This window comes from Pseudomonas sp. BP11-1-1 (assembly GCF_052112105.1).
Classification (GTDB): Bacteria; Pseudomonadota; Gammaproteobacteria; order Pseudomonadales; family Pseudomonadaceae; genus Aquipseudomonas; species Aquipseudomonas alvandae.
Genome location: NZ_JAUTYU010000006.1, coordinates 114,517 through 229,859, shown reverse-complemented (window position 1 = coordinate 229,859; position 115,343 = coordinate 114,517). Strand labels below are relative to the sequence as shown.

Annotated in this window: 93 protein-coding genes (2 of these 93 only partly in view); 55 read left to right on the top strand and 38 right to left on the bottom strand. The window is 62.9% G+C overall.

The window, feature by feature from the left end; translation table 11 throughout:
* From sfnG to Q7C33_RS15235, 6 genes are all read left to right on the top strand, one after another.
* Positions 1–773, top strand: the 3' portion of a protein-coding gene (sfnG, locus tag Q7C33_RS15260; protein ID WP_407683693.1) for a dimethylsulfone monooxygenase SfnG. Its footprint begins 325 nt before the window's first position; the window shows 773 of its 1,098 coding nt (coding positions 326–1,098); the start codon falls outside the window, past its left edge; the stop codon is at positions 771–773.
* 12 nt (positions 774–785) lie between these two features.
* Positions 786–1,952 (top strand): AMP-binding protein, encoded by a 1,167-nt coding sequence (locus Q7C33_RS15255; RefSeq protein ID WP_407683692.1) that lies wholly within the window; start codon positions 786–788, stop codon positions 1,950–1,952.
* Positions 1,949–2,731, top strand: a complete 783-nt coding sequence (locus tag Q7C33_RS15250) for an ABC transporter ATP-binding protein (protein WP_407683691.1) — start codon at positions 1,949–1,951, stop codon at positions 2,729–2,731. The genes Q7C33_RS15255 and Q7C33_RS15250 overlap by 4 nt, the downstream gene beginning before the upstream one ends.
* Positions 2,732–2,798: 67 nt before the next feature.
* Positions 2,799–3,680, top strand: coding sequence for a branched-chain amino acid ABC transporter permease (locus tag Q7C33_RS15245; protein WP_181287053.1), 882 nt, complete (start codon positions 2,799–2,801; stop codon positions 3,678–3,680).
* Between the two features lie 9 nt (positions 3,681–3,689).
* Positions 3,690–4,757, top strand: coding sequence for a branched-chain amino acid ABC transporter permease (locus tag Q7C33_RS15240; RefSeq protein ID WP_407683690.1), 1,068 nt, complete (start codon positions 3,690–3,692; stop codon positions 4,755–4,757).
* A gap of 49 nt (positions 4,758–4,806) precedes the next feature.
* Positions 4,807–6,132, top strand: a complete 1,326-nt coding sequence (locus Q7C33_RS15235; RefSeq protein ID WP_407683689.1) for an ABC transporter substrate-binding protein — start codon at positions 4,807–4,809, stop codon at positions 6,130–6,132.
* Between the two features lie 205 nt (positions 6,133–6,337).
* Here the strand turns inward: Q7C33_RS15235 and Q7C33_RS15230 are convergent, their stop codons facing one another.
* Entirely contained in the window at positions 6,338–7,441 is a 1,104-nt protein-coding gene (locus tag Q7C33_RS15230) for a sigma-54 interaction domain-containing protein (RefSeq protein ID WP_258650868.1), read from the bottom strand.
* Between the two features lie 215 nt (positions 7,442–7,656).
* Between Q7C33_RS15230 and Q7C33_RS15225 the strand changes: the two genes are divergently transcribed.
* From Q7C33_RS15225 to Q7C33_RS15215, 3 genes are all read left to right on the top strand, one after another.
* The gene (locus tag Q7C33_RS15225) at positions 7,657–8,919 is read left to right on the top strand and encodes a serine hydrolase domain-containing protein (RefSeq protein ID WP_407683688.1); all 1,263 of its coding nucleotides are present in this window, start codon (positions 7,657–7,659) and stop codon (positions 8,917–8,919) included.
* A gap of 117 nt (positions 8,920–9,036) precedes the next feature.
* Entirely contained in the window at positions 9,037–10,374 is a 1,338-nt protein-coding gene (locus tag Q7C33_RS15220) for an alginate export family protein (protein WP_407683687.1), read from the top strand.
* A gap of 51 nt (positions 10,375–10,425) precedes the next feature.
* Positions 10,426–11,529 (top strand): polyamine ABC transporter substrate-binding protein, encoded by a 1,104-nt coding sequence (locus Q7C33_RS15215; protein ID WP_407683750.1) that lies wholly within the window; start codon positions 10,426–10,428, stop codon positions 11,527–11,529.
* A gap of 34 nt (positions 11,530–11,563) precedes the next feature.
* On the opposite strand, the gene Q7C33_RS15210 is transcribed toward Q7C33_RS15215, so the two are convergent.
* The 5 genes from Q7C33_RS15210 to Q7C33_RS15190 all read right to left on the bottom strand — a co-directional run bounded on the left by Q7C33_RS15210 (position 11,564) and on the right by Q7C33_RS15190 (position 17,089).
* On the bottom strand, positions 11,564–12,175 hold the full coding sequence (locus Q7C33_RS15210; protein ID WP_407683686.1) for a TetR/AcrR family transcriptional regulator: 612 nt from the start codon (positions 12,173–12,175) through the stop codon (positions 11,564–11,566).
* A gap of 264 nt (positions 12,176–12,439) precedes the next feature.
* Positions 12,440–13,471: an HlyD family secretion protein gene (locus tag Q7C33_RS15205; protein ID WP_407683685.1), complete on the bottom strand. Its 1,032-nt coding sequence runs from the start codon at positions 13,469–13,471 to the stop codon at positions 12,440–12,442.
* Between the two features lie 6 nt (positions 13,472–13,477).
* A complete protein-coding gene (locus Q7C33_RS15200) occupies positions 13,478–15,043 on the bottom strand; it encodes an MFS transporter (protein WP_407683684.1) in 1,566 nt (521 codons plus the stop codon).
* Positions 15,040–16,506, bottom strand: a complete 1,467-nt coding sequence (locus Q7C33_RS15195; protein ID WP_407683683.1) for an efflux transporter outer membrane subunit — start codon at positions 16,504–16,506, stop codon at positions 15,040–15,042. The genes Q7C33_RS15200 and Q7C33_RS15195 overlap by 4 nt, the downstream gene beginning before the upstream one ends.
* Positions 16,507–16,711: 205 nt before the next feature.
* Complete coding sequence (locus Q7C33_RS15190; RefSeq protein WP_407683682.1) at positions 16,712–17,089, bottom strand: response regulator transcription factor; 378 nt, start codon at positions 17,087–17,089, stop codon at positions 16,712–16,714.
* Positions 17,090–17,517: 428 nt separating this feature from the next.
* On the opposite strand from Q7C33_RS15190, the gene Q7C33_RS15185 reads away from it, so the two are divergent.
* The 7 genes from Q7C33_RS15185 (at position 17,518) to Q7C33_RS15155 (ending at position 30,852) form a co-directional block, all read left to right on the top strand.
* Positions 17,518–22,992, top strand: a complete 5,475-nt coding sequence (locus Q7C33_RS15185; RefSeq protein WP_407683681.1) for a trifunctional serine/threonine-protein kinase/ATP-binding protein/sensor histidine kinase — start codon at positions 17,518–17,520, stop codon at positions 22,990–22,992.
* Positions 22,993–23,120: 128 nt separating this feature from the next.
* Positions 23,121–23,723 (top strand): lecithin retinol acyltransferase family protein, encoded by a 603-nt coding sequence (locus Q7C33_RS15180; RefSeq protein ID WP_407683680.1) that lies wholly within the window; start codon positions 23,121–23,123, stop codon positions 23,721–23,723.
* 80 nt (positions 23,724–23,803) lie between these two features.
* Entirely contained in the window at positions 23,804–24,451 is a 648-nt protein-coding gene (locus Q7C33_RS15175; RefSeq protein ID WP_407683679.1) for a response regulator transcription factor, read from the top strand.
* A gap of 224 nt (positions 24,452–24,675) precedes the next feature.
* On the top strand, positions 24,676–26,076 hold the full coding sequence (locus Q7C33_RS15170) for an amino acid permease (protein WP_198797360.1): 1,401 nt from the start codon (positions 24,676–24,678) through the stop codon (positions 26,074–26,076).
* Positions 26,077–26,415: 339 nt separating this feature from the next.
* Positions 26,416–28,137, top strand: a complete 1,722-nt coding sequence (locus tag Q7C33_RS15165) for a type I secretion system permease/ATPase (protein ID WP_217859382.1) — start codon at positions 26,416–26,418, stop codon at positions 28,135–28,137.
* On the top strand, positions 28,130–29,500 hold the full coding sequence (locus Q7C33_RS15160; RefSeq protein WP_258650873.1) for an HlyD family type I secretion periplasmic adaptor subunit: 1,371 nt from the start codon (positions 28,130–28,132) through the stop codon (positions 29,498–29,500). Before Q7C33_RS15165 ends, Q7C33_RS15160 begins: the two co-directional genes overlap by 8 nt.
* A gap of 2 nt (positions 29,501–29,502) precedes the next feature.
* Complete coding sequence (locus Q7C33_RS15155) at positions 29,503–30,852, top strand: TolC family outer membrane protein (protein WP_030138785.1); 1,350 nt, start codon at positions 29,503–29,505, stop codon at positions 30,850–30,852.
* A gap of 258 nt (positions 30,853–31,110) precedes the next feature.
* On the opposite strand, the gene Q7C33_RS15150 is transcribed toward Q7C33_RS15155, so the two are convergent.
* A complete protein-coding gene (locus tag Q7C33_RS15150) occupies positions 31,111–36,723 on the bottom strand; it encodes a putative Ig domain-containing protein (RefSeq protein WP_407683678.1) in 5,613 nt (1,870 codons plus the stop codon).
* 389 nt (positions 36,724–37,112) lie between these two features.
* Here Q7C33_RS15150 and Q7C33_RS15145 point away from each other — a divergent pair, with 389 nt between their 5' ends.
* The 3 genes from Q7C33_RS15145 to hemN all read left to right on the top strand — a co-directional run bounded on the left by Q7C33_RS15145 (position 37,113) and on the right by hemN (position 40,394).
* On the top strand, positions 37,113–37,556 hold the full coding sequence (locus Q7C33_RS15145) for a CopD family copper resistance protein (RefSeq protein ID WP_407683677.1): 444 nt from the start codon (positions 37,113–37,115) through the stop codon (positions 37,554–37,556).
* A gap of 85 nt (positions 37,557–37,641) precedes the next feature.
* On the top strand, positions 37,642–39,009 hold the full coding sequence (locus Q7C33_RS15140; RefSeq protein WP_323155292.1) for a coproporphyrinogen III oxidase: 1,368 nt from the start codon (positions 37,642–37,644) through the stop codon (positions 39,007–39,009).
* The gene (gene hemN / locus Q7C33_RS15135) at positions 39,006–40,394 is read left to right on the top strand and encodes an oxygen-independent coproporphyrinogen III oxidase (RefSeq protein ID WP_198797366.1); all 1,389 of its coding nucleotides are present in this window, start codon (positions 39,006–39,008) and stop codon (positions 40,392–40,394) included. The genes Q7C33_RS15140 and hemN overlap by 4 nt, the downstream gene beginning before the upstream one ends.
* Before the next feature lie 190 nt (positions 40,395–40,584).
* On the opposite strand, the gene Q7C33_RS15130 is transcribed toward hemN, so the two are convergent.
* Entirely contained in the window at positions 40,585–43,221 is a 2,637-nt protein-coding gene (locus Q7C33_RS15130) for an excinuclease ABC subunit A (RefSeq protein ID WP_407683676.1), read from the bottom strand.
* 497 nt (positions 43,222–43,718) lie between these two features.
* On the opposite strand from Q7C33_RS15130, the gene nosR reads away from it, so the two are divergent.
* The 6 genes from nosR to Q7C33_RS15100 are packed head-to-tail and all read left to right on the top strand — an operon-like array spanning position 43,719 to position 51,479.
* A complete protein-coding gene (gene nosR / locus Q7C33_RS15125; protein ID WP_407683749.1) occupies positions 43,719–45,869 on the top strand; it encodes a transcriptional regulator NosR in 2,151 nt (716 codons plus the stop codon).
* 54 nt (positions 45,870–45,923) lie between these two features.
* Entirely contained in the window at positions 45,924–47,843 is a 1,920-nt protein-coding gene (nosZ, locus tag Q7C33_RS15120; protein WP_407683675.1) for a TAT-dependent nitrous-oxide reductase, read from the top strand.
* 25 nt (positions 47,844–47,868) lie between these two features.
* On the top strand, positions 47,869–49,182 hold the full coding sequence (locus tag Q7C33_RS15115) for a nitrous oxide reductase family maturation protein NosD (protein ID WP_407683674.1): 1,314 nt from the start codon (positions 47,869–47,871) through the stop codon (positions 49,180–49,182).
* Positions 49,179–50,096 carry an ABC transporter ATP-binding protein gene (locus Q7C33_RS15110; RefSeq protein ID WP_407683673.1) on the top strand — a complete coding sequence of 306 codons (918 nt, stop codon included), beginning with the start codon at positions 49,179–49,181 and terminating at the stop codon, positions 50,094–50,096. Before Q7C33_RS15115 ends, Q7C33_RS15110 begins: the two co-directional genes overlap by 4 nt.
* The gene (locus Q7C33_RS15105) at positions 50,093–50,923 is read left to right on the top strand and encodes an ABC transporter permease (RefSeq protein WP_030138795.1); all 831 of its coding nucleotides are present in this window, start codon (positions 50,093–50,095) and stop codon (positions 50,921–50,923) included. The genes Q7C33_RS15110 and Q7C33_RS15105 overlap by 4 nt, the downstream gene beginning before the upstream one ends.
* Before the next feature lie 28 nt (positions 50,924–50,951).
* Positions 50,952–51,479 carry a nitrous oxide reductase accessory protein NosL gene (locus Q7C33_RS15100; protein ID WP_407683672.1) on the top strand — a complete coding sequence of 176 codons (528 nt, stop codon included), beginning with the start codon at positions 50,952–50,954 and terminating at the stop codon, positions 51,477–51,479.
* A 315-nt stretch (positions 51,480–51,794) separates the two neighbouring features.
* Here the strand turns inward: Q7C33_RS15100 and Q7C33_RS15095 are convergent, their stop codons facing one another.
* From Q7C33_RS15095 to nirS, 11 genes are all read right to left on the bottom strand, one after another.
* Positions 51,795–53,291 (bottom strand): cytochrome D1 domain-containing protein, encoded by a 1,497-nt coding sequence (locus Q7C33_RS15095; protein ID WP_407683671.1) that lies wholly within the window; start codon positions 53,289–53,291, stop codon positions 51,795–51,797.
* A complete protein-coding gene (gene cobA / locus Q7C33_RS15090; RefSeq protein ID WP_407683670.1) occupies positions 53,288–54,130 on the bottom strand; it encodes a uroporphyrinogen-III C-methyltransferase in 843 nt (280 codons plus the stop codon). Before cobA ends, Q7C33_RS15095 begins: the two co-directional genes overlap by 4 nt.
* 45 nt (positions 54,131–54,175) lie before the next feature.
* Positions 54,176–55,354, bottom strand: coding sequence for a heme d1 biosynthesis radical SAM protein NirJ (gene nirJ / locus Q7C33_RS15085; RefSeq protein WP_258650880.1), 1,179 nt, complete (start codon positions 55,352–55,354; stop codon positions 54,176–54,178).
* Positions 55,355–55,396: 42 nt separating this feature from the next.
* Entirely contained in the window at positions 55,397–55,933 is a 537-nt protein-coding gene (ahbB, locus tag Q7C33_RS15080) for a siroheme decarboxylase subunit beta (RefSeq protein ID WP_030138800.1), read from the bottom strand.
* The gene (locus Q7C33_RS15075) at positions 55,908–56,351 is read right to left on the bottom strand and encodes an Lrp/AsnC family transcriptional regulator (RefSeq protein WP_030138801.1); all 444 of its coding nucleotides are present in this window, start codon (positions 56,349–56,351) and stop codon (positions 55,908–55,910) included. The genes ahbB (Q7C33_RS15080) and Q7C33_RS15075 overlap by 26 nt, the downstream gene beginning before the upstream one ends.
* Positions 56,344–56,856: a siroheme decarboxylase subunit beta gene (gene ahbB, locus Q7C33_RS15070; RefSeq protein ID WP_407683669.1), complete on the bottom strand. Its 513-nt coding sequence runs from the start codon at positions 56,854–56,856 to the stop codon at positions 56,344–56,346. Before ahbB (Q7C33_RS15070) ends, Q7C33_RS15075 begins: the two co-directional genes overlap by 8 nt.
* Positions 56,853–57,311, bottom strand: coding sequence for an Lrp/AsnC family transcriptional regulator (locus Q7C33_RS15065; RefSeq protein WP_030138803.1), 459 nt, complete (start codon positions 57,309–57,311; stop codon positions 56,853–56,855). The genes ahbB (Q7C33_RS15070) and Q7C33_RS15065 overlap by 4 nt, the downstream gene beginning before the upstream one ends.
* A gap of 2 nt (positions 57,312–57,313) precedes the next feature.
* A complete protein-coding gene (locus Q7C33_RS15060) occupies positions 57,314–58,492 on the bottom strand; it encodes a cytochrome D1 domain-containing protein (protein ID WP_407683668.1) in 1,179 nt (392 codons plus the stop codon).
* A complete protein-coding gene (locus tag Q7C33_RS15055; protein ID WP_323155307.1) occupies positions 58,489–58,818 on the bottom strand; it encodes a c-type cytochrome in 330 nt (109 codons plus the stop codon). Before Q7C33_RS15055 ends, Q7C33_RS15060 begins: the two co-directional genes overlap by 4 nt.
* A 186-nt stretch (positions 58,819–59,004) precedes the next feature.
* Positions 59,005–59,313: a c-type cytochrome gene (locus Q7C33_RS15050; protein WP_030137677.1), complete on the bottom strand. Its 309-nt coding sequence runs from the start codon at positions 59,311–59,313 to the stop codon at positions 59,005–59,007.
* 24 nt (positions 59,314–59,337) lie between these two features.
* On the bottom strand, positions 59,338–60,906 hold the full coding sequence (gene nirS, locus Q7C33_RS15045; RefSeq protein ID WP_407683748.1) for a nitrite reductase: 1,569 nt from the start codon (positions 60,904–60,906) through the stop codon (positions 59,338–59,340).
* A 321-nt stretch (positions 60,907–61,227) separates the two neighbouring features.
* Between nirS and Q7C33_RS15040 the strand changes: the two genes are divergently transcribed.
* The 3 genes from Q7C33_RS15040 to Q7C33_RS15030 are packed head-to-tail and all read left to right on the top strand — an operon-like array spanning position 61,228 to position 62,857.
* Positions 61,228–62,031, top strand: coding sequence for a CbbQ/NirQ/NorQ/GpvN family protein (locus Q7C33_RS15040; protein ID WP_407683667.1), 804 nt, complete (start codon positions 61,228–61,230; stop codon positions 62,029–62,031).
* Positions 62,015–62,599, top strand: a complete 585-nt coding sequence (locus Q7C33_RS15035) for a cytochrome c oxidase subunit 3 family protein (protein WP_407683666.1) — start codon at positions 62,015–62,017, stop codon at positions 62,597–62,599. The genes Q7C33_RS15040 and Q7C33_RS15035 overlap by 17 nt, the downstream gene beginning before the upstream one ends.
* A gap of 12 nt (positions 62,600–62,611) precedes the next feature.
* Positions 62,612–62,857 (top strand): cytochrome C oxidase subunit IV family protein, encoded by a 246-nt coding sequence (locus Q7C33_RS15030; protein ID WP_407683665.1) that lies wholly within the window; start codon positions 62,612–62,614, stop codon positions 62,855–62,857.
* Positions 62,858–62,983: 126 nt separating this feature from the next.
* On the opposite strand, the gene Q7C33_RS15025 is transcribed toward Q7C33_RS15030, so the two are convergent.
* Genes Q7C33_RS15025 through Q7C33_RS15015 form a run of 3 tightly spaced genes read right to left on the bottom strand, consistent with a single transcriptional unit; the run spans position 62,984 to position 66,598 of the window.
* Complete coding sequence (locus Q7C33_RS15025) at positions 62,984–63,754, bottom strand: hypothetical protein (RefSeq protein WP_407683664.1); 771 nt, start codon at positions 63,752–63,754, stop codon at positions 62,984–62,986.
* Complete coding sequence (locus Q7C33_RS15020) at positions 63,751–64,524, bottom strand: hypothetical protein (protein WP_407683663.1); 774 nt, start codon at positions 64,522–64,524, stop codon at positions 63,751–63,753. The genes Q7C33_RS15025 and Q7C33_RS15020 overlap by 4 nt, the downstream gene beginning before the upstream one ends.
* 28 nt (positions 64,525–64,552) lie before the next feature.
* Positions 64,553–66,598 carry a lipase family protein gene (locus Q7C33_RS15015; protein ID WP_407683662.1) on the bottom strand — a complete coding sequence of 682 codons (2,046 nt, stop codon included), beginning with the start codon at positions 66,596–66,598 and terminating at the stop codon, positions 64,553–64,555.
* Between the two features lie 297 nt (positions 66,599–66,895).
* On the opposite strand from Q7C33_RS15015, the gene Q7C33_RS15010 reads away from it, so the two are divergent.
* From Q7C33_RS15010 to Q7C33_RS15000, 3 genes are all read left to right on the top strand, one after another.
* Positions 66,896–67,336: a c-type cytochrome gene (locus Q7C33_RS15010; protein WP_030137671.1), complete on the top strand. Its 441-nt coding sequence runs from the start codon at positions 66,896–66,898 to the stop codon at positions 67,334–67,336.
* Between the two features lie 3 nt (positions 67,337–67,339).
* Positions 67,340–68,767 (top strand): cbb3-type cytochrome c oxidase subunit I, encoded by a 1,428-nt coding sequence (locus tag Q7C33_RS15005; protein ID WP_198798249.1) that lies wholly within the window; start codon positions 67,340–67,342, stop codon positions 68,765–68,767.
* A gap of 181 nt (positions 68,768–68,948) precedes the next feature.
* Entirely contained in the window at positions 68,949–70,787 is a 1,839-nt protein-coding gene (locus Q7C33_RS15000) for a nitric oxide reductase activation protein NorD (RefSeq protein ID WP_407683661.1), read from the top strand.
* A 4-nt stretch (positions 70,788–70,791) separates the two neighbouring features.
* Here Q7C33_RS15000 and Q7C33_RS14995 read toward each other — a convergent pair whose 3' ends face one another.
* Both Q7C33_RS14995 and Q7C33_RS14990 read right to left on the bottom strand, forming a co-directional pair.
* Positions 70,792–70,992, bottom strand: coding sequence for a protein DnrP (locus Q7C33_RS14995; protein ID WP_198798247.1), 201 nt, complete (start codon positions 70,990–70,992; stop codon positions 70,792–70,794).
* On the bottom strand, positions 70,989–71,672 hold the full coding sequence (locus tag Q7C33_RS14990) for a Crp/Fnr family transcriptional regulator (protein ID WP_030137667.1): 684 nt from the start codon (positions 71,670–71,672) through the stop codon (positions 70,989–70,991). The genes Q7C33_RS14995 and Q7C33_RS14990 overlap by 4 nt, the downstream gene beginning before the upstream one ends.
* A 554-nt stretch (positions 71,673–72,226) precedes the next feature.
* Here Q7C33_RS14990 and Q7C33_RS14985 point away from each other — a divergent pair.
* Complete coding sequence (locus Q7C33_RS14985; RefSeq protein ID WP_198798246.1) at positions 72,227–73,417, top strand: NnrS family protein; 1,191 nt, start codon at positions 72,227–72,229, stop codon at positions 73,415–73,417.
* Positions 73,418–73,443: 26 nt separating this feature from the next.
* Positions 73,444–73,881, top strand: coding sequence for a hypothetical protein (locus Q7C33_RS14980; protein ID WP_407683660.1), 438 nt, complete (start codon positions 73,444–73,446; stop codon positions 73,879–73,881).
* 137 nt (positions 73,882–74,018) lie between these two features.
* On the opposite strand, the gene ytfE is transcribed toward Q7C33_RS14980, so the two are convergent.
* Positions 74,019–74,693 (bottom strand): iron-sulfur cluster repair protein YtfE, encoded by a 675-nt coding sequence (gene ytfE / locus Q7C33_RS14975; protein WP_030137664.1) that lies wholly within the window; start codon positions 74,691–74,693, stop codon positions 74,019–74,021.
* Between the two features lie 161 nt (positions 74,694–74,854).
* Between ytfE and norR the strand changes: the two genes are divergently transcribed.
* From norR to Q7C33_RS14935, 8 genes are all read left to right on the top strand, one after another.
* Positions 74,855–76,375, top strand: a complete 1,521-nt coding sequence (gene norR, locus Q7C33_RS14970) for a nitric oxide reductase transcriptional regulator NorR (protein ID WP_030137663.1) — start codon at positions 74,855–74,857, stop codon at positions 76,373–76,375.
* 199 nt (positions 76,376–76,574) lie between these two features.
* Positions 76,575–77,222 carry a pyridoxamine 5'-phosphate oxidase gene (pdxH, locus tag Q7C33_RS14965; RefSeq protein ID WP_030137662.1) on the top strand — a complete coding sequence of 216 codons (648 nt, stop codon included), beginning with the start codon at positions 76,575–76,577 and terminating at the stop codon, positions 77,220–77,222.
* 119 nt (positions 77,223–77,341) lie between these two features.
* Positions 77,342–77,896 (top strand): molybdenum cofactor biosynthesis protein B, encoded by a 555-nt coding sequence (moaB, locus tag Q7C33_RS14960; protein ID WP_030137661.1) that lies wholly within the window; start codon positions 77,342–77,344, stop codon positions 77,894–77,896.
* Complete coding sequence (locus Q7C33_RS14955) at positions 77,893–79,128, top strand: molybdopterin molybdotransferase MoeA (RefSeq protein ID WP_407683659.1); 1,236 nt, start codon at positions 77,893–77,895, stop codon at positions 79,126–79,128. The genes moaB and Q7C33_RS14955 overlap by 4 nt, the downstream gene beginning before the upstream one ends.
* 81 nt (positions 79,129–79,209) lie before the next feature.
* Positions 79,210–80,205 (top strand): ubiquinone anaerobic biosynthesis protein UbiU, encoded by a 996-nt coding sequence (gene ubiU / locus Q7C33_RS14950; RefSeq protein WP_030137659.1) that lies wholly within the window; start codon positions 79,210–79,212, stop codon positions 80,203–80,205.
* 10 nt (positions 80,206–80,215) lie between these two features.
* The gene (locus Q7C33_RS14945; RefSeq protein WP_030137658.1) at positions 80,216–81,106 is read left to right on the top strand and encodes a U32 family peptidase; all 891 of its coding nucleotides are present in this window, start codon (positions 80,216–80,218) and stop codon (positions 81,104–81,106) included.
* A complete protein-coding gene (gene ubiT, locus Q7C33_RS14940; RefSeq protein ID WP_030137657.1) occupies positions 81,100–81,570 on the top strand; it encodes a ubiquinone anaerobic biosynthesis accessory factor UbiT in 471 nt (156 codons plus the stop codon). The genes Q7C33_RS14945 and ubiT overlap by 7 nt, the downstream gene beginning before the upstream one ends.
* Positions 81,570–81,935 (top strand): putative zinc-binding protein, encoded by a 366-nt coding sequence (locus tag Q7C33_RS14935; RefSeq protein ID WP_030137656.1) that lies wholly within the window; start codon positions 81,570–81,572, stop codon positions 81,933–81,935. The genes ubiT and Q7C33_RS14935 overlap by 1 nt, the downstream gene beginning before the upstream one ends.
* Positions 81,936–82,317: 382 nt before the next feature.
* On the opposite strand, the gene Q7C33_RS14930 is transcribed toward Q7C33_RS14935, so the two are convergent.
* From Q7C33_RS14930 to Q7C33_RS14920, 3 genes are all read right to left on the bottom strand, one after another.
* On the bottom strand, positions 82,318–82,995 hold the full coding sequence (locus Q7C33_RS14930) for a Crp/Fnr family transcriptional regulator (RefSeq protein WP_030137655.1): 678 nt from the start codon (positions 82,993–82,995) through the stop codon (positions 82,318–82,320).
* A gap of 275 nt (positions 82,996–83,270) precedes the next feature.
* On the bottom strand, positions 83,271–83,918 hold the full coding sequence (gene narL / locus Q7C33_RS14925) for a two-component system response regulator NarL (RefSeq protein ID WP_407683658.1): 648 nt from the start codon (positions 83,916–83,918) through the stop codon (positions 83,271–83,273).
* Positions 83,915–85,714 carry a HAMP domain-containing protein gene (locus tag Q7C33_RS14920; RefSeq protein WP_323155889.1) on the bottom strand — a complete coding sequence of 600 codons (1,800 nt, stop codon included), beginning with the start codon at positions 85,712–85,714 and terminating at the stop codon, positions 83,915–83,917. Before Q7C33_RS14920 ends, narL begins: the two co-directional genes overlap by 4 nt.
* Before the next feature lie 309 nt (positions 85,715–86,023).
* Between Q7C33_RS14920 and Q7C33_RS14915 the strand changes: the two genes are divergently transcribed.
* The 12 genes from Q7C33_RS14915 (at position 86,024) to Q7C33_RS14860 (ending at position 102,415) form a co-directional block, all read left to right on the top strand.
* On the top strand, positions 86,024–87,325 hold the full coding sequence (locus Q7C33_RS14915) for an MFS transporter (RefSeq protein WP_030137652.1): 1,302 nt from the start codon (positions 86,024–86,026) through the stop codon (positions 87,323–87,325).
* Positions 87,303–88,700 (top strand): NarK family nitrate/nitrite MFS transporter, encoded by a 1,398-nt coding sequence (locus Q7C33_RS14910; protein WP_030137651.1) that lies wholly within the window; start codon positions 87,303–87,305, stop codon positions 88,698–88,700. Before Q7C33_RS14915 ends, Q7C33_RS14910 begins: the two co-directional genes overlap by 23 nt.
* 64 nt (positions 88,701–88,764) lie before the next feature.
* Positions 88,765–92,538, top strand: coding sequence for a nitrate reductase subunit alpha (locus Q7C33_RS14905; RefSeq protein ID WP_407683657.1), 3,774 nt, complete (start codon positions 88,765–88,767; stop codon positions 92,536–92,538).
* Position 92,539: 1 nt separating this feature from the next.
* Positions 92,540–94,078 (top strand): nitrate reductase subunit beta, encoded by a 1,539-nt coding sequence (narH, locus tag Q7C33_RS14900; RefSeq protein ID WP_030137649.1) that lies wholly within the window; start codon positions 92,540–92,542, stop codon positions 94,076–94,078.
* A 2-nt stretch (positions 94,079–94,080) separates the two neighbouring features.
* On the top strand, positions 94,081–94,836 hold the full coding sequence (gene narJ / locus Q7C33_RS14895; protein ID WP_030137648.1) for a nitrate reductase molybdenum cofactor assembly chaperone: 756 nt from the start codon (positions 94,081–94,083) through the stop codon (positions 94,834–94,836).
* Positions 94,829–95,509: a respiratory nitrate reductase subunit gamma gene (gene narI / locus Q7C33_RS14890; protein ID WP_030137647.1), complete on the top strand. Its 681-nt coding sequence runs from the start codon at positions 94,829–94,831 to the stop codon at positions 95,507–95,509. Before narJ ends, narI begins: the two co-directional genes overlap by 8 nt.
* Before the next feature lie 10 nt (positions 95,510–95,519).
* Positions 95,520–96,473: a peptidylprolyl isomerase gene (locus tag Q7C33_RS14885; RefSeq protein ID WP_407683656.1), complete on the top strand. Its 954-nt coding sequence runs from the start codon at positions 95,520–95,522 to the stop codon at positions 96,471–96,473.
* A 25-nt stretch (positions 96,474–96,498) separates the two neighbouring features.
* Complete coding sequence (gene moaA, locus Q7C33_RS14880; RefSeq protein ID WP_407683655.1) at positions 96,499–97,491, top strand: GTP 3',8-cyclase MoaA; 993 nt, start codon at positions 96,499–96,501, stop codon at positions 97,489–97,491.
* A 290-nt stretch (positions 97,492–97,781) separates the two neighbouring features.
* On the top strand, positions 97,782–99,797 hold the full coding sequence (locus tag Q7C33_RS14875; protein WP_407683654.1) for a ribonucleoside triphosphate reductase: 2,016 nt from the start codon (positions 97,782–97,784) through the stop codon (positions 99,795–99,797).
* A 31-nt stretch (positions 99,798–99,828) separates the two neighbouring features.
* Positions 99,829–99,990: an anaerobic ribonucleoside-triphosphate reductase gene (gene nrdD / locus Q7C33_RS14870; RefSeq protein WP_030137643.1), complete on the top strand. Its 162-nt coding sequence runs from the start codon at positions 99,829–99,831 to the stop codon at positions 99,988–99,990.
* Positions 99,987–100,682, top strand: coding sequence for an anaerobic ribonucleoside-triphosphate reductase activating protein (locus Q7C33_RS14865; protein ID WP_030137642.1), 696 nt, complete (start codon positions 99,987–99,989; stop codon positions 100,680–100,682). Before nrdD ends, Q7C33_RS14865 begins: the two co-directional genes overlap by 4 nt.
* Before the next feature lie 113 nt (positions 100,683–100,795).
* The gene (locus Q7C33_RS14860; RefSeq protein WP_198798232.1) at positions 100,796–102,415 is read left to right on the top strand and encodes a methyl-accepting chemotaxis protein; all 1,620 of its coding nucleotides are present in this window, start codon (positions 100,796–100,798) and stop codon (positions 102,413–102,415) included.
* Between the two features lie 552 nt (positions 102,416–102,967).
* Here Q7C33_RS14860 and Q7C33_RS14855 read toward each other — a convergent pair.
* The 4 genes from Q7C33_RS14855 to Q7C33_RS14840 are packed head-to-tail and all read right to left on the bottom strand — an operon-like array spanning position 102,968 to position 106,058.
* Positions 102,968–104,335: a 4Fe-4S binding protein gene (locus tag Q7C33_RS14855; protein WP_407683653.1), complete on the bottom strand. Its 1,368-nt coding sequence runs from the start codon at positions 104,333–104,335 to the stop codon at positions 102,968–102,970.
* A complete protein-coding gene (locus tag Q7C33_RS14850; RefSeq protein ID WP_407683652.1) occupies positions 104,323–105,177 on the bottom strand; it encodes an FTR1 family iron permease in 855 nt (284 codons plus the stop codon). Before Q7C33_RS14850 ends, Q7C33_RS14855 begins: the two co-directional genes overlap by 13 nt.
* Positions 105,178–105,195: 18 nt before the next feature.
* On the bottom strand, positions 105,196–105,525 hold the full coding sequence (locus Q7C33_RS14845; protein ID WP_323155873.1) for a cupredoxin domain-containing protein: 330 nt from the start codon (positions 105,523–105,525) through the stop codon (positions 105,196–105,198).
* A gap of 2 nt (positions 105,526–105,527) precedes the next feature.
* Positions 105,528–106,058 carry an iron transporter gene (locus tag Q7C33_RS14840; protein WP_030138811.1) on the bottom strand — a complete coding sequence of 177 codons (531 nt, stop codon included), beginning with the start codon at positions 106,056–106,058 and terminating at the stop codon, positions 105,528–105,530.
* Positions 106,059–106,238: 180 nt separating this feature from the next.
* Here Q7C33_RS14840 and Q7C33_RS14835 point away from each other — a divergent pair, with 180 nt between their 5' ends.
* Positions 106,239–106,466 (top strand): DUF3079 domain-containing protein, encoded by a 228-nt coding sequence (locus Q7C33_RS14835; protein ID WP_030138812.1) that lies wholly within the window; start codon positions 106,239–106,241, stop codon positions 106,464–106,466.
* Positions 106,467–106,601: 135 nt separating this feature from the next.
* Here the strand turns inward: Q7C33_RS14835 and Q7C33_RS14830 are convergent, their stop codons facing one another.
* The 3 genes from Q7C33_RS14830 to Q7C33_RS14820 all read right to left on the bottom strand — a co-directional run bounded on the left by Q7C33_RS14830 (position 106,602) and on the right by Q7C33_RS14820 (position 112,345).
* Complete coding sequence (locus Q7C33_RS14830) at positions 106,602–108,341, bottom strand: dipeptidase (protein WP_407683651.1); 1,740 nt, start codon at positions 108,339–108,341, stop codon at positions 106,602–106,604.
* Between the two features lie 314 nt (positions 108,342–108,655).
* Positions 108,656–110,659, bottom strand: coding sequence for a peptidase U32 family protein (locus Q7C33_RS14825; RefSeq protein WP_198796533.1), 2,004 nt, complete (start codon positions 110,657–110,659; stop codon positions 108,656–108,658).
* A gap of 117 nt (positions 110,660–110,776) precedes the next feature.
* A complete protein-coding gene (locus Q7C33_RS14820) occupies positions 110,777–112,345 on the bottom strand; it encodes a sensor domain-containing diguanylate cyclase (RefSeq protein ID WP_198796532.1) in 1,569 nt (522 codons plus the stop codon).
* A gap of 126 nt (positions 112,346–112,471) precedes the next feature.
* Here Q7C33_RS14820 and Q7C33_RS14815 point away from each other — a divergent pair, with 126 nt between their 5' ends.
* Positions 112,472–112,930, top strand: coding sequence for a metallophosphoesterase family protein (locus Q7C33_RS14815; RefSeq protein WP_407683650.1), 459 nt, complete (start codon positions 112,472–112,474; stop codon positions 112,928–112,930).
* A gap of 9 nt (positions 112,931–112,939) precedes the next feature.
* On the opposite strand, the gene Q7C33_RS14810 is transcribed toward Q7C33_RS14815, so the two are convergent.
* From Q7C33_RS14810 to Q7C33_RS14800, 3 genes are all read right to left on the bottom strand, one after another.
* Positions 112,940–113,842, bottom strand: a complete 903-nt coding sequence (locus Q7C33_RS14810; protein WP_407683649.1) for a sugar phosphate isomerase/epimerase family protein — start codon at positions 113,840–113,842, stop codon at positions 112,940–112,942.
* Between the two features lie 139 nt (positions 113,843–113,981).
* Positions 113,982–115,151 carry a Gfo/Idh/MocA family protein gene (locus tag Q7C33_RS14805; protein ID WP_407683648.1) on the bottom strand — a complete coding sequence of 390 codons (1,170 nt, stop codon included), beginning with the start codon at positions 115,149–115,151 and terminating at the stop codon, positions 113,982–113,984.
* Between the two features lie 16 nt (positions 115,152–115,167).
* Positions 115,168–115,343 carry the 3' end of a TIM barrel protein gene (locus Q7C33_RS14800; protein ID WP_407683647.1) on the bottom strand. It continues 748 nt past the right edge of the window, so only the last 176 of its 924 coding nucleotides appear in the window; its start codon lies off the right edge, out of view; its stop codon occupies positions 115,168–115,170.

The window sequence follows — 115,343 nt, the reverse complement described above, 5'->3', positions numbered from 1 at the left end:
CCGGCGGGCGCGTGGCGATCAACGTGGTGTCCGGCTGGTTCAAGGGCGAATTCACCGCCATTGGCGAACCCTGGCTGGAGCACGACGAACGTTATCGCCGCTCCGAGGAATTCATCACCACGCTCAAGGGCATCTGGACCACCGACAACTACACCTTTCGCGGTGATTTCTATCGTTTCAACGGCTACACCCTCAAGCCCAAACCGTTGCAACAGCATCCGGAGATTTTCCAGGGTGGCAGTTCCCGCGCCGCGCGGGACATGGCCGCCCGAGTCTCGGACTGGTACTTCACCAACGGCAACACGGTGGAAGGGGTCAAGGCTCAGGTCGATGACCTGCGGGCCAAGGCGGCGGCGAACAATCACACGGTCAAGGTCGGGGTGAATGCTTTCATCATTGCCCGCGACACCGAGGAAGAAGCCCGCGCGGTGCTGGCCCAGATCATCGACCAGGCCGACCCCGAAGCCGTCAACGCGTTTGGCGACGCCGCCAAGCAGGCCGGCAAGGCCAGCCCGGAAGGCGAGGGCAACTGGGCCAAGTCCACTTTCGAAGACCTGGTGCAGTATAACGATGGCTTCAAGACCAACCTGATCGGCACGCCCCGGCAAATCGCCGAGCGCATCGTGGCGTTGAAAGCCGTGGGTGTGGATCTGGTGCTCGCCGCGTTCCTGCACTTCCAGGAGGAAGTGGAGTATTTCGGTCAACGGGTCCTGCCGCTGGTGCGTGAGTTGGAGCAGCAGAAAGTCACGGTCAAAACGGCGGCGGTCGCCTAGACGGGGGACAACATGGGTACGCTCATTGAAACCCTCGACACGTTGCCCCATTGGCTGCACCGACAGGCGCTCGAGCATGGCACGGACGTCGCGCTGCGCCACAAGCACTTGGGCATTTGGCAACTGCGGACCTGGCGGCAACTAGCCGATGAGGTGCAGAGCTTGGCGGGTGCGCTGCAAGCGCGGGGGTTCTCGGTGGGCGCGACCCTGACGATCATCAGCCGGCCGACGCCGCAAGCGATCGTCGCGGCGTTGGCAGCGCAATGGCTGGGCGGCACCGCGAGCCTGTTCGATCCCTTGGACGCACCCGCCGGGCAGATAGACCTGCTCGGTGAATTGCAGCCGGATTACGTACTGGCCCAAGGGCACGAAGAGTTGTTGCGCCTGGGCGCGGCACAGGTGACGCCCCGCGTGCTGATCTACCTGGACAAGCGTGGGCTGTCAGGCTCGGGGCCGTTTGACCAGGCGTTGGAGTACGCCGCGTTGATTGCCTCGAAGACATTCGCTGACCCGGTCCCGCTGGCGCACGCGCAGCAAACGGCATTCGTGTTCCATCGCCGAAGCCAACAAGCCACCGAAGCACAACGCATCCGCCACACAGAGCTGCTGCATCACGGACGACAGCTGGTACAGCGCGAAGGTTTGGGTCGATACGAAGAAGCGCTAGCGGCCCGGGGTTTTGCCTCGGCCGGCCAGGCGCGGTACCTGCTCGCGCCCTGGCTGATCGCCGGTTTCCGCTTGAACTTCCCGGAAAACCTCGCGACCCGTGACCGCGATCGGCGTGAGCTGGGGCCAACGCTGGTGGCCGGCACGCGGGAGACCTATGAGCGTTTGCATGGCTACGCACTGGAGCGCCTGCCACCGCCAGGCGTTCGCGCCCGCAGGCTGGTGGATTGGGCCTTGGCGGCCCGTCCGGGGGCGTTGCGGCGGTTCGTGGGGTATTGGTTGGTTCGTCGGCCTCTGCGCGATGTATTGGGTTTTTCACGGACTCATGCGCCGCTGGTGGTGGGGGATGCCTTGCGGCCCGAGACCCAGGCGTTTTTCGAATCCGTGGGCATCAAGGTCCGTCGATGGGGGGATTCGACTGAATGGGAAGAGTCGTCGAGTTCGTCGGTGTCCGTTACGAATGGACGGGACGAGCATCATCCGCAACGCGTCTGGAAGGAAGCGACGACATGACACAAACGGCCGCCACGCACCTGCTGGAGCTGGACAATATCTCGCTGTCGTTCAAAGGCGTCAAAGCGGTCACCGGCATCAGCTTTCGCGTCGCCGCCGGCGAGATCTGCGCCTTGATCGGCCCGAACGGCGCCGGCAAGAGTTCGTTGCTCAACATCATCAGCGGTGTCTACCAACCCCAGGAAGGGCGCATACGTTTCGACAACCGCGAGCGCCGTCGCATGCGTGCCCACGACGTGGCGGTGCGTGGCGTCGCCCGGACCTTCCAGAACATCGCGCTGTTCAAGGGCATGAGCGTGCTCGACAACGTGCTCACCGGACGCCACCTCAAGCGCCGCAGTACGTGGATCGAACAGGCGTTGCGAGTCGGACGAGCCGCTGCCGAGGACGACAGCCAGCGCGAAGCGGCCGAGCGGGTCATCGCGTTCCTGCACTTGCAACCGTGGCGTGATGCGTTGGTGGGGACTTTGCCCTACGGCTTGCAGAAACGCGTGGAACTGGCCCGGGCCCTGGCGGCGGAGCCCCGATTGTTGCTTCTGGATGAGCCGATGGCCGGGATGAACGCCGACGAGAAGCAGCAGATGAGCCGTTTCATCATCGACATCAACCGGGAGCTGGGGACGACGGTGCTGCTGATCGAACACGACATTGGCGTCGTCATGAACATCAGCGATCACGTGGTAGTGCTCGACTACGGTCGCAAGATCGGCGACGGCTCGCCCGAAGCGGTACGGAAGAACCCCGAGGTCATTTCGGCCTACCTCGGCACGCGGCACTGATTTTTCAATTCGATGCCTTCCCGTCCGGGAGGGCCGGCAGGCTGCGCCCGCGAAACAGGAAAACACGATGGAATTTTTCTTTGAAGTATTGATTGGCGGGTTGCTCGCGGGGGTGATGTACGCCTTGGTGGCCATCGGTTTCGTGCTGATCTACAAGGCCTCCGGGGTGTTCAATTTCGCCCAGGGCGCGATGGTGCTGTTTTCCGCGCTGACCTTCGTCAGCCTGCTGGAACGCGGCGTGCCGTTCTGGCTGGCGTTTCTCATCAGCCTGGCGGCCATGCTGTTGATTGCCGTGGCGGTGGAGCGCGTGGTGCTGCGCCCGCTGGTCAATCGCTCGCCGATCACGCTGTTCATGGCCACCCTGGGGCTTTCCTACGTCATCGAAGGTTTCGCCCAGGCGCTGTGGGGCGCGCAGGTGCACGGCTTGGACCTGGGCATCAGCGACGAACCGCTGGAACTCGGCGGGATGCTGCTGTCGCAGTTCGACATTTTCGCCGCGCTGACCGCCGCATCACTGGTGGCGCTGTTGTCCTGGCTGTTCAACAAGACCCGCTTGGGGTTGGCGTTGCGGGCGGTGGCCGACGATCCCTTGGCGGCATTGGCCGTGGGCATCCGGTTGCAGCGGGTGTGGGTGGTGGTGTGGACGGTGGCGGGCTTCGTCGGCCTGGTCGCCGGCCTGCTCTGGGGCGCTCGGCTGGGGGTGCAGTTCTCGCTATCGCTGGTGGTACTCAAGGCGTTGCCGGTGCTGATCATCGGCGGCTTCACCTCGATCAGCGGGGCGATTGTCGGCGGGCTGATCATCGGCGCCTCGGAGAAACTGGCGGAGGTGTACCTGGGGCCAATCATCGGCAGCGGCATCGAGAACTGGTTTCCCTATGGGCTGGCGCTGCTGTTCCTGCTGGTGCGGCCGGCGGGGCTGTTTGGCGAACGCGCCATCGAACGGGTCTAGGAGAACAATATGTTTTATCGAGAAGCAGGCCAGTTCAACACCCGTTATGCCGAGGATCGCCGTAGCTTCCCCTTGCGCCAGGATCGCCATGGGCTCGCGGCGCTGCTGGCGGTTGCCTTTGTCGTGGTGCCGTGGGTGGGGAACGACTACTGGCTCAGCGCAATCCTCATCCCTTTCCTGGTGCTGTCCCTGGCTGGGCTCGGACTGAATTTGCTCACCGGCTACGCCGGGCAATTGTCCTTGGGTTCTGCGGCGTTCATGGCCGTGGGGGCGTTTGCCACGTACAACCTTGAAGTGCGTGTCGACGGTTTGCCGTTATTGATCAGCATCGCCCTGGGCGGGCTGGCGGCGGCGTTGGTGTCTGCGTTGTTCGGCTTGCCAAGTTTGCGGATCAAGGGCTTCTATCTGCTGGTCTCGACCTTGGCGGCGCAGTTCTTCGTGGGCTGGGCGCTGACCCGGTTTGGCTGGTTTTCCAATGACAGCGCATCGGGGGTCATCAGCGCGCCGCGCCTGGACATTTTCGGTGTGAACCTGGATGCGCCGGCCGGTCGTTATCTGTTGACCCTGACCGTGGTGGTGGTGCTGTTCTGGCTGGGCAAGAACCTGGTGCGCAGCGAACTGGGACGCCAGTGGATGGCCGTGCGCGACATGGACACGGCCGCGGCGGTGATCGGTATTCCCCTGGCGAAAACCAAGCTGCTGGCCTTTGCCCTCAGCGGGTTTTACCTAGGCGTGGCCGGGGCGCTGTGGGCCTTCGCTTACCTGGGCACCGTCGAGCCCCATGGCTTCGATCTCAGTCGCTCTTTCCAGATCCTGTTCATCATCATTATTGGCGGCCTTGGCAGCCTGTCGGGCAACTTCCTCGGGGCGGCCTTCATCGTCCTGTTCCCGGTGCTGCTTTCCAACCTGGCGTCGCTGCTGCCCGGCGGGCTGATCGACGCCGGCCAGCTGGAGAACCTGCAAAAGATGTTTTTTGGCGCCCTGATCATCCTGTTCCTGATCAAGGAGCCGGAGGGCCTTGCGCGCCTCTGGCAACGTTTTCGCGAGCGTGCTCGGCGTTGGCCGTTGCGCTACTGAACAGCTCCATTGCGTTGATTCTCTATGGCTTCATAACAAGGAAAATCCGATGTCCAAACGATCGATCGCCAGCCGCCTCGCGCTGGCCCTGACACTCACCGCCGCAGCGTTATCCGTGCAGGCGGGCAATGAACAATACTTCCCGCTGCAAAGCTATCGCGTCGGTCCCTACGCGGCCGGTGGCACCGGGTTTTTCGGTGGCTTCATCGACTACCTCAAATACGTCAACGCCAACGGCGGCGTAAACGGGGTGAAGCTGACCTGGAGCGAATGCGAAACCGAGTACGTGGTGGAGAAGGGCGTCGAGTGCTACGAACGCCTGAAGAAAGGTTTGAACGGCGCGCCGGCGGCTGCCACCAACCCGTTGTCGGTGGGCATCGCCTACGCCACGCTGGACCGTTCGACGGCCGACAAATTGCCGCTGATCACCATCAACCACGGCCGCACGGACTCCACTGACGGCAGCGTGTTTCCCTACGTCTTCCCGCTGCAATTGAACCCGTATTCCGAAGTGTCGGCGATCATCAACTACATCGGCCAGCGCGCCGGCGGGCTGGACAAGCTCAAGGGACTGAAGATCGTCACCCTGTACCACGGCTCGCCCTACGGCAAGGAAACCAACGAGGTGTTGCAGACCCTGGCGGACAAATACGGCTTTACCCTGACCCTGCTGGAGGTGCCGCATCCGGGCAACGAACAACAATCGCAATGGCTGAACATCCGTCGGGAAAAACCCGATTGGGTGATCCTGCGTGGCTGGGGTGTGATGAACCCGGTGGCACTGAAAACCGCGCAGAAAGTCGGATTCCCGGCGGACCATATCATCGGCAACATCTGGAGCAACTCCGAAGACGACGCCGCGCCGGCCGGTGCCGCCGCCAAGGGTTTCATCGCCATTACCACGCACCCGTCGGGCACCGATTTCCCGGTGCTGCAAGGCATCAGGAAGGACGTGGTCGACGCGGGCCACGGCGACTTGGCGGACCCCAAGCGTTTCGGCACGGTGTATTACAACCTGGGCGTGGTCAACGGTATCCTCAACGTCGAGGCCCTGCGCATCGCCCAGCAGAAATTCGGCCAGCAACCGTTGACCGGCGAGCAGGTGCGCTGGGGCTTCGAGAACCTCAGGCTGGATGACGCCCGTCTGAAGGAGCTGGGCGCCTTGGGGCTGGTGCAGCCGCTGCAGTTGTCCTGCTCGGACCATGAAGGGGGCGGCGCGGTGCGCTTCCAGCAGTGGGACGGTACGCAATGGAAACTGATCAGCGACTGGGTACAGGCCGACCGCGCCTTGCTGCGGCCGATCATCGAAGCCTCGTCGCACCAGTACGCGCGGGAAAAGGGCATCACGCCGCGTGATTGCAGCAAGGAATCCTGACGATTGGGGGCGCTTTTGCCAAGCTGCCTAGCGGGGTGATGGCCTTTCGTCCAGACAGCGAACCCGTGGCGAGGGAGCTTGCTCCCGCTGGGGCGCGTAGCGCCCCCAATGCAGCTGATTGAGTGGATCTGGCATCACAGCGACAGGTTGGGGCTGCTTCGCAGCCCAGCGGGAGCAAGCTCCCTCGCCACAGGTGAGCGTTGGCTCAAGTTGAAAGGTTCACCACTCGCCCATCCCGCGTGCTCAGCGCCCCGCGGCGTTTGTTGACCACCAATTCACCAATCCGGATCAGCAGGCTGCGGGTGACGTTGCGGCTCAGGCCCAGCAGGCTGGCGGTATGGACCTGGTTGCAACTGGCGTAGCGGTAGGCGGTGCGCAGCAGGGCGGCTTCGACTTTTTCATGGACATCGCCTTGCGCTTGCTCGAGCAATTGTACAAAGGCTTTTTCCAGCAATGCTTCCGCCGTTTGCGGCGCGCTGTCCTGCGGCGCGACCTGACGTTCGATGCGGAAGTTGGACAGGTGCAGGTCCTGCTCGCCGATCACCCTGTTGCGGCAAATCAGCAAGGTGTGATGGATGACGTTTTCCAGTTCGCGAATATTCCCCGGCCAGGAGTAATCGAGCAGTTTACGCTGGGCCTGGGCATCCAGCGTGACCTCGCCATGACCCAGCCTGCGGCTGTATTCGGCAATGAAATGACGGATCAGCGGCAGGATGTCGCCGGGCCGTTCGCGCAAGGGCTTGAGCACCAGGCTCACTACATTCAAGCGGTAATACAGGTCCTCGCGAAAGTGCCCGGCGTTGATGGCTCTTTCCAATTGCACGTTGGTGGCCGCCAGCACCCGCACGTTGATCTTGATGCTCTTGCGCGAGCCCAGGCGGACGACTTCGCGCTCTTGTAGAACGCGCAGCAACTTGACCTGGATCGGCAGCGGCAAGTCACCGATTTCATCCAGGAACAGCGTGCCGCCATCGGCCTCTTCGAACCACCCGGCCTTGGCCGTCAATGCGCCGGTGAACGCGCCTTTCTCATGGCCGAACAGCTCGGCTTCCACCAGCGTCTCGGAAAACGCCCCGCAGTTCACTGCCACGAACGGCTTGTCGCGTCGGGCGCTGAGGTTGTGGACGTGGCGCGCCACCAATTCCTTGCCGGTGCCGGTCTGGCCGATGATCAATACGCTGGCGTCGCTGGGCGCCACTTGCTGCAAATGGGCAAGCAAGGCCTGGGAACTGGGGTCTGCGAACACTTGGGCCGTGGCACGAATCGAGGTGGCCAGGCCGGGCGAGGGGGGAAGCGTGAGGAGTTGCATGACGGTGGCCCGTTTGGTGAGGGAACGTTAATCTAAGTGATCTAAAAAATATAAAACAAATAACATCAAGTTATAAGCTTAAGGCTGGGCGCTGATCGCCCAGTGGTTGCGCAAAAGCTTGCTCTTGGTAAAAACATTTATTGACTAAAGAAATACATCGGGTAATTATTTCTCTGCATCTGCTTTGACGCAGAGTCATTTCCAGGGGCGACCCGATGAATCAGAACACTGTGCCTACTCTGGCCAACCTTTATGTCCAGGCCCACGAATCGCCCATTCGAGCGAGCGTGGCACCCACGTTCATGCAGGGCTTTCCCGCCAAACCCCAGCACCGCGTCACCTGGCACAACTGGATGCGCCCGCCGTTCAACCAATGGGGATTCCGCCACCTCGCGCGGCTGCGGCCTTCGATCGATGTTCCGGCAGGCACCGGCCCGGTCAGCCCGTTGCAGCAGGCGCCACGGGCGCTGGATCAACTGCATTTCGACAGCGAATGTGGCTTGAGCATCAGCGTCATCGACCATCTCGTGGCCAGCCAGACAGATGCCTTCCTGGTCATGCAGGGCGACACGGTGCTGTTCGAGCGCTACTTCAACGGCCAACAACCCCACGACCGCCACGTCATGTTTTCGGTGACCAAATCGCTGATCGGCACCCTGGGTGAGCAGTTGGTAAGTGAAGGCTTGCTGGATCCGGCCCGACCTGCCGCCGACTACGTACCGGAACTGGCCGCCAGCGCCTTCGGCGATGCAACGGTGCGGCAGTTGTTCGACATGGCCGTCGGCATCGCCTACAGCGAAGTCTATGAAGACCCGGACTCGGAAAGCTCCCAGTACGGCTACGCCTGCGGGTTCCAGCCGGCGCCGGCCGAATATGCGCAGTTCGAGTCGCTGTATCAGTTCCTGCCGTCATTGAAGAAGCAGGGCGGTCATGGGGGATTCTTCCATTACGTCACGGCGACGACGGAAGCGCTGGCCTGGGTGATGGAGCGGGCGTCGGGCCAGTCCTGCGATCAACTGCTGGCGAAGATCTGGGGCCAGTTGGGCTGCGAGCGCGATGGTTATTTCCTGGCTGACCCGTGGGGGCGCAGCGTGGCCGGTGCCGGGTTCAACGCCACCTTGCGCGACATGGCGCGTTTCGGCCGATTGCTCGCCAACGAGGGTCGCCATGACGGCCGCCAATTGCTCCCGGCGCAGACCGTCGCCCGCATCGCCGCCGGCGCCGACCCGGCGGTCTACGCCACCTCACCGGACTTCGCCGAGTGGACCCCCGGCGCGTCCTACCGCAGCCAATGGTACGTGTTCAACGACCACAGCCAGGCGCTCATGGCCGGCGGCATCCATGGCCAATACCTGTTCATCGACAAGCCTTCCGGCGTGGTGATCGTCAAGCAATCGTCGTTGAAAGAGGCGGTCAGCCCGTTCGACGGCGACAGCGTGCGCATGTTGCGCGCAATCGCAGCGGACCTTGCCCGCTGAGCTGAGCTGCGCCCCACAAGAAATCACGTTTCGTTCACCTGGCCTCGCCAGGTGTTGGCGACGTTCTGCGCCGCCATTCACTGCCCTGTAACAACAATAAATCAACAGGAGCTACTTATGGTTTGCACGACCCATGTGTCCCGGACGCTGTTGGCGCTCGGGCTTCCCTTGGCGACCCAGGCCGCCTTCGCGGGCTATACCTTCGAAGACGGCAACTTCAAGGGCGAAGTCAATCTCACCGCCGGTGCGGCGGCGCTTTCCACCCGCAACGTCAATTTCGGCGCGGGCCGCGTCGACATGCGCAGCGGCAGGAACGACGGCACGAAAATCGATTGGCAGGAGTTCTACGTCAAGCCCGGCGTCAAGCTGGAATATGCCTTGCAGCCGGACTTCGCGCTGTTGGCCGGCGGCTCCCTCGTCGGCGCGACCAACACGGGAGACGGCGATGCCGGTGGCTTCACCCGCGGCTCCGACGGCAAGGTCGACACCGAGGAGTTCTACGGCGGGTTCCGCACCGGTGAATGGACCGTCACCGCCGGCCGCCAGAACTACATGATCGGCACCGGTTTCATCGTGATGGATGGCAACCTCGATCAGTTGAAGGACGGCGCCTATTGGCTGGCCCCACGGACGGCGTTCAAGGACTCCGCCGTGGTTGCCTGGGATCATGGCGCGCTCAAGACCCAAGGCTTCATCCTCGGGACAGACAGCGACCTGGGTGACTTTCGCATGAGCGGCGTGAACCTCGACTACAACGTCCAGGACCAGGTCACGCTCGGCGCCACCGCGTTCAAGGTCAAGGCCATGGGGCACAAGGACCCGGCCTCGCCGCGACGTCGCGATGGCATGCTGGTGTACAACGTCAGGGCGCTGAACGCCAGGATCCCGGGCATTCCCGACCTGACGCTGAACGCCGAATACGCCTTGGAACGCGGCAGCGGCGAAGGTGTGGATTACGACGCCAAGGCCTGGTACGGCCAGGCTGACTATGCCTTCAACCGCCTGCCTTTGACGCCCGTCCTTGGTTACCGCTACGCAAGTTTCTCCGGCGACGGCAACCTCACGGACAACCGCCAGCAAGCCTGGGAGCCCTTGAGCAAAGGGTTCGTCGATTGGAGCACCTGGCTGATCGGCGATGTGGTCGGTAACTACCTGCTGTTCAACAGCAACGAAAACGTCCAGCAGTTCTCCCTCAAGACCCACCTCGACGAAACCCTCACCCTGGGCGCGATCCACTATCAATTCTGGCTCGACGAAAAAAACTACATGGGCGCGGCGGTCAGCGATCGGCGCTTTGCCGACGAGAGCGTAATCTTCCTCGACTGGGCGGCTTCGAAGTCGCTGACCACTTCACTCTCGTATAACTGGGTCAAGCCACTGGCGGCGGCCCGGCAGGTGTTTGGCGACGATCGGGAATTCAGTGCGTTGGAACTCTACCTCACCTACCGCTATTGATGCCGCGAGCCGTCGCGGCCGCGCTGGAGTCAGATAATGAAGAGCTTGAGTATGAAGAGTCTGTTGTCCAAAACGCTGTCAGGTGCAGTCGTTTCGATGCTGATCTGCGGTGCGAGCCTGGCCGAGGAGCGGACCGTGCGAATCTACAACTGGATCGAATACCTGCCACCGGAAATCCTCAAGAGCTTCGAGGAGGAAACCGGCATCCGCCCAATCTACGACGTTTTTGACAGCGTCGAGACGTTGCAATCCAAGCTGCTGACCGGCAACTCCGGGTATGACGTGGTGTACCCGAGCAGTTCCAACATCAGTCATTTGGTTGCCGCTGGCGCCGTCCAGCCGTTGGACCGCAGCCAGTTGCCGAATTGGAAGCACCTCGATCCGCAGTTCATGAAGTCCCTGGAAGCGGTGGGCGATACGGGCAATCGTTATGCGGCGCCGTACCTATGGGGCACGACGTTGATCGGCTACAACGTCGACAAGGTTCGCCAAGCACTCGGTGCCGATGTGCAGATGGACAGCTGGGACATGATTTTCAAGGAAGAGAACATGGCCAAGCTCACCCATTGCGGCGTCGGTTTCCTCGATGCCGCCAACGAGATCGTGCCCATCGCCCTGCATTACGCCGGGCTGGATCCCAACAGTGAAAAGCGCGAGGACTATGCCCAGGCGCAGGCCACGATGTCGAAGATCCGCCCCTACGTGACCTATTTCAATTCGTCGCGTTATGGCATGGACCTGGCCAACGGCGAGATTTGCGTGGGCGTGGGTTGGTCCGGCGGGGTCGCCCTGGCCACGCGACTGGCCGACGCCGCAGGGAAGGGCGTCAAGGTGGCGATGGCGCTGCCCAAGGAAGGCGCGCCGATGTGGTCGGACGTGATGATGGTCCCCGCCAATGCCCCACACACCGCGGAGGCCTACGCGTTCATCAACTACATCTTGCGTCCCGACGTCATCGCACGGATCAGCAACAAGATCGGCTACCCCAACCCGAACATGGACGCCACGCCGCTGGTGGATGCAGAGATCCGCAACAACCCGGCGATGTATGTGCCGGACGAAGCCCGCAAGACGCTGTTCGCCTTGGCGCCGGTGTCACCCGCCGCCGAGCGGATCCGCACTCGCACCTGGACCGCCATCAAGACCAATCGCTGATCAGCGCAGCCCGGCGTTGCGACGCCGGGCTCGCTCAGGCCCGCATGCCCTGGAACAGCAGCTCGGTGATGCGCCGGACCTGGGAGGAGTGCGCCTCGATGTCTGGCTGTTCCTGGTTCACCAGGCGAAACAATTGCAGGTGCGAGTAGTCGTTGAGCAGGAACGCGGCGAGTTCGACGTCCAGGTCCGGGCGCAGCTTGCCGGCTTGCTGCAGTTCCCTGAGCAAACCACTGATCTCGGCCCGGAGGGCGTCGTTCATCGCTCGATAGCCTTCGGGCAAACCGTTGCCGCCACCGAACAGGATCAGCGGCAGCAACTCCCGCCAGAGGCTTGGGTGCATCACTTCCAAGGCGTAACCGGTGAGCAGCCGCTCCAGATAGCACAGCGCCTCGACGGGGTCGTCGATTTCGGGGATCTGGCTGCGCGTGTCCTTGAGCGCGCGCTGGTCGGCGTCGTGGAGGATCTCCAGGATGATTTCCTGCTTGTTTCCGAAGTACTTGAACACCGTCGGCGCCGAGACCCCGGCCTGGCTGGCGATCTGCTCGATGGTGGTGTTCTGGAAACCCTGGCGCTCGAACAACGCCACCGCCGCCTTGCTGATGGCTTGGCGGCGTTCGGCTTTCTGACGTTCACGCAGTCCGGTCACGAAGAGGTCCTTGTTGGATAGAGGAAATCGAGGGGGCTAGCCACAAACCCATGTGGGAGCGAGCTTGCTCGCGATAGCGGTGTGTCAGCCGCCTTATACTCAACTAACGCACCGCAATCGCGAGCAAGCTCGCTCCCACAGGATTTCTCATGGCTGACAGGGGCATGCCCTCAGCTTCCGCTAAAAATACTTAACTGGATTAAAACTTTAAAGCACATATTTGAACGCATCGTGCGGGTCCGTCTGGCGCCGCAGGCCCGAACGTCACCCACCCACACGAATACGTGGCGTAACGGACATCCCAACGCGCAGTTTCGTCGCGTCGGGCTGGTCAGGATTGATGCGAATGCGCACCGGCAGGCGCTGGACGATTTTGGTGAAATTGCCGGTGGCGTTGTGCGGTGCGACGGTCGAATAGCTGACGCCGCTGGCCGGCCCCAGGCTCTGTACAGTGCCCCGCAGCGCCTCGCCCGGCAAGGCGTCCACGGAAATTTCCACGGTTTGTCCGACCGCTACGCGCGCCAGTTGCGTCTCGCGAAAATTTGCCGTGATGTACACGGCATCGAGGGGGACTATCGCCAGCAAGGGGCTGCCTGCATTGACGAACGCACCGACCCGGAGCGATTTCTGCCCGATCGTGCCGCTGATCGGCGCGGTAATCCGAGTGTAGGAAAGTTTCAGTTCGGCGATCGCTTGCGTGGCTTCGGCGTGGGCAAGGGTCGCCGCAGCTTTTTCCAGGTCGGCCTTGAGCACGTCCACTTGTTGCCGGGCAGCCTGTAGGCCTGCCTCGCTTCGGTCCCGGCGTGCTTGCTGGATGCTCAGTTGTGCTTCGGCCTGTTGCCGCGCCTGCACGGTGCCTGAGCCATCGTTGGCCAGGTTGCGATACCGCGTCTGGTTGACAGCCGCCAGCTTGAGTTCGGCCTCGCTCGCCGCCAGCGCCGCTTGTGCCTGGCGAATGGCGGTGGCCTGCCGGGCCAGGTGTGCTTGCAGGCTCGCGATGCCGGCGCGGGCGCTGGCGACCTGGGCTTTGGCGGCGTTCACGGCGGCGATGAAATCTCGATCATCGATGGTCGCGAGCAAGTCTCCTTTGTTCACCGTCTGGTTGTCTTCGATCAACACCGAATCCACCGTGCCGGACACTTGAGGCGCTACCGTCGTGAAGTCGGCGAGCACGTAGGCGTCGTCAGTCGACTGGACTGACGCTGCGGATTCGGGACGGTTGAAATAGACAGCCCCGCTGATTGCTATGGTGAGCAGCAATACACTGATGAACTTGGCTTTCTTTGGTAATGCCATGATGGGTCAACCGTTTGAGGACGTTGGGGGCGAGGCGGCCTGGATGACAGGGGCCGGGATGAAGCTCAGGCGCAGCACGAGAGGAATCAGCAACAGGGCGAGCACCCCTAGCACGCGGTAGGCATCGGCGATCGACAGCACCAGCGATTGCTGGCTGACGAGAGTCGTCAACTGCAGCGGCGCTGGTACTGAAGGCAAGGCGTTACCGGCCAGGGCGGCCTGGTCGAGCAACATCTCTGCGTGAAAGCGTCCACGCGTGATCATCAATTGCCCGACCAGCGCAGCGCCGGCCAGTGATCCGAAGGCACGCAACGTATTGATGGTGCCCGACACGTATGGCCCTTCGGCAGGCTGCACTACGCTGGTGATCAGGAACAGCATCGAGACGACGGCCATGGGTTGCCCCAGGGCTTGGAGCGCTTGCGCCAGCACGAACTGGTCGCGATTCCAGTCGCTGGTCAATTGCGCGCCACACAGGCACGCCAGGGCAATCAGGATCAACCCGGTGGCAAAGACGAGGCGGGCATCGATCCACTTCTGATAAAGAACCAGCGCAACCAAGGGGCCCAGCACTAACTGCGGCAGCGCGACGAGCAGGCCGATGGACGCCATCTGGTACGTCCGATATTGCTGTAGCGGGCCCAGATAGCTGGCGGGCAACAGGGAGCCGGACGTCAGCACCACGAGCAGGGAAAGGAATAACGTACAGCCCAGTCCGAGGTTGCGGCGCCCGAGAATCTGCAATTTGATGAACGGTGACGGGTGATACCACTCGGTCAATAGGTAAATCGCCAGCAGCGCCAGGCCTGCCGTCAGCGACGAAGCCACCAACGGCGACTCCAGCCAGTCCAGCCGTATGCCCTGGTCCAGGGCAACCGCTATCAGGCCCAGGCCGGGCACCGCGCAGGCCATGCCCAACCAGTTGGCTTGTCCGAAGCGGTGGGCCTGGACGGGCTCCTTCGGGAGCCCCCAGCCGATCAGTCCTGCAGCAAGGCAGGTCAGGGGAATGATCTGCCAGTACACCCAGCGCCAATCCTGCAAGCCATCCGTCCAGTAACCGGCGAGCCAGATGGACAGGTTGGGCGCGAACGTCGCAGTCATTGCGTACAACGCCAGTCCGTATAGCCGTATGGGAGGCGGCAAGAACTTCAGGGCGGCCATCATCAGCAACGGAATCGTCGTGCCACTGGCGATGCCTTGGGCGAAGCGCAGCGTCAGCAGCAGTTCCAGGTCGCGGACAAAGGGCAGCATCACGGCGAGCATCGTACAGGCAGCCAGCACCCAAAGTTCAAGACGACGGACCGAGAAGGTGACGGCGAACCATGCGGAAAAGGGCATGGCGATCAGCTCCCCGGCGCTGTAGGCCGTGGTGAGCCAGGAGGCGTCGTCCAGACCAAAGCCCAATGCGCCCCTCAAATCCGCGAGTGCCAGCGCGCCAACCCGGATGTTCAGTCCCGCCATCATCGCCGCGAGGAAAATCCCCAGCAAACCGATCAGTGGCCGTTTCGAGTCTGTTGCCTGAGGCAGTTGGCTGATGGCAACCGCCGCTGGCGACAAGGCCATGCCGTTCATCGAACCTGCTCCGGAGCCCAACCGCCACCCAGGGATTTATAGAGATTGACCACGGTGAGGGTGGCATTGGTCGTGCTGGCATTGAGGCGGGTCTGGCTGGCGAGCACATTGAGTTGCGCAGTGAGGACGCTGAGATAGTCGGCGGCGCCTTGTTCGTAACCCCGTTCGGCGGCGTGGAGTGCCTGCCTGTTCTGCTCGTATGAAACCAGCAGCTCGTCATGCTCGCGTTGTTGGGCAGCCCAGGCATCCAGGGCGTTGTCTATTTCATGCCAGGCTTGCAACACGGTCTGGCGATAGGCGAGCGCGGCAGCCTTTTGCTGTGATTCGGTCAAGGTCAGGCGCTGTTTCAAACGCCCGCCCTGGAAAATGGGCAAGTAGACCGTCGGCCCGACGGAGAACGTGCGCGAGTCCCAGCTGGTCAGGTCACCGCTGTTAAACGCTTCTACGCCGACCCGTCCTTTCAAGCCAATGCGTGGATAGAAATCAGCCTTTGCGACGCCGATGGCTGCCGTGGCGGCGTGCAGTTGCGCTTCGGCGCGCAGGATATCGGGACGCCGGTGGGCCAGTTCGGACGGCACGCCGAGCGGAACGCGCGTGGGCAGCGACGGCAGGGGCATGGCTTCGCGCAGCTGTGCATCGAGGGCGCGGGGTTGTTCGCCCAACAGCAGCGCGAGGGCATTCATCTGTGCGTTACGACGCTGGGCCAGTTCAGGCAACAGGGCCTTGACCGCTGCCAGTTGCGCGCGAGCGGAGGAGGTTTCGAAGCGTGTCGCCACGCCGTTGCGTTCGCGGCTTTCGGCCAGGGCCAGGGTGCGTTCGGCAACGGCCTGGTTCTGCCGGGCAATGTCCTGTTGCGCTTGGGTCCCGCGCAACTGCAAGTAGGTCCGCGCGACTTCGGCGGATAAGGCCACCCGCGCGGCTTCGCGATCATACAGCGTGGCCTCGACAGTCGCGGCCGCGCCTTCGCGCAGGCGCTGGGCGCGACCCCATAGATCGATTTCCCAACCGGCGTCGAAACCCAGTTGCCAGAAATTCTGCGGGGCGGTGGGGGCACCGAGCGCTGCGGACTTGCCGTTCTCGCTCAGGCCCTCACGGGCATAGCTGGCATTGGCGCCTACCTCCGGCAACAGTTGCGACGCGGCGATGCCCAGCTGAGCACGGCTTTGCTCGATGCGTTCGGACGCCATTTGCAGGTCGAGGTTTCCTTCCTGGGCCCTGGCCTGCAACTGAGTGAGCAAGCCATCGTTGAACAGTAGCCACCATTGCGCGGGCACTTCGCCCGACGTGGGAAAGGGGCCGGTATGCGCCTGGCGAGGCTCCAGTTGCGCAGCGTCCAGTCCGCCTTCAGGCCTGACAAAGTCCGGGCCGACCATGCAACCTGCCAGGCAAGCAGCGCCGAGTGCGGCAATGACGCCGCAGAAACGCCTGAAAAAGTGTTGAGGTAAATCATGAGAGCCCGACATAGCCTGTTCCCCGGAGCGTTGCACGCCGCTCGAATAGCGTCCGCGGTGGGGCGAAAAATCCAGAGCGGTGGTCTACACACCGCCAGTGCATGTTATGAGCGGGCTCCTCGGGGCGCACTTCTGCATCGGTTCAGCGAAACCATACGTGGGTGCAAGGGGGGTTATACGCAGGTATATCGAGGGCGAAAAAAAGCCGCCCAGACGGTCAATGGCGCTGACGCAGGGCACTGTCGATACACTCCAGCAACCTGTTGGCATCGCAGGGCTTGGGCAGGCAAGCGACCAACCCTGGAACATTGGCGGCCAGTTGGGGGTAAGCGGTAATGAACAGCGTGGGAATGCGCCAGCCTCTTTCAACCAGATGCCGATGCAACTCGATGCCACTCATGCGCGGCATCTGGATGTCGCAAACCAGGCAGTGCGTCTGCCCGGGCGCTTTAGCGTCGAGGAACTCCAAGGCTCCGGGATAGGTGCGCACGGCGTAACCGCTGGATCGCAACAGGTTATCGAGCGCCGCGCGAACGGATTCGTCGTCATCGACTACCGCAATCGTGGGTTTGTCCTGCAGGGGGGTAGCTGGCATGAGGATCGCTCGTAATGGCGCCTATCTTCACTTCACCATACGCGGTCCCGCCGGGTGCAAAAGTATACCTGTGTATACCTTGCTAAGACCAAAGGAGCGACGCTGGATACCCGGAGAGTAATGATCGCGGCGTAATTTCCAATAGACTGGCGCGGCATCGTCGACGGGCTTGGCGATCAATGGCCAGGTTGGTGGTCATCTGCGATCCGGAAAAATTTGGGAAGGAAACGGGCGAAGCGCTAATCTTGACGATGGCAACACGATCCGTCCCGGAACCCGACACGACGTTTTCCCGTCGAGTCGCCGGCGCAGCCATGGAAGCCGCATCAACGCGGCGGCATCGGCAATCGCGATATGACACTGGATGCCAGCTCGACGGCAGATGTGACAGAAACATACTTTTGCTCCAGTGCCGATGGATAAACAGCATGCAGACACAATGGGACGATGGCGAGCGTATCTTCACTCGGGAGCGACGCTCGGTGGGCGCAGGCGATGGCAGTGTCCTGGTGGCGCGGCCCGCCACGGCGCAACCTCGTCCGGACTGTCTCGACCGTCTCGCCCATGAGTTCGACTTGCGGGACGAGTTGGACGCCGCATGGTCGGCGAAGCCTGTGCAGCTGGTCCGTGAAGGCGCCCAGGTGCAACTGATGCTCAGCGACCCAGGCGGCTTGCCCCTGGTGCACTTGCTGACATCGCCCCTGGAAATCACCCGATTCTTGCAACTTGCAGTGAGCATCGCCGTGGCATTGGGCAAGCTTCATCAGCGCGGCCTGATCCATAAGGACATCAAGCCCAGCCACATCCTGGCCGATTGCGATGACGGACAGGCCAGGCTCACCGGGTTCGGCCTTGCGTCGCGCTTGCCTCGCGAGCGGCAGGCTCCTGAAACTCTGGCCGGCACGCTGGCCTACATGGCGCCCGAACAGACCGGAAAAATGAATCGCTCGATCGACGCGCGCAGCGATCTTTATTCCTTTGGTGTCACGCTTTACCAGATGTTGACCGGCTCGCTGCCATTCACTGCCTCTGATCCGATCGAATGGGTGCACTGCCATATCGCCAAACAACCCTTGTCGCCCAAAGAGCGGATCGAAACCATTCCCGAGGCGCTTTCCCGGATCGTCATGAAGCTGTTGGAAAAGACCGCCGAGGAGCGCTACCAGACGGCTGCGAGTGTCGAACACGACCTGCGCCAGTGCCTGGCGCAGTGGCGGCAAGGGCGGCGTATCGAGGCTTTTGCGCTGGGCGAGCAGGGCAGTTCCGACCGGTTGCTGATTCCAGAAAAACTCTATGGGCGAGAACGCGAAGTCCAGGCGCTGGTCGATGCGTTCGGCCGCGTCGTCGACAACGGCGTGGCGGAACTCGTTTTGGTGGCGGGCTATTCCGGTATCGGCAAGTCCTCGGTGGTCAATGAACTGCATAAGGTGCTCGTGCCGCCACGGGGACTGTTTGCCAGCGGTAAATTCGATCAATACCGACGGGATATTCCTTATTCAACGCTGGTTCAAGCGTTCCAGAGCCTGGTGCGCATGCTCTTGGGCAAGAGCGATGCCGAACTGGCCGGTTGGCGAGACGCATTGCAGGCGGCGTTGGGCCCTAACGCACGGCTGATGACGGACCTCATTCCCGAACTGCGGCTTATCCTCGGCGAGCCTCCTGCGGTCCCGATACTCGATCCTCAGCAGGAGCAGCGGCGCTTCCTGCTGGTGTTGCGGCGTTTCATCGGTGTGTTCGCCCGACGGGAGCATCCGCTCGCGCTGTTTCTCGACGATCTGCAATGGCTTGATGCGGCGACGCTGGATTTGCTGGACGACTTGTTGACCAGCGACGACGTCCGCTATCTGCTGCTGGTCGGGGCCTACCGCAGCAATGAGGTCGATGAGTCACATCCGCTGGCAGGCAAACTGAAGACGCTGCGTGACGCGGGAAAGGTCAGCGAGCTCACGCTGGCACCGCTTGCCAAGGGCCATATCGAGCAGTTGGTTGCCGAGGCACTGCACGATGAGCCGGCGCGTATCGAACCCCTGGCGCAGCTTGTGTTGGACAAGACCGCTGGCAACCCTTTCTTCGTCATTCAGTTCCTGCAGGCGCTCGCCGACGAGGGACTGTTGGCGTTCGATCACGGCGCTCGGCGTTGGTGGTGGGACCCGGACCGTATCCATGCCAAGGGCTATACCGACAATATCGTGGACCTGATGGTCGATAAGTTGGCCCGCCTGCCGGCAAACACACAACAAGCCCTGCAGCAGCTTGCCTGCCTGGGCAACGCCTGTGGGCTCAAGTCGCTGGCGATCGTGCTGGAAATCCCCAGGACGCAAATCCGAGCGGTTTTCTGGGAGGCGATTCGCCAGGAATTGGTCGAGCGGCGCGACGGTGCGTACGGGTTTGTCCATGACCGCATCCATGAAGCCGCCTATTCGATGATTCCTGTCGACTTACGCCCCCAGCTGCATTTGAAAATTGGCCGAACGTTGGCCAGACAAACATCCTCCCAGGCGCGTGATGAAGTGATTTTCGACATCGTGGGTCAGCTCAACCTCGGCGCCGCGTTGCTCACGGACCCTGCCGAGCGCGAGGAGCTGGCGGCGCTCAACCTGCTGGCCGGCCAACGGGCCAAGGCGTCAACGGCCTATGCGTCGGCACTCAACTATCTGAGCATCGGGGTCCGGCTGTTGGGCGACGACTGTTGGGCACATCGACACGGGCTTGTTTTCGCCCTGGAACTGAACCGGGCCGAATGTGAGTTCCTGACCGGCCAGCTCGCGGTCGCCGACGAGCGCCTGACGATGTTGTCGGACCGTGCCGTGACGTTGAGTGAGCGCGCCAGTGTCGCGTGTTTGATGATGGACGTGTATTTGCTCATGGACCGCAGCGATGGCGCGGTCGCGGTCTGTCTCGCCTACCTGCGGCACGTCGGTATCCAATGGTCCTCCCAGCCGAGCGACGAGGCGGTGCGCGAGGAATACGACCGGATCGGAACGCTGCTGGAGGGCCGCGCAATCGAGGACCTCATCGACTTGCCGATCATGGAAGACGCGACGTCGCTGGAAACCGTCAATGCGCTGGGCAAGCTGTTCGCCCCAGCCTTGCAAAGTGACGCAAACCTGGCGGACTTGTTGATCTGCAAGGCGATTACCCTCAGTCTGGAACGGGGCAACTGTGATGCTTCATGCGTGCTCTACGCCAACCTGTTCAGGGTCGCGGGGCGGCGCTTTGGTGACTATGAGGTCGGCTTCCGATTTGGCCAGCTTGGCTGCGACCTGGTCGAACAGCGTGGCCTGAAAAGGTTCGAGGCCAGCACCTATCTGTGTTTCTCATGCTTCGCGGTGCGCTGGATGCGGCCCGTGGGCGAATGCCGCGACCTGTTGCGTCGTTCGTTTGCGGCGGCGAACCGGATCGGCGACCTGCCGTATGGCGCCTATGCGGGTAATAACCTCACCGCGGACCTGCTCTTTGCTGGCGAGTCGCTGGCCGAAGTGCAAGGGGAGGCTGAACGAGGGTTGGCATATGCCAAGAAGGTGCAGTTCGGGCTGGTGACTGACTTTATCGTCACCCAATTGCTGTTGATCCGGATGCTCCGAGGGCAGACGCCAACCTTCGGCCGTCTGGACGATGACGGGCAGGACGAGCCAACGACGGAAACCCTTTTGTCCGGCAATCCCGACCTGGTCCTCGCCGAATGCCTGTACTGGGTGCGCAAGCTGCAGGCCCGCTACATGGCCGATGAGCCTTTAGCGGCATTGGCCGCCGCCGAAAAGGCGCAGCGGTTGCTCTGGGTTTGCCAAGCGTTTTTTGAAGAGGCCGAATTCCATTTTTTTGCAGCCCTGGCCCATGCTGCCGTCTGCGCCGACGCCCCTGCGCATGAGCAGGGGCAACACGTGAACGCGATGATGGCGGCGCATCAACAGCTCCAGGCCTGGGCGCAACAGTGCCCGGACAACTTCGCGAGCCGCGCCGCACTGGTGGGGGCGGAGATTGCCCGCGTCGAAGGGCGCCTGATCGAAGCCGAGTTGCTCTATGAACACGCCATGGAGGCCGCCCGGGAAAGCGGTTTTATGCCTATCGAGGCGCTGGCCAACGAACGGGCTTCACGGTTCTATGCCGGGCGCGGCCTGGAGAAAATCGCTCGCATGTACATGCAGGATGCCCGCTATGGCTATCTGCGCTGGGGGGCTGATGGCAAGGTTCGTCAGCTTGAAGCCCGATACCCATGGCTGAGGGATAAGGAGCCCGCGCCCGATCCGGCCTCGACGATGGCCACGCCCGTGCAGCAGCTGGATATCGCGACCGTCCTGAAAGTCTCCCAGGCCGTGTCGGGTGAAATCGTCCTGGAAAAGCTGATTGATCGGGTCATGGCCACGGCCATCGAACAGGCCGGCGCCGAACGCGGCTTGTTGATCCTGGCCGGCGACGGTGGGCACCGGATCGCAGCGCAAGCGACGACGGGCGGCAACACCTTGCAACTGCATGATATCCCGGTCAGTCCGGAGCTGTTGCCGGAGTCGATTCTTTACCATGTGCTGCGAACCCAGGAGAGTGTTTTTCTTGACGACGCCACGGCGCCGGTCGCCGCGCCGTTTGCCACCGATCCCTACCTGCTTGAGCGGCGCGTGCGTTCGGTGCTCTGCCTGCCGCTGATCAACCAGGCCACGCTCGTCGGCGTGCTCTACCTGGAAAACAGCCTTGCCGCCCACGTATTCAGTCCGACGCGTATCGCCATCTTGAACCTGGTGGCGTCCCGTGCGGCCATCTCATTGGAAAATGCCCGTTTGTATCGTGAGGTGGCCGAGCGCGAAGCGAAAATCCGGCGCCTCGTCGATGCCAATATCATCGGAATTCTCGTGTGGAATGCCGAGGGCGACATCATTGAAGCCAATGACGCTTTCCTGCGCATGGTGGGTTACGAGCGAGAGGACCTGGTCTCCGGTCGCCTGCGCTGGCGGGACCTGACGGTGCCCGAGTATCGAGAGTTGAGCGAGCGCTCATTGGCCCAGGCCCTGCTGACCGGACAGGCCTGTCCGTACGAGAAGGAATATTGGCGCAAGGATGGCAGTCGTCTGCCGGTCATCGTTGGCCTGGCCGTGTTCGAAGCGGGCAGTGGGGAAGGCGTGGCCTTTGTATTGGACCTGACCGAGCGCAGGCAGGCGGAGGAAAAAATCCGTGAAAGTGAACGCTGCTATCGCGAGGTGCAGACGGAGCTGGCGCATGCGAACAGGGTAGCGACCATGGGGCAGTTGGTCGCCTCGATTGCCCATGAAGTCAATCAGCCGATTGCCGCGACCATCCTCAATGCCGACGCCGCGTTGCGTTGGCTCAATGCCCAGCCACCCGAGATCGAGGAGGTCAGGCAAATACTGGGACACCTGGTCCTGGACGCCAATCGGGCCGCTGACGTGCTGGGACGGATTCGCCAGCATATCCGCAAGGCGCCGCCACAGAAGGGGCCCGTGGACATCAACGCGGCGATTGAGGAGATGATCGAGTTCAGCCGATTTCAGATCATCAAGAGCGGCGCTTCGATACAAACACAGCTGGCCGACGCCTTGCCTTCCATCGAGGGCGATCGCGTGGAGTTGCAGCAAGTGTTGCTCAACCTGATCATGAACGCGCTGGAGGCCATGGCCGGGGTCGATGAAGGCGATCGGCACCTGCTGATCTGCTCCGCGCGGGATGATGATGGATACGTCAGGGTGACGGTGAGCGATTCGGGACCGGGTTTCGCCCCGGAATGCACGGAGCAGGTGTTTACGTCGTTCTACACCACCAAACCTACCGGGCTCGGGCTGGGTTTATCCATCTGCCGATCGATCATCGAGGCCCATGGTGGCTGCTTGACAGCCGGTGCCAATCCACCCCGTGGTGCCACGGTGGAGTTCACGCTGCCCATCCAACGCTGCTGAACGCCTGAAGCCCTAATACCTAGGTTTACCGACCGCATATCAATCGATCAGCGAAGCAATCCCTTGTACAAATGATCCCCGCCAACCCGCGCGATAGATTGATCGCACGGGTTGCGGAGTATCTGGCAATGAAACTGACAGCCATCGTAGCGGATGAGTTTTCATCCCTTCGTTCAATCGTGCTTATTTGCCTGGCGCTGATCACTACGAATGTTTTCTATCGTTTGAGCGTGTCCATGTCGTCAGGTTGCCTGTCCTTGGAGCCTCGCCAGTACGCTGGGCGGCCCGGCGCATTGGCGAATGTCCCGTTGGAGCCGGTCGATGTCATGGCCGTCGACCAGGTGCCGTTGGGTGCGCACCTGGTGAGCCCGTGCCGGTTCTATCTGCATCACGGCATTTACCTGGGCGATGGAAAAGTCGCCCACTATTCAGGGCTCGGCGGCTCGCTGAAGGCGGGACCGATTGAAGTCACCGGTCTTGAACGTTTTGCCAGTGGCAAGCCCCTCTGGATAGTTCGCGAGGCTGGTCAGTATCGTGCCGATGAAATTGTCCATCGGGCGCGTTCGAGATTGGGAGAAAACCAGTACCGGCTGTTCTCCAACAACTGCGAACATTTCTGCACCTGGTGCCTGACCGGGAAAAGCTACAGTGTGCAACTCAATGCTTGCTGGCGTCGTCCACGGGAGTTTTTTGCATCGATCACGGCCTTGGGAGACAACTTCGTCGCGTAGCGCCTGGATCAGGCGTGGCACGCGTTGGGGCTGAAGGCCCTGTGCTAGACTTTTTTGTCCATTACACGAGGGGAACGTGCATGAGCGGCAACTCCAAATCCAATGAGCCGGGCAGCGACAGTTCCGTAGTGTTCGTCATCGATGATGACGCCTCCATTCGCAATGCGCTGAGCAATCTCCTGCGCTCTGTTGGCATGCCCGTCGAGACGTTCGCCTCCACCGCAGAGTTTCTCCAGCGGCCCCAGTCCGACGGTGCCAGTTGCCTGGTGCTCGATGTCCGATTGCAGGGCAGCAGCGGACTGGATTTCCAGCGCCAGTTGGCGGCATCGAATATCAGGATTCCCATCATCTTTATCACCGGTCACGGCGACATTGAAATGTCCGTCAAGGCGATGAAAGCCGGTGCCATGGATTTCCTGGCCAAACCTTTTCGCGAACAGGACTTGCTGGACGCCGTCTCAGCGGCACTCCAGGCCGACGTCAAGCGAAGGGAAGTAGAGCAGCAACTTTCAGGCCTGCACGCCCGTTACCAGACACTGACGGCCCGCGAGAAAGAAGTCATGGCCCTGGCGGCCAAGGGACTGATGAACAAGCAGATCGCCGGGCAGATGAACCTGAGCGAGATCACCGTGAAAATCCATCGCGCCCACGCCATGAAAAAAATGCATGCCAAGTCGTTCGCCGACTTGGTGCGAATGGCTGAAACCCTCGGCGCAGAGCCTGCTTGACGGGCCAAACGCCATTACTCGTTGGCGAAATCAGGCAAAAAGGCGGCGCTCACAGGTAACTGACTCGGGCGTGTAGGCGGGTAACGTGGCTCAACGGTTTACCGCAGAGCCAACTTCACGAGGGATTGGATCAGACATCCAGGGTGTGCCGCTTTCAGGAGGAGCGAAAACCAACCAGCACCGACAGTCCCTCGACACGCCTCACTGTCGATAAGAGAACAACAATGACCAGCCCGACCTTCAAGGATTCGAACGGCCACCTGGCGCAGGGCTTCAAGCCTCGTCACGTCACCATGCTTTCAATTGCCGGGATTATCGGCGCAGGCCTGTTTGTCGGATCGGGCCATGCCATCGCCGCCGCAGGCCCCGCCGTGATGCTGGCGTATCTTTTTTCCGGCCTGCTGGTGGTGCTCGTCATGCGCATGCTCGGCGAGATGGCGGTGGCGCGGCCGGATACCGGCTCCTTTTCCACCTACGCCGACCAGGCGATCGGGCGCTGGGCCGGCTTCACCATCGGTTGGCTGTATTGGTGGTTCTGGGTACTGGTGATTCCCATCGAGGCACTGGCCGCCGGTCATGTGCTGAACCAATGGTTTCCCTCCGTCGATGCGTGGCTGTTCGCTTCGGTGTCGATCATCGCCTTGGCGGTGACGAACCTGTTCAGCGTCTCCAAATACGGTGAATTCGAGTTCTGGTTCGCCATGGCCAAGGTGGTGGCGATCATCGGTTTCATCTCCCTGGGCTTCGCGGTCTTGATGGGCTGGATTCCCGAGCGCGAGGCCAGCGGCTTGAGTCGCTTGATGGACGAATATGGCGGCTTCGCGCCCAATGGCTTGTCTGCCGTGGTCGGAGCCTTCATCACCATCATGTTCAGCTTCATCGGCACGGAAGCGGTGACCATTGCTGCCGCCGAATCCAGCAACCCCGCGCAGAACATTGCCAAGGCCACCCGCTCGGTGATCTGGCGTATCGGCGTTTTCTACCTGCTGTCGATCTTCGTGGTTATTTCCGTGGTGCCGTGGAACGATCCGCAGTTGGCGTCGGTGGGTTCCTATCAAAGGGCCTTGGAACTGATGAACATTCCCCATGCCAAGTTCATGGTAGACGTGGTGGTGCTGATCGCCGTGGCCAGTTGCATGAACTCCTCGATCTACATCGCCTCGCGCATGCTCTATTCCCTGGGCCGGCGAGGCGATGCGCCGAAGGCGGCGGAAGTGACCTCGGCCGCTGGGGTACCCAGGGCCGCAGTGATTGCCAGTACGGTGTTGGGGTTGGGCATCACCGTGTTCAGCTATTTCATGCCGGCCGGGTTGTTCCAGTTCCTGCTCGCCAGCTCCGGCGCCATCGCGTTGCTGGTGTACCTGGCGATCGCCGTGTCGCAGTTGCGCATGCGCCGCAAGCTGGTCCGGCAAGGCGTCGAGCTGGGCTTTCGCATGTGGTTGTTCCCGTGGCTCACCTGGGCGGTGATCGTGTTCATCTGCGCGGCCCTGGCGGTGATGATGGTAACGCCCGAGCACCGCAGCGAGGTGAGCACCACCCTTGGCCTGGCCTTGGTCATTTCCTTTATCGGCCTGGTGACGGCGCGGCAATCGGCGCAGCCTGAAGAAGCGGTGTCCCTGGGTTAACACTACAAACCCGTGGGAGCGAGCTTGCTCGCGATAGCGGTGTGGCAGTCAAATCCCAGCCACTGACCCGACGCCATCGTCGGATCGCCGCCCGGAGCAAGCTCGCTCCCACAGGGACCTGCGTCTCATCCCCTCGTTTTTCACCGTCCCCCGAAAATCCCTCATTCCCCTCTGGCACTTACCTTTGGCAGCGTTGTCAGTAGTTGGCGCTCGTACGGGTGGAGTTCGCCACAGATGGCGACAATGTCAGCAGGATGACGCTCTTTTTTTGACGCCTTCGGGCTAATGACTCGCATGGATTGCATCGGGACGGTTATTTCTTTTGCGGGTTGACACTCTATGGGTTTGCTCCTTGATCCACGGCACGACATCGACGCCGCATTGTTGAGCTATCGCCGGGTGTTCTGGTCCCTGGCGTTGTTCAGTGGCGTGATCAATCTGCTGGTGCTGGTGCCGTCGCTCTACATGATGCAGGTCTACGACCGGGTCCTCACCAGTCGCAACGAAACCACGCTGTTCATGCTGACCTTGATCGCCCTCGGGCTGTTCATGTTCAGTGCGCTGATCGAGTGGGTGCGCGGCGAGGTGATGATCCGCATGAGCGCCGGGTTGGACGACGCCTTGGGCGAGCGGATCTTCGACGCGGCGTTTGCCCGCAGCCTGCGCGAGCACAACGCCAACCCGGCGCAAGTGCTCACCGACCTTGCCACCTTGCGACAACTGATCACCGGCCAGGGCCTGATCGCCTTGCTCGATGCGCCGTGGCTGCCGATCTTCCTGCTGGTGGCGTTCATCTTCCACCCGTGGTTCGGCGTGCTGACCCTGGTGCTCGCGTTGACGCTGATCGGCCTGGCGCTGTGGGGCGAACTGGCGACCCGAGGGCGCCTGGGGGAGGCCAACCGGCTGGGGGTGCAGTCGTCGATCTACGTCAACAGCACGCTGCAGAACGCCGAAGTCATCCAGGCCCTGGGCATGCTCGGGCCGCTACGCCAGCGTTGGAGCCTGTTGCAACAACGCATCATTGCGGCGCAGGCCCACGCCAGCGATCGCGGTGCGCGCATCACCTCGGCGACGCGGTTCGTGCGGATTTCCGGGCAATCCCTGGCCTTGGGATTGGGCGCGCTCCTGGTGCTCGAAGGGCAGTTGTCGGCGGGGATGATGATCGCCATGTCGTTGCTGTTGGGGCGTGCCCTGGCGCCGGTGGAAATCGCCATCGGCTCGTGGAAGCAATTCAACAGCGGCCGCCAGAGCTACCAGCGCCTGAGCCAACTGTTGGCGCAACACCCCCGTGATCGCTTGCGCATGCCATTGCCGCCACCCACCGGCGCGCTGCGCCTGGAGCAAGTGTATGTGGGGCCGCCCGGGGCTTCGCAGCCGATTTTGCGGGGCATCAATTTCAGCCTGGGCAAGGGCGAAGTGCTCGCGGTGGTCGGCCCCAGTGCCAGCGGCAAGTCGACCTTGGCTCGCGCGTTGGTGGGCGTGTGGCCGGCCATCGGTGGATCGGTGCGCCTGGACGATGCCGAGATCAGCCAGTGGTCCCATGATGCGCTGGGGCCGTACCTCGGCTATCTGCCCCAGGACATCGAGCTGTTCGATGGCAGCGTCGCCGACAACATCGCCCGTTTCGGCGAGCAGGACGCCGACAAGATCATCGCCGCCAGCCGCCACGCGGGCATCCACGAAATGATCCTGCGCTTCCCCAAGGGTTACGACACGCCGCTGGGGCCTGGTGGACTTGGCCTGTCCGGCGGGCAGAAGCAACGCCTGGGCCTGGCCCGCGCGCTGTATGGCAGCCCGTCGCTGATCGTGCTCGACGAACCCAATTCCAATCTGGATGAAGCCGGCGAACTGGCGCTGGTGCAGGCCATCGGCGTGCTCAAGGCTGCCGGCAGTACCGTGGTGTTGATCACCCATCGGCCCAACGTGCTGGCAGTGGTCGATCACATCCTCGTGCTGAAGGACGGTACTCAACAAGCGTTCGGGCCGCGGGACCGGGTGCTCAAGGCGCTGATGCCGGGACCGAGGCCGGCGGCTGTGCGGGAGGCAAGCAAGGATGCGTGATTTGAAATCGGCCGCACCGGCCCACGGTGAGCATGGCCTGAGTGTGCTCAGCAGCAACACATTGCCCAGCGCCAGCACCGATGCGGGCGGGGCGGCGCGCTACGGCGTGGTGTTCCTCGCCCTGGCCCTTGGCGGCTTTCTGCTTTGGGCGTGCCTGGCACCGCTCGACCAAGGCGTGGTGGGCAGCGGCACCGTGGTGGTGGCGGGTGAACGCAAGGCCGTGCAGTCGCTGGTTGGTGGGGTCGTGGAAAAACTGCTGGTCAGTGACGGTGACCGCGTCAGCCAAGGGCAATTGTTGGTGCAGCTCAACACGGTGCAGGCGCAATCGCAGCTGGACGTGACCCTTGGCAAACTGCTCAACGATCGCAGCATCGAGGCGCGGTTGATGGCCGAGCGTTTGGGCGCCGATGACATCCAGTGGCCGCAGCAATTGCTGGAGCGCGCTGACGAGCCCCGCGTCAAGGCGGCCATGGCCCTCCAGAGCCAACTGTTCCTGACCCGTCGCGCCGAGCTCGGCAGTCGCTTGCAGATCATCGAGCATGAAATCGGCGCCTTGCAGCAGCAGTTGCAGGGCTATGAAGGCGTCAAGCGCAACTACGATGCGCAGATGCGGTTCCAGCAGCAGGAACTCGTCGGCCTGCGTGACCTGGCCCGGGAGGGCTACGTGCCGCGCAACAAGCTCTTCGAGGCCGAGCGCAATGCGGCGCAACTGGCCGGGCAGATCGCCTCGGGTGTCGGTGATGTCGGCCGCACGCGCCAGGCCATCAATGAAAGTCGGCTCAAGGCCTTGCAGGCGCAGCAGGAGTTCCGGCGTGATGCTGAAACCCAGCTCAGCGAGGTGTCGGCCGAGGCCGCGGGGTATGCCGATCAGATCCGAGCCTTGCAGTTCGAAGTCGACAATGGCGCGATCCGCGCGCCCGTGGCGGGGCAGGTCATGGACTTGGCCATCCACACGGTGGGCGGTGTTGCCCAGGCCGGACAGACCTTGATGCAGGTAGTGCCACTGGACGCGCCGATGGCGATCACCGCGCGTTTCGAGCCGCTGATGGCCAACAAACTGCGCCCCGGTTTGCCGGTGCATGTGCATTTCACCGCGCTGCAACGGGTGGACACGCCGACCGTGACCGGCACGGTCACCACCGTGTCGGCGGATCAGTTGATCGACCAGCAGACGCACCAGCCGTACTTCTCCGCCAAGGTCGAGATTCCCGCCGAGACCGTTGTCTCGCTGCAGGACGCCGGGCTGCTGGTGCGTCCGGGGATGCTCGCCGACGTCACCGTGGTGACGGGTGAACGGACCTTGATGAATTACCTGATGAAACCGTTGCGCGAACGCTTGCTGGCTGCCTTCAAAGAGGAATGAGCATGACCGACCGTTGCCGTTACGGCGTCCGTGTGCTGTTGAGCTTGTGCACCAGTTGGGCGGTGATCGGCCCGGCCTGGGCGGCCGAGGGTGGGCTGAGCCTGACGGCCGCCTATGACGCTTCGCGCCTCAACGACCCGACCTTGCAAACCGCGACCCATGCCTTCGACGCGTCGCGCCAGGAAGAGGCGATTGGTCGGGGTGGGCTTTATCCGCAGGTGTCGTTGTCGTCGCGCTATGGGTATGGCGGGCGTACCGATGGCGGTGACGACCGCAGCTATGTCAACAGCAACGACTACCAGGCGAACAGCGTGACGTTGGCGGCGCAGCAACCGCTCTATGACAAGGGGCGCTGGGCGGCCTATCAAGAAGGCAAGGCGCGGGGCGCGCTGGGCAGCCAGCAGTTCGACGTGGCCGGCCAGGCCTTGTTCGATCGGGTCGCCAAGGGCTATTTCGATGTCGCCCGTGCCGAGAACGAACTCAAGCTGATCGCCCAGCAAAAAGCCGCGATCCGTGGCTTGGTCGTCCAGAGCAAAAAACTCTATGAGGGCGGCCAAGGGGCGATCACCGACATCGACGAAGCCCAGGCCCGGCTCGATCTGGTGGAGGCCCAGGAAACCGAAGCCCAGGCCCGTCGCGTGGCGGCGTTGCGGGCGCTGTCCGGGCGGGCGAGCGTGCCCATCGACGACATCCAGCCGATGCGCGAAGAGTTGCCCGCCGGCACGCCTATCCCGCCGGAGCAGGATTTGCCGTACTGGACGGCGATCGCCCGTGAAGCCAGCCCTGAATTGGCGGCGCGGTTGGCGGCCGTGAAAGTCGCCGAGGCCCAGGCCGACAGCCAGCGGGCCGGGCACTATCCGACGCTGTCGCTGACCACGCAGTTGACCCGCCGGGAAACCCGCCAGTACCAGGAACTCGATCCGCGCCAGGACTCGTACTACGTTGGGGTGCAGCTGGACATTCCGCTGTATCGCGGCGGCGCGGTGCGCGCTTCGGTGGCCAAGGCCGAGGCGCAACTGGCCGGCGCCCAGTCCGACTACGACGTGCAGCGTCAGCAATTGGCCGAGTCCATCGAGACCGATTACCTGGGCGTGGTGGCGGGGTTCGCCAAGAGCAAGGCCATGCAACGGGCGGTGGAGTCCAACCAGCGGGCGCTGACCTCTACCGAAAAGGGTTTCCAGGGCGGCGTGCGTTCGACCGTCGACATCCTCGATGCCCAGCAACGACTCTTCCAGGCCCGCCGGGATTTGCTCAGCACCAAGCTGGACATGCTGCAAAGCTACGTGAGCCTGCACACCCACACGGGCCAGATGAACCGCGCGGTGCTGGAACAGGTGCAAAGTTTGTTCTGAGAGCAAGGTGCGGGAACAGATCTTTTGTGGCGAGGAAGCTTGCTCCTGCCGGGCTCCGTAGGAGCTGGCGAAGCCTGCGATCTTTTGATCTTTCGCTTAGGGTCCAAGTGTTCTTGAAAAGATCGCAGCCTCGCTTCGCTCGGCAGCTCCTACGGGCCCAGCGAGGATAAATCCCCTCGCCACGGATTGCGGGCGGCTTGACCCACCGTGGCGAGGGAGCTTGCTCCCGTTGGCTGCGAAGCAGCCTCAAAAGCTCAATCAGGCAGTAAAGTCACTGGCATGCAGCTCCTTGACGCCCACCAGGGCGAGTTCGAACTCGGCGGTGGCGTCGGCGTTGGTACTGCCGTAGAGGATGCCGTCGACAAACCGCAACTGGCCGGTGGCGTTGGTGGTGTCGAAGGCGTTGCTGCCGATGAAGGTGAACGCATCGTGGGTGGCGGTCAGCGGGTTGGCGTCGAGGCCGGTGAGGTCGAGTTTATCCAACTCGGTGGTCTTGAACCCGTTGATCACGTCCCGTGCCGCGCCGACGCCCATGTCCGACAGCGCGCCAAACGCATAGGTGTCCGCGCCCGTGCCCCCCGTGAGGTTATCGGTGCCCGCGCCGCCAATCAGCCGGTCATCGCCCGAGCCGCCCACCAAGGTGTCGTTGCCCGCGCCACCGTTGAGGATGTTTCCGGCGCTGTTACCCGACAGCGTGTCAGCGTAGGCACTGCCGGTCAGGTTCTCGATGAACTTCAAAGTGTCCAGCCCCGAACCCACGGTGTTCTGCTGCGCAGACGTCGACAGATTCACGGTCACCCCGGCCAGGGCCCGCTCGAACGACACCGTGTCGTTGCCATCGCGTCCGTCGAGGATGTTGTCGCCGGCACCGGCGAACAGCGTGTTGTCCAGTGCGTTACCGGTCCCGTTGGCGGCGCCGGCGCTGTCGATGTACAGGTTCTCGACGTTGTTGCCCAAGGTGTAGGCCGCCAGGCTGCTGTGGACGCTGTCCTTGCCGCCGGACACCGGATTGCTGCTGGTCTCGATCACCGTGTCGCTGGCGTTGTCGACGTAGTACGTGTCGTTACCGTCGCCGCCGCTCATGCTGTCGGCCCCCGCAGCGCCATCGAGCACGTTGTTGGCAACGTTGCCGGTGATGAAGTTGCGCCGCTCGTTGCCGGTGCCGTCGATGTCCGACACGCCGGTCAGCACCAGGTTTTCCAAGTTGGCGCCCAAGGTCCAACTCACCGACGCCTGCACCGTATCGATCTGCGAGGTCGAAGTGTTGGTTTCCACCACGCTGTCGAACGCGTTGTCGACGATGTAGATGTCGTTGCCATCGCCACCGGTCAAGGTGTCGGCGCCCAAGTCACCGTCCAGCGTGTCGTTGCCGGCGCTACCCACCAGCGTATCGTCCTGGTCGGTACCGAAGATTTTCCCGCCCTCGTTCTGCGCGCCGTCGAAAATGTCCTGCACGCTATTGTTGTCGTTAGGGTTGCCTTGGAAACCGAGGTCATCGGCGATGTAGTCCGCCAGGCGCTGGCCGACGATTTCCGCCGACTCTTCGTGCAAGTGCCAGACGTCATCGGGATACACCAGCGGGTCGACTTCATAGCGCAAGGGCAGGTCGGTGTAGTCCACGGCCAACTTGACGTCGGCGCGCTCGGCGGCGATGGCTTCCTGGGTGGCGCGGACATAGCCGACACCGTCGACGATGGCGGCGATCTTGTCTTCGGCATAACCACGGGCACGTGCCGCGTCCTGCTCGTAGTGACCGGTCTCCATCATGTACACGGTGAAATTGCCAAACTGGGCGTGCAGGTAATCGAAAACCTTCAACGTCGCCGCCTTATAGGCCGCCGCAGCCGCTGCCTTGTCCGTGGCCCGGGCGATTTCCTGGGCGGCTTCCTCGCCCTGGCCCCAGATGATGCCCATGGTCACGTTGTCGATGGCCTTCAGTTCGGTGAGTTGGTCGCGCAGCAACGTCACGGCCCGCAACAATGCCGGCCCGGGTTGATTGGTGTCGGTCAGCCACCAGCATAATTTCAGCTCCTCGGCGCCCAGCGTCGACAAGCCGTTGACCGTGCTGCCACCTACCGCGATGTCGATACCGTTGCCATCGGCGTCGGTGAACTGGCTGCGCACGTCATAGGTGGTGTACTTGTCCAGGTCATTGACCAGCATCGAGGTGCCGGATTGATCGTCGTCTTCGGTCATGCGCAGCAGGCGTGCGTTGGATTGGCCGAGGGTCGGCAAGTAGAGGATGTCCTGCTGGGCGCGTTCGCCGAAGACGAAATCACTGGCGGTGAGGGTGTTTAGGTAGTTGCCGTTCAGCGCGATCTCGAAGCGATTGCCATCGGCGTCGGCCTCGCTCGACTTGACGTAGGTCTTGTCGCCGGCGGCGTTCAGGGTCATGTAGAGCGTGCCGTTGCTGCCATCGCCGAGGCCGGTGAAGCCCAGCGCGGACACGTCGATCTTGTCCACGCCGACGGTGAAATCGTAGATCGTGTCCGTGGCCGTGACGCCTCCGGTGTCGTAGTCGCGGTAGCTGTCGGACAGGTTGCTGTAGCGGAACGTGTCGGCACCGTCGCCGCCATACAACGAGTCGCGCCCGGCACCGCCGTCGATGATGTCCGCGCCCGTGCCGGCCTTGATGGTGTCGCTGCCGCCCAGGCCGAGGATCAGGTCGGCGCCAGCCGTGCCGTTGAGGGTTTCGGCATTGGCGGTGCCGGTGATGGTGTTGGCGGGGGAGTCGGCCACGGTCAGGGCAAAGCTATCACTCACCGATGCGCCCGAAGGGTCGGTGGCCTTGACCAGCACGTCGTAGTTGCCGGCGGCGGTGTTGGTTGGGGTGCCGCTGAAGGTCAGGTTGGTGGCGTTGAATGTCAGCCACGAGGGCAGGGCGCTGCCGTTGGCGAGGGTCGCGGTGTAGGTCAGTACATCCTGGTTGGCGTCGCTGAAGCTGTTGCTCGCCACGGTGTATTTGAACGGCGTGCTTTCACTGGCGTTCTGGTCCAGCAGCGGGATGACCACCACCGGCGCCACGTTGGTCGGGGTGTTCTGGTCGGCGAAGACGAAGTGATTGGCCGTCAGGCTGCTGACGAAGTTGCCCGCCATTGAGATTTCGAAGCGGTTGCCGTTGGCATCGACCGTGAGGTCCTTGAGGTAGGTGCGGTTGGTCGACGAACTGTACGTGACCTGCAAAGTGCCGTTGAGCCCGTTGCCCAGGCCCGTATAGCCCAGGGCCGCGACGTCGATTTTGTCGGCGGCCACGTCGAAATCGAGGATCTGGTCGCTGGCGCTGGTGGAACCGGTGCGGTAGCTGTCGAGCTTGGAGGTGTAGCGGAACACGTCGGCGCCCGCGCCGCCGGTGAGTTTGTCGACGCCGGTGCCGCCCACCAGGATGTCGTTGCCGGCGGCGCCGTTGAGCGTGTCGTTGCCGGCGCCACCGAAGAGCTGCTCGTTGGCCGTGGTGCCGGTCAAGGTGTCGTTGTTCGGCGTGCCGTTGATCACCACGGAGGTGGGCACGTCCTGCACGGCCAGGGTAAAGCTGTCGCTGACCGTCGCGTTGCTGCCATCGGTCGCGGTGACCTGGATCGAGTAGGTGCCCGACGCGGTGTCCGGCGGGGTGCCGCTGAATGTGCGCGTGGCGGCGTTGAACGTCAGCCAGCTGGGCAGGGCGCTGCCATCGGCCAGCTTGGCGGTGTAGCTGAGGCTGTCGTTATCCGGATCGGTGAAGGCGGTGGCCGGCACCACGTAGCTGAAGGGGGTCTTCTCGGTGGCGTTCTGGTCCAGCAGCGGCGTCGCCACCACGGGGGCCTGGTTGACCGGTGAAGACGTGGCGAAGACGAAGTTGGCGTTGGTCAACTTGTCGAGGTAGTTGCCGTCCAGCGCCACCTCGAAGCGGTTGCCATTGGCATCCGCCTCCAGCGACTTGATGTAGGTCTTGGTGCCGGCGCTGTTGAGGACCAGGTAGACGGTGTTGTTCTTGCCATCGCCCAGGCCGGTGAAGCCCATGGCGGACAGGTCGATCTTGTCGGCGGCGATGTCGAAGTCGGTGATCAGGTCACCGAGGTTGGCGCCGCCGGTGTTGTAGTTGCGGTAGCTGTCCAGGCGGTTGGAGAACACGAAGGTATCGGCCCCGGCGCCGCCCGTGAGGGTGTCCATGCCGGCGCCGCCGTCGAGCTTGTCGTCGCCCGCGCCACCGCTGAGGCTGTCATTGCCCGCCAGGCCGAGCAGGGTGTCGGCCGCGTCGCTGCCCAGCAACGAATCGCTGCCGGCGGTGCCGGTGATGACCCGGTTGAAGATGAAATTGCTGGCCGTCAGGGTGCTTGCCAGGTTGCCCGACAGAATCAGCTCGAAGCGATTACCGCTGGCATCGGCGTCGAAGTCCTTGATGTAGGTGCGGTCGTTGCTGGCGCTGTAGCTGATTTGCAGGGTGCCGCCCCGGCCATTGCCCAGGCCGGTGAAGCCGAGGCCGGCGAGGTCGATCTTGTCCTGCGTCACGTCGAAGTCGGTGATGGTGTCGTCGAAACTGGTCGTGGCGTTGCGATAACTGTCGGACTGGCTGGCGAAGCGGAACGTATCGGCACCGGTTCCGCCGGTCAGTTTGTCGACCCCCGCGCCGCCCACCAGAATATCGGCCCCGGCTGCGGCATTGATGGTGTCGTTGCCGGCCGCGCCGTAGAAGATTTCGCTGGCGCTGGTGCCGGTGAGAATGTCGTTGCCCGCCGTGCCTTGCACGGTGGTCATCGGCACCGTGGCGCTGACGTAGCTGCCGTCACCGTAGACCAGCGTCGCGCCCTTGCTGGTGTGGCTGATGGTGTTGGCAATGATCGCGTTGCGATCGGTGCCGTCTTCGTTGCGCTCGGCGACGCCGTAGGTGGACAGGTTGCTGCCGCTGATCACGTTGCCCTGGATCAGGTTGTCGCTGCCGTTGAAGTATTTGCCGGACACGCCGAGGGTATCGTCGTAGGACTGGATGATGATCTCCGGCACCGCGCTGCCCAGGGCGTTGTTGTTGAGCGTGTTGTCGATGATGTCGACGTGGTTGCTGCCGTAGATGCGGATGCCGGCGCTGGTATTGTCGTGGATGTCGACGCCGGTGACGGTCACTTCACTGGAGAGCTTGACCAGCACCCCTTCGGCGCCGTTGCCGTACACCTCGCCGCCGGTGATGGTGATGTTGCTGGGCGAGGGGATGTCTTCGCTGCCGCGCTGCACCACGATGCCGTTGCCACCGTTGCCGTAGGCAACGTTATTGGTCAGGGTGAAATCGTGGGTGCTGGTGACGACGTTGAAACCGTGGCGGTCGTTGTCGTAGGCGACGTTGTTTTCGAAGGTGCTGTCGCTGAGGAAGTCGGCGACGAAACCATCGAGGCCGTTGCCGTGGGAGACGCTGTTCTTGATGACCATGTTGACGGTCTGCTCGTGGGGGTCGAAACCGTACCCGGAGCAATCCTTGATCTCGACGCTGTCGAGGGTGACGTTGGAGTCGTAGCCTTCTTCGCCGGGGATGTAGCCGTTGAACCAGCCATCCACCTTGCCGGTGGTGGCGTCGCGGTTGCCGTCGATGGTGAGGTTGCTGACACCGAAATCGTGGGTTTCCTCGCCATAGGCCGAACGGATGATGCCGGTGATCTTGGTGTCGGAACCATCGGCCAGCTTGACCGTGGTGTCGCCCATGCCGTCGCCGTACAGGTAGACGTTGCTCTTGAGCATCAAGCAGCCATCGGACGGTTCCTCGCCCCCCGAAACGATGTAGGTGCCGGTGGGCATGTAGACCTGCCCACCGCCCGCGGCTGCCGCCGCATCGATCGCACTTTGAATGGCCGCCGTGTCGTCAGTAACGCCATCTCCTTTGGCGCCAAAATCTTGTACGTTGAAAATCATGGACTTATCTCCGTATCAGGCTAAAAACCTCGTTGGATGCCAATATTCCATCGGCGACCACGGTGTTATGACCCAACGGAGTGAAAAAGTTGTGACCGCGCATCGGGGAAGTGTCAAAAAACTGATAAACGGTTAGGCGGAATTTCAGATGTGTAACATTTCCTTGACGCTTTTTCGGACTAAACATCGAACCCTGTGGGAGCGGGCTTGCTCGCGAAGACGGTATGTCAGCCACATCGATGTCGCTTGAACTGCCGCTTTCGCGAGCAAGCCCGCTCCCACACGAGGTACTCCGGTGGCGTGGCCTTTCCTTGATTGGCATCAACCCCACCACAACGCCTGCGCGATACCCTCGAATCAACCATTCGCCCCGCCGAAAAAGGGTTGCCATGACTTATCCGCTGTTTCTCACACTGCACCTGTTCGCCGCGCTGATCTTCATCGGCACGGTGTTTTTCGAGGTGTTGTTCCTGGAAAACATCCGCAAGCAGTTGCCCAATAAAGTGATGGTGCTGCTGGAGCATGGCATCAGCCGGCGTGCCCGGCAGTTGATGCCGTGGGTGTTGCTGGTGTTGTTTGGCGCGGGCATCGCCATGGTCTGGCTGCGTTATCGGCCGGTGCTGGCTGCGCCGCTGCAATCGTCGTTCGGTGTGTTGCTGGGGCTCAAGATCCTGCTCGCCGCCAGCGTATTGGGGCATTTTCTCTGGGCCATGTGGTTGTTTCGAAGCGGTCGCATGAATGCGGGCTACGTCCAGTTCATTCATACCAGCGTGTTCCTGCACATGGTCGCGATCGTGCTGCTGGCCAAGGGCATGTTCTACCTGAGCTGGTAGTCGCTGCGGGACGCTTGATACAGGTCAAGGCGCCCACACGGGATAAGCCCGACACTGTTGCCGTGCGAGCCACTCGGAGATTGTCATGTTCGACCTGTTCCATTCCCCCGGTGACCGCCCATCCGGGCGACCCCCTGCGGTGGCGGACTTCGATTGTCCGGTCGGTACACGCAAGTTCCACGGCGGCATCGGCTCGCTCGACTTGCTCAGGGGCTTGCGCGCCAGCCGGCAGAAACGCCGTCCGCTGTCGCTGACGGTGCACCTGCCATCGCGCTTGCGGCTGGCCTCCTGCTCGCCCCTGGCCAGCGTGTGCCAGTGCGGCGAAATCGACGGCTACCTGCAACGCCTGACCTACGAACTGGGCCTGGTCGCCTGCCACCTCGGCAGCGGGCGACGGGTCGAGCAGTTTTGCCTGACCGGTGGAACCCCGGTGATTACCCATCTGCAACGGTTGATGAGCGATCTGCGCAAACGCTTCGATTTCTGCGAAAGCGGCGACCACAGCATCGAGGTCGACCTGCACCATACCGACTGGTCGACCATGGGCCTGATCCGCGACCAAGGCTTCACCCATGTCAGCATCGGCGTGCCCGACATCGGTGTCGACAGCGAGCTGTCGGTCGATTGCTACCAGAACCCGGCGCCGATCCATTCGCTGATCGATGCGGCGCGGACCTTTGGTTTTCGCTCCATCAACATTGACCTAGGCTACGGCCACGCTTGGCAGACGCCCCGGAGTTTCGCCCAGAAACTGGCGACCTTGATCGAGCTGGAGCCGGATCGCCTGCACGTTTTCGATTATGCCCGCGCGCCTTATCGCTATCGTTCGAAGAACGCCGGAGGCGCCGGGGCCTTTTGCAGCGAGGCCGACAAAGACGCGATGCGTCGCGCTTGCTGCGAACAGCTGGTCGCGGCGGGTTATCACTACATCGGCCTGGGTCAGTTTGTCCGGGCTGACGACGACCTGGCCGTGGCCCAGGAGCACGGCCGACTGCATCGCAACTGCCAGGGATTTACCCGGCATGGTTGCTGTGACCACGTCGGCCTCGGCTTGGCGGCCATCACCCAGATCGAACAGCTTTATGTGCAGAACACCGATGACCTGCTGCGGTACTGCCAGCAGCTCGACGCCGGGCAGTTGCCGGTGTGTCGTGGCTGGCGTTGCGAAGCGCAGGACCAGATCCGGGCGACCGTCACCGAACAGTTGTCCTGCGACCTGGAGTTGGATATTCCCGCCGTCGAGTCGCGTTTCGGCCTGGTGTTTCGCGAACATTTCGCGGCCATCTGGCCACAGTTGGAGCAGTTGCACGCTCAGGGATTGATCGAGCTGTCGAGCCGTTTCATCGGCATCCTGCCCGCCGGGCGCCTGAGCGTGGACGCGATCTGCAACCTGTTCGACCCCGCACTGGATAACGCAGGCCATAACTCTTTTGAGAAGTTGAACCCTTCATGAACGCTGCCTCCGCTTTCAATCGCGCCCTGGTCGAAAAATACGATCGTCCAGGGCCGCGCTACACGTCGTATCCCACCGCGCCACAGTTTCACCCGGCGTTCGCCATGGACGAATATCGCCAGGCCGCCCAGCGCAGCAACCAGGCCCCGGTGCCCAAGCCGCTGTCGGTGTACATCCACATCCCGTTCTGCCAGAGCCTTTGTTATTACTGCGCCTGCAACAAGATCATCACCCGCAAGACCCACCGCGCCGCCGAGTACCTGACCTACCTCAAGCGCGAAATTGCCTTGCAGGCCAGCTTGTTCGACCGCTCCCGCAAGTTGACCCAACTGCACCTGGGCGGCGGCACACCCACCTACCTGACCCATGAGCAACTGGCTGACCTGATGGACTGCCTGCACCAGTCGTTCGACATGGATGACAGCGACGCCCACGAATTTTCCATCGAAGTCGACCCGCGCACGATCGACGCCGAGCAGGTCCAAGGCTTGCGTCAGTTGGGGTTCAATCGCCTGAGCTTCGGTATCCAGGATTTCGACGCGCAGGTGCAAGCCGCCGTCAATCGCATACAAAGCGAAGCGCAAGTCGCCGAACTGGTGGCGGCCGCGCGGCGGGCACGGTTCAAGTCGGTCAGCGTCGATCTGATCTATGGCCTGCCGTTGCAGACCATCGCCAGTTTCGACGTCACCCTGGACAAGATCATCGCCCTGCGTCCCGACCGGATCGCGGCGTACAGCTACGCGCACCTGCCGCAGCGGGTGAGGGCGCAACGGATGATCCGCCCCGAGGACATGCCGCCACCGGAGCGCAAGCTGGAGTTGCTGGAACTGACCATCAATCGCCTGACCGAGGCCGGCTACGTGTACATCGGCATGGACCACTTCGCGCTGCCGGACGACGAACTGGTGCGCGCCCGTGCCGAGGGTACGTTGCAACGTAATTTCCAGGGCTATTCCACCCACGCCGATTGCGATTTGATCGGCCTGGGCGTGTCCTCGATCGGCAAGGTCGGTGACAGCTACAACCAGAACGTCAAGGAGCTTTCCCAGTATTACGCGCGCCTGGACCAGGGCTTGTTGCCGGTCCAGCGCGGTTACCGCCTGAGCGATGATGACCGCTTGCGCCGCGAAGTGATCAGCGAGCTGATGTGCCACGGCCAGATCGATTTCGGCCGGATCGAGGCCGCCCACGGCATTCGTTTTGCCGATTACTTCGGCGAGGCGCTGGATAAGCTTCAGGAACTGGTGGGTGATGGGCTGCTGGACATTCGTGCCGACTCGCTGGTGTTGCTGCCCCAAGGGCAACTGATGATGCGTAACGTGGCGATGGCCTTCGACGCGTACCTGGCGGGGGGACAGACGGTGCAGTATTCGCGTACGGTTTGATGTCTTGGCTGCAAGTGTGGTGGGACTGCTCTTGTGGCGAGGGGATTTATCCCCGCTGGGCTGCGAAGCAGTCCCAAAGCAGCGAGCACTACCTAACAGACATACCGAGGTGTCAGGTTTTAGGGCTGCTTCGCAACCCAGCGGGGATAAATCCCCTCGCCACAGGGGTTCTGTTTTCCGTTCGAACGGTTCAGCGCAGGGCGTTTTTCAGAAACGGTGCCGTACGGCTCTCCTTGCAAGCTGCCACCACCTGCGGCACACCGCTCACCACGACCTTCCCACCCTGCGTCCCAGCCCCCGGGCCGATGTCGATGACCCAGTCGCTCTGCGCCACCACCCGCATGTCATGTTCCACCACGACCACGGTATGGCCTTCGTCCACCAGGCGATTCAGTTGCACCAGCAAACGATCGACGTCCTGGGGATGCAGGCCGTTGGTGGGCTCGTCCAGCACGTACAGCGTCGCGCCCCGGGCCTTGCGTTGCAGTTCCGTCGCCAGCTTGATCCGCTGGGCCTCGCCGCCGGACAGTTCGGTGGCCGGTTGGCCGAGGCGCAGGTAGCCCAGGCCGATGTCCTGCAGCACCTGTAGCGAACGCCGGGCTGCCGCTTGTTCGGCGAAGACTTCCATGGCCTGGTTCACTGTCAGTTGCAGCACCTGGGCGATGTCCAGGCCTTCCCAACGCACTTCCAGGGTCTGCGGGTTGTAGCGGGCGCCGTGGCAGGTCGGGCAGGGGGCATAGACGCTGGGCATGAACAGCAACTCCACACTGACGAAGCCTTCGCCTTCGCAGGTTTCGCAACGGCCCTTGGCGACGTTGAAGGAAAATCGCCCGGCGTCGTATCCCAAGGCCTGGGCCTGTTCGGTTGCGGCGAAGAGCTTGCGCACGTGGTCGAACAGTCCGGTGTAGGTGGCGAGGTTGGAGCGCGGCGTGCGGCCGATGGGTTTCTGGTCGACCCGGACCAGGCGTTTTATCCGTTCGAGCCCGGCGGTGACCTGGCCACCGCTGGCCTGCACCGGTTCGTCTTCCAGGCTTTGTTCTTCGGCCTCGACGGTGGCGCTGGGCTGGCCCAGGTGCGCGCCAACAAGATCCAGCAAAGCCTGGCTGACCAGGCTCGATTTGCCCGAGCCGGAAATGCCGGTCACCGCCGTGAAGCAACCCAGGGGAAACGCCGCGCTGAGGTTGTCGAGGTTGTTGCGGGTGATGCCTTCCAGGCGCAGCCAATCCTTGGTTTTACGTGGGGTTCGCGCGGTGACGTGTTCTTCGGCAAACAAGTAGGCGCGGGTCTTGGACTCGGCCACTTGCCCCAGGCCTTCGGGCGGACCGCTGTAGAGAATCTTGCCACCTTGCTCGCCCGCGTCGGGGCCGACATCGATGAGCCAGTCGGCGCGGCGCATGGTGTCCAGGTCATGCTCGACCACAAACACCGAATTACCCGCCGCCTTCAGGCGTTGCAGGGCGCCGAAGAGGGCTTCGCTGTCGGCCGGGTGCAAACCGGCGGAGGGTTCGTCCAGCACGTAGATCACGCCGAACAGCTGGGAATTGAGCTGGGTCGCCAGGCGCAGGCGTTGCAGTTCGCCGGAGGACAGTGTCGGCGTGCTGCGCTCCAGGGCCAGGTAGCCGAGGCCGAGGTCGATCAGCGTGACGATGCGTTCGAGCAGTTCGGCGGCAATGCGCTGGGCGGCCAGGCGTTTTTCCAGGGACAGGTTGGGCGTGTGGCGCGCGTCAGGCCCGCCGGCGTGCGGGTTGTCGCCCCTGGCTGCGCGTTGCTCGCGGGCTTCGCGGGTCTGGCGGTGGGTGAGCACATCGCCCGGCTCTTCGGGTTGCTCCAGATAGTCGGGCGCAGCGACGGCCTTGAGCACTTCGGCCAATTCCAGCAACGACAGGTTGGACAACTCGGCGATGTCCAGCCCGGCGAAGGTAACGGTCAGCGCCTCGCGCTTGAGGCGCTTGCCGTCGCAGGCGGGGCAGGGGCTGGCGCGCATGTATTGGGCCACGCGCTTGCGCATCTGCGCGCTTTGCGAATGCATGAAAGTGTGCAGCAGGTAGCGCCGGGCGCCGCTGAAGGTGCCCTGGTAGCTGGGTTCGAGCTTGCGCTTGAGGGCTTCGCGGGTCTGGGCCGGGGTGAGCCCGGCGTACACCGGGACAGTGGGCGTCTCTTCGGTGAAGAGGATCCAGTCGCGTTGTTTCTTCGGCAGGTCGCGCCAGGGAATGTCGACGTCATAGCCAAGGGTCACCAGGATGTCCCGCAGGTTCTGGCCTTGCCACGCCATGGGCCAGGCGGCCACGGCGCGTTCGCGGATGGTCAGCGAAGGGTCGGGCACCATGGTGGCTTCGGTCACTTCGTGGACTCGGCCCAAACCGTGGCACGCCGGGCAGGCGCCCTGGGGCGTGTTGGGCGAGAAGTCCTCGGCATAGAGCATCGGCTGGTCCGCCGGGTAACTGCCGGCGCGGGAGTAGAGCATGCGGATCAGGCTCGACAACGTGGTGACGCTGCCCACCGAGGACCGCGCGCTCGGCGTGCCGCGTTGCTGCTGCAAGGCGACCGCGGGTGGCAGGCCTTCGATGTTGTCCACGTCGGGCACGCCCACCTGGTCAATCAGCCGCCGCGCGTAAGGCGCGACCGACTCGAAGTAGCGACGCTGGGCTTCGGCGTAGAGGGTGGAGAAAGCCAGCGAGGACTTGCCGGAGCCCGACACGCCGGTGAACACCACCAGGGCATCGCGAGGGATGTCGACATCGACGTTCTTGAGATTGTGTTCGCGGGCGCCACGCACCCGGACGAAACCGGTGCCAGCGGCGGAAGCAGGGGTGAAGCGTGGAGGCATCGGGGATTCCTTGTGAGGGTCGGTGCGTTACGCGCGGTGAGGAGCGGACTGCAGCACAGCGCTGATCATTATGCGACCGGGTTCGACCGTTTGGGTGCGAAAAGAATTCCTGCTGTCTGCGCCGAACCGCTTTCGTGGCGAGGAGTCCCCGCCGCGTCGTTGACGCTGCGCTGTCGCGCAGGGAAACCGGTCTTGTGGCGAGGGGATTTATCCCCGCTGGGCTGCGCAGCGGCCCCAAACCAAACAACTCGGTGTGCCAGTAAGGTCAAAGTCGTTGCTTATGGGGCTGCTGCGCAGCCCAGCGGGGATAAATCCCCTCGCCACAAATGTTTCGATCGGCTTGGAACACAAGACTGCCACAGTTGGCTGTGTAAAACCGCCGCAGCTGGTTTTCCGCCAAGTTGATTTCAATCAAGGGCCGAGGGCAGGGGCGAGCCGCAGAATGGTCGCCAAGATCCTGTCTTCAAGCCCTGGCGCTCATGACCCGTCCCTTAGCGATGCTGCACCCATCCCGTTCCTGGTTTCCCGGGCTGTTCCTTCTACTGCTGATACTTGCCGGCATTGCCCAGGCCAAGGACTACGGTGAAATCGAGCAACAACGCATCCATCACGTCCTGGGCCAGGTCGATTCGACTTCCGAACCCGAAGGCCCTTTCAAGGTTCGCAAGCTCTCCGCCGCCGGCAAGGTCGTAGGCTACGTGTTCCAAAGCCTGGATGTGGTGAACATCCCGGCCTATTCAGGCAAACCGATAAACGTCCAGGTGGTCCTCGATCCCGCCGGTGTGATCCTCGACGCCTACGTGCTGGAACACCACGAACCGATCCTGCTGATCGGCATCGCCGAAGAAAAACTCCACGCCTTCAGCGCACGCTACAGCGGCATCAAGGTCAACCAGCGCGTGGTGGTGGGGCATTCCAGCGACCCGAATGCGGTGACGGTCGATGCGATCGCCGGCGCCACCGTGACGGCCATGGTGGTCAACGAAGTCATCATGCGCGCCGCCCACGACATCGCCGTGTCCCTGGGCCTGGTCAAGGGCGATGCCGGATTGGCCGTGGCGCCGGCCCGCGTGCGGGACGATTTCTACCAGCCCGCCGATTGGACCACCCTGGTGGGCAACGGCGCGGTGCGGCGCCTGCACCTGACCCGTGGCCAGGTCGACGCCTCGTTCAAAGGCACCGAAGCCGAACACGTCGAAACCGCCAGTGGCGAGCAGGTGAACGACACCTTCATCGACCTCTACGTCACCCACCTCAACCCACCCACCATCGGCCGCAATCTGCTGGGCGAGACGCAGTACCGCACGCTGATGGCCGAGCTCAAGCCAGGCGAGCAGGCGATCGCGGTGATGGGCAGCGGCCGCTATTCGTTCAAGGGCTCGGGCTACGTGCGCGGGGGGATTTTCGACCGGGTGCAATTGCGCCAGTCCGGCGACACCATCAGTTTCCGCGACCTGGATTTCCAACGCCTGGATGACGTCGCTGCCGCCGACATGCCGGACTTCGACGAGATGGCGATCTTCATCATTCGCGCCGCCCACCGTTTCGACCCCGGCGCGCCGTGGAGCCTGGAACTGCTGGTGCGGCGCCAGACCGGGCCGGTCAGCGGTACCTTCAGCAGTTTCGAACTCGGCTACCAACTGCCCGAGCCTTATCTGGAGCGGCCATTGCCGACGGCCGAGCAACTGGCGGCGGCCGAAGAGGCCAGCCGACCGATGTGGCTGACCCTCTGGTACCAGAAAAGCGTCGAGATCAGCGTGCTCGGCGCCGCGTTGCTGGTGCTGACGGCGATCCTGTTTTTCCAGGACTCCCTGGCCCGGCGTCCAACGTTGCTGCATTGGGTGCGTCGCGGTTACCTGGTGTTCACCGTGGTGTTCCTCGGCGGCGTCGCGCTGGCGCAGTTGTCGGTGGTCAACGTACTGACCTTCGTCCACGCGCTGTTCGAAGGTTTCCGCTGGGAACTGTTCCTCACCGATCCGCTGATCTTCATCCTCTGGGTGTTCACCGCCGCCAGCATCCTGCTCTGGGGACGCGGGGTGTTCTGCGGCTGGCTGTGCCCCTTCGGCGCGTTGCAGGAACTGATCAACGAGCTGGCGCGCAAGCTCAAGGTGCCGCAATACGAGCTGCCGTTCGCCGTTCATGAGCGCCTGTGGGCAATCAAGTACATCATTTTGCTGGTGCTGTTCGGCGTCTCGCTGGAGTCGATGGCCACCGCCGAGCGACTGGCCGAAGTGGAGCCGTTCAAGACCGCCATTACCCTCAAGTTCAATCGCCAGTGGTGGTTCGTCGCCTACGCGGCGGGGCTGCTGCTGATCAACCTGTTCACCCGCAAAGTCTATTGCCGCTACGTCTGCCCACTCGGCGCCGCGCTGGCGATGCCAACCCGGCTGCGCCTGTTCGATTGGCTCAAGCGCCGCAAGGAGTGCGGCAACCCGTGCCAACTGTGCGCCAAGGAATGCGAGATCCAGGCGATCCACCCCGACGGCCGGATCAACGCCAACGAATGCCACTACTGCCTCGACTGCCAGATGACCTGGCACAACGAAAACAAATGCCCGCCCTTGATCAACAAGCGCAAGAAACGTGGCAAGGCAAACCCGGCCGACCCGCAACGAATCCCGGTGGTGCAGGTGGAGCCGACGCCTTGAAAGGCGCGCAAGACCTGGCCTCGACCCTTTCATTCTTCACGGAGCACACACAGCATGAGCGATAAAAAAATCCCGACGCCTGACGCAGTGGAAGAGCCCAGGGGCGTCAGCCGGCGGACATTCCTCGGCACTGGCGCGGTCACTGGCGCCGTGTTGGCGGGCGCCACCGCACTGGGGGCCGGAACATTCACCCGCGAATCCTGGGCGGCAGCGGCCAAGGAGGCCAAGTCGAAGATCCACGTCGGCCCCGGCGAGCTCGACGAATACTACGGTTTCTGGAGCGGCGGCCACCAAGGCGAGGTGAGGGTGCTCGGCGTGCCATCGATGCGCGAGCTGATGCGCATCCCGGTGTTCAACGTCGATTCGGCGACCGGCTGGGGCCTGACCAACGAGAGCAAGCACATTCTCGGCGACAGCGCCAAGTACCAGAACGGCGATTGCCATCACCCGCACATCTCCATGACCGACGGCAAGTACGACGGCAAATACCTGTTCATCAACGACAAGGCCAACTCGCGGGTCGCGCGCATTCGCCTCGACATCATGAAGTGCGACAAGATCCTTACCGTGCCCAACGTGCAAGCGATCCACGGCCTGCGCCTGCAAAAGGTGCCGTACACCAAGTACGTGTTCGCCAACGCCGAGTTCGTCATTCCGCACCCTAACGACGGTCACACCTTCGACCTGCAGGACAAGAACAGCTTCACGATGTTCAACGCCATCGATGCCGAGAAAATGGAGATGGCCTTCCAGGTCATCGTCGACGGCAACCTGGATAACTCGGACGCCGACTACACCGGCAGATACGCCGCCAGCACCTGCTATAACTCGGAGAAGGCCTACGACCTGGGCGGCATGATGCGCAACGAGCGCGACTGGGTCGTGGTGTTCAACATCCCGCGCATCGAGGCGGCGATCAAGGCCGGCAAGTTCATCAACCTGGACGGTTCCAAAGTGCCGGTGGTGGACGGCCGTAAAGTCGATGGCAAGGACAGCGAGTTCACCCGCTACATCCCCGTGCCGAAGAACCCCCACGGTCTCAACACTTCGCCTGACGGCAAATACTTCATCGCCAACGGCAAGCTCTCGCCGACCGTCTCGATGATCGCCATCGACCGCCTGGATGACTTGTTCAACGACCGCTACAAAGACCCGCGCGAAGTCATTGTCGCCGAGCCGGAACTTGGCCTGGGGCCGCTGCACACGACCTTCGACGGACGCGGCAATGCCTATACCACGCTGTTCATCGACAGCCAGGTGGTGAAATGGAACATGGACGAGGCCATCCGCGCCTACAAGGGCGAGAAGGTCAATTACATCAAGCAGAAACTCGACGTGCAGTACCAGCCCGGGCACAACCATGCGTCCCTGACCGAAACCAGCGATGCGGACGGCAAGTGGCTGGTGGTGTTGTGCAAGTTCTCCAAGGACCGTTTCCTGCCCACCGGGCCGCTGCACCCTGAGAACGATCAGTTGATCGATATCTCCGGCGAGGAAATGAAATTGGTCCACGATGGCCCGGCCTTCGCCGAGCCCCACGACTGCATCCTCGCGCGGCGCGACCAGATCAAGACCCAGAAGATCTGGAACCGCAACGACCCGTTTTTCGCCGACACCGTGGCCCGGGCGAAGAAGGACGGCATCAACCTGGAGACTGACAACAAGGTCATCCGCGACGGCAACAAGGTGCGGGTCTACATGACCTCCATGGCGCCGGCCTACGGCCTGACGGAGTTCACCGTCAAACAGGGCAACGAGGTGACGGTGACGATCACCAACATCGACCAGATCGAGGACGTGTCCCACGGTTTTGTCATGACCAACCACGGCGCGAGCATGGAGATCAGCCCGCAGCAAACCTCTTCCATCACCTTCATGGCCGACAAGCCAGGCCTGCATTGGTACTACTGCAGCTGGTTCTGTCATGCGCTGCACATGGAAATGGTCGGGCGCATGCTGGTTGAAAAAGCCTGAGTCATTCATCGAGGAGGCAGGTGCAATGACCGGGAACATGTCGCATGCAAACGCTCATCGAACGGTCATTGCGCTGATGTTCTGTCTGTTGTCGGGCGCTGCGTCCAGCGCGCCGCAATCGATCATGGACTTGCCATTGCAGGCCGAGGGCGACCAGCAATGGCGCCTTCCGGCCGGTGAATACCGTGGCGCGTTCAGCATCGATCAAGCCATGACGCTCACGTGTGCGCCGGACGCGGTATTCCAGGGGCAGGGCGAGGGCAACGGCCTGGTGATCCGGGCGCCGAACGTCCAGGTCCAAGGCTGCACCTTCCTGGACTGGGGCCATGACCTGACGGCCATGAACGCCGCCGTGTTCATCCAGCCTGCAGGGCAAGGCGCGGTGGTGCGGGCGAACCGCATGCAGGGCCAGGGCTTCGGCATCTGGGTCGATGGCACGCGGGACGTCAGCCTCATCGACAACCGCATCCAGGGCGATCCGGGCCTGCGCTCCCAGGATCGTGGCAATGGCATTCACCTGTACGCGGTGCATGGCGCGCGGGTCATCGGCAACCAGATCCGCGACACCCGCGACGGCATCTACATCGACACGTCCAACGGCAATCTGCTGCAGGGCAACACCCTGGAGGATTTGCGCTACGGCGTGCATTACATGTTCGCCAACGACAACCAACTGCTGGGCAACACCACCCGCCGCACTCGCACGGGCTATGCGCTGATGCAAAGCCGTCAGTTGACGGTGATCGGCAACCGTTCCGAACAGGACCAGAACTACGGGATCCTGATGAACTACATCACCTATTCGACCTTGCGCGACAACTTCGTCACGGATGTGCGCGACGGGTCCACCGGCGACACCATGATCACCGGCGCCGAGGGCAAGGCGCTGTTCATCTACAACTCGTTGTTCAACCGCATCGAAGGCAATCATTTAGAGCGCAGCGCCGTGGGCATCCACCTCACTGCCGGCTCGGAGGACAACCGCATCGCCGGCAATGCCTTCGTCCATAACCAGCGCCAGGTCAAATATGTGGCCACGCGGCTGCAGGAATGGTCGGCGGACGGGCGCGGCAATTACTGGAGCGACTACCTGGGCTGGGACCGCAACAGCGACGGCGTTGGTGATGTCGCCTATGAACCCAACGATAACGTTGATCGGCTGCTGTGGTTGTATCCGCAGGTGCGCTTGCTGATGAACAGCCCGGGCGTCGAACTGCTGCGCTGGGTGCAGCGGGCCTTCCCGGTGATGAAATCCCCCGGCGTGATGGACAGCCATCCGCTGATGCAAGCGCCCATTCAACCCTTTCCACGCAACGTTGCCCAGGAGGACGCGTCTTGAACGTCGTCGAAATCGAAGGCGTCAGCCAGCGTTATGGCGACGTCGCCGTGCTGCACGGGCTTGACTTGACCCTGGCCCAAGGCGAAGTGCTCGGCCTGTTCGGGCACAACGGCGCGGGCAAGACCACCACCATGAAGCTGATTCTCGGTTTGCTGCAGGCCAGCTCGGGGCGGGTGCGGGTCTTCGGCCGCGGGCCCAGCGACCCGAATGTGCGGCGGATGCTTGGCTATCTGCCGGAGAACGTCATGTTCTATCCGCAGTTGAGCGGGCTGGAAACCTTGCAGCATTTCGCCCGGCTCAAGGGCGCGGCGCCTGAGCAGGTCGAGCGATTGCTTGAGGAGGTGGGGCTGGCGGGCGCAGCGAAACGGCGGGTGCGCACCTATTCCAAAGGCATGCGCCAGCGCCTCGGGCTGGCCCAGGCCTTGCTCGGCCAGCCGCGCCTGCTGCTGTTGGATGAGCCGACCGTGGGCCTGGACCCCATCGCCACCCAGGACCTTTATCAGTTGCTCGATCGCCTGCGCTGGCAGGGCACCAGCATCATTCTTTGCTCCCATGTCTTGCCGGGTGTGGAGGCACACATCAACCGCGCCGCGATTCTCACCCGGGGGCGGCTGCTGGCCCTGGGCAGCCTGGCGCAATTGCGCGAAGACGCGGAGCTGCCGACGCTGATCCGCGCGTCGGGCCTGTCCCGGGCCGACTGGCTGCGCCAGCACTGGCGCAGCGAAGGGCACGTCACCCAGGGCTGGGGCGCTGAAGGTGTGCAAGTATCCGCGCCGGACGGCAGCAAGTTGGTGTTGCTGCGCCAGTTGCTGGCCCAGGACGACCCGACGGACGTGGAGATCAAGCCTCCCTCGCTGGAAGATTTGTACCGCCACTACATGACCCGCGCAGCGACCGAGGAGGCCGGCCAATGAACCCGATCTGGAACATGGCCCGCAAGGAACTCAGCGACGGCCTGCGCAACCGGTGGCTGTTGGCGATCAGCTTGTTGTTCGCGGTGCTGGCGATCGGCATCGCCTGGCTCGGCGCGGCGGCGTCCGGCCAATTGGGCTTCACCTCGGTGCCGGCGACGGTGGCCAGCCTCGCCAGCCTGGCGACGTTCCTGATGCCGCTGATTGCCTTGCTGCTGGCCTACGACGCGATTGTCGGCGAGGACGAAAGCGGCACGTTGTTGCTGTTGCTGACGTATCCGCTGGGCCGCGGGCAGCTGTTGTTGGGCAAGTTTGTCGGCCATGGGCTGATCCTGGCCCTGGCGACCCTGATTGGCTTTGGCTGCGCGATGCTGGCCATTGCCGTGCTGGTGGATGACGTCGAGCTGAGCCTGCTGCTCTGGGCCTTCGGTCGCTTCATGCTGTCCAGCACGCTGCTCGGTTGGGTGTTCCTCGGGTTGGCCTATGTGCTGAGTTGCCTGTCGGCGGAAAAATCCACCGCGGCGGGGCTGGCGCTGGGCGTGTGGTTTTTCTTCGTGCTGGTGTTCGACCTGGCGCTGCTGGCGTTGCTGGTGCTGAGCGAGGGCCGGTTCAGTCCGGAGCTGTTGCCTTGGCTGTTGCTGTTGAACCCGACTGATGTGTATCGACTGATCAATGTGTCGGGGTTCGACGCCGCTTCCAGTGGGGCCGGCGTGTTGACGCTGGGCAGCGATTTGCCGGTTTCAGCGCCGCTGCTGTGGCTGTGCCTGGGGTTGTGGTTGGGGGTGCCGTTGTGGCTGGCCTATCGGTTGTTCAATCGCCGATGCCCATGAGTTTCTGGTCTTGATGAGGAAGGATGTGATGAACAGGATTTATTTCAAGGTGAGCCGTGTCCTGGCCGGGGTTCTGGTGTGCCTGGCGCTGGTGGCTTGCGACAAGGCTCAATCGCCGCCGGCTGCCCAGGCGGGACTGGCTTTTCATCCTGGGGATGAATGCCATGTGTGTGGCATGGTCATCACCGATTTCCCCGGGCCCAAGGGCGCGGCGGTCGGTGCCGGCGGGACGAAGAAGTTCTGCTCTCCGGCGGAAATGCTTGGCTGGTGGCTGCAACCGGAAAACCACCGCGCCGACGTGAAGCTGTATGTCCACGACATGGGCCGCAGCCATTGGGACGCACCGGACGACGCCCACCTGATCGACGCCCGCACCGCCTACTTCGTGATCGGCTCCGGACTCAAGGGCGCCATGGGCGTGGTCCTGGCCTCCTTCTCCGACCCCGAGGCGGCACAAAAACTCGCCCACGATACCGGCGGCAAAGTCCTGCGTTTGGAGGACATCGACCAGAAGCTGCTGGGGCAGGCCGGGGCGATGTCATCGATGAGTCATTGACCGTTTTTGGGGATCAAATCCTCCCGCCACAAATGCTTCGATTGGCTTGGAACACAAGACCGACACCGATCCCGTGGCGAGGGAGCTTGCTCCCGCTGGGCTGCGCAGCAGCCCTTGGAACAGTTAGCGAGGTGGGTCAGGTTGATTGCGTTGGGCCTTTTTGGGGTCGCTACGCAACCCAGCGGGGATGAATCCCCTCGCCACGGGGATTGGGTGGCTGAAGAAAGGGTTATCAACGCAGCCCTTGTGGCGAGGGGATTCAGCGAAACGTCGCACCGCCCCGCTGGGCTGCGCAGCAGCCCCCACAATGCCAGGTCAGTGCGAGGTCCCCTCGGCAAACTCGATCTTGTTGCCCACGTTGTATTTGCCCGACGGTTTGTTCATCGGCAGGCGTTTGATCTCCTTCAGGGTGTTGCTGTCGTAGACAATCAACGCACCATCGGTATCCCAGATGCTCAGCAGCAGGTAGCGGCCGTCGCGGGTGAATTCGACGTGGGCGGCGGTTTTCCCGGGCATCGGGCGCAGGGTGTGGGCGATTTCCAGAGTCTGCTTGTCGATCAGGTGGATGGCATCGTTGTCGGGGCCGAAAAACACATCGGTCCAGGCATAGCGGGAATTGACATGGCTGCGCAGGAAGAAGCCCGGCCCGAGGGTGGGGATCTGCTTGATGACTTTCCAGGTGTTGAAGTCGATCACCGAAATCAGCCCCTTGCTGATATTGGGCGTGGCGAACACCCAATGCCCATTGCGTTTCCAATAGGTCCCCGAGCCCAGGTGCGGCATGCCCGGCAGCGCGATATCCGTGACGATCCGTCCGGTGTCGAGGTTGATCACTTGCCCGCCCTGGGCCTTGCGCGAGGTGGCGAGTAGCTGCCGATAGTCGGGCGAGAAGGAAAAGTCATCCAGGTAATCCTCGGCCTCGATGCGCCTCGGCACAAAGTCCGGGTTCGGACCGGTGGACAGCTCCCAGACTTCCTTCACGTCCTTCAGCGCGACGATGAAGCTGTCCCGCGGCGGCGCCGTATAGACCGCGCTGACCCGCGATGCCTGGCCGTCCAGCCCGACCGTTGCAACGGTCTTGACCAGCGACAGGTCACGGGCATCCAGCACCACAAGATTGCCCGGCAAGGTATTGCCCACCAGCACCCAGCGACCGTCCTTGCTCACCGCCAGGTTACGGGTATTGAGCCCGGCGCGGACTTCGGCGATGAGCTTGAGGTTGTGCAGGTCGTACAGGCTGATCCAGCCGTCCCGTGACGCGAAGTAGACGAAACGGCCGTCCGGGGAGAATTTCGGGCCGCCGTGCAGGGCGAAATGCGAAGCGAAACGCGCCAGCACCTCGAAGCGATCGCCGTCGACGATATCGACATGGTGATCGCCGGCCTCCACCACCACGAACAGGTTCAGCGGGTCGGCGTTGTGCCGGGGTTTGTCCGGCAGGGTGGCGAGATCCGCCAGCAGGCGATGACTGCGGCGAGTGTCGTCTTCGTTCCAGGTCGGCTCGACGGCGGGTGGGCGCTGGAGATAGTCGGTCAGCCCATCGATCTGCGCGGCATCCAGCACGGTGCCAAACGCTGCCATCTGACTGGCGGGGCGGCCGTTTTCGATGACCTGGCGGATTTCGGCGGGCTTGATCCGGCTCAGGCTTTGCGGCAACAGCGCCGGCCCGGCTGCGCCGATGCGATTGACGCCGTGGCATTGCTGGCAGTGCTGCTGATAGTTGCGCTCGGCCTGGTCCAGGTCCGGCCCTTTGACGTCCGCACCGTGGGCCACGCTGATCCACAGCACTGGAGTGAACCACCAGCCCTTCATGACGCCACCTTCGAGGCGAAGGGTTGAGCCCGTGGCGTCGGATGAATACGCGCCGGATGCTGCACCGACTGCTGGGCAAACAGGCCGACGACCTTGCCGATCACGGTCAATGTGGGCAGCCCGTCGAGGCAGGCCTGGGCCATGTCCGGCAACGCCCCAAGCGTGCCGCGCAGCACCTGTTGGTCAGGGCGCGTGCCGTTGCTGATCAACGCCGCCGGGGTGTCTGCCGAGAGCCCGGCCGCTATCAATCGCTCGGCAATGGTGCGCAGGTTCGACAAGCCCATGTAGAACACCAGCGTCTGGCTGTCATCGGCCAGGCTGCGCCACGGCAAGTCCAGCTCACCGTCGCGCTGCAAATGACCGGTGATGAACCGGCAGGAATTGACCAGGTCGCGATGGGTCAGTGGAATGCCGGCATAGGCCGAGCAGCCGGCCGCGGCAGTGATGCCGGGCACCACCTGGCAGTCGATGCCGCGAGACAACAGGTACTCCAGCTCTTCAGCGCCACGGCCAAAGATGAACGGGTCGCCGCCCTTGAGCCGGACGACTCGCTGGCCCTGGTCCGCCAGATCGGCCAGCAGTTGGTTGATCTGCGGTTGGGGCAGGCTGTGACAACCGGCGGCCTTGCCGACGTAATGGCGGGCGCAAGCCAGTGGGATCAGGCTGAGCAACTGCGGGCTGATCAAGCGGTCGTAGACCACCGCGTCGGCTTGCATCAGCAGGCTCCAGGCTCGCAAGGTCAACAGGCCCGGATCACCGGGACCGGCGCCGACCAGGGCGACTTCCCCAGGCCGGAAGGACGATTGCAGGGCAGCGGGCAAAACGATGGGGGCAGGCATGGGACTTCCTTGGTTCTTCATCAGGTTCGCCGTCGGGCTATCGGGCTATATCGGGCTCAGCGCCACGCTGGGAATCGCGTGCACGCCGATTTCTTCATCGCTCAGGTGGCAACCGGGGTCTTGGCCCCACAGGTCGCCGTCGGCCCAGGCGCGGGTGCGGGTGTTGCCGTTGCAGATCGCCAGCCAGCGGCATTGGCCGCAGCGTCCGCCGACGGCGCGCGGGTGCTCGCGCAGTTTTAGGAGAAGCGGCTCGGGGCGCTCCAGCCAGAGGGTCTTGAACGGTGTCTGGCGGACATTGCCCACCGAGTGCTGCCACCAATACGTGTCGGGATGGACCTCGCCGGTGTTGTCGATGTTGGCGATGCCGGCGCCCGAGGCATTGCCGCCCCAGGCCCGCAGCATTTGCTCCAGCGCGGCGGAGTGTTGAGGCAGGCGCCGGGCGGCCCATTGCAGCAGCAGGATCGCGTCGGCGTCGTTGTTGCCGCTGACAAAGTCACTGTCGCGCCCCTGTTCGACGTCCGCCCAGGCGCGCTCGAAAATCAATTCCATCGCCTCGCGGCTCATCTGCTGGTGGGCGTCGAGCTTGCGGCTGCGCTTGCCGCGACCGCTGTAGTTGAGATGGGACAGGTAGAACTTCTGCACATCGTATTCGTTCATCAGTTCCAGCAGGGTGGGCAACTGCAAATGGTTCTGCTGCGTCAGCGTCGTGCGTAAACCCACCCGAATCCCGCGCGCGCGACAGAGCCGGATCGCCGCCATGGAACTGGCGAAGCTGCCCTTGAGTTGCCGGAATTCATCGTGGGTCGCTTCCAGCCCATCGATGCTGATGCCCACGTAATCGAAGTTCGCCGCCGCGATCTGTTCAATGTTAGTGGCGTCGATCAGCGTGCCGTTGGTGGACAGGGCGACGAAGAACCCTTGGGCGCGGGCATAGGCGCTGAGCTGGAACAGGTCCTCGCGCAGCAACGGTTCGCCGCCGGACAGGATCAGCACCCGTACCCCGGCGTCGTGCAGGTCGTCGATCACTTGCAGGGCTTCGACGGTGTTCAGCTCATCGCGAAACACGCTGTCGGCGGAGGTTGCGTAGCAATGCTTGCAGGTCAGGTTGCAGCGCCTGAGCAGGTTCCAGATCACCACCGGCGCGCGGCGACTACCGGGGGGCGCGACGCGTGGAGCGGGGCATTGCCCGGCCAGGGCGCGCAGGTAATGGCTGATCCTCAACATAAAACGCTCCTTCGGTTGGCATGCAGGGGTTGGCGTGCAGGCTCAGCGCGCGGCCGGCGTCAGGCGCAGGCCGGTTTTCTTCAGGATCCGGCTGCTCACCAGCATGTCGTCGGCGGCGCAGGCATCTCCCAGCAGATAGCGCAGGTGCTCGCGGTAGCTGTCGATTTCCTCGCGGCTGCGCCCGTGGACCATGGCGAACAGGTTGTAGCGCCAGCCGGGGCGGCGCGGTCGGCGGTAGCAATGGCTGACGAAGGGCTGTTCGCCCAACAGCGCACCGAGGCGTGGCATGTCGGCGTCGGCGACATCCCAGACGGTCATGCCGTTGTGGCGGTAGCCGAGGCGATAGTGGTTGGGCACGGCGGCGATGCGGCGGATCGCGCCTTCGGCCTGCAAGCGCTTGAGCAGGTCGAGGGTGGACTCGACGCTCAGGCCCAGTTGCTCGGCGAGCCAGCTCCAGGGATCTTCCAGCAAGGGCAGGCCGGCCTGGGTCAGTTCGACCAGGCGCAGTGCCAGCGGGGTTTCTTCCGGGCTCAGTGGGTGTTGCCGCAGCGAATCAAACCGGGAAATACAAGCCGACATGGTAGGTCTCCTCCTTGGGCAGGTTCAGCGGCACCAGGTCGGTCAGCTGCTCGATGCGCAGCAGGGTGTCGGTGATCGCCTGTTCGCTGGGGCAGGCGAGCACGAACCACATGTTCCAGGCGTGCTCGCGGCGGTAGTTGTGGGCCACTTCGGGCATATCGGCGAGCAGCTCGGCGATGCTGTCGAAACGCGCTTCAGGCACCGACAGGGCGGCGAGGGTGAACGCGCCGCCGAGGCGATCGATGTCGAACATCGGGCCGAAACGGGTCAGCACGCCTTCATTGAGCAGCTCATGCAGGCGGTCGAGCAGCTCGGCGCTGTTGCTGTCCAGTTCGCGGGCCAGGTGCTCCCAGGGATGGCGCACCAGCGGCAAGCCCAGTTGCAGGCGATTGATCAGGCGGCGGTCGAGGTCATCCATCGATCGAGGCTCCGGCCGGTGCGGCGAAACGTCCGCCGCATTGCTTGAACAGGTGCGTGCTGAACAGCAATTGGTGGGGCAGGTCATCCAGCAGATGTTCCTGGAGCAACGCCTGGACCTGGGCCTCGACGCGGTCGCGCTGGCGCCCGTGGATCATGCAGAACAGGTTGTATTGCCACTGCGGCAGGCGTCGTGGCCGTTGGTAGCAAAGGTTGATGCCCGGGGCTTGGCCAAGGCGTCGCCCGACTTCATCGACCAAGGCGTCGGGCACGTCCAGCACCAGCATGGCGTTGGCGGAGAACCCCAAGGCCCGATGGTTGACCACCAGGCCGACGCGGCGGAACAAGCCTTGTTCGTGCCATAACCGCATCTGATCGAGCACCTGCGCTTCACAGGCCTCGATCTGTTCGGCCAAGGCCTGGAAGGGGCGCGGGGTCAGGGGCAGGCCGGTTTCCAGCAGGCGGCGCAGCGCCAGGGATTGTGCCTCGCTGAGGGTGATGTTCATGGGGCGGTCTCCAGGGCAAAGCCCAGGTCGATGCGGTAGGCGGTGAGCATGGGCAGGTCTAGCGGCGTAAGGCCGGTGTCCTGCTCCAGTTCCTGGAGGATGATGTCCAGGTGGGCGCGGTCGGGGCCGGTCAGTACGAACCAGAGGTTGTAGCGATGCTCCCGTGCGTAGTTGTGATTGACTTCGGGGTACTGGCTGACGCGCGCCGCCACCTGGTGCAGGCGCTCCGGCGGCACGGCGAGGGCGGCGAGGGTGCTGGCGCCAGCCCGGCTGTGCTCGAACACCGGTCCGACGCGCGACAATGTCCCCGCCAGTTGCAGGTGCTGGAGGCAGTCGATGACCTGGGCCTCGCTACAGCCCAGGGTTTCGGCCATGGCCTTGAAGGGTTCGGCGCACAGCGGCAAGCCGTGTTGAAAGCGGTCGATCAAGCGGCGGGCGAGAGGGCTGGGTGTCATGGTCAATACCCTGGCTTGTGGGCGCGGCTGCTGAAGAAAATGCCGCTGGGGCTCAGCGACGGCAGCGTGCCGATCCGTTCCAGTCGATAGGGATCCCAGACTTGCACTTCACCGCCATCCCGGACCGACAGCCATAACTGGTCTCCGCGCGCAGTGAATTCCATGTGCAATACCGCCGGCCCGGGCCGAAGGTCGGCGACGATGGCGTGGGTCTGGGTGTCGATGACCTGGACCCGGTCGTTGTCCGGGTAGGCGAAGTTGACCCAGAGTTGGCGTCCGTCCGGTCGCGCGGTGACGAACACCGGTTGCCCGGCGACGGCGATGGCATCGACCTGTTGCCAGGTCGTGGCGTTCATCACCAACACCTGATGGTGACCGACGGCGGGCACGAAGGCCTGTTGGTCGGCCACGGCCCAGCCTTCCAGGTGCGGCATCTTGTACACCGGCAACCGGGCCTCGCCGCGTCCGTAATGCCCCAGCACGCGCTTGACCCCGTGCTCCGGATGCCAGAGATCGAGTTGCGCCATGCCGTCTTCGCCGAAGAGCCCGGCCATGTAATAACGCCCGTCCGGGGTGATCAGCGCGTCATAGGGTTGCTGGCCGATGCCGGTGAAACGCTCGATGCGTGGCGTGGGGCCGTCGCTGAAATCGGCTGTCCAGATCTCGCCGGTGTCGAACAGGCTGAACACGAAACGCTGACCCGGCGCGTCCACCAGGCCCACCACCCGGGAGCGTTTGCCGGCGTCCGGCAGCGGCGTGGCCGGGATGTCGGCGAGCTGTTCCAGGGTCCGGGCATCGAACACCTTCACGCCACCCGGTTCGTAGTTGGACACGGCGATCAGCTTGCCGTCCTGGCTGATCGCGCCGCCGATGCTGTTGCCGCCCTGGAGGATGCGGCGGTCGATGCGGGCGGTCAGCAGGTCGACTTTGCTCAGGCCACCGTCGCGCCCGAACACGTAGGCGTAGCGCTGGTCCCGGGAGAACACCACCGAGGCATGGGACAGGTCGCCGAGGCCGTCGACGCGGGCGAGCAGGGTGTGGCTGTCGCTTTCGATGATTTGCAGGCTGCCGTTGGCGCGTTCAACTACTACGCCCAAGTCGCCAGTGCCGCGCAGGGTGGGCTGGGCGCAACCGGCGAGCAGGATTGCAGCGGTGGCAATGGACAGAAGGGAACGGATCATCGGGCGGGTTTTCCTTGAATAAGCCGGTCCACCAGCCAGCGAATGTCGTCGGGGCCGAGCAGTGGCGCCCAGCCGGGCATGGCGCTGCCGGGGCGGCCGAGGGTGACGGTGGCGATGAGGCTGTCGCGGGATTTTCCCGCCAGGGCTTCGCGGGTCAGCGGCGGGCCGAGGCCGCCGGTCAGGCGCAGGCCGTGGCAGGCGCCACAGTCCTGGTCCAGGAGATGTTGGAGTTGGGCCTGGCGCGGCGGGTCGGGAGCGGCCAGCGCGCAGGCGGGGATAAGCAGGAGGAGGGCGGTGATCGAGGGGGTGAAGCTGTGTCGTTCCATGACGTCCTCCGATATTGAATTTTTGCATGTCCCCTGTGGCGAGGGGATTTATCCCCGCTGGGGTGCGAAGCAGCCCCAGAAAAGCAGAACCTATCTGCCTGACACACCGCGCTGTCAGGTTTCAGGGCTGCTTCGCACCCCAGCGGGGATAAATCCCCTCGCCACAAGTGATTTGCGCCTTGTAAGTTATTTAAGGGTCAGAACCCAAGCCGCCAGCGTCTTGGCCTCTTCTTCCGTCACCGGGTTGGCCGGCATCGGCATCGGTCCCCAGTTGCCTTGGGTGCCTTCCTTGATGTGTTTGGCCAATACGTCCTGGGCTCCGGCAACGCCGGCGTTTTTTGCCGCGACGTCCTTGAGCGCCGGGCCTACCACCTTGGTGTCGATGGAATGGCAGGCCGCGCACGGCTTGCTCTTGAACAGTGTCGGGCCATCATCGGCCAGGGCCGGCAGGCTATAGGCGGCGGTCAAGGCCAGTGCGATCAGAATAGGCTTCATGGTTTTTCCTCTTATTGATGGGGCTCAATAGATGTCGTGTTGGGTGTTGTAGACGTTGAATTTCCCGGTCGGGGTGATCAGGCGCTTGTCCTTGATCACGTTCTTGAGCTTGAGGGTCTTGTCGTCGATCACTACCAGCGCCGACTCGTCTTCCTGGCCGCTCCAGACCGAGAACCAGACTTCATCGCCGGCCTTGTTGTATTCCGGTTGCACCACGCGCAACGCGCCTTTCTTGATACCGGCGTATTCAGCGATTGGCAGCACGGTGTAGCCGGCGTCGAGCTTGTCGATGTTGAACACCGCCACCGATTGGCTGAGCTTGGCGTCCGGGCTGAGGGTGGTGTCGACGTACAGGTGACGGGACTGTGGGTGGGTCTTGATGAACAGCGAACCGCCGCCCTGACCCTGCAGCGAACCCACCTGTTTCCAGGCGTATTGCGGGTGCTTGACCGGGTCGGTGCCGATCAGCGAAACCCCGGCGTCGCCCAAGTGGCTGGTGGCCCAGACCGGTCCGTAGAGCGGATGATTGAAGTTGGCGCCGCGTCCCGGGTGCGGGGTCTTGCCGACGTCCACGAGGGCGGTGAGCTTGCGTTCCTTGGAGTCGATCACCGCGACTTTGTTGGAGTTGTTGGCGGCCGTCATGAAGTAGCGATGGCTGCTGTCCCAACCGCCGTCGTGCAGGAACGGCGCGGCGTCGATGCTGGTGATGGTGAGGTTCTTGATGTCCTGGTAGTTGACCAGCATCACCTTGCCGGTTTCCTTGACGTTGACGATGAACTCCGGCCATTCGTGGGAGGCGATGATCGCCGCGACGCGAGGTTCGGGGTGGTATTGCTGGGTGTCGACGGTCATGCCCCGGGTCGAGACGATCTGCTTGGGCTCCAGGGTCTCGCCGTCCATGATCGTGAACTGCGGCGGCCAGTACGAGCCGGCAATCGTGTACTTGTCTTCGTAGCCCTTGAACTTGGAGGTTTCCACCGAGCGGGCTTCGATGCCTACCTTGATTTCCGCGACCTTGGTCGGCTCTTTCGGCCACAGGTCGATCATGTCGATCTTGGCGTCCCGACCGATCACCAGCAGATAACGTCCGGAGGCCGAGATGCGCGAGATGTGCACCGCGTAACCGGTGTCGATCAGCTTGACGATTTTCTTGGTGTCGCCGTCGATCAGGGCGATCTTGCCGTCGTCGCGCAGGGTCACCGAGAACAGGTTTTGCAGGTTGAGGTTGTTGAGTTGCTTGGTGGGTCGGTCCTCGGGCTTGACCAGGACTTTCCAGGTCTTGAGGGTTTCGGCCATGCCCCATTCCGGTGGTGTCGGCGGGGTGTGCTGGATGAACTTGGCCATCACCGTGATCTGGTCCTTGGTCAGGGCGTTGGAAGTGCCCCAGTTCGGCATGCCGGCGGCGGAGCCATAGGTGATCAGCGCCTCCAGGTAGGCCTGGCCACGTGCCTGGGTGATGTCGGGCGTCAGGGGCTTGCCGGTGGCGCCCTTGCGCAGCACGCCGTGGCAGCCGGCGCAGCGTTGGAAGTAGATTTCCTTGGCCGCGTCGAAGTCGGCCTGGCTCAGGTCCGGCGCGCCGTCGGTCTTGACCATGCGCGGGCTGTCCTGCGAGGTGGCCTGCGCAGGGGGTTGGTCGGCGAAGACGTAAGGGGAGGCCAGCACTGTACACAGCGCCGTGACCCTCATCGCCCACGATTTTTTGTGGCTGATCAGCATTCCATTTCTCCTCAGGCATGACCCGCGCTGCCCCCGTAAATGTCGTCCGGCGCGCAGATTCTTGGTGCGCTGCAAGGCTATGCCGGGGGAGATGGTTAACCGCTTGACGGCGATCAAGTTTGCCGGCCGCAAGCCTTGCCAGGTTGTCGCAGGGCCTCGTAGTTTGAGTGGCAATCCGCTGTCTGATCAGGCCATCCCATGAACGCAATCCCTACCGCGCACCACCCCGACGAACCCTTCTATCAAGCCCAGGACAACGAACAGGCGTTGTTCGAACAGGCCTGGCGCCACGGCATGCCGGTGCTGATCAAGGGGCCGACGGGCTGCGGCAAGACCCGTTTTGTCCAGCACATGGCCCATCGCCTGAAATTGCCGCTGTACACCGTCGCCTGCCACGACGACCTCAGCGCCGCCGACCTGGTCGGCCGTCACCTGATCGGCGCCCAGGGCACCTGGTGGCAGGACGGACCGTTGACCCGGGCGGTGCGCGAGGGCGGCATCTGTTACCTGGACGAAGTGGTCGAGGCGCGCCAGGACACGGCGGTGGTGCTGCACCCGCTGGCGGACGATCGTCGGCAGCTGTACCTGGAGCGCACCGGCGAGGTCTTGCAGGCGCCGCCGTCGTTCATGCTGGTGGTGTCGTATAACCCCGGCTACCAGAACCTGCTCAAGGGCATGAAGCCGAGCACGCGCCAGCGTTTCGTGGCCATGCGCTTCGGCTACCCGACGGTGCCCGACGAAGAGCGCATTGTTGCCCGCGAGGCTGGAGTCGACATGGCCTTGGCTGCCCAGGTGGTGCGCTTGGGGCAGGCGCTGCGCCGGCTCGATCAGCACGACCTGGAGGAGGTCGCGTCCACCCGTCTGCTGATCTTCGCGGCCCGCATGATCGGCGCCGGGATGGACCCGCGCCAAGCTTGCCTGGCGTGCCTGGCCGAACCGTTGAGCGACGATCCACAAACCGTGGCCGCGCTGATGGATGTGGTCGATGTCCATTTCGGCTGAGAGCGTTGGAATGTCCCGGCGGTTGCCCGGCGACCTGGCGATGTGGTTCTTCATCCTCGCCGAGCTGACGGTGTTCGCGCTGCTGATCCTCGCGTTCACCGTCGCCCAGGCGCTGCGCCCGCAGATGTTCAGCGAAGGCCGCCAGTTGCTGGACCGCTCCACGGGCCTGGCGATGACCCTCAGCCTACTGACCGCCGGGCTGTTCGCCGCCCTGGCCCTGGAGCAAGCCCGGCAAGACCGACCGCGTCGAGCCGCGCTGTTGTTGGGCGGCGCGTTGCTGCTCGCCTGTGGCTACGTAGGGATCAAGCTCGGCGAGTATGCCCACCTGCTGGCGAATGGCCTCGGCATGGAGCACAACACCTTCTTCACCTTGTACTGGATCCTCACCGCGTTCCATTTCCTCCATGTGCTGCTGGGCATGGTCATCCTCGCATGGCTGGCCGAGGGCTGCCGCCGGCGGCGCTACGGTGCGCAGCAACACAGCGGGCTGGAATCCGGCGTGCTGTATTGGCACATGGTGGATCTGGTCTGGGTGCTGCTGTTCCCGGTGGTCTACATCCTCGATTGAATGGAGATGCCCATGTCGACGTCCCGTGTCCTGATCATCTGCTGGGCGATGCTGGCCGTGCTCAGCACCGCCACCGTCGCCTTGGCCCAGGTCGCTGCCAACGGACGGGTGGCAATCGCCATCCTGGCAGTCGCCGTGACCAAGGCCTGGCTCATCGCCGACGGCTTCATGGAACTGCGCCATGCCCCGCGGTTGTGGCGGCGGTTGGTGTTGAGCTGGGCGGTGGTGCTGGCGGTGGGGGTTTCGTTTGGGGTCTGAATCCCTGCGTAAACCCCCGTGGCGAGGGAGCGGGTCCCTCGCTACGAATGTGACACTGGACGAATGTGGGGACGTGGCCAATTAGGGGAGTGGTTGGTCTGGAATACGGACGTAGGGACCGACCTCTTATTTGTTCTCCGCAGCCAGGCGAATGGCTTGGAGCTTGCGCAGGTCCGGATTATGTGAACCATCGGCCACCACGGTGCCGTCGGGGTAGGTAAATTTAATGAAGCTTCCAACTTTATGTATTTTCGTTCCTTCGGAGGTGACCAGGTAATTGGAATGCAGTATGGGTTCGAAAAATACTTGCCGGGCCTGTAGGGCTTGATACTTGAGGTAGAGACTAGCTTCGCCTGCCAAACCGATGCGCTTTACATATCCGTCTAGGAAGTTTTCCTTTAACCATGGGTAGTAATCCTTCTTGATCATTAAGTCACCATCGATCTTGAAGTCTGCTCCTCCCCGTGGAGAGTTGTTGTGATCGAAGATGACCACAATGCCGCCGCCGCCACCAACAACCACGCTCTCGCCAAAACGAGTCGGGTCGGCATAAACGACACCGAAGGTGACATTGGCCAGGTGCCATTGGCATGCACCGCCCCCATCTTTGGGTAGCTCCACTTGATAAATATCACTCTGCCCCTGGCGTTCGAATTCTTTATAAACGGAGTTATGGCCATCCCGTTCGGTACGTTGGCCGCTAGCGCCATAGCTGATGCGCTTACAAGTGGCCGAGCGATACATCACCCACATGGTTTCGGTTTTCAGCTCCTTAGGCAGTTTTACCGTTACCGTCACTTTTTCGCTGTCCGCCGGTGGCGCCAGGCTGTAGTCCTTGGCGCAGCCATTGAGGCTCGCGAACGAAGTGATAAATATAACCGGGAGAATGGATTTCATTTTTTGTTCTCCGCGGCCAGGCGAATGGCTTGGAGTTTTGTGAAATCAGGCTTGGCCCTTCCATCAGCCACTGTACTGCCATCAGGATAAGTAAAGGTGGTGTGATTACCTTTCCTCTTAATGTTGGGTCCGGCTGAATAGACTACATAGCTGGAGTGCAGGATGGGCTCAAAGTGCACTGCCTGTGCTTGTACCGCTCGATAGCTTAGATAGATATTTCCTTCGCCAGCTAAGCTGACAGTTTTCTTATATGGTCCTAAAAATTCTTCATCAATCCATGGGTAGTAGTCTTTTTTAATAATCAAATCTCCTTCGACGTTGAAGTCAGCCCCACCGCGTGGCGAGTTGTTGCGGTCAAAAATCACTACAACACCCCCTCCGGCACGATAAGTTACGTTTTCGCCAAATGGAGTCGGCGTGGCATAAGCGACGCCGAAGGTCACATTGCTCAAGCGCCATTGGCACGCGCCGCCACCGTCCATAGGCAGCTCGGCTCGATAGAGGTCACCCTGTCCTTGGCGAACAGGCCATATATCAGTTCGCTGATAATCGTCACGTTGATAAGGCTTACCCATTGCCGTGTGGTCGGTGAATGTACAGATGGTGGAACGGTAAATGACCTGCATGGGTCTCGCTGTCAGATCCTTAGGCACTTTCACTGTCACCGTCACTTTTTCGCTGTCCGCCGGTGGCGCCAGGCTGTAGTCCTTGGCGCAGCCGCTGAGACTTACGACCGTTGTCATTATGGCGAGGGGTATTTTCTTGATCATGATCCACTCCTTGGTCGTGTCGACGGACTCAGCTCCAGGTTTTCGTAAAGTAGGTATTCGGGTTGGCCACGGCATCGAAGCGCTGTAACGCCTCGATACCGCCCTCGACCTCCTGTGTGGAGCCCAACGCCTGGGGCAGCAAACCCTGCAAACCCAGGAAGACCCGATTACGGTCCCGCTCGTGTTCGTGGATGTGGCTGTAATGCTCGTGCATCTGCTGCTCAAAGCGTTGTCGCTCAAGCTGCTCCCTCATCAAGGGCTCCCGCTCGGGGTTGATCGACTCCAGCAGATGGTTATGCAGGTAGGGTTGATACTCAGACATGAAATGGTTGCCGAGGCCACTCAGTCGGCCCTTCTTGGGGTTGCCCTGGGGTGGGAAATATCGGGCCCGATCACCCGGTCGCAGCGTGCCGATCAGGCCTTCTTGCGCTTGCTTGGCCTGTTGGTCGTCCTCAGGACTCAGGCTGGGTACGAGGTAGAACTTGGCCTTTTCATGCAGGGGACGAGCGATGGTGGTGTAGTAAGGCGCGCCGAGCCCGTCCTTGTTGCGATAGGCCGGGTATTGCGAGCCACGTTCCTGCAGGTGTTGTTCGGCCCTGAAGAACATGGCGATTTCGCCGTGGTGACAAAAAGGATCGCCATGCTTGAACACCGCGCTGGCCGTTAGCTGAAGCAACGACCAGGTAAATCCCAGGGTGGTGCCCAACGGGCCGTACAAGTCGTACAGGTAATTATCCAGCGCCGCTTCGGGTGGTGCGCTGGGGATGGTGTCGGTGTCGTTGACGTGCCGGAAGTGCTGCAACTCGTCTAGGTCCTGTACGGCCTTGAGGGTGAAGGTGCGCGGCATGCCGTAGGTGTATAGCAATGGGTTGCGCGCTTTCAGCGAGGCGGCATGAATCAGACCGAGGGCGCCGCCAAGGCTGTGCCCACAGATGAACAACTGTTTACCACCTATAGCTTCAGGAATCTCTTCGCCCAAATCCTTCGCATAAACTCTTCTTGCGACCTCATAGGCATCGCGAAAGCCCAGATGCACGCTCCCTTCCGAAGTCAAATCCGCACAGGGCACCTTGGGTTCGCAGTTGGCCGCAACTTCTGGCTGGACCGGTCGAAAGGTCACGTCTGTCGCCAGGTCGGTAAAGGGGTAGGCCATCTCTGTGCCGCGCCAAGCCACCAGCACCTGGGTTGCACTGATGGCATAGAAAAGCTGCGTGTCTCCTTCCGGTGGTTCTGCTTTGCTGGTGTCCAACGGTTCGGCCGTTGTATAGCGGTCATCAAAAGGCACATCACTGACCAGACAAGGCCAATTCTGACCCCCGTCCCATATCCTCGGCGTACGTGAAAGATCCACGCATTGCTGGTCGAAAAATTCCTTGACGGAACCCCGGTCCTGCTCCGGCCATGTGCTGTACGACAAGATGCTCATCAGCCCCAGGTTGTAGGCGTTGGCAAGGCTGTAATGGGGCTGGTGATGCAGCACCAGCGACCAGGCCCGGAGCGGACAAACCTCCAGCACATGGCGGCGGTCCAGTTGTTCATCGTCGACCGTAAAACCACTGAACGTCCGGTCCGGAAAATGAAAGGCTGGCGGTTGACTGGCGTCGGTCAATGGCGGGGACAGATTGGGCAACTGATCGCACAACTGGCCGATACGCAGGTAGTGGTAGTCATGCCCGGCTTCAATGGCCTGTCGTTCGATTGGAGAAAAACCCGAACGCTGCGGACTGTACAGCGGGGTACGGTCGCCAATTATAGGCCTGTGTGGCTCAGGCCGTTCGGCGCGCAAACGACGGGTTTGCAATTGCCCGGCCAGCGAATTGGCCTCCAGCAACAAGGTGATGGCCAATGGGTGCAAACCCTCGATACGGATCACCCCGTCGGCATCGCTGACGCCGGCGTATTCGGGAACATAGGCCGTGCGCGTGGCCTCGTTCTGCGCACGGAAGGGCATATTCGCCAAGGGTTCACCTTGTTCGTCCAGCAGTTGGAATTCGATCCAGTGCTGTTTCTGTTTGCCGACGATGATGACTTTGAATGGATTAAGCGTATCCGTACGGTGCCGAGTGTCGTTCATTGATCGTTCCTTGATGGTTTTCCTTCACTGCGAATGGGCGCCTTGCCCAACGGATGCAGTCATTTCCGAAGCGAGCCTGCCCCATCCCAACGCCTTACTCCACCAACGCCGTCCCGCTTTTACAACTTTGGGAAATTTCCGAAGGATCCATCACTCCACGCTGTAGGCCACAAACCCTCCAAGCCCATTCCCGCCAACAACAACCCACCAAAACCATCGGAGATTCTTGATCGCCATCAAGCGGTTCCGGACCCCTCGCTTTCTAGAATGGGCACGCCAAGCAATGAGGAAGTGACCATGTCAGATACCTTCACCAAAGGCATGGCCAGGAATATTTACTTCGGGGGAAGCATTTTCTTCTTCCTGATATTCCTGGCCCTGACCTACCACACGGAACAGACCTTTCCGGAGCGCAGCAACCAGGCGCAGTTGACGGAGTCGGTGATACGCGGCAAGGGCGTCTGGGAGCGCAACAACTGCATCGGCTGCCACACACTGCTGGGCGAGGGCGCGTATTTCGCGCCGGAGCTGGGCAACGTGGTGAACCGGCGCGGGGGCGAGGAGGCGTTCAAGCCGTTTCTCCAGGCGTGGATGAAGATGCAACCGCTGAACGTCCCCGGTCGCCGGGCCATGCCGCAGTTCAACCTGAGCGAGCAGGAGGTCGACGACATCGCCGAGTTCCTCAAGTGGAGCTCGAAAATCAACACCAATGGCTGGCCGCCAAACAAGGAGGGCTGAGAGATGAGCATGGCTAATCCGCATCTGAAATTCGCCTCGCAGGCCGTCGCCAAACCTTATTTCGTGTTTGCCCTGATGCTGTTCCTCGGGCAGGTGCTGTTCGGTTTGATCATGGGTTTGCAATACGTGGTCGGCGACTTCCTGTTCCCGCTGATTCCTTTCAACGTGGCCCGCATGGTCCACACCAACCTGCTGATCGTCTGGCTGCTGTTCGGCTTCATGGGCGCGGCCTATTACCTGATACCGGAGGAGGCCGATCGCGAGCTGCACAGCCCGAAACTGGCGCTGTTGCTGTTCTGGGTGTTCGCCGCTGCCGGCGTGGCGACGATCCTGGGCTACCTCTCGGTGCCTTATGCGACGCTGGCGAAGTTCACCGGCAACGACCTGCTGCCGACCATGGGCCGCGAGTTCCTGGAACAGCCGACGATCACCAAGATGGGCATCGTGGTGGTGTGCCTGGGCTTTCTCTACAACATCGGCATGACCATGCTCAAGGGTCGCAAGACCACCGTCAGCATGGTGATGATGACCGGGCTGATCGGCCTGGCGGTGTTCTTCCTGTTCTCCTTCTACAACCCGGAAAACCTCGCCCGCGACAAGTATTACTGGTGGTGGGTGGTGCATCTTTGGGTGGAAGGCGTGTGGGAATTGATCATGGGCTCGATGCTCGCCTTCGTCCTGATCAAGATCACCGGCGTGGACCGGGAAGTGGTGGAGAAGTGGCTGTACGTGATCATCGCCATGGCGCTGATCACCGGGATCATCGGCACCGGTCACCACTTCTTCTGGATCGGCGCGCCCGAGGTCTGGTTGTGGGTCGGCTCGATCTTCTCGGCGATGGAACCGCTGCCGTTCCTGGCGATGGTGGTGTTCGCCTTCAGCATGGTGAAAAACCGTCGCCGGCATCACCCGAACCGCGCCGCTACGTTGTGGGCCAAGGGCACCACGGTCACCGCGTTCTTCGGCGCTGGCGTCTGGGGTTTCCTCCACACCTTGGCGCCAGTCAACTACTACACCCACGGTTCGCAACTGACCGCGGCCCACGGTCACCTGGCCTTCTACGGCGCCTATGCAATGATCGTGATGACGCTGATCAGCTACGCCATGCCACGCTTGCGCGGCTTGGGTGAAGCGGCGGACGAGCGCTCGCAACGGCTGGAGATCTGGGGCTTCTGGCTGATGACCTTGTCGATGGTGATGATCACCTTGTTCCTCACCGCGGCGGGTGTCGTGCAGGTGTGGCTGCAACGCTGGATGACGGATGGCAGTGCCTTGCCGTTCATGGCGACGATGGATCATTTGAAGCCGCTGTTCTGGGCACGACTGGTCAGCGGCCTTGGGTTCCTGGCCGGGTTGCTGTGCTACCTGCTGAGCTTCCGCCAGCGTGGTCGCGCGGCGCTGCGGGCGCCGGCGGCGGTGGTGGCTTCATGAATCACCACAACGACTAAGCCGGACCCATTTGTGGCGAGGGGATTTATCCCCGCTGGGGCGCGAAGCGGCCCCCTACATTCTGTCTGAAACACCGCAGTAGCAGACATTTCTGGGGCTGCTTCGCCGCCCAGCGGGGATAAATCCCCTCGCCACAATGGGTTCCGCTTAAGAGGAAATAACCATGGCATTCACCCTCGAGCTGGAAGAGTGGGTCGGCAGTGTCTGGCACCGTTTCATCACCCGCCGGGCCAGTGCCGATTTTCCCGAGGCGCGGGTCGAGCTGATTCCACGGCAACGCTCGCTGCAGGTGCTGTTTCGCGCCACGGGCGGTGCCCGGCATCAGGGCGTCGAAGCGGTCAGCGACCGGGATTCACTGCTGCGACGCAACCTGTTGCAGCAGATCGCCGGCACCTGCAAGCAAGTGCCGCTGGCCTGGTGCGATGGCGACAACCTGCGGCTGCCGGCGAGCCTGGCGGCGTTTCCCGATGTCGGGCTCAACGAAGAACTGTATCGCTGGCTGGCGTTGCTGGCCGCGCAGTCTGGACCGATGCGGCATTGGGGGCGGGACAACCAGCGCTGGACCCTGGCGGTGTTGAAACGCTACCCAGCGCTGCGACCTCGTTACCGGCGATTGGTGGAGGCGCACCTGTCCTTGCGCCCTGATCCGGATTCATTGAATCCCGCCGAAGCCGCCCTGGAGCGCGCGTTGTGCCAAGCCTTACGCGAGCCGGGCAGTGTCGAGCATTTCCCCCGCAGCGAACGGGCGGCCTGGCCGTTGCCGTTGTGGCTGTATCCACCGCAACATCTGGCCAATCCCCAGGCCGCTGATCTCGAAGAGTCCGAGCAATACCTGGCAACGCCGCCCGGCGAACAGCAGGGCGGTCGCAAGCGCGCCGAACGCATCGACGACACCACCCGCGACGGTGGCCTGCTGATCGTGCGCCTGGAAAACCTGTTCAGCTGGACCGAGCACGTGGACCTGGATCGCTGGTCGGACGACAGCGAAGACCCGGACGCTGCCCGCGTCGCAGAGGACCTCGATCAACTGACCCTTTCCCGCACGCGCCTGCGCAAGGGCGGTGGCTTGAAGTTGCACCTGGACTTGCCACCGGCGGATGTCGATGACGTGCCGCTCGGCGAAGGCATCCTCTTGCCGGAATGGGACTATCGCAAGCAGCGCCTGCAGGACGATTTCGTCAGCGTGCAAACCTTCGTCCCGCGTGACTGTGAACCCCAGCCATTGCCCTTGCGCCTGCGAGGGCCGGCCCAGCGCCTGCGTCGCCAGTTCGAACACTTGCGCAATGATCGCCAATGGCTGCGTCAGCAGACCCAGGGCTGCGAACTGGATTTGCAGGCCTGGCTGGATTTCCACGTCGAACGCCAGCACGGTCATTCCAGCGAACGCGGGCTGTTCATGGATCAGCGCCAGACTCGCCGCGACCTGGCCTGCCTGCTGTTGGCTGATCTTTCGATGTCCACCGACGCCCACCTCAATGACGAGCACCGGGTCATCGATGTGATCCGCGACAGCCTGTTGCTGTTCGGCGAAACCCTGTCGGTGCTGGGGGATGATTTTGCCCTGTACGGGTTCTCCTCCTTGCGCCGGCAGAACGTGCGAATGCATGAACTCAAGGCCTTCAACCAGCGCTACGACGACCAGACCCGCGGGCGGATCCAGGGCCTCAAGCCGGGTTACTACACGCGCATGGGCGCGGCGATCCGCCAGGCGACCCAGCGCATGGCGGGGTGCAAGCGGCGGCGCAAATTGTTGATGTTGATCAGTGACGGCAAGCCCAATGACCTGGACCTCTACGAAGGCCGCTACGGTGTCGAGGACACCCGCCAAGCGGTGCTGGAAGCGCGACGCCAGGGGCTGACGCCGTTCTGCATCACCATCGACCGGGAAGCGGGGGATTATCTGCCGTACATGTTTGGCGCCAACGGCTACACGCTGATTCGCCAGCCCGAGCAACTGCCGTTGCGGTTACCGCAGTTGTATCGGCAGTTGACACAGGATTGAGGATTCAGGCGATGCTGCGTGGCAACCAGAAGAACATGACGATGCAGAAGATCGTCAAGCCAACGCAGAACCAGGTGAAGCGCCGCAGCCGGCGCTCACCGGCCAGCGCCGCTTCGGCCGGCAGGGGCATGCCGCATTGGCGGCACTCGGTTTGGCTGATGGCATTGGCGTGTTGGCAGTACAGGCAAGTGGGCTGCGCGATCATTCGAACTGCTCCAGGCGCGGGCGGTCGAGAATGGCGATCTGGCGACCGTCCTGGGTGATGATCTTTTCATCGATCAGGCGGCGGATGATCCGCGAGAACGTTTCCGGTTGGATCGACAGGTGCCCGGCGATCAACTGCTTGGCCATGGGCAATTCGAACTGGCTGTCGACGGTTTGCAGGCGCACCAGTTGCGTCAGCAGGTAGCGCACCACGCGGTGGGTGGCGTTCTTCAGCGACAGGGTTTCGATCTCGTTGACCCGCTGGTGCAAACGTACGCAGAGCTTGCCGAGCAGGGCGAAGGTCAGCCGGCTATTGCTTTGCAGCAGGCGCATGTACGTGGCGTTGGACAGCCGATACAGCTGCGTCGGGCCCACGGCTTCGGCGGAGGCGACGTAGTTGGGCGTGTCCATCAGCATCATGGCTTCGGCGAAGGTCTGGCGCTCGCCAATCACCTCGAAGACTTTTTCCTGGCCGTCCGGGGTCAACCGGAAGATTTTCACCGCCCCGGAGATCACGAAGTAGAACGCTTGCGCCGGTTCACCCTGGCGAAACAGCGGATCGCCCTTGTCGATGTTGAGCAGTTGGCTGTGGCTCATCAATTCGTCGAGCTGTTCCTCGTTCAGCGGCTCGAACAGGTGATGGCTGCGCAGAATCTGGTGATGGACGCGGTGGAGCACCATGGCGTGGATCCTTGTGATAGCAAAGAAGTGATCGGGGTCAGACCAGGCTCAGGGACAGGCCGCTGGCAAGCGCCACGACGCAGGAGAGCACGACGAACCAGGTGAGCGGCAGGACGACGGATTTCATGGATAACCCCGGAAGTAGAAGCTGATGCCGTGCTTGAGCAAGAGCTGGGCCATTCCTGGGGGCTTTGATTCATGGGACGTTGGGGCTGGGCAGGGTAGAAATGACCCCAGGCTTGAAGGGTAGAAATCACCATGACGGGGTTGAAATGACCACTCCCTGTGGGAGCGAGCTTGCTCGCGATAGCGTACTAACATCCAACATCGGTGCCGACTGATCCATCGTCATCGCGAGCAAGCTCGCTCCCACAGGTTTCCCGATCAAGTTGCGAATGGGTTCGGCAAGCCCTTTGCAAGCTTCTGGCCGAGGCATGCGGTTGCCGATGCGCCGGCTTGATCTGAGACAAGGCTCGTGCGCGTCGATAACCGATCATTCGAACCTGGTTTTATCGCACCTCGCGGGCGTTCCGGCGGGGGCTGAGGAGTGGTGTATGCAAGTGCTTGATCGTCGCAAGGCCATGGCGATTCCACCGCTGTGGCGCCTGGCGTTCCGGCCGTTCTTCCTGGGCGGCTGCGTGCTCGCGCTGCTGGTGGTGCCGCTGTGGCTGGCGGTGTTCAGCGGGCGGCTGTCGGCCTGGCAGCCGGCCGGTGGTTGGTTGGCATGGCACCGTCATGAATTGCTGTTCGGTTTCGGCCTGGCGATCATCGCCGGGTTCCTGCTGACAGCGGTGCAAACCTGGACGGGTACGCCGGGGCTCAGCGGCAAGCGGTTGGCAGCGCTGGCGTTGGTGTGGCTGGGGGCGCGACTGGCCTGGTTGGTTGATGCACCGCTGCCCTTGCTGGCGGTCCTGGAGCTGGCTTTCGCCTTGGGTGTCGCCGCGTTGATGGGTCTGACGTTGTGGCGTGTGCGGCAGAAACGCAATTACCCGATCGTGCTGGTCTTGCTGCTGCTGGCTGCCGCTGACGGCTTGTCGGTGTACGGCCTGATCCAGCACAACGAAAGTTTGCAGCGCCAGAGCGTGCTCACCGGCTTGTGGCTGGTGGCGGCGATGATGGGGCTGATTGGCGGACGTGTGATTCCGTTCTTCACCCAGCGTGGCCTCGGTCGTGTGGAAGGTGTGGCGCCCTGGCCGTGGCTCGATCGCTTGTTGCTGGCGGGTTCCGCACTGGTGGCGCTGCTGTATGCCTTCGGTCCGGCGCTGGCGGCCAACGTCTGGGTCGGCCTGTTGTTCGCCGCGTTGGCGGTGGGCCACGGGATTCGGTTGGTGCGTTGGCATGACCGGGACCAGTGGCGGGTGCCGCTGCTGTGGTCGCTGCACCTGGCCTACGCTTGGCTGGCGGTGGCGTGCCTGGGCATGGCGCTGTGGCACGTCGGCGTGCCGGTGAACCCGAGCCTGGCGGTGCACAGCCTGACCATCGGCGCCATGGCCGGGTTGATCCTGGCGATGATCGCCCGTGTCAGCCTGGGCCATACCGGGCGCCCCCTCGAACCACCGGCGGGCATGACCCTTGCGTTCATCCTGTTGAACCTGGCGTGCCTGAGCCGCGTGCTGCTGGTGCTGCTGTTGCCGTTCGCCGCGCTATGGCTGGCGGGAGTGTGCTGGACCTTGGCGTTTGGCCTGTACGCCTGGCGCTATGGGCCGATGCTGCTCAAGAGCCGGGTGGATGGGCATCCGGGATGAGCCGACTGCGGGGAGGGAATCGATAAATGTATGGGGTCTTGCTGATCATCCACCTGTTGGCGGCCATCGCCTTCATCGGCACGCTGTTCTTCGAGGTGTTCATCTGGCATGCCGCCCGTCGGCCTTTGTCGCAGGCGGTCAGGGAGGGCGTAGATCAGGCGATTGCCCAACGCTCAAGGCACGTACTTCACGGCGTGGTGCTGGTGCTCTATGGCGCCGGCATCGCCCTGGCCTGGCAGCATCGCGGCGCATTGAGCCAGCCGTTGAGCAACAGCTTCGGGCTGTTGCTGAGCTTGAAGATCCTGTTGGCCCTGAGCATCGTCGGGCATTACGTCTGGCTGGCGTACTGGCTCAAGAGCGGCCGGCTGACACCGAGCCGGGCGTGTTGGCTGCGGCGCAGTATCCTGGGGCATATGGTGTTGATCGTGGTGTTGGCGAAGGCGATGTTCTATTGGCAGTTTTAAAGCTGAAGAAAACACCGCCGAACCCTGTGGGAGCGAGCTTGCTCGCGATAGCGGTGGATCAGTCACTTCAAGGCTGGCTGACCTGACGCTATCGCGAGCAAGCTCGCTCCCACAGGGGTAATGCAGGGGCTGAAAAATCAGTGGGCAGGCTTCATCGCATTGACGAACAACACGTTGTTTTCCAGGTGGATGTGCTGCATCAGGTCATCGCGAAACTCCACCAGTCCGCGGTACAGGGCGCGCCAGGTGTTGCAGGCGTCGGCGGGCGGGGTGATCTGGTCGGTCAGGGCGAGCAGGGTTTCCAGTGCTTCACCATGTTGGTCGTGTTCATAGCGCAGCACCTGGATCGGCGCCGAGGCGCGTTCGCCCAGGCCGCGTTGCAGCATCGGGAATAGCACTTGTTCTTCCTTGAGCATGTGGCCTTCGAGTTCCTGATACATGTCCTGCAGATGATCGGCCAGGCCGTTGGGGCAACTGGCGCGTGCGCCATGAACGGTTTCGACGCGCCGTGCCAGGCGAATGAGTTCCGGCAGTTGTTCGCGATGGCGGGCGTGGTAGCGTTCGAGGATGTGGCTGATCAACAGCGCCTGGGGTTCATCGCGCCAGTCATGGCCGCGTTCGCCAGCGGCTTGCAAAGTGCGCAGGGCATCGGCGATCAGCAGCGGGTTCAGGCCCTTGCTCAGCGCCGCTTCGCGCAAGGATTTTTGCCCGCCACAGCAGAAATCGAGGCTGTAATGATGGAAGGTACGGGTAGCACCGGGAATGTCGCAGGCCAGTTGGCCGAGGCTTTGTTCCAGCAGGTCGAGGCTCATCATGTTTCCTTGGGTTGAATCCCGGGAGGGACAGATGACCGCTCACGTTGCAGCCGACGTGCCAGATTCAACCCGTTGAAAATAAAGTAATAAGTTTTTGGCAGGGTGATTGTCACCCTGACAGTGAAGGGTCAAACGAACCCTGGAGGGTCATCACTACCATGCTGCGTGAAAGCCTGGCCGCCGACCTGATCGTCGAGCTGCCCAATGCGGTGCGATTGCAGCGCCTGGTGCAGACCCTGCGCGAATACTTCAACAGCGGCGCCGTCGGTTTGCTGCGCCTGGACGAGGACAGCCTCCGGCCGGTGGCGACCGTTGGCCTGGTCCACGAAGCACTGGGCCGGCGATTCGTGATCGCCCAGCACCCGCGCCTGGCAGCAATCATGGCATCGCGCGAGCCGACCTGGTTCGAGCCGGACAGTCGTTTGCCGGACCCGTATGACGGCTTGCTCGTTCATCATGTCGGCGAGCCGCTGCCGGTGCACGACTGCATGGGCGTGAGCCTGTACGTGGAAGGTCAGCTCTGGGGCGCGATCACCCTGGATGCGTTGCACGCCGGGACGTTCGACAGTCGCGCCCGGGAAGAGCTCAAGCGCTGCACCTTGCAGATCGAGGCGGCGGTGCGCGTCACCCGGTTGGAGCAGGAGAACCGTAGCCTGCGGGCGTCGCGCAGTGACCCGGCGGACCTGCGCCTGCCGACTGAAGAGGGCGAAATCCTTGGCCGCAGCGAAGGACTGCAGCAATTGCTCAACGAACTGGACGTACTCGCCGACTCGGAACTGCCGGTGTTGCTGCTGGGCGAAACCGGCGTGGGCAAGGAATTGTTCGCCCGGCGGCTGCACCGCCTCTCGCGGCGCGGGCATAAGCCGTTGGTGCAGGTCAACTGCGCGGCACTGCCTGAATCCCTGGCCGAAAGCGAGTTGTTTGGCCACGTCAAAGGCGCGTTTTCCGGCGCCACCACCGACCGCGCCGGGCGCTTCGACGCGGCCAATGGCGGCACGTTGTTTCTCGATGAGGTCGGCGAGTTGCCGTTGAGCGTGCAGGCCAAGTTGCTGCGCACTTTGCAGAACGGCGAGATACAGCGCCTGGGAGCGGACAAGCCGCTGCACGTTGACGTGCGGATCATCGCCGCGACCAACCGGCACTTGCCCGACAGCATTCGCGACGGGCTGTTTCGCGCCGACCTGTATCACCGGTTGTCGGTCTACCCGGTGCCGATCCCGCCGCTGCGCGAACGCGGCCACGATGTGCTGATGCTGGCCGGGCACTTTCTCGAATTGAATCGCACGCGACTGGGCTTGCGCGGGCTGCGCCTGTCGCCGGCGGCCGAACAGGCGTTGCTGGCGTACAGTTGGCCGGGGAACGTGCGGGAGCTGGAGCACGTCATCAGTCGCGCGGCGCTGAAAGCGTTGAGCCGTGGCGCCAATCGCGGGGTGATCATGACCCTCGAACCGCAAGTGCTGGATCTGGACGTCAGCGCCAGCGCTGCCGCCATCGATACGCCAGAGAAAAGGGTGGACGCACCGTTACGGCCCCTGAGCGTCACGGTGGACGAATGCCAGCGCCAGGCGATCTTCAGGGCCTTGGAGCGTTGTGGGCAGAATTGGGCGGGGGCGGCGCGGTTGTTGGAGATTGATCCGAGCAATTTGCATAAGTTGGCGCGGCGGTTGGGGCTTAAGTAGGGACGGAACACCGAGGCGGCTGCATCGCGAGCAAGCTCGCTCCCACAGGGGGCTTGTGTCCACCGCAGTTCAACTGTGGGAGCGAGCTTGCTCGCGATGGCGCCCTGAAACCCACCACAGGCCCAGGCATTGACAACGATCAAGGCCACCCATCCCAGCCGACTCCACACTGGCCCAAACCCAAGTGGAGATCACCGTCATGCCCCTTTCCCTGGCCAACATGCGCCGCCAATACACCCGCGATGGGCTGGACGAAGCCCAGTCGCCCGACGATCCCTTGGCGCTGTTTGATGTCTGGATGCAACAGGCTCGCGAGACCGAAAGTCCACCCGTGGAAGCCAATGCAATGGCCCTCGCGACAGTGGACGAGCAGGGTCGGCCACACTGCCGGGTGTTGCTGCTCAAGGGTTTCAGCGCAGACGGCTTTTCGTTCTTCGGCAACTATGAGAGTGGCAAGGGGCGCGACCTGACGACCAATCCCTGGGCGGCCATGACGTTCTTCTGGCCGGCCCTGGAGCGACAGGTGCGCATCGAAGGTCCGGTTCACAAACTCGATCCGGCACTGTCGGATGCCTACTTCCATTCCCGTTCCGTCGCCAGCCGTCTCGGCGCCTGGGCTTCGCCGCAAAGCCGTCCGCTGACGAACCGGGCGGCGCTGGAGGCCTTGCTGACGGACACCGAACAACGTTTCGCCGATCAACCGGTGCCACGTCCCGAGCATTGGGGCGGTTATTGCCTGCGGCCCGAGCGGGTCGAGTTCTGGCAGGGGCGCGCCGATCGTCTGCATGACCGTCTGGATTTCCGGCTGCACGACGGTGTTTGGCAGCGCAGCCGCCTGGCGCCTTGAATGAATGCCTTGTAGGAGCTCCTACGCAGCTCGGCCAAGGGAGGTACCTCCATGGAGGAATAGGCCCGGCATTGATTGCAGTTCAGGCTGGGCCATCTTTTCCGACAGGACGGCTGGCCATGGCCCATCTGACCCAACGCGTTTTCCAACCGCTGAACATTGCGGTACTGACCATCAGCGATACCCGCACCTTCGAAACCGATTCATCAGGCCAGACCCTGGCCGACCTGCTGCAAAGCGCCGGTCATAACCTGATCGACCGGGCGCTGGTGAAGGACGACATCTACCAGATCCGCGCACAAGTCTCGCAGTGGATTGCCGACCCCAAAGTACAGGTGGTGCTGATGACCGGCGGCACCGGTTTCACCGCGCGTGACAACACGCCCCAAGCGGTGGCGCCGCTGCTCGACAAGCAGGTCGATGGCTTCGGCGAATTGTTCCGCCAGGTGTCGCTGGCGGAGATCGGCATGTCCACCCTGCAATCACGGGCGTTGGCCGGCATGAGCAACGGCGTGCTGGTGGTGTGCTTGCCGGGTTCGCCAGGCGCTTGCCGGACCGGCTGGGAGAAAATTCTCGTCGGGCAACTGGACGGGCGCACCGGGCCGTGCAATTTCACCCCGCACCTCAAGCCCCAGGAAGGCATCGCACCAACAGCCTGCGAGACACGCCCATGAGCGGCAAGGTGTGTGACAGCGGGGTATTGACGCCTGTGGATGAGGCGATCCGGCATCTGCTGGACCAGGCGCCGCCGCCTCCGCCGGTGCAACGAGTTGCCCTGGATCAGGCCCTGGCGCGGGTGCTGGCCGTTGATGTCCTGTGCCCGATGAACCTGCCGGCCTGGGACAACAGCGCCATGGACGGCTACGCCTTGCGCGCCGAGGACCTGCCCATTGCGGGCGGTTACCTGGCGCTGGCCGGGCGGATCGCCGCGGGTGACGGGCCGGGCGAGCCGCTGTCGGCGGGCCGGGTCGTGCGCATTTTTACCGGTGCGCCGTTGCCGCCGGGCGCCGACACGGTCGTGCCGCAGGAAAGCTGCCGGGTCGAGGGCGAGCGGGTCTGGCTGCCATCGGTCAATCGCGGCGACCACGTTCGCAAGGAAGGCGAAGAGCTGCGGCGGGGCGATCGATTGCTCGGTGCCGGCACGCGGCTGCGGGCCCAGGAACTGGGATTGCTCGCCGGTGCCGGGATCGATCGGGTGGAGGTCTTTCGTCCGTTGCAGGTGGGTTTGCTCAGCAGCGGCGATGAGCTGCGCGAGCCGGGCGAGCCGTTGGCGCCGGGGCAGATCTACAACAGCAATCGCCACAGCCTCGCCGCGTTGTTGCGTGGCTGGGGCCTGGAAGTCCATGACTTCGGCGTCATGCCCGACCAGCTATTGGCCAGTCGCCAAGCGTTGCGCCTGGCCGCGGCCGAATGCGATGTGCTGATCACCTCGGGCGGTGTCTCGGTGGGTGAGGAGGATCACCTCAAGCACGCCATCGAAGCCTTGGGCAGCATCGATCTCTGGCGCCTGGCGATCCAGCCCGGCAAGCCCCTGGCGTTCGGTGACGTGGAGGGCAAGCCGTGGATTGGCCTGCCGGGCAATCCTTCGGCGGCGCTGATTACCGCGTTGATCGTCGTGCGGCCATTCCTGTTCCGGGCCCAGGGCATGCGGGATGTATTGCCTACGCCGTTGTTGGTGCCGGCGGGGTTCGACTGGTTGAAGCGCAATCGCCGTCGGCAATACCTGCGGGCTCGATTGGTCGCGGGCGTTGACGGGCATCTGTGCGTTGAACTGCACCCACAGCAAAGCTCGGCGATGCTGACGGCGGCCTGTTGGGCCGATGGCCTGGCGGTGGTGGAGCGTGATGCTCAAGTGCACAAGCACGATCCAGTGATGTACCTGCCATTCGCGAGCCTGATGCATTGATGGCAATTGACTGCCGTCAAGGTCGCCGCCGGTTGGCTGGCTAGACTGGCGGCGCCCTTAGTTTCCTCACGAGGATGCCCCATGCAACTGGTTTGCCCGGCAGGGAATCTGCCAGCCCTCAAAGCGGCGGTGCGCCAAGGCGCCGATGCCGTTTATGTCGGCTTTCGCGATGACACCAATGCCCGGCACTTCGCCGGGCTGAACATGGACGACAAACAGTTCGACGCAGCGGTCGCCCATATCCGCCAGCACCAACGCAAACTCTACGTGGCGGTCAATACATATCCGCAACCCAAGGGCTGGGAGCGCTGGCAGCGTGCGGTGGATCGCGCCGCCGATTTCGGCGTGGATGCGTTGATCGCCGCCGATCCCGGCGTGCTCAGCTACGCCAGCCAGCGCCATCCTCGCTTGGCGCTGCACCTTTCGGTACAAGGCTCGGCCACCCACGCGGCGGCGCTGGCGTTCTACGCGCAGCGCTATGACATTCGTCGCGCCGTGCTGCCGCGGGTGTTGTCCCTGGCCCAGGTCCGGCAGGTGGCGGCGGGCAGCCCGGTGCCGATCGAGGTCTTCGGTTTCGGCAGCCTGTGCATCATGGCCGAGGGCCGTTGCCACTTGTCTTCATACATCACTGGCGAATCGCCGAACCTGTGCGGCGTCTGCTCGCCAGCCAAGGCGGTGCGCTGGAGCGAGGACGCCGATGGGTTGAGCGCCCGCCTGAGCGAAGTGCTGATCGACCGCTACACCCCGGAAGAACCGGCCGGCTATCCGACATTGTGCAAAGGCCGCTTCCTGGTGGGCGGCAAGCGCTTCCACGCCCTGGAAGAACCCACCAGCCTCGACACCCTCGACCTGCTGCCGGAACTGGCGGCCATCGGCGTCGAAGCGGTGAAGATCGAAGGCCGCCAGCGCAGCCCGGCCTACGTCGAGCAAGTGACCCGGGTCTGGCGCGCCGCGCTGGATGCCCATCAGGTCGCGCCGCAACGCTTCCGCGTGCGGGAAGAATGGCGCCAGGTGCTGGCCGGTCTGTCCGAAGGCAGCCAGACCACCCTGGGCGCGTACCATCGATCATGGCAATGAGGGAGGCCTGATGAAACTCAGCCTGGGACCGGTCCTGTTCTATTGGGACAAAGCGCAATTGGGAAATTTCTACGCAGAGATGTCGGCCTTGCCGCTGGACGTGATCTACCTGGGGGAAACCGTCTGCTCGAAACGCCGGGCCTTCTCGCTGGATCAATGGTTGGGCCTGGGGCGCGAGCTGCAGGCGTGCAGCCAGGCGCAGATCGTGTTGTCGAGCCTGACGCTGATCGAGGCGGCCTCGGAGCTGTCTTCGCTGCGCCGCTTGTGTGACAACGGCGACGTGTTGGTGGAAGCCAATGACATGGGCGCCGTGCAGTTCATGGCCGAACGCAAACTGCCTTTCGTGGGCGGTTCGGCGCTGAACCTGTACAACGGCCACGCCCTGGGGCAACTGCTCGACAGCGGCATGATTCGTTGGGTGCCGCCGGTCGAGTGCTCGGCGGCGCTGATCGCCGATGTGCTGGAACAAGTGCGGGACATGGACCGTGATCTGCCAGAAGTGGAAATCTTCGCCTACGGTCATTTGCCCTTGGCCTACTCGGCGCGCTGCTTTACCGCCCGCGCCGAAAACCGGCCCAAGGACGACTGCCAATTCTGTTGCATCAACTACCCCGACGGCCTGGCATTGAGCAGCCAGGAAGGGCAGCAATTGTTCACCCTCAACGGCATCCAGACGATGTCGGGCGAGGTGACGAACCTGCTCGCCGATTACCCCGCGCTGGCCGCCTGCGGCGCCGACATGCTGCGCCTCAGCCCGCGCGCCCAAGGCATGGCCGACGTGGTCACGGCCTTCGACAAGGTCCGCCAGGGCGAGGCACCACCGCTGTTCGTGGACGGTTGCAATGGTTATTGGCACGGCCACGCCGGCATGTTGAAAGTAGAGGAGGCGGGCCTGTGCTGAGTCCGAAGAAGTGGGTGCTCAAAGGAGCCGATCGCTTGCTGCCGCTGGTGGGCAAGGTGCCGTTCGTGGTGCAGCGTCTGGCCTTGCAACAGGCGCTCAACCGCTGCCTGGCCGAGCCGCTGCGCGAGGGCGGGTTCGAGGTACTGCGCGATCGTTGGTTATGTCTGCGGGTGCTTGATCTGAAGTTGTGCTGGTACCTGACCCTCGGCCGCGACGGCCTGCGCATCGCCGAACGGGCCGAGGCGCAGGTGTCCATCAGCGGCAACTGGCGGGAGTTCCTGTTGCTGGCCAGTCGTCAGGAAGACCCGGACACGTTGTTCTTTCGGCGGCGGTTGGTGATCGAGGGAGATACGGAGTTGGGGCTGGCGTTGAAGAACCTGATCGACAGTCTCGACCCGGATGTCCTGCCGCCGTGGCTCTGGCGCAATCTGGAGCGGGCGGGGAAGGGGTTGGCGACCGCGTAATGAAAGATTCTGACGCGCTTCCCTTGGTGTATTCGTGTTCCGGTTGTTCGAACGTGGCGCAACTGGCCAACACTGTTGCGCTGCGCCTGGACCGTGCGGGCCTGGCGGAGATGTCATGCATTGTCGGAGTGGGCGGGCAGGTGCCGCCGCTGGTCAACAAGGCGCGTTCGGGGCGGCGGATCGTTGCGTTGGACGGGTGTCCGTTGCAGTGCGTGCAGGCTTGTCTGCGATTGCAGGGTTTGACGGCGGATGTGCATGTGATCCTCAGCCAGCTGGGGTTGCGCAAGCGGTTTGGGGTCGATTGCGGTGAGTCTGAGATGGAGCTGGTGTTTTCGCAGGTGGTTGCGTTGATGGATATGGGGTAGGTATGCGCCCCGACTCTTTGATAATCGCCGGTTCCTAGTCAGCATCTTCATTGACGGTCATGCCGCCTTCGCGAGCAAGCCCGCTCCCACACGGGATCTTCAGCGGCCACAAACTCGATGCACGCCACCGCCCCACTGTGGGAGCGAGCTTGCTCGCGAAGAGGCCTGTACATTCGATATCTTCATTGACTGTTGCTCCGCCTTCGCGAGCAAGCTCGCTCCCACACGGGATCTTCAGCGGCCAAACTCCATGCACACCACAGCCCCACTGTGGGAGCGGGCTTGCTCGCGAAGAGGCCTGTACATTCGACATCTTCATTGACTGTCATACCGTCTTCGCGAGCAAGCTCGCTCCCACAGGGGAACTCGGTCCGCCTCACGACTACTGCTGATAGGCCTCCAAGTCATCCTCGGACAAGATACGAATCTGCCGCCGCTCCATGGCAATCAACCCCCCATCCACCAACCGATGAAGAATCCGCGAAAACGTCTCCGGCTGGATTCCCAATTTGGAAGCCACCAGCCGCTTGGACACCTGCAACACCACCTGACCATCACGCGGATCCCGTTCCTGCAAAAGAAAATTGATGACCCGCCGACTGGCACTGGCCAAGGTCAGGTTATCGATGTCCTTGAGCCGCTGATGCAAATGGATGCTCATGCTCGCCAGGATCGCCAGGCAGACCTTGGGTTGGTCTTCCAGGGCCTTGCGGTAATGGGTGCCCTCGATACTCACCAGCACGCTGTCCTTGATCGCCGACGCGCTGACCGGGTAGCAGCGGGCCTGGCTGAAGAGCAGGGCTTCGGCGAAGGTCTGTCCGGGCTGGATGATTTCCACCAGGTTTTCCTGGCCCTCGCCGGTGACCCGGAACAGTTTGATCTGGCCGCTGACCAGCAGGAAAAACCGCTTGGCCGGATCGCCCTGGTGCATCAGCGTGCTGTTGCAGGGCAGTCGCTTGAGCACGGCGAGGTTGCACACGTCTTCGAAGACCCGCTCCGGCAATTGGCTGAACAGGTGATGACGTCGCAACAGTAGAACGATGGAAGGGTGGGTCAGCATGGCGTACCTCCGCGTGCCGTTATGGTAGAGCCCAACTCGCAGTCGGCCTATGCCTCGGCAGGCTTACCTCGGAAGAGGGATGGGAGGCGGTCGATCCAGTTTTCACTACTGGCGCAAATCTGTGGCGAGGGGATTTATCCCCGTTGGGCTGCACAGCAGCCCTGGCAGTGGACTCAATCTTCCAGGCACACCGAGTTGTCTGGTTTGGGGGCCGCTTCGCAGCCCAGCGGGGATAAATCCCCTCGCCACGGGATATGTGTTGGGGGCCAAAATGATTAGCCCGCCCCGCGCAAATGCTCCATCGCCCAAACCGCCGCTTCGACCCGCGAACGCAAGCCTAGCTTGTGCAGCAGGTTCTTCACGTGCACCTTCACCGTGCCTTCGGTAATGCCCAGCTTGTGGCCGATGACCTTGTTGCTGAAGCCCCCGGCAATCGTCCTCAAAACCTGGCGCTCACGTTCGGTCAGTTCCACGTCGGCCTGGCGTGGCGGCGAGCGCAGGGCCTGGGCCATGACGCGGGTCAGGCCGGGGCTGATCACCAGCGCGCCGTTGAGGGCGTCACGGATGTATTGGATCAGCAACTCGGGCTCCATGTCCTTGAGCAGGTAACCGTTGGCATCCAGGCGCAGGGCGTCGCGGATGTCGTCCTCGGCGTCGGACACGGTGAACAGCAGGACCTTGCCGGTGTAGTCCATCGCCCGCAGGCGGCGCAGGGTCTCGATGCCGTTCATCTGCGGCATGTTGTTGTCCAGCAGCACCAGGTCAGGCTTGAGCGGTTCGATCAGCGCGAGGGCTTCTTCGCCATGGCTGGCTTCGCCGACGATGTGCAGATCGTCTTCGAGTTCCAGCATCTGGCGGATCCCGCGCCGCATCATCGGATGGTCGTCGACCAGCAGCAGGGTGTGACGAAAAGGGGCGTTCATGTTGCGATGCCTTCGGAGTGATGGCCCAGGAATTCCGGTTGGAAGCGCACCTGGAGACGGGTGCCCTGGGGCGTTCGGGAGAGTATGTCCAGTTGGCCGCGCAGGCTGCGGGCGCGTTCGTTCATGATGTTCAGGCCGTGGTGTTCGCGCTGGTCCACTTCGCCGCTGAAGCCCCGGCCATCGTCTTCGATGGACAGGCGCACGGTCTCGCCTTCCTGGCGCAGTTCGAGCCAGGCGTTTTCGGCATGGGCATGACGCAGGCAGTTGGACAGGGCTTCGCGGGTGATCTGCAGGATGTGGATCTGCTCGCTGGCCGACAGCTCGAAGGCCAGGGTGTCAATGAACAGGTGCACGTGGAAATCGCCGCGGTTGGAGAACTCCTCGGCAGTGTCCTTGAGTTCCTGCACCAGTCCATCGTCGCGGATCTGCAAACGGAAGGTGGTGAGCAATTCGCGCAGTTGCCGATAAGCGTTGTTGAGGCCTTCACGCAGTTCGCCGGTGACGTTTTCCAGGGTCTGCACCGGTTCGCCGCGACGCATCAGGGTCTGCATGCGGCTGACTTGCAGTTTCATGTACGACAGGGCCTGGGCCAGGGAGTCGTGCAGCTCCCGAGCAATGATGGTGCGCTCGTCGAGCAGCAGCAGGCGATGGTCCTGTTCGCGCTGGCGCTTGAGGGACAACGTTGTGCCGATCAGGTTGGCCAAGGCCTGGATCAGCGCGATTTCCCAGGGCTGCGCGGCATGGCCGTCGACAAAATGCGCCTTGAGCTCACCCAGCTCGGTGCCCTGGTTGCTGATGCTGAAAGCCTGCGGGCGCGCCGCGTTGTGTTTGTGGCAACTGGCGCAATCGCTGGTGGCGCAGACCTGGCGGCTGGCGGCGCCATGCAAGGCCAGCAGGTGCCGGGCCGGTGCTTGTAGCTGTCCTTGCAGGCACAGCGTCAGGCGCAGGCCAGGCAGGCGCTGCTGGAAGCGCCGGATCAACTCATCCAGGCCTTCGGCATTGGCCTGGCGTGTCGCCAGGCTGCGGCTGCTCTGGTAGAGCAATTCAAGGGCGGCGTTGGCCTGTTGCAAGTTCAGGGTCTTTTGCTGCACCTGGGCTTCGAGGGTGCGGTGGGACTCCTCGATGGTCTCGGCCATGGTGTTGAAACTGGTCGCCAACTGGCCCAGCTCATCCTCGGACTGGTGATTGACCCGCACCTGGAATTCGCCACGGCGAAAACGCTGGGTGGCGTCCACCAGTTCTTGCAGCGGCATGACCACGCCGTACTGCAATTCATACAGGCCGATCAGCAGGATGATCATGGTGCTGAACAACGCGATGCCCTGGATCGCCTGTTGCCAGCCTTGTTTGTGTTCGCTCTGGCGCTGCAACAGGGTGACGAACTGGTCCAGTTGCTCGACGAAGGAGCTGGCGCTCGCTTGGAAAAACGTCGAGTCGCCGCGCTCGATGGCGGGGCGCAAGGTCTGGTTCCAGCGCTGCATGAGGTCGCGATAGCTCTTGTGCAGCGAGGTTTCCGGTCCGTCTTCCAGCACCACGCGCAGGGCCGGGCTGTCGAGGCGTTGCTGCAGGCTGTCGACGACCGAGGGGATGTCACCGGCGTCACCCGCCGCGAGTTTCCAGCTCAGGTGGTAGGTCTCCATGCGTACGGAGCCGGCGGTATTGATAGCCGCCGCGTCGCCCTGGCTGAACCAGGCGATCAGTCCGGCGCTCAAGGAACTGGCCAGGGCGAGAATGGCGATGAGGATCACCGCCAGCCCGGCGCGAGCGGGCAGGGAGCTGCGCAGCCAACGCATCATGGACGCTGGCTCCTGGAGAAAATCGGTAGACCGAGCATCAAGCGCGCCCTGGGTCGTGGGGTGTTGCAGCCGATCCTGGGCGCACTACCTCTAAAGAGTTGTCGGCCGTTCCGTTTCCATAAAAGCCTTGGCCGACTTGCTCAAGACATTGATAAACAAAGGGTTCTATCGATATCAGGATCTACCTCCTTGGAGGTAGACGGGCCAAGCATAGGCCAATGCCCCCTTGGCGCTCGTTGATCCAGGTCAAGTTTTCGCGGGGTAGGCATCACTAGTCTGCGCTCAACGAATTGACTGGGGTGCAGCGTAATGCGAGCGCAAGTGCAACAAGGGCTGGTACTAGGGATGAGTACCCTGGCCTTCACCGTGTGCTTCATGGTCTGGATGATGTTTGCCGTGCTCGGCGTTCCGATCAAGGAACTGCTGGCCCTTAACGAAACACAATTCGGCCTGTTGGCCGCCACGCCGGTGCTCACCGGTTCACTGGTGCGCTTGCCCCTGGGCCTGCTCACCGACCGCTTCGGCGGACGCATCGTGTTCTTCCTGCTGATGTTGTCCTGCGTGTTGCCGCTCTATTTGATCACCCTGGCCACGGCTTACTGGCAGTTCCTGGTGCTGGGCCTGTTCGTCGGCCTGGCCGGCGGCTCGTTTTCGGTGGGCATTGCCTACGTCGCCAAGTGGTTCGACAAACACAACCAGGGTTTTGCCATGGGCGTGTTTGGCGCAGGCAACGCCGGTGCCGCGGTGACCAAGTTCCTCGCGCCGGCCTTGATCGCGGTGGGTACATGGCACCTGGTGCCGAAGGTGTTCAGCGCGATCCTGTTCATCACGGCACTGCTGTTCTGGTTTCTCACTGCCGAGAAAAAAGAACACCGCAGTGCCGGCGGCGCCACGCTGCGTGAGCAACTCAAGTCGCTGAAAGATCCTGCGGTGTGGCGCTACTGTCAGTACTACTCGATCGTCTTCGGCGGCTACGTGGCCCTGGCGTTGTGGATGACTAAGTACTACGTGCAGGAATACGGTTTCAGCCTGCAAAGCGCGGCGCTGCTGGCGGCGTGTTTCTCCCTGCCGGGCGGCGTGCTGCGGGCCGTCGGCGGCTGGATGTCCGACCGTTGGGGCGCCCAGAGCGTGACTTGGTGGGTGCTTTGGGTGAGCTGGATCTGCCTGTTCCTGCTGTCCTACCCGCAAACCCAACTGCAAGTGCAGACCGTCAACGGCATCGTCGATTTCCACATCGGCCTCAACGCCACGCTCTTCACCGTGCTGCTGTTCGTGATGGGCATCGCCTTCGCGTTCGGCAAGGCCTCGGTCTTCAAGTACATCGCCAATGACTACCCGCAGAACATGGGCGCGGTGTCCGGCATCGTCGGCCTGGCCGGCGGCCTGGGTGGCTTCGTGCTGCCGATCATGTTTGGCGCCCTGGTGGACCTCACCGGCGTGCGCTCGTCCTGCTTCATGTTGCTCTACGGCGTGGTCTGGGTCTCGTTGATCTGGATGTACCTCAGCGAGGTGCGCAAGCGCCCGCTGCTGGGTAAACAACCGCCGGCCAGCCCATCCCCGTTTTCCAGCATTGCCCAAGGAGAAGAACATGTCCGTTCTGCAAACGCCTGAAAAAGGCCCGGTCATTCATGACTGGCGCCCGGAAGACCCAGCCTTCTGGGGCCGCAGCGGCAAGCAGACCGCCCGGCGCAACCTGTGGATTTCCATCCCGGCGCTGCTGTTGGCCTTCGCGGTGTGGATGGTCTGGAGCACGGTGATCGTGCGCTTGAACGCCATTGGCTTCAGCTTCAGCACCGACCAGTTGTTCTGGCTGGCGGCATTGCCGGGGCTGTCCGGCGCGACCTTGCGCATTTTCTACTCGTTCATGGTGCCGATTTTCGGTGGCCGTCGTTGGACAGCCCTGAGCACCGCATCCCTGTTGATCCCGGCACTGTGGATGGGCTTCGCCGTACAGGATTCGTCCACGCCCTACAGCGTGTTCGTGTTGATCGCGCTGCTGTGCGGTTTTGGTGGCGGCAACTTCGCCTCAAGCATGTCCAACATCAGCTTCTTCTACCCGAAGTCCCAACAGGGCACCGCCCTGGGCCTGAACGCCGGGCTGGGCAACCTCGGCGTGTCGGTGATGCAGTTTTGCGTGCCGCTGGTGATTTCCTTCGGTGTGTTCGGCTTCATGGGCGGCCAGCCGCAGGTGTTGGCCGATGGTAGCTCGCTGTGGTTGCAGAACGCCGGTTTCATCTGGGTGCCGTTCATCCTCGCCGTGACCCTGATTGCCTGGTTTGGCATGAACGACCTGTCCAGCGCCCGGGCTTCGTTCAGCGAACAGGCGGTGATTTTCAAGCGCAAGCACAACTGGCTGATGTGCTGGTTGTACCTGGCGACCTTCGGCTCGTTCATCGGTTTCTCCGCCGCGTTCCCGCTGCTGATCAAGACCTCGTTTCCTGAGGTGATCGCGTTGAAATTCGCCTTCCTCGGCCCGCTGGTGGGCGCCTTGGTGCGGCCGCTGGGCGGCTGGCTGGCGGACAAGCTCGGTGGCGCGAAAGTGACCCTGTGGAACTTCGTGCTGATGATCGTGATGGTTTTCGGTGTCCTGCACTTTCTGCCAAAAGGCGGCGAGGGCGGCAGCTTCTACGGCTTCCTGGGCATGTTCATGTTGCTGTTCATCACCACCGGCGTGGGCAACGGTTCGACCTTCCGCATGATCCCGGTGATCTTCCGCACCCTGCATGAGAAAGCCGCCCTCGGCAAAAAGCCCGAACAGCGCGAGCAAGCCCTGAAGAATGCCGGCAAGGAATCCGCGGCGGTGCTGGGTTTCAGCTCGGCCATGGGCGCCTTCGGAGCCTTCTTCATCCCCAAATCCTTCGGCACTTCGATGGCCCTGACCGGCGGCCCGGAGATGGCCTTCTACATGTTCGTCGGCTTCTACCTGAGCTGCATCGTGGTGACCTGGTGGTGGTACGCCCGCAAAGGCGCGGCGACTCCCTGCTAGACGAATTCAACTATTGCGTGGGCGGGGCGCAGACCCCGCGGAGCAAGCCTGAGAGGAAGACACTGTGAGTCATTTACTGGATCAACTGCGGTTCTTCAACCGCAAGCAAGGCGAGTTTTCAGACGGCCATGGCGAGACCCGCAAGGAGTCCCGCGACTGGGAGAACGTCTACCGTTCCCGTTGGCAGTACGACAAGATCGTGCGTTCCACCCACGGGGTGAACTGCACCGGTTCGTGCTCGTGGAAAATCTACGTCAAGAACGGCCTGATCACCTGGGAAACCCAGCAGACCGACTACCCGCGCACCCGCAACGACTTGCCCAACCACGAGCCACGCGGCTGCCCCCGTGGCGCGAGCTATAGCTGGTACATCTACAGCGCCAACCGGCTCAAGTACCCGAAGATTCGCAAGCCATTGCTCAAGCTGTGGCGCGAAGCCCGGCAGACCCTGCCGCCTGTCGAGGCGTGGGCGAGCATTGTCGAGGACAAGGCCAAGGCCGACTCGTACAAGAGCAAGCGCGGCATGGGTGGCTTCATCCGTTCCAACTGGGAAGAAGTCAACGAGATCATCGCCGCCGCCAACGTCTACACCATCAAGGAACACGGCCCGGACCGCGTGGTCGGCTTCTCGCCGATCCCGGCCATGTCGATGGTCAGCTACGCCGCCGGCTCGCGCTACCTGTCGCTGATCGGTGGCGTGTGCCTGAGCTTCTATGACTGGTATTGCGACTTGCCGCCAGCCTCGCCGATGGTCTGGGGCGAGCAGACCGACGTGCCGGAATCGGCCGACTGGTACAACTCCAACTACATCATTGCCTGGGGCTCCAACGTCCCGCAGACCCGTACCCCCGACGCCCACTTCTTCACCGAGGTGCGCTACAAGGGCACCAAGACCGTGGCGATCACCCCCGACTATTCGGAAGTCGCCAAGCTCACCGACCTGTGGCTCAACCCCAAGCAGGGCACTGACGCCGCGCTGGCCCAGGCCTTCAACCATGTGATCTTCAAAGAATTCCACCTGGACAAGCCGAGCGCCTATTTCACCGACTACGCCAAGCGCTACACCGACCTGCCGGTGCTGGTGATGCTCAAGCCGATGCTCGGCGTGGCGCCGGGTTCGGGTTACCAGCCGGACCGTTTCCTGCGGGCCAGCGACCTGACCGACAACCTCGGCCAGGACAACAACCCGGAATGGAAAACCATCGCCCTGGACGCCAACGGCGAGCTGGTTTCGCCTCAAGGTTCCATCGGGTATCGCTGGGGTGAGAAGGGCAAGTGGAACATCCTGCCCCGTGAAGGCGGCGAAGGCCGCGACATCGACCTCAAGCTGAGCCTGATCGGCGGCGACGTCGCCGAGGTGGCGTTCCCGTATTTCGCTGGCGAGTCCCAGGAATACTTCCAGCACGTGGCCGGCGATGCGGTGCAATACCGTCGTGTGCCGGTGCACAGCGTGGTGCTGGCCGACGGCAGCGTGGCGAAAGTCGCCACCGTATTCGACCTGTCGGCGGCCAACCTGGCGATCGACCGTGGCCTCGGTGGCGCCAATGTCGCCAAGGATTATGACGACGCCTCGGTGCCCGGCACCCCGGCCTGGCAGGAGCAGATCACCGGTGTGAGCCGCGAGAAGGCGATCCAGATCGCCCGCGAGTTCGCCGACAACGCCGACAAGACCCGTGGACGCTCGATGATCATCGTCGGTGCGGCGATGAACCACTGGTACCACATGGACATGAACTACCGTGGGCTGATCAACATGCTCATGCTCTGCGGTTGCATCGGCCAAACCGGTGGCGGCTGGGCTCACTACGTCGGCCAGGAAAAACTCCGTCCGCAATGCGGCTGGCTGCCCCTGGCCTTCGGCCTGGACTGGAACCGTCCGCCACGGCAGATGAACGGCACCAGCTTCTTCTACGGCCACAGTTCGCAATGGCGCCACGAGAAAATGAGCATGCACGACGTGCTCTCGCCCCTGGCCGACAAGTCGCAATTCCCCGAGCACGCCCTGGACTACAACATCCGCGCCGAACGCGCCGGTTGGTTGCCGAGCGCGCCGCAACTCAACACCAACCCGCTGCACATCTGCCGTGATGCCGCCGCCGCTGGTCTTGATCCGAAGGAGTACGTGGTCAAGTCGCTGCAGGACGGTTCCCTGCGCTTTGCCTGCGAACAGCCGGACAGCCCGGTGAACTTCCCGCGCAACATGTTCATCTGGCGTTCCAACCTGCTCGGGTCATCGGGCAAGGGCCACGAGTACATGCTCAAGTACCTGCTCGGCACCAAGAACGGCGTGATGAACGAAGACATCGGCCAGGTCGGCGACTGCAAGCCTACCGAGGCCGAATGGGTCGACGAGGGCGCCATCGGCAAGCTCGACCTGGTCACCACCCTGGACTTCCGCATGTCCTCGACCTGCGTGTATTCCGACATCGTCTTGCCGACCGCGACCTGGTACGAAAAAGACGACATGAACACCTCGGACATGCACCCGTTCATTCACCCGCTGTCCGCAGCCATCGATCCGGCCTGGGAGTCGCGTTCGGACTGGGAAATCTACAAGGGCATCGCCAAGGCGTTCTCGGCCATGTCGGTCGGTCACCTCGGTGTCGAGAAAGACCTGGTCACCGTGCCGTTGATGCATGACAGCGTCGGCGAACTGGCCCAGCCGTTTGGCGGCACCGACTGGAAGAGCGCCGGGGTGGCGCCGCAACCGGGCAAGAACGCGCCGAACCTGCAAGTAGTCGAGCGCGACTACCCGAACATCTACAAGCAGTTCACTTCCCTCGGCCCGATGCTGGAAAAACTCGGCAACGGCGGCAAGGGCATCAACTGGAACACCGACACCGAAGTGAAATTCCTCGGTGAGCTGAACCACAAGGAAGTCGACGCGGGCATCAGCCAGGGCCGGCCAAAAATCGACAGCGCCATCGACGCCGCCGAAGTGATCCTGTCCCTCGCACCGGAAACCAACGGCCATGTCGCGGTGAAAGCCTGGGCGGCGCTGTCGGAATTCACCGGCATCGACCACAGCCACCTCGCCGTGTCGAAAGAGCACGAAGCGATTCGCTTCCGCGACATCCAGGCCCAGCCGCGCAAGATCATCTCCAGCCCGACCTGGTCCGGCCTGGAAGACGATCACGTGAGCTACAACGCCGGCTACACCAACGTCCATGAGTCGATCCCATGGCGCACCATCACCGGTCGCCAGCAGTTCTACCAGGATCACCCGTGGATGCAGGCGTTCGGCGAGCAACTGATGAGCTATCGGCCACCGGTCAACACCCGCACCATCGAAGGCGTGAAAGGCAAACGCAGCAACGGCCAGCCCGAGATCGTCCTGAACTGGATCACCCCGCACCAGAAATGGGGCATCCACAGCACCTACAGCGACAACCTGCTGATGCTGACCTTGAGCCGTGGCGGACCGATTGTCTGGCTCTCGGAGATCGACGCCCAGCGCGCCGGGATCGAGGACAACGACTGGATCGAATGCTTCAACGCCAACGGCGCGCTCACCGCCCGGGCGGTGGTCAGCCAGCGGGTCAAGGAAGGCATGGTGATGATGTACCACGCCCAGGAGCGGATCGTGAACGTGCCGGGTTCGGAAACCACCAAGACCCGCGGCGGCCACCACAACTCGGTGACCCGCGTGGTGCTCAAGCCCACCCACATGATCGGCGGCTACGCCCAACAGGCCTACGGCTTCAACTATTACGGCACGGTCGGTTGCAACCGCGACGAATTCGTCGTGGTGCGCAAGATGGTCAAGGTCGATTGGCTCGACGGTTCCAGTGGCGATGATCTGCCGCGTCCACTGCCGACTGATATCGAGGAGAACTGAGATGAAGATTCGCTCACAAATCGGCATGGTCCTGAACCTGGACAAATGCATCGGCTGCCACACCTGCTCGATTACCTGCAAGAACGTCTGGACCAGCCGCGAGGGCATGGAATACGCCTGGTTCAACAACGTCGAATCCAAGCCTGGCATCGGCTATCCCAAGGAGTGGGAAAACCAGGACAAGTGGAAAGGCGGCTGGATCCGCAACGCTGACGGTTCGATCAACCCGCGCATCGGCGGCAAGTTCCGCGTGCTGGCGAACATCTTCGCCAACCCGGACTTGCCGAGCCTGGACGATTACTACGAACCGTTCGACTTTGACTACCAGCACCTGCACACCGCACCGCTGGGCGAGCACCAGCCCACTGCGCGGCCACGTTCGGTGGTGTCCGGCAAGCGCATGGAGAAGATCGAGTGGGGCCCGAACTGGGAAGAAATCCTCGGCACCGAATTCGCCAAGCGGCGCAAGGACAAGAACTTCGACAAGATCCAGGCGGACATCTACGGCGAGTACGAAAACACCTTCATGATGTACCTGCCGCGCCTGTGCGAGCACTGCCTGAACCCGGCGTGCGCGGCGTCGTGCCCGAGCGGGGCGATCTACAAGCGCGAGGAGGACGGCATCGTCCTGATCGACCAGGAAAAATGCCGCGGCTGGCGCATGTGCATCAGCGGTTGCCCGTACAAGAAAATCTACTTCAACTGGAAAAGCGGCAAGTCGGAAAAATGCATCTTCTGCTACCCGCGCATCGAAGCCGGGATGCCGACCGTTTGCGCCGAGACCTGCGTGGGCCGGATCCGTTACCTCGGCGTGCTGCTGTATGACGCCGACCGCATCAGCGAAGTGGCAAGCACCGCCAACGAGCAGGACCTGTACGAGAAACAACTGGAGATCTTCCTCGACCCGAACGACCCGGCGGTGATTCGCCAGGCCCTGGCCGATGGCGTGCCGCAGTCGGTGATCGATTCGGCGCAGCGTTCGCCGGTCTACAAGATGGCCGTGGATTGGAAACTCGCACTGCCGCTGCACCCGGAGTACCGCACCTTGCCGATGGTCTGGTACGTGCCGCCACTGTCGCCGATCCAGAACGCAGCCGCCGCCGGCACCGTGGGCATGAACGGGGTGATCCCGGACGTCGACAGCCTGCGCATCCCGCTGCGTTACCTGGCGAACATGCTCACCGCCGGCGATGAGAAACCGGTCAAGCATGCCCTCAAGCGTCTGCTGGCGATGCGCGCTTACAAGCGTTCGGAACAGGTGGATGGCGTACAAGACCTGCAAGTGCTCGCCGACGTTGGCCTGAGCGTGAACCAGGTGGAAGAGATGTACCGCTACCTGGCGATTGCCAACTACGAAGACCGTTTCGTCGTGCCAAGCGCCCACCGCGAAGATGCCATGAGCGACGCATTTGCCGAGCGCTCCGGCTGTGGCTTCAGCTTCGGCAGCGGTTGCAGTGGCAGCTCGGACACCAACATGTTCGGTGGCAAGAAGGCCAACCGCCGTGACGTGATCAAAACCGTCCAGTTGTGGGAGGAATGAGCATGCGCATTCTCAAAGTGATTTCGTTGCTGCTCGACTACCCGACCGAAAACCTGGTGGCCGGACGCGACGAGCTGGAGCAGGCGATCGTGCAGGCGCGGGAAATCAGTCCCGCCCAGCGCGCCGGGTTGTTCGAGCTGCTGGAGTTGATCTGCGGCCAGGACCTGATGGACGGCCAGGAGCACTACGGCGCGCTGTTCGGCCGCGGTCGTTCGTTGTCGCTGTTGTTGTTCGAACACGTCCATGGCGAGTCCCGCGACCGGGGCCAGGCTATGGTCGACATGATGGCCCAGTACGAAGAAGCCGGGTTTGCCATCGGCATCAAGGAGCTGCCCGACTACATCCCGTTGTACCTGGAGTTTCTCTCCACCCGCGAAGACTTGGAGGCCCGCGAGGGCCTGGCCGATGTGGCGCACCTGCTGGCCTTGCTCGCGGCGCGCCTGGAAGAGCGGGAAAGCGCCTACGCCAGTTGTTTCCGGGCCTTGTTGCAAATCGCCGGGGCCGAACCCCAGGCGGCGGTGGCCGAGATGCTCGAACAAGTGAAGGCCGAGCATAGGGATGACTCCCTCGAAGCCCTGGACAAAGTCTGGGAAGAAGAGGCGGTGGATTTCATGAAGGCCGAGCAGCAAGACCGTTGCAGCTCGATGCCGAGCGCGCCGGGCCGGGCCCGGGAAGAAAGTGCAGTGCCGCTGCACTGGGTGGATTTTCAGCATGAAGGGCTGGCCGCCGCGCCGGCCGGGGAGGTGGGCAATGTCTAAATGGGATCTGTTGTTGTTCGGGGTCTATCCGTATGTCGCCCTGGCGATCTGCCTGATCGGCAGTTGGGCGCGGTTCGACCTGTCCCAGTACACCTGGAAGGCCGGTTCGAGCCAGATGCTCAATAAGCGCGGCATGCGCGTGGCGAGCAACCTGTTCCATGTCGGCGTGCTGTTCGTGCTGGCCGGGCACTTCGTCGGGCTGCTGACGCCTTCGGCGGTTTATCACCACTTCCTGAGCACCGAGAACAAGCAGTTGCTGGCGATGGTTTCCGGCGGTTTCTTCGGTGTGCTCGGCCTGATCGGTTTGCTGATGCTGCTCAACCGGCGCCTGACCGACCCTCGGGTGCGCGCCACCTCCAATGTGTCGGACATCCTCGTACTGGTGGTGCTGCTGGTGCAACTGGTGTTGGGGCTGATGACCATCGTCGCGTCCACCGCCCATATGGACGGTTCGGTGATGGTGATGCTGGCGGACTGGGCACAGAACACCGTGCTGTTGCGTCCGGTTGAAGCCGCGACCTCGATGGCGCCGGTGGGCCTGGTCTACAAGCTTCACGTGCTGTTGGGCCTGACCCTGTTCGTGTTGTTCCCGTTCACCCGCCTGGTGCACATCGTCAGCGCGCCGGTCTGGTACCTGGGGCGTCGTTATCAAATCGTTCGGCAGAAGTTCTGAGGAGAAGATCATGGCGAGTGGATGCGGATGTGGTGGCGGTAGTGGTGGTGGCGGTTGCGGTTCCTCGGCTAAAACCGCGCCGACAGTCGATATCGAACCGGTGGGGGCGGTGGCGTTCGAGCCGGCCCAGGCCGAGCAGGCAGTGGCGGATGAAGCGCCACAGTTGATCGCCAGCAGTGAGCAGGAGTGGCCGATCATCAGCGTCAACGGGGTGTCGATCGCCCCGCAGGCGATGGCCCAGGAACTGCAATATCACCCGGCCGAAAGCCGTGAGGAGGCGGTCTACCAGGCCGCCCGTGCCTTGGTGATTCGCGAATTGCTCAAGCAACGCATCGCCGAGCTTGGCCTGGCGTTGCAGGTCGGCGCCGGTGAAAACGAAGAGGAAGCGGCGACGCGGTTGCTGTTGGAGCGCGAAGTGCAGGTGCCACAGTGCGACGAGGCGACCTGCCTGCATTACTACGACAGCAACCGTGCACGCTTTCACAGCGCGCCGTTGCTGGCGGTGCGGCACATCCTGCTCGAATGCGCGCCGGACGATGCCGAGGCCCGCAGCCTGGCCCACGTCCAGGCCGAGTTGCTGCTGGAACGGCTCGATCAGTTCCCCGGCAGCTTCGCCGAGTTGGCGCTGAAGTATTCGGCGTGTCCGTCCAAGGAGCAGGGCGGTTCGCTGGGGCAGATCAGCAAGGGCCAGACCGTGCCGGAACTGGAGCGCCAGTTGTTCACCCTGCCGGCGGGCCTGGCGAGCAAACCGCTGGAAAGCCGTTATGGCTGGCACGTGATCAGCATCGACCAGCGCATCGACGGCCAGCCGTTGCCGTACGAGGCGGTGGCGACGGCGATTCGCACCCAGTTGCAGCAGGGCGTGTGGCAAAAAGCGCTGGTGCAGTACCTGCAAACCCTGATCGGTGCGGCGGATATTCGCGGCATTCATCTTCAGGGCGCCGACTCGCCGCTGGTGCAGTGAATAGCGGCTCAACCGGGAGGTACGCATGAACGCGGTGTTGCAGGATGGATTTGGGCGCCAGATCGATTATTTGCGGATGTCGGTGACCGATCGTTGTGATTTTCGCTGTGTGTATTGCATGGCGAAAAACATGACCTTCCTGCCGCGCCAGCAAGTCTTGACCCTGGAAGAGTTGCAGCGCCTGGCGCGGTTGTTCGTCGGCCTGGGGGTGAAGAAGATTCGCCTCACCGGCGGCGAGCCGCTGATCCGTCCGGGCATCGTCGGGCTGTGTCGTGACATCGCGGCATTGCCCGGCCTGCGGGAGCTGGTGATGACCAGCAACGGCTCGCAGCTCGGACGTTTGGCCCGGCCGCTGGTGGATGCTGGCGTCAAGCGCATGAACATCAGCCTCGACAGCCTCGACGGCGAGCGTTTCCGGGCCATCACCCGCAACGGCGATCTGGATCGGGTGCTGGCCGGCATCGAGGCGGCAACCGGCGCGGGATTCGAGCGGATCAAACTCAACTGTGTGGTGATGAAGGGGCGCAACTTCGATGAGGTGCCGGCGTTGGTGCAGTACGCCATCGACCGGCGCATCGACATCAGTTTCATCGAGGAAATGCCCTTGGGCGAGGTCGGTCGTTCCCGGGGCGAGTCGTTCTGTTCCAGCGATGAAGTTCGGGCCGAAATTGCCCGTCATCATCGTTTGCTCGACAGCGCCGAGAGCAGCGGCGGACCGGCGCGCTATGTGCGGTTGGAACGGCACCCGGATACTCGGATCGGTTTCATCTCGCCCAACACCCACAACTTTTGCGCCAGTTGCAACCGCGTGCGCATGACTGTCGAAGGGCGCCTGTTGCTGTGCCTGGGGCAGGAGGATTCTCTCGACCTTCGGGGTTTGCTGCGGCGTTATCCGCTGGATGATGAGCCGATCGTTCAGTCGATCAAACGGGCATTGAAAGGCAAGCCGTTGCAGCATGACTTCAGCCCTGGCGGGGAAGTGCAGATCGTGCGGTTCATGAACATGAGCGGTGGCTGAGGATGGCGGCTTTTGTGGCGAGGGGATTTATCCCCGCTGGGGCGCGTAGCGGCCCTAAATGCAGTCAACCCAGTGTGTCAGGCAGGTTAAAGTTGACTGCTTAAGGGGCTGCTGCGCAGCCCAGCGGGGATAAATCCCCTCGCCACGGTTTTCGGTGTTCACGAAAGAGCTTTCCGAGCCGTGGTCCTTCTTGACATCAGTCAATTTCAAGCAATCCCTTCAGACGTATCCTCCACTGCATATTGTGTATTAAAGATTAAAAACACCTATATGTAGTATCTGGAGCCAAAATGCAGAGCACGTTGATCTCAGTAGGCTGCAACCGCTTGCACAAGCGCGATGGCAGTGTGGTCGCCTTTGACGCGGACAAGATCCGCCAGGCGTTGATCGCCGCCGGCAAGGCCACCGGTGAATACGCCGAAGCCGAGGCCGAAGGATTGCTCAACGCCGTATTGGCGCGGTTGGAAGGGCAGACACGCTTGAACGTCGAGCAGATCCAGGACCGCGTCGAGCGGGTGCTGATGGACGCCGGGTATTTCCTGTCCATGCGCGCCTACATCGTCTACCGCGAGCAGCACGGGCGCCTGCGCCGGGACCGCCGTACACTGGTGGAAGTCGCCACGTCGATGAATGAATACCTCGATCGCGAAGACTGGCGCGTGCAGGCCAACGCCAACCAGGGGTATTCCCTGGGCGGGTTGATCCTCAACGTGTCGGGCAAGGTCACCGCCAACTACTGGCTGGACGAGGTCTACAGCCAAGCCATCGGCGAGGCGCACCGCGAGGCGGATTTGCATATCCACGATCTGGACATGCTCGCCGGCTACTGCGCCGGCTGGTCCTTGCGCACCTTGCTGCACGAAGGCCTCAACGGCGTACCCGGGCGGGTCGAGGCCGGGCCGCCCAAGCATTTGAGCAGCGCCCTGGGGCAGATGGTGAATTTCCTCGGCACCCTGCAGAACGAATGGGCCGGCGCCCAGGCGTTCAGTTCGTTCGACACCTACCTGGCGCCCTATGTGCGCAAGGACAACCTCAGCTACGACGACATCCGCCAGTCATTGCAGGAATTCATCTACAACCTCAACGTGCCGTCGCGCTGGGGCACGCAAACGCCGTTCACCAACCTCACCTTCGACTGGGTCTGCCCACAGGACCTGCGGGAACAGATCCCGGTGATCGGCGGCGAAGAAATGCCGTTCGCCTACGGTGACCTGCAAGCGGAAATGGAGTTGATCAACCGCGCCTATATCGAGGTGATGCAGGCTGGCGACGCGAAGGGCAGGGTGTTCACCTTCCCGATCCCGACCTACAACATCACCCATGATTTCCCCTGGGACAGCGAGAACGCCGACCGCTTGTTCGAGATGACGGCCCGCTATGGCCTGCCGTATTTCCAGAACTTCCTCAATTCGGACATGCAACCCAACCAGGTGCGGTCGATGTGCTGCCGCTTGCAACTGGACGTGCGCGAGCTGCTCAAGCGCGGTGGCGGCTTGTTCGGCTCCGCGGAGCAGACCGGGTCCCTGGGCGTGGTGACGATCAACTGCGCGCGCCTGGGCTACCTGTACAAAGGCAACACCAGCGGGCTGCTGCAACGCATCGATACCCTGATGGAACTGGCGAAGGAGAGCCTGGAGGTCAAGCGCAAGGTCATCCAGCATCACATGGATGCCGGTTTGTACCCGTATACCAAGCGTTACCTCGGCACCTTGCGCAATCACTTTTCCACCATCGGCGTGAACGGCCTGCACGAAATGCTGCGCAATTTCACTGATGACCAGGAGGGCCTGCACACCGAACAGGGTCGGGCCTTCGCGCTGAAACTACTGGACCACGTGCGCGCCACATTGCTGCGTTTCCAAGAGGAAACCGGCCACCTCTACAATCTCGAAGCCACGCCCGCCGAAGGCACCACGTATCGCTTCGCCAAGGAAGACCTCAAGCGCTATCCCGACATCCTCCAGGCCGGCAGCCCGGTCGCGCCTTACTACACCAACTCGTCGCAGTTGCCAGTGGGCTTCACCGAGGATCCGTTCGAAGCCCTGGAGCTGCAAGACGAGCTGCAATGCAAGTACACCGGCGGCACCGTGTTGCACCTGTACATGGCCGAGCAGATTTCCTCGACCCAGGCCTGCAAGCAACTGGTGCGCAAGGCACTGGGGCGTTTCCGCCTGCCGTACCTGACCATCACGCCGACGTTTTCCATCTGCCCGGTGCACGGCTACCTGGCCGGCGAACATGAGTTCTGCCCGAAATGCGACGAGGCCTTGCTGTTGCAACAACAGCACCAGGGCAGCGTTCACTGATCCGATCCATCGACCGCAAGGAGCTTTATCCATGAGCGCAGTACAAACGATTCCACAGGCACAGCGTCAACGTTGCGAAGTCTGGACCCGAGTCATGGGCTATCACCGCCCGGTGGCGGCCTTCAACCCGGGCAAGCAATCCGAACACCGCGAGCGGGTGCACTTCACCGAACGCGCGGCCGGGCGTCCATGAGTCGAGTGCTACGGGTTGGGGGCATGGTGCCCCTGACCACCCTCGATTATCCCGGCCAACTGGCCTGCGTCCTGTTCTGCCAGGGTTGTGCCTGGCGTTGTCGTTATTGCCATAACCCGCAACTGATCCCGCCGCGCGGCAGCGAGGAAGTGGAGTGGTGTCGGGTGCTGGCGTTCCTGCAACGTCGCCAGGATCTACTCGACGCCGTGGTGTTCAGCGGCGGCGAGCCAACCTTGCAGGACGGCCTGGCTGCGGCCATGGACGAAGTACGGCAGATGGGTTTTCGCATCGGCCTGCACAGCGCCGGCATCAAGCCAGCGGCTTTCGCCAAAGTGGTCGGACAGGCCGATTGGGTCGGCTTCGACATCAAGGCCTTGCCCGAGGACGCCCTGGACGTGACCCGCGTTGAAGGCAGCGGCGCGGCGAACTGGCGCAGCCTCGACCATCTGCTGGACAGCGGCGTGGACTATGAATGCCGGACCACCGTGCACTGGCACCTGTTCGACCCCGACCGACTGCTGGCCCTGGCCCGCCGCTTGAGCGAGCGGGGCGTCAGTCGTTTTGCCGTGCAGTTGGTACGCACCGCGCGGATGCTCGATCCCCACCTTTCCAGCGTTTCGGCACACGCCTTGCAGCCTGAGCTGTGGGCCGCCTTGCGCGAGTTGTTCCCCTCGTTCGTTTTACGCAGTTGAGCGACAGCGGGAATCCATCATCGACAGCGGCCCGGGATGTCCGGGCCAGACTTTTTCCAATGGTTTTCAAATGCGCTGCCAGTCGGCAGGTAGTTGAACAGGGAGCATTTGACATGACCAGAATCACCACTGCCCAACGTATCGTGATCGGCTTTGCCATCGCGCCACTGGCGTTGATCGCCCTGGCACTGTACGCCTTGAACGACTTGGCGATGCTGCGTGACCAGGCGGTGCAGATCGTCCGGCAGGATTGGCCGAAGATCGATCCGATCATGGCCATCGCCACGGGCGTGCGCGACAACGCCAGGAACACCCGGGACCTGTTGATCGACAAGAACAACACCCAGGTCCAGCAATCCATCGACACCACCCGCCAGCGCATCACCCAGGCTTTTGCGACGCTGGAGCCGCTGTTCGACCAACCCGAAGGCAAGGCCGCCTACGCCGAGTTGAAGAAGCGCCGCGAGGCCTACGTGGCCGCGTTCGTCCAGGTGCAGGCGCTGATCCGCCAGGGCGCGACGGACGAGGCGATGACGCAGCTCAAGCAGGGCGTGATCCCGGCGGAGCTTGAGGTGTACAAGAGCCTTGAAGTGATGATGGCGATGCAAGGCAGGATTTTTGGCGAGCGCGAACAACTGGCCCAGGCGCGCTATAGCGAGGCGCGACGCAACATGCTCGCGTTGGTGCTGGCCTGCCTGGCCGTGGTGAGCACCGTCGCGCTGCTGGTGACGCGCAGCGTGACCCGTCCGCTCGGCGGCGAACCCAATGATGCGGCGCGGGTGCTGAGCCACATCGCCCGTGGCGACCTGACGATCCGGGTGCCGGTGGGTATCGGGGCGAACGACAGCGTCATGGGCAGCATGCACGATATGCAGCAGAGCCTGAATACGATGGTCCGGCAGATTGCGGCGTCGGTGGATCGGGTCGCCAGTTCGTCCGAGGAGTTGAGCGCGGTGAGCAGCCAGACCAACAGCACCTTGCAGTTGCAAGGCCAGGAAATCGAACAGGCCGCGGCGGCGGTGAACCAGATGACCGCGGCGGTGGATGAAGTGGCGCGCAACGCCGTGAGCACCAGCGAAGCCTCGCGACTCTCCGAGCAGACCGCCCAGCGCGGCAGGGAGCAGGTCCAGGAAACCGTGGCGTCGATCCATGCCTTGGCCGACGGCGTGAGCGACACTTCGGGACGAATCCAGCAACTGGCGGGACGCGTCCAGGACATCAGCTCGGTGCTGGACGTCATCCGTGGCATTGCCGAACAGACCAACCTGCTGGCGCTCAACGCGGCCATCGAAGCGGCCCGGGCCGGGGATGCCGGGCGCGGGTTCGCGGTGGTGGCCGACGAGGTGCGGGCCCTGGCCCATCGCACCCAGGACTCGACCCGGGAAATCGAAGACATGATCGGCAACATCCGCCAGGACAGCGAGCAGGCCGTCAGCGCCATGCAAGGCAACAGCGAACGGGTGCGGACCACGCTGCAAGTGGCCCAGCGCTCGGGCGAGGCACTGGATGAAATCGCCCGCTCGATCTCGCAGATCAACGAGCGCAACCTGATGATCGCAAGCGCCACGGAACAACAGGCGCTGGTGGCCCGCGAGGTGGACCGCAACCTGGTGGGCATCCGCAACCTCTCCGAGCAGGTGCTGCTCGGTGCGCGTCATACCGACACGGCGGGCCAGGATTTGGCGCAGATGGCCGGGTCGCTGCATGAGACGGTGGCGCGGTTCAAGGTGTAGCCCTTGTAGCACCGGGCTTGTGTGAGAGCGAGCTTGTGTGGGAGCGAGCTTGCTCGCGAAAGCGGTGGGTCAGTTTGCACATGTTTTGAATGTGCCGACGCCTTCGCGAGCAAGCTCGCTCCCACATTGGCTTTGTGTTTGAGCCTGGACATGGTGGACGCCGCGAATCCCTGTGGGAGCGAGCTTGCTCGCGAAGGCGGTGGGTCAGTTTGCATCGGAGTTGGATGTGCCGACGCCTTCGTGAGCAAGCCCGCTCCCACATTGGCTTTGTGTTTGAGCCTGGACATGGTGGACGCCGCAAATCCCTGCGGGAGCGAGCTTGCTCGCGAAGGCGGTGGGTCTGTTTGAATTAAGGTTGAATGTGCCGACGCCTTCGCGAGCAAGCTCGCTCCCACATTGGCTTTGTGTTTGAGCCTGGACATGGTGGACGCCGCGAATCCCTGTGGGAGCGAGCTTGCTCGCGAAAGCGGTGGGTCAGTTTGCATCGGAGTTGGATGTGCCGACGCCTTCGCGAGCAGGCTCGCTCCCACAGGGGACGTTGGTGGCTTCGTGTTACCACCCCCAGAACTGCAACCACCAACCGTATCCCACCAAGCCGCTCGCCAGGACCAGGCAGGCCATGGCGGGCAGCCGCCGGATCGGCACGGCGCCGTCGCGGCCGAGCACTTTCCAGCCCAGCAGCAAGCTCCAGCCGATGGCCGCGACCAGCAGCATCGCCCGGGCTGGCTGCACCCATTCCAGCAACAACCCTTCGTAGCGCAACAGCTTCACCGTGGTGGCCGACAGGCCGAGGAACAACCCTGCACCGCCGAGGGGCACCAGGGTGATGGCTAAGGGCCAATACTGTGCAGCATCATCCGAGAGTCGGGCCGCCAGGCGCATCAGTAGCATCAACGCAGTGCCCATCAGCAACGCACTCATGCCCAGATAGGCGACGATGCAAAAACCGTCCAGCCAACTGAAACTGTCGTTGAGCCGCGGATAGTGCGTCAGCAACCACCATGGCGCGTTGTCCATCAGCGGCCAAGTCACATCGTGCGATACCAGCCATTGGGCCAACCCTTGTTTCAAGTCAATGAACCAAGGGCTGGCGGTCCACTGAAATGCCCCCATCGCCAGGCCAATGACCCCGAACAGCAACAAGCGTACGTCCCAAGGTGAGACGGTGGTGGGGGTGGCCTGGAGGATTTCCTGGTTGCTGGAGCGCGCGATCAGCCGCACCGCGTCGCGCTGGCCGCTGCAACGACCACAGGCATGACAATCGGCGGCGCCACGCATTCGGCGGATGTCGAGCAAGGGCGCGCAGTTGGGAGGCGGGCGGCGTGGTCCGGGATTTTCCAGCCAACGGTGTTCGTCGACTCGAAAGTGCACAGGGGCGAGGCGGGCGAGCAGGGCGAAGACACCGCTGACCGGACACAGGTAACGGCACCACACTCGCTTGCCCCGGCCGAACAACAGGCCGACGACAACTGCGGCGACGGTCGAGCCACCGAGGATCAGCAGCGCCGCCTGGGCGTAATCGTAGACGCTGATCAATTGGCCGTAGAGAGTGGTCAGGCAGAACGCCAGGGTCGGCCAGCCGGCCCAGCGCAATACTCGCGGCACCCCAAGGCCTCGGCCGTATTGGCTGGCCCATTCGCTCAGGGCGCCCTCGGGACATAGCACGCCACACCAGAGCCGGCCGAACAGGACGATGGACAACAACACGAACGGCCACCAGATTCCCCAGAACAGGAACTGCGCCAACAGCGTCAGGTTGTCCAACAGCCGCGCCTGGCTGTCGGGCAATGGCAACATCGCCGGCACCACCAGCAGCACAGCATAAAACAGCACCACCACCCATTGCACGGCGCGAATGGCCGCGCCATGGCGGCGCATGCCATCGCCGAGGCGCTGCAGCGCCGCATTCAGGTCGGGCATGGCAGGTGTTCCGCCTTGCGCGGCCGCAGCCAACCTGCGACGACCAGCCAATAGCCGAGCCACACCAGCAACATCAGCAGGCTGGGGCTGGCTCGATAGCCGGCAAAATCCGCGAGAAACCCACCGAGGCCATGCCCGTCAGCCAATATGCCGCTGCTGTCCCACAGCGCATCGCCAATGGCGCGATACACCGCCTCGGGCCAATCCATCGCCAACAATTGCCCGCCGACCCGCTCGACGCCGCTGACCAGCAACGCTGACCCCAACAGCAGCAGGATCGCTTCGCTGAGGGCGAAAAAACGCGGCCATGAGATGAATCGCCGAGTGCCGTGGAGCAGGGAAACGGTCAGCAGCGACAACACCAGGCCGGCCACCGCGCCGACCGCGAACAACCCCAGTGAAGGGCCTTGCAGCCGGGCGCCCGCGCCATAGAGAAAAACCACGGTTTCGCTGCCTTCGCGGCACACGGCAAGCAACGCCAGCATCAACAGGCCCATGCCGCCCTGGCGTCCCAGGCGGCGGTCGGCCTGACGTCTCAGGTCATGGCTGAGCGTGCCGGCGTGGCGGTGCATCCAGCCGACCATCTGCACGATCAGCAGGCTGGCGACCAAGGCCAATGAAGCCTGGAACCACTCGTTGGCCGCGCCGCTCATGGCTTCGCCGGCCAACAGGATCAAACCGGCCAGCACGCCCGAGAGCAGCAGGCCGAGGACGGCACCGCCCCAGACGTAGCGCACCAGCCGATCGGCCTGCTGCTGGCGGCTCACCCAGGCCTGGAGAATGCCGATCACCAGCAAGGCCTCGACGCTTTCGCGCCAGACAATGAACATCGATTGCGTCATTCGAACCTCTCCTGAGGATTAGCGGGCGAGAATGCTGCCCTCGGGTAACTGCGGGTTGAATTCATCGAAGAACGGGTAACGGCCGGGGCGCAGCGGGTGGATCACCACGAAGCTGGTCACGCCGGGGGACAGGACCTTCTCGACCCGTAGCGGCGTGCTTTCGAATTCCGCCGGGCCTTGGCCGATGTTCTTCAGCACGATCTTGAAACGCTGGCCGGCCGGCACTTCAAGCTGCGGCGGGGTGAACTGCCCGTCGCGCATGCTCAGCTCGTAAGTGAGCAGTTCGGCCTTGGCGATCGATGGCAGCGACAGGCCGGCCAGCATCAGCCAGATGAATCGGCAACTCATCTTCAGTACCCGCCTTTTTTTCCGATCCCGGCGTAGACGAATTCGTAACGCAGCTCACAGCGCTCGAACCACGGCGCCACGCCGGTTTCCTTGTCGGTGTGACGGCCGAGGGATGCGTGGCCAGCCGGCGGCAGTACGGTGAAGGTCAGTTGGTATTTGCCGGGGCCGAGCAGCTTCACGTTATCGCCGTAGTGCGGTCCGTCGTTGGCGACCATGGCGTGGAAGTCACCCTTGAGCTCGGTGTCGTTGCCTTGTTTCTTCAACTGGAACGAGACGTTGAGATAGGGCACGAAGCTGCCTTCCTGGAAGCCCTGCTGGTTGTCCGCCGTGGCGCGGATGTCGGCCTCCAGGTGCACGTCGGAATCGGCGGTGGCGCGCATCATCCCAGCAGGGGCCATTTCGATCGGTTGCAGGTACACCGCACCGACTTCAAGCCCGGGGCACAGTTGCGGTTCGCCGATGGGGTATTCCTTGGCCTGGGCCAGCGGTGCGAGACACAACAGGGCGAGGGACAGGGGAGCGAGTGTGCGCATGATGACTTCCTGGTTGGCTAAGTGATGGCGCCGAGTCTAGGAAGCTTCGCTGCGAATAATAATGATTCTTGTCAATTTTCAGCGTGATTTTCCCCGGATCGCTGTTCTTGACCGGAATCAAGGGACGCCGCGCGGCGCCAGGGTAGGGTGGGGTACATCCATCCGGCATGCGGGGTCGTCATGGCAAAGCCCTTTCCCATCAGTCCCAAACATCCCGAGCGCATTTGTTGGGGGTGCGACCGTTACTGCGCGTCGACCGCGCTGGCGTGCGGCAACGGCGCCGACCGCACGATGCACCCGGCGGAGATGATCGGCGAGGATTGGTACCTGCACGGGGATTGGGGGATAGACGTGGTGGATGTGACGGACAAGGCCGTGGAAGAAACCGCCGTCCCTCTGAAGGGATGAAAATAACCCTGTGGCGAGGGAGCTTGCTCCCGCTGGGCCGGTCCGACGCTTCGGGCGAAGCAGACCTGAAGATCTTGCGGTCGCTACGCAACCGAGCGGGAGCAAGCTCCCTCGCCACGGGGATCACGCCGTTTCTTAGAGCTTCGGCAACTGCCCGATCCGCCCCATCATTTCGGTCACGACCTGCAGGTCCAGCAGGAACTGCTCCACGGTCTTGAACTCGTTGTCGTTGTGACCGGTGTACTTCACATCGGGCATGGCCAGGCCGAATTGCACGCCGTTCGGCAAGTCATGGACCGACGTGGCGCCAGCGGAGGTGCCGAACTTATGCTCCATGCCCAGGTTCTCGGTGGCCACGGCCAGCAGCGCCTTGACCCATTCGCCTTCGGGGTTGCGGTACATCGGTTCGTCGATAGAGTTATCGAAGGCCACCGCGACCTTGGACTTCTTGGCCCAGGCGGAAAGCTTGTCGTTGATCTCCGTTTTCAGCGTCTCGGTCGGCTTGCCCACGGGCACCCGCAGGTTCACGGCCAGCTTGAAAGTCTTGTCATCCATCCCGACGTAGGTCAGCGAGGCGGTCAGCGGGCCCATGAATGCGTCGGAGAAGCCGATGCCCAGTTTCTTGCCCAGGTAATCCAGGCCCCAATTGTCAGTGGCATAGCGGGCGGAGTCGGTGATGTGGTTGTGCTTGAGCGCGACCTTGCCGTCGAGGCCGTTGATGAACACCAGCATCCTGGCCACCGGGTTGACGCCTGACTCAGGCTCGGAGGAGTGGGCGGAAACGCCAGTGAAGGTCAGCTTGACCGTCTTGCCGTCCACCTCGCTTTTTACCTCAAAGTCGCCGCCATTGGCCTTGGCGTAGTCAGTGCCGGCCTTGCGCAGGCTGGCGGCCAGCTCGGCGGGCTTGTCGGTGGCGAATGTCGCGACTGAAGTCGATGGGATCTGGTTGGTCGCCATGCCGCCGGTCAGCCCGGTGATCTCGGCGCCTTTGCCCTGGCCCGCGCGACGTGGGAAATTGGCCATGACCGTGCCGTAGCCTTTCTCGGCGATCACCACCGGGTAGCTGCCATCCAGCGCCAGGTTGTAATTGGGCGTCGGGTTGCGCTCGAAATAATAGGGGATGGCATCGCCGGTGGTTTCTTCGGTGGTATCGACCAGCAGCTTGAAGTTACGCGCCAGCGGCAGTTTTTCTTCCTTGATGATCTTCATGGCGTAGAGCGCCACGACGATGCCGTTCTTGTCGTCCTCGGTGCCGCGACCGTACATGCGATCGCCCACCAGGGTGACCTTGAACGGATCAAGCTTGGTGCCGTCCTTGAGCACCCAGTTTTCCGGCGTCACCGGCACCACGTCGGCATGGGCGTGAATGCCCACGACTTCGTCGCCGCTGCCTTCGAGGGAAATCTCATAGACGCGGTTGTCGATGTTGCGGAAGTTCAGGTTGAAGTCGTTGGCCAGGCTCTTGATCTTGTCGGCGATCTTCAGGAACTCCGGGTTTTCATGCTGGGCCACGCCGTCCTTGCGATAGGTCGGGATTTCCACCAACTGGCGCAAGGTCTCGGTGGCGGCCTTGCCGTACTTCACCCGGGCGTAGAGACCCAGCAGCCGATGGATCTCGTTCTGTTGCTCGGCGGACAGGGTTTTGTTGTCTTGGAAAGCGCTGATAGCGGGGCTGAGGTTGGCGGACTTGGCCAGGTCACTCTTGGCGACGCTTGCCAGGAACTGGCGGAAATCGCTGACCGAGGTATCGGTGAATGCTTTGACGAAGTCCGCGCTTTGTTGCGCAGTGATGTTGGCATTGGCCGACATCGGCAAGGATGCCAGGGTGGACAGCACGAGGGTGGCAATAGCAAGACGCTTGAACGGGAAGTTCATGGTGGCAGGCATTCCTTTGCAGGGAAAAAGTGTCGTTTGATGAAACAATCACTTACAACCTAGCATCATGAACGCGGATTGGGGGAGCCCCTTGAACGGAATATGTCGCCCGTAAAAGCGCAAACGGCGCAGAAATGAAAAATCCCTGCGCCGCGTCTGATCCAACTTTTCCGGCGGCTGGAATATCGCCTTCGCGAGCAAGCCCGCTCCCACAAAAGATCAGCAGAGGCGGCTGAGTAGCAGCACTTACTGTGGGAGCGGGCTTGCTCGCGAAGACGTCGGTCCATTCAACCGAGAGGTAACTGACCCGCCGATCAATGCGTCCCGCGCGGAATCGTCTTGAGCAAATCTTCCGGGCTGATATGCCCCACCACCGGCTGCGCGGTGCTGCCTGGCAACGGCAGGTCGAGGATGTGCCCCTTGATCTTGCCGACCACGTGCATCTCGCAGGGCTTGCAGTCGAACTTCAGCGTCAGCACTTCATCACCGTGAATCAACTGCATCGGCGCAACCTTGGTGCGCACGCCGGTGACGCCCTTGGCCTGCTTGGGGCAGAGGTTGAATGAGAAACGCAGGCAGTGCTTGGTGATCATCACCGGCACTTCGCCGGTTTCCTCGTGGGCTTCGAACGCCGCGTCGATCAGCTTGACGCCGTGGCGGTGGTAGAAGTCCCGGGCCTTCTGGTTGTAGACGTTGGCCAGGAATGACAGGTGCGATTCCGGGTACACCGGCGGCGGCGTGGTCTCGGCCTTGCGCCCGCCCCGTGGGTGCGCCGCGACGCGTGCCGTGGTCAGGGCTTCGATCACCTCGCGGCGCAGCGCCTTGAGCTGGGAGTTGGGAATGAAAAACGCCTGGGGCGCGTCCAGCTTGATCGACGTGGCGTGATACTCGGTGGTGCCCAGTTGGCCGAGCAGGTCCTGCAATTGTTCCAGGGCTTGCTCCGGCTTGTTCGCCAGGCCGAAGGGACCGTCGAGGGCCACGCTGGCGCTGATGCCTTCTTCGCTGGTGGCGGTCAGCGCCAGGCGCTCTTCACGCAACTGTGCGACCCAGGCCAGGCCCACACGGCGCTCGGCGGAGGTCTTGAGCAGCGCTTGTTGCCAGTTGTGATCGAGGTTGCGGCTCAGCGGATGATTGGGGCGCAACTGGTACATGCCGACTGGCATTTCGTTGGGCTCGACGCGGTAGCGGTAGCGCTTCTGGCCTTCGTCATCGAGGAACTCGCCCTTGGGCTCGGCGATGTTGGCCCGGAAACCCACCACTTCGCGCTTGACCAGCACGTTGAGGCCGTCGCCGTTGGACAGCGGGTCAGAGGTCACCACTTGCAGGTCACGCTTGCCGACTTTCTCCACCACGCCCACCGGTACGCCGGTGAACGTCGGCGAATCGAAGGCGCCTATGTCGATCTTGCGCTCGCTGACGAAATAGTCAGTGCTGCCACGGTGAAAGGTCTTGTCCGGGTCCGGCACGAAGAAATGCGCGATCCGGCCACTGGAGGCGCGGGCCAGGTCGGGGCGGTCTTCGAGGACATCGTCCAGGCGCTGACGATAGTAGGCAGTGATGTTCTTCACATAGGCCGCATCCTTGTAGCGGCCCTCGATCTTGAACGAGCGTACGCCAGCCTCCACCAGGGCGCGGATGTTGGCGCTCTGGTTGTTGTCTTTCATCGACAGCAGGTGTTTCTCGTAGGCGACCACCCGGCCCTGGTCATCTTTGAGGGTATAGGGCAGGCGGCAGGCCTGGGAGCAATCGCCACGGTTGGCGCTGCGGCCGTTTTGCGCGTGGGAGATGTTGCACTGCCCGGAAAACGCCACGCACAGCGCGCCGTGGATGAAGAACTCGATGGCCGCGTCGGTCTCGTCGGCGATGGCGCGGATTTCCTGCAGGTTCAGTTCACGGGCCAATACCAGTTGCGAGAAACCGGCCTGGTCGAGGAATTTCGCCCGGGCGAGGGTACGAATGTCGGTCTGGGTGCTGGCGTGCAGCTCGATCGGCGGGATGTCCAGTTCCATCACGCCCAGGTCCTGGACGATCAGGGCATCGACGCCAGCATCGTAGAGCTGGTGGATCAACTGGCGGGCCGGCTCCAGCTCGTTGTCGTGCAGGATCGTGTTGATCGTGGTGAACACCCGGGCGTGGTAGCGGTGGGCGAACTCCACCAACTGGGCGATATCGCTCACCTCGTTGCAGGCGTTGTGACGCGCGCCGAAACTCGGGCCACCGATGTACACGGCATCGGCGCCATGCAGGATGGCCTCGCGGGCGATGGTCACGTCGCGGGCGGGGCTGAGCAATTCCAGATGATGTTTAGGCAAGGACATGTTTTTTTAGTCAGGCTGGTCACGGTCGAAGCGCGCATTGTAGCCGCCAGGCGCCGGATCGGCACCTGCGCAACCCGACATTGGGTGATATGAGGCGATATGCGGTTGATCGCCGCGTCAGGGCCGGGAAGCACCGGCACTGCACCAGCGGTTTCGCCCGGTGTTCTTCGCCAGGTACAAAAACGCGTCTGCGGCCTTGATCAGCATGGCCGGGGTCGCGTCCTCGTTGCTTGGCTGGCAGGTGGTGATGCCGGCGCTGATGGTCACGATCCCCAAGGGATGATCGCCATGCTCGATGTTCAAGGCCCGGACGGCATCGAGGATTTGCTGCGCGACCTTGGCGGCGCCTGGGCTGTCCGTGTTGGGCAGCAACACGGTGAACTCCTCGCCGCCGTAGCGGACCGCCAGGTCACCCGGTCGCTTGATCGTCTGCCCGATCGCGCCGGCAATGGCTCGCAGGCAGTCGTCACCGGCGGCGTGGCCGTAGCGGTCGTTGAAGCGCTTGAAGTAATCGACGTCGAGCATGATCAGGGCCAGGGACGAACCCTGGCGCTTGGCCAGGCGCAGCTCATCGGCCAGGGCAATGTCCAGCCGCCGGCGGTTGCCCAGCCCGGTCAGGCTGTCGGTCAGCGCCATGTCGCGCATGGCCTGGTGGGCGCTGCGGATCTGCTTTTCCATGGTCATGCGATAGCGCAACTGGCTCAGCACGATGAGGCCGAAAGCCACCAGCACCGAGATCAGGAACACCAGCACCAGGCTGGTCTTGAGCAGGTCGCGACGCCAGGGGCCGATGATTGAATCCCGGGACAGGCCGGCTTCCACCACCAACGGGTAGGTGGTCAGGGCGCGGTAGCCGTAGAGACGCTCGGTGTCGTCGACGACGGCCCTGGCTTCGGCGATGCCTTGGTTGGAGGTGGGCAAATGCTCCCGGAAAATCACGCTGTTGACCAGGCTCTTGCCGATCACCGAGGCGACGAAAGGCCGGCGCACCAGGATCGTTCCACTGCGTGTCGCCAGGACCAGCGCGCCCTTGTCGTCGATCTTGAAATCACCGTAGTAATCGACGAAATAGCTGACCTTGACGGTCCCGAGCAGCACGCCCGCGAACGAACCGTCGGGGTTGTTCAGGCGCCTGGAGACGGGAATGATCAAATCGTTGGTGGAGCGGCTGTTGATCACCTCGCCGATGCGTACGCCCCGGTCGTCGTGGGTGCGGTGGTACTGGAAATAGTCGCGGTCGGCGTTGTTCGCCGTTTCCGGGATCACCTCCTTGTCCGTCGCCAGCCATTGGCCATCCGGGCCATAGATGAACAGCCCGTGCAACTGCGGCATGATCGCGGCCTGTTGCACCAGCAGCCTATGGATGCGCGGGATGTCCATGTTTTGCAGACCATCGCCTTCCACGCGTTCGGCGAGGGCGGCGGTCACCACGTCGACTTGTCGGATGGTGTCTTCGGCGTGTTGGGCGGTTGCCCGTGCCAGGTTGGTGACCGAATCGCGCGCAGAGGCAAAGGCCGCGCGATAATCACGCCATGTTCGCCAGCCTTCGACAGCCAGGAAGGCGATGATGACCACGAGCATGAAACTGACGGTCAACCGAAACGCCGCCCCGGCTCGCACAGCCTGCTGGGAGAAGGCTTCATCGGGGCTTTCGATTTTTGGCTCTGGCTGCTTGCGTCCGAGCATTCACATATCCTTTCCACGACAGGTTCGCGCCTTTCAGCGCGGAGCCTATCCTATTCGATTTCAGCACGTTAGCTAACTGCGACGAGATAGATATAGCCCACGACACACGCCGCAGGAGGAAGGTTCATGAAAGTTGGCGTCATTTCCGATACCCACGGCCTGCTGCGCCCCGAAGCGCTTGCGGCGCTGCAAGGCTGCGAGCGGATCATTCATGCCGGTGATATAGGCAGCCCGCAGATTCTGGAGGCATTGTCCACCATCGCCGAGCTGCATGTGGTGCGGGGAAACAATGACTTGGCGGCTGATTGGGCAGGGCACATCGCCGATTGCCTGCAGTTCGACCTTGGCGGATGGCAAGTGCTGTTGGTCCATGACATCGCCGACGTGCCGACGCCCCTTGGCCCGGACGTAGGACTGGTGGTCACCGGCCACTCCCACAAACCGTTGATCGAATGGCGCGGCGAGCGGCTCTACCTCAACCCTGGCAGCGCCGGCCGGCGGCGTTTCAAGCTGCCGGTGACGCTGGCGCTGCTGGAGATCAGCGAACAGGCGATCGAGCCGCGGATCGTGCCGTTGCTGCCGTGACGAGCGGGTTTACCTGAAATACTTGTCGACGTAGGCCTGGATTTCCTGGCGCATGAAGCGCCCGGATTCATCTGCGCGTTCCTCCCAGCCGAACACGCACGCGGTGACGATGCCATCGAAGCCGGTCTTGGCCAGCTCGCCAAAGAACAGGTCCCAGTCGATCTCGCCCTGGTGCATGTCCATGTGCTGGTGCACCGTCACTTTGGCGCCGGGCGGGTTGACGATGTAGCGCAGGCCGGACGAGGCCTTGTGGTTGTAGGTGTCGGCGATGTGCACGTGGGCGATCATCGACCCGGCTTCGGCGATCATGGCTTTCATGTCATCGCCGAAGTAGAACGTGTGGGGCGTGCAGTAGAGGAACTTGACGTTGTCCGAGCCGATGGTCTTGAGCATGTCCAGGGCCGGGTGCAGCGTCTCGCACCAGTCCTCCGGATGGGGCTCGACGTTGAGCGTGACGCCTTCGGATTCGAGGATCGGCACCAGTTCCTCCATCGAACGCCACCAGGCCGCTTCGCTCGACTCATGGCTGTGCACGCCGCCACAGCAACTGACCTTATGCCCGCGATCCGGCGACGGTCCGCGGCCGAATTCCGAGTTCATCGTGGTGCAGCCCATCTCCACGGCGACCTGGATCGCTTCTTTCCAATAGTTCACCGCAGCCCGGCGCTCGTCCTCGTGCGGGCTGGCCCAGCGGTACATGGGTAGCAGCGAAGCCAGTTGCAAATCGTGGTCGCGCAGGGCCTTCTTGAATTCGGCGATGCGTTCCTTGTGGGCCCGCGGGCGAACCCACCACGGCAGGAAATCTTCCCGTGGCGACAGCTCGAGGTATTCGTAGCCGAGCTCGGCGGTCTTGCGGCAGAGGTCCGGCAGGCTCAGGTGGCGGTGCATGTAGGGATCGAGGGCGATTTTCATTGTTGTTCTCCTTGGGGAACGTTCATGACCGTGGCGAGGGAGCTTGCTCCCGCTGGACTGCGCAGCAGTCCCAAAAAGGGGCCGCTTCGCGCCCCAGCGGGAGCAAGCTCCCTCGCCACAGGAATTCTCTGGCAGCGGGTTAGTAGGCGATCCAGGTTGAATCGTTATTAGCCGATTCCACGCAACGCTCGACCCAGCGCACGCCGTCCACGCCGGCGTCGATATCGGGATAACGCAGCGCGGCCAGCGTCTCGGTGTCGCCACGGTTGGCAGCGTCCATGGCGAGGGCGAAGCGGCGATAAAGATTGGACCAGCCTTCGAACAGCCCTTCGGGGTGGCCGCCACCGATGCGATCGTCTTGCAGCGCGTCGGGATGCAAGTAGCCCATGCCGCGCTCGAGGGTTTGCGCGGGTTGGCCCTGGATTTCGAAACTCAGCTGGTTCGGGCGTTCGTCCCACCATTCCAGGCTCGCCCGGGACCCGATCACGCGGATCTTCTGGCCGTGCATCGAGCCGGCGTTCACCGCGCTGGACCAGACCATGCCCATCGCGCCGCTTTCGTATTCCATCAAGGTGTAGGCGTTGTCCTCCAGCGGGGCGCGGCTGGCGACGAAGCTTTGCCGGCTGCACATCAGGCGCTTGATTCGGAACTCGGGCAGCATGACTTTGGACAGGTACAGCGGATGCGTGCCCACGTCGCCCAACACATAGCTGGGCCCTGCCTGGCGCGGGTCGACGCGCCATTGCGTCGCCTGGTTCTGCGCCTCTACCGGTGCGCTATGGAAACCGTGGGCGAACTGCATGTGCACCATGCGAATCTCCCCCAGCTCGTGGGCGACGATCATCGCCCGCGCCTGCTCGATCAACTGGTGCCCGGCATAGCCGTAGGTGAGGCCGACGATGCGGGCCTTGGCTTTCGCCAGGTCCCGCAGCGCCTCGGCCTCGTCGAGGGTGAAGCACAGCGGTTTTTCGCAGACCACATGCAAGCCGGCTTCAAGGGCCGCGCGAGTAATGGCGTAGTGAGTGCCGTTGGGGGTGGCGATCGACACCGCCTCGATGCCGTCGGGCCGCTGCGCTTCCATCTCGAACAGGCTCAGGTAGTCCGGATAACAGCGCGCCGGGTCGATCCCCAGCCGTTGGCCGAAGGCCCGGCCACGCTCGGGGTCGATGTCCAGCGCGGCGGCAACCAGTTCGAAGTTGCGGTCGCGCAGGGCGGCCGAGCGGTGGATGTAGCCAATCTGGCTGTGTTCGCCGCCGCCGACCATGGCCCAGCGGAGGGGGCGTGCAAGGATGTTGCTGCCATTGATCATGAGGACTCCTTTTCCTTTAAAAACCGATGCGGGATAGATAGGCGCGGCTGGCCGCCACGTCTTCCAGGCTGCTGGCGGCATTGCGCGGGTCGCGTTCCTGTTCGACGGTGATGCAGCCTTGGTAACCGAGCTCATGTAGGAGGCGATGCAACGCCGGGTAATCGATGACGCCACGCCCGATCGGGCACATCA

Coding starts and splice junctions, on each gene's coding strand:
- Q7C33_RS15255 (WP_407683692.1), top strand. CDS start 786: ATGGGTACGCTCATTGAAACCCTCGACACGTTGCCCCATTGGCTGCAC.
- Q7C33_RS15250 (WP_407683691.1), top strand. CDS start 1,949: ATGACACAAACGGCCGCCACGCACCTGCTGGAGCTGGACAATATCTCG.
- Q7C33_RS15245 (WP_181287053.1), top strand. CDS start 2,799: ATGGAATTTTTCTTTGAAGTATTGATTGGCGGGTTGCTCGCGGGGGTG.
- Q7C33_RS15240 (WP_407683690.1), top strand. CDS start 3,690: ATGTTTTATCGAGAAGCAGGCCAGTTCAACACCCGTTATGCCGAGGAT.
- Q7C33_RS15235 (WP_407683689.1), top strand. CDS start 4,807: ATGTCCAAACGATCGATCGCCAGCCGCCTCGCGCTGGCCCTGACACTC.
- Q7C33_RS15230 (WP_258650868.1), bottom strand. CDS start 7,441: ATGCAACTCCTCACGCTTCCCCCCTCGCCCGGCCTGGCCACCTCGATT.
- Q7C33_RS15225 (WP_407683688.1), top strand. CDS start 7,657: ATGAATCAGAACACTGTGCCTACTCTGGCCAACCTTTATGTCCAGGCC.
- Q7C33_RS15220 (WP_407683687.1), top strand. CDS start 9,037: ATGGTTTGCACGACCCATGTGTCCCGGACGCTGTTGGCGCTCGGGCTT.
- Q7C33_RS15215 (WP_407683750.1), top strand. CDS start 10,426: ATGAAGAGTCTGTTGTCCAAAACGCTGTCAGGTGCAGTCGTTTCGATG.
- Q7C33_RS15205 (WP_407683685.1), bottom strand. CDS start 13,471: ATGGCATTACCAAAGAAAGCCAAGTTCATCAGTGTATTGCTGCTCACC.
- Q7C33_RS15200 (WP_407683684.1), bottom strand. CDS start 15,043: ATGAACGGCATGGCCTTGTCGCCAGCGGCGGTTGCCATCAGCCAACTG.
- Q7C33_RS15195 (WP_407683683.1), bottom strand. CDS start 16,506: ATGTCGGGCTCTCATGATTTACCTCAACACTTTTTCAGGCGTTTCTGC.
- Q7C33_RS15190 (WP_407683682.1), bottom strand. CDS start 17,089: ATGCCAGCTACCCCCCTGCAGGACAAACCCACGATTGCGGTAGTCGAT.
- Q7C33_RS15185 (WP_407683681.1), top strand. CDS start 17,518: ATGCAGACACAATGGGACGATGGCGAGCGTATCTTCACTCGGGAGCGA.
- Q7C33_RS15180 (WP_407683680.1), top strand. CDS start 23,121: ATGAAACTGACAGCCATCGTAGCGGATGAGTTTTCATCCCTTCGTTCA.
- Q7C33_RS15175 (WP_407683679.1), top strand. CDS start 23,804: ATGAGCGGCAACTCCAAATCCAATGAGCCGGGCAGCGACAGTTCCGTA.
- Q7C33_RS15170 (WP_198797360.1), top strand. CDS start 24,676: ATGACCAGCCCGACCTTCAAGGATTCGAACGGCCACCTGGCGCAGGGC.
- Q7C33_RS15165 (WP_217859382.1), top strand. CDS start 26,416: ATGGGTTTGCTCCTTGATCCACGGCACGACATCGACGCCGCATTGTTG.
- Q7C33_RS15160 (WP_258650873.1), top strand. CDS start 28,130: ATGCGTGATTTGAAATCGGCCGCACCGGCCCACGGTGAGCATGGCCTG.
- Q7C33_RS15155 (WP_030138785.1), top strand. CDS start 29,503: ATGACCGACCGTTGCCGTTACGGCGTCCGTGTGCTGTTGAGCTTGTGC.
- Q7C33_RS15150 (WP_407683678.1), bottom strand. CDS start 36,723: ATGATTTTCAACGTACAAGATTTTGGCGCCAAAGGAGATGGCGTTACT.
- Q7C33_RS15145 (WP_407683677.1), top strand. CDS start 37,113: ATGACTTATCCGCTGTTTCTCACACTGCACCTGTTCGCCGCGCTGATC.
- Q7C33_RS15140 (WP_323155292.1), top strand. CDS start 37,642: ATGTTCGACCTGTTCCATTCCCCCGGTGACCGCCCATCCGGGCGACCC.
- hemN (WP_198797366.1), top strand. CDS start 39,006: ATGAACGCTGCCTCCGCTTTCAATCGCGCCCTGGTCGAAAAATACGAT.
- Q7C33_RS15130 (WP_407683676.1), bottom strand. CDS start 43,221: ATGCCTCCACGCTTCACCCCTGCTTCCGCCGCTGGCACCGGTTTCGTC.
- nosR (WP_407683749.1), top strand. CDS start 43,719: ATGCTGCACCCATCCCGTTCCTGGTTTCCCGGGCTGTTCCTTCTACTG.
- nosZ (WP_407683675.1), top strand. CDS start 45,924: ATGAGCGATAAAAAAATCCCGACGCCTGACGCAGTGGAAGAGCCCAGG.
- Q7C33_RS15115 (WP_407683674.1), top strand. CDS start 47,869: ATGACCGGGAACATGTCGCATGCAAACGCTCATCGAACGGTCATTGCG.
- Q7C33_RS15105 (WP_030138795.1), top strand. CDS start 50,093: ATGAACCCGATCTGGAACATGGCCCGCAAGGAACTCAGCGACGGCCTG.
- Q7C33_RS15100 (WP_407683672.1), top strand. CDS start 50,952: ATGAACAGGATTTATTTCAAGGTGAGCCGTGTCCTGGCCGGGGTTCTG.
- Q7C33_RS15095 (WP_407683671.1), bottom strand. CDS start 53,291: ATGAAGGGCTGGTGGTTCACTCCAGTGCTGTGGATCAGCGTGGCCCAC.
- cobA (WP_407683670.1), bottom strand. CDS start 54,130: ATGCCTGCCCCCATCGTTTTGCCCGCTGCCCTGCAATCGTCCTTCCGG.
- nirJ (WP_258650880.1), bottom strand. CDS start 55,354: ATGTTGAGGATCAGCCATTACCTGCGCGCCCTGGCCGGGCAATGCCCC.
- ahbB (WP_030138800.1), bottom strand. CDS start 55,933: ATGTCGGCTTGTATTTCCCGGTTTGATTCGCTGCGGCAACACCCACTG.
- Q7C33_RS15075 (WP_030138801.1), bottom strand. CDS start 56,351: ATGGATGACCTCGACCGCCGCCTGATCAATCGCCTGCAACTGGGCTTG.
- ahbB (WP_407683669.1), bottom strand. CDS start 56,856: ATGAACATCACCCTCAGCGAGGCACAATCCCTGGCGCTGCGCCGCCTG.
- Q7C33_RS15065 (WP_030138803.1), bottom strand. CDS start 57,311: ATGACACCCAGCCCTCTCGCCCGCCGCTTGATCGACCGCTTTCAACAC.
- Q7C33_RS15060 (WP_407683668.1), bottom strand. CDS start 58,492: ATGATCCGTTCCCTTCTGTCCATTGCCACCGCTGCAATCCTGCTCGCC.
- Q7C33_RS15055 (WP_323155307.1), bottom strand. CDS start 58,818: ATGGAACGACACAGCTTCACCCCCTCGATCACCGCCCTCCTCCTGCTT.
- Q7C33_RS15050 (WP_030137677.1), bottom strand. CDS start 59,313: ATGAAGCCTATTCTGATCGCACTGGCCTTGACCGCCGCCTATAGCCTG.
- nirS (WP_407683748.1), bottom strand. CDS start 60,906: ATGGTCAAGACCGACGGCGCGCCGGACCTGAGCCAGGCCGACTTCGAC.
- Q7C33_RS15040 (WP_407683667.1), top strand. CDS start 61,228: ATGAACGCAATCCCTACCGCGCACCACCCCGACGAACCCTTCTATCAA.
- Q7C33_RS15035 (WP_407683666.1), top strand. CDS start 62,015: ATGTCCATTTCGGCTGAGAGCGTTGGAATGTCCCGGCGGTTGCCCGGC.
- Q7C33_RS15030 (WP_407683665.1), top strand. CDS start 62,612: ATGTCGACGTCCCGTGTCCTGATCATCTGCTGGGCGATGCTGGCCGTG.
- Q7C33_RS15025 (WP_407683664.1), bottom strand. CDS start 63,754: ATGAAATCCATTCTCCCGGTTATATTTATCACTTCGTTCGCGAGCCTC.
- Q7C33_RS15020 (WP_407683663.1), bottom strand. CDS start 64,524: ATGATCAAGAAAATACCCCTCGCCATAATGACAACGGTCGTAAGTCTC.
- Q7C33_RS15015 (WP_407683662.1), bottom strand. CDS start 66,598: ATGAACGACACTCGGCACCGTACGGATACGCTTAATCCATTCAAAGTC.
- Q7C33_RS15010 (WP_030137671.1), top strand. CDS start 66,896: ATGTCAGATACCTTCACCAAAGGCATGGCCAGGAATATTTACTTCGGG.
- Q7C33_RS15005 (WP_198798249.1), top strand. CDS start 67,340: ATGAGCATGGCTAATCCGCATCTGAAATTCGCCTCGCAGGCCGTCGCC.
- Q7C33_RS15000 (WP_407683661.1), top strand. CDS start 68,949: ATGGCATTCACCCTCGAGCTGGAAGAGTGGGTCGGCAGTGTCTGGCAC.
- Q7C33_RS14995 (WP_198798247.1), bottom strand. CDS start 70,992: ATGATCGCGCAGCCCACTTGCCTGTACTGCCAACACGCCAATGCCATC.
- Q7C33_RS14990 (WP_030137667.1), bottom strand. CDS start 71,672: ATGGTGCTCCACCGCGTCCATCACCAGATTCTGCGCAGCCATCACCTG.
- Q7C33_RS14985 (WP_198798246.1), top strand. CDS start 72,227: ATGCAAGTGCTTGATCGTCGCAAGGCCATGGCGATTCCACCGCTGTGG.
- Q7C33_RS14980 (WP_407683660.1), top strand. CDS start 73,444: ATGTATGGGGTCTTGCTGATCATCCACCTGTTGGCGGCCATCGCCTTC.
- ytfE (WP_030137664.1), bottom strand. CDS start 74,693: ATGAGCCTCGACCTGCTGGAACAAAGCCTCGGCCAACTGGCCTGCGAC.
- norR (WP_030137663.1), top strand. CDS start 74,855: ATGCTGCGTGAAAGCCTGGCCGCCGACCTGATCGTCGAGCTGCCCAAT.
- pdxH (WP_030137662.1), top strand. CDS start 76,575: ATGCCCCTTTCCCTGGCCAACATGCGCCGCCAATACACCCGCGATGGG.
- moaB (WP_030137661.1), top strand. CDS start 77,342: ATGGCCCATCTGACCCAACGCGTTTTCCAACCGCTGAACATTGCGGTA.
- Q7C33_RS14955 (WP_407683659.1), top strand. CDS start 77,893: ATGAGCGGCAAGGTGTGTGACAGCGGGGTATTGACGCCTGTGGATGAG.
- ubiU (WP_030137659.1), top strand. CDS start 79,210: ATGCAACTGGTTTGCCCGGCAGGGAATCTGCCAGCCCTCAAAGCGGCG.
- Q7C33_RS14945 (WP_030137658.1), top strand. CDS start 80,216: ATGAAACTCAGCCTGGGACCGGTCCTGTTCTATTGGGACAAAGCGCAA.
- Q7C33_RS14935 (WP_030137656.1), top strand. CDS start 81,570: ATGAAAGATTCTGACGCGCTTCCCTTGGTGTATTCGTGTTCCGGTTGT.
- Q7C33_RS14930 (WP_030137655.1), bottom strand. CDS start 82,995: ATGCTGACCCACCCTTCCATCGTTCTACTGTTGCGACGTCATCACCTG.
- narL (WP_407683658.1), bottom strand. CDS start 83,918: ATGAACGCCCCTTTTCGTCACACCCTGCTGCTGGTCGACGACCATCCG.
- Q7C33_RS14920 (WP_323155889.1), bottom strand. CDS start 85,714: ATGATGCGTTGGCTGCGCAGCTCCCTGCCCGCTCGCGCCGGGCTGGCG.
- Q7C33_RS14915 (WP_030137652.1), top strand. CDS start 86,024: ATGCGAGCGCAAGTGCAACAAGGGCTGGTACTAGGGATGAGTACCCTG.
- Q7C33_RS14910 (WP_030137651.1), top strand. CDS start 87,303: ATGTCCGTTCTGCAAACGCCTGAAAAAGGCCCGGTCATTCATGACTGG.
- narH (WP_030137649.1), top strand. CDS start 92,540: ATGAAGATTCGCTCACAAATCGGCATGGTCCTGAACCTGGACAAATGC.
- narJ (WP_030137648.1), top strand. CDS start 94,081: ATGCGCATTCTCAAAGTGATTTCGTTGCTGCTCGACTACCCGACCGAA.
- narI (WP_030137647.1), top strand. CDS start 94,829: ATGTCTAAATGGGATCTGTTGTTGTTCGGGGTCTATCCGTATGTCGCC.
- Q7C33_RS14885 (WP_407683656.1), top strand. CDS start 95,520: ATGGCGAGTGGATGCGGATGTGGTGGCGGTAGTGGTGGTGGCGGTTGC.
- moaA (WP_407683655.1), top strand. CDS start 96,499: ATGAACGCGGTGTTGCAGGATGGATTTGGGCGCCAGATCGATTATTTG.
- Q7C33_RS14875 (WP_407683654.1), top strand. CDS start 97,782: ATGCAGAGCACGTTGATCTCAGTAGGCTGCAACCGCTTGCACAAGCGC.
- nrdD (WP_030137643.1), top strand. CDS start 99,829: ATGAGCGCAGTACAAACGATTCCACAGGCACAGCGTCAACGTTGCGAA.
- Q7C33_RS14865 (WP_030137642.1), top strand. CDS start 99,987: ATGAGTCGAGTGCTACGGGTTGGGGGCATGGTGCCCCTGACCACCCTC.
- Q7C33_RS14860 (WP_198798232.1), top strand. CDS start 100,796: ATGACCAGAATCACCACTGCCCAACGTATCGTGATCGGCTTTGCCATC.
- Q7C33_RS14855 (WP_407683653.1), bottom strand. CDS start 104,335: ATGCCCGACCTGAATGCGGCGCTGCAGCGCCTCGGCGATGGCATGCGC.
- Q7C33_RS14850 (WP_407683652.1), bottom strand. CDS start 105,177: ATGACGCAATCGATGTTCATTGTCTGGCGCGAAAGCGTCGAGGCCTTG.
- Q7C33_RS14845 (WP_323155873.1), bottom strand. CDS start 105,525: ATGAGTTGCCGATTCATCTGGCTGATGCTGGCCGGCCTGTCGCTGCCA.
- Q7C33_RS14840 (WP_030138811.1), bottom strand. CDS start 106,058: ATGCGCACACTCGCTCCCCTGTCCCTCGCCCTGTTGTGTCTCGCACCG.
- Q7C33_RS14835 (WP_030138812.1), top strand. CDS start 106,239: ATGGCAAAGCCCTTTCCCATCAGTCCCAAACATCCCGAGCGCATTTGT.
- Q7C33_RS14830 (WP_407683651.1), bottom strand. CDS start 108,341: ATGAACTTCCCGTTCAAGCGTCTTGCTATTGCCACCCTCGTGCTGTCC.
- Q7C33_RS14825 (WP_198796533.1), bottom strand. CDS start 110,659: ATGTCCTTGCCTAAACATCATCTGGAATTGCTCAGCCCCGCCCGCGAC.
- Q7C33_RS14820 (WP_198796532.1), bottom strand. CDS start 112,345: ATGCTCGGACGCAAGCAGCCAGAGCCAAAAATCGAAAGCCCCGATGAA.
- Q7C33_RS14815 (WP_407683650.1), top strand. CDS start 112,472: ATGAAAGTTGGCGTCATTTCCGATACCCACGGCCTGCTGCGCCCCGAA.
- Q7C33_RS14810 (WP_407683649.1), bottom strand. CDS start 113,842: ATGAAAATCGCCCTCGATCCCTACATGCACCGCCACCTGAGCCTGCCG.
- Q7C33_RS14805 (WP_407683648.1), bottom strand. CDS start 115,151: ATGATCAATGGCAGCAACATCCTTGCACGCCCCCTCCGCTGGGCCATG.